Source organism: Neobacillus niacini, assembly GCF_046591715.1.
In the GTDB taxonomy this organism is placed as follows: domain Bacteria; phylum Bacillota; class Bacilli; order Bacillales; family Cytobacillaceae; genus Neobacillus; species Neobacillus niacini_L.
In genome coordinates, this window is the sequence record NZ_JAWVNQ010000011.1 from 1 (window position 1) to 115,343 (window position 115,343).

Annotated in this window: 108 protein-coding genes and 1 riboswitch (1 of these 109 running past the window's edge); of the genes, 82 read left to right on the forward strand and 26 right to left on the reverse strand. The window is 39.5% G+C overall.

The features are described from left to right. Positions 1–183 precede the first annotated feature (183 nt). Positions 184–1,077, forward strand: coding sequence for a fumarylacetoacetate hydrolase family protein (locus SFC47_RS20375; protein ID WP_411256291.1), 894 nt, complete (start codon positions 184–186; stop codon positions 1,075–1,077). 49 nt (positions 1,078–1,126) lie between these two features. Here SFC47_RS20375 and SFC47_RS20380 read toward each other — a convergent pair whose 3' ends face one another. Next, positions 1,127–2,347, reverse strand: a complete 1,221-nt coding sequence (locus SFC47_RS20380) for a TolB family protein (RefSeq protein WP_411256293.1) — start codon at positions 2,345–2,347, stop codon at positions 1,127–1,129. A gap of 59 nt (positions 2,348–2,406) precedes the next feature. On the opposite strand from SFC47_RS20380, the gene SFC47_RS20385 reads away from it, so the two are divergent. The 20 genes from SFC47_RS20385 (at position 2,407) to purD (ending at position 22,560) form a co-directional block, all read left to right on the forward strand. Beyond that, the gene (locus tag SFC47_RS20385) at positions 2,407–3,108 is read left to right on the forward strand and encodes a winged helix-turn-helix domain-containing protein (RefSeq protein ID WP_411256295.1); all 702 of its coding nucleotides are present in this window, start codon (positions 2,407–2,409) and stop codon (positions 3,106–3,108) included. Continuing rightward, positions 3,105–4,076, forward strand: a complete 972-nt coding sequence (locus SFC47_RS20390) for a HAMP domain-containing histidine kinase (protein ID WP_411256296.1) — start codon at positions 3,105–3,107, stop codon at positions 4,074–4,076. Before SFC47_RS20385 ends, SFC47_RS20390 begins: the two co-directional genes overlap by 4 nt. Before the next feature lie 111 nt (positions 4,077–4,187). Further along, a complete protein-coding gene (locus SFC47_RS20395; RefSeq protein ID WP_411256298.1) occupies positions 4,188–4,958 on the forward strand; it encodes an ABC transporter ATP-binding protein in 771 nt (256 codons plus the stop codon). Continuing rightward, positions 4,933–6,861, forward strand: a complete 1,929-nt coding sequence (locus SFC47_RS20400) for an FtsX-like permease family protein (RefSeq protein WP_411256300.1) — start codon at positions 4,933–4,935, stop codon at positions 6,859–6,861. The genes SFC47_RS20395 and SFC47_RS20400 overlap by 26 nt, the downstream gene beginning before the upstream one ends. A gap of 103 nt (positions 6,862–6,964) precedes the next feature. Next, a complete protein-coding gene (locus tag SFC47_RS20405) occupies positions 6,965–7,417 on the forward strand; it encodes a MarR family winged helix-turn-helix transcriptional regulator (protein WP_411256302.1) in 453 nt (150 codons plus the stop codon). A 66-nt stretch (positions 7,418–7,483) separates the two neighbouring features. Then, a complete protein-coding gene (locus SFC47_RS20410; RefSeq protein WP_411256304.1) occupies positions 7,484–8,401 on the forward strand; it encodes an alpha/beta fold hydrolase in 918 nt (305 codons plus the stop codon). Positions 8,402–8,524: 123 nt separating this feature from the next. Further along, positions 8,525–9,067, forward strand: coding sequence for a DUF2179 domain-containing protein (locus tag SFC47_RS20415; RefSeq protein ID WP_411256306.1), 543 nt, complete (start codon positions 8,525–8,527; stop codon positions 9,065–9,067). Positions 9,068–9,078: 11 nt separating this feature from the next. Continuing rightward, on the forward strand, positions 9,079–9,261 hold the full coding sequence (locus tag SFC47_RS20420) for an NETI motif-containing protein (RefSeq protein WP_411256308.1): 183 nt from the start codon (positions 9,079–9,081) through the stop codon (positions 9,259–9,261). Positions 9,262–9,347: 86 nt separating this feature from the next. Further along, a riboswitch (purine riboswitch) is annotated at positions 9,348–9,449 on the forward strand. 155 nt (positions 9,450–9,604) lie between these two features. Continuing rightward, entirely contained in the window at positions 9,605–10,093 is a 489-nt protein-coding gene (gene purE / locus SFC47_RS20425) for a 5-(carboxyamino)imidazole ribonucleotide mutase (protein ID WP_411256310.1), read from the forward strand. Then, positions 10,080–11,234 carry a 5-(carboxyamino)imidazole ribonucleotide synthase gene (gene purK / locus SFC47_RS20430; protein ID WP_411256444.1) on the forward strand — a complete coding sequence of 385 codons (1,155 nt, stop codon included), beginning with the start codon at positions 10,080–10,082 and terminating at the stop codon, positions 11,232–11,234. The genes purE and purK overlap by 14 nt, the downstream gene beginning before the upstream one ends. Beyond that, a complete protein-coding gene (purB, locus tag SFC47_RS20435; RefSeq protein ID WP_411256312.1) occupies positions 11,231–12,529 on the forward strand; it encodes an adenylosuccinate lyase in 1,299 nt (432 codons plus the stop codon). The genes purK and purB overlap by 4 nt, the downstream gene beginning before the upstream one ends. 360 nt (positions 12,530–12,889) lie before the next feature. Further along, positions 12,890–13,603, forward strand: coding sequence for a phosphoribosylaminoimidazolesuccinocarboxamide synthase (purC, locus tag SFC47_RS20440; protein WP_411256314.1), 714 nt, complete (start codon positions 12,890–12,892; stop codon positions 13,601–13,603). Beyond that, entirely contained in the window at positions 13,596–13,850 is a 255-nt protein-coding gene (gene purS, locus SFC47_RS20445; protein WP_411256316.1) for a phosphoribosylformylglycinamidine synthase subunit PurS, read from the forward strand. Before purC ends, purS begins: the two co-directional genes overlap by 8 nt. Further along, positions 13,847–14,530, forward strand: a complete 684-nt coding sequence (purQ, locus tag SFC47_RS20450; protein ID WP_411256318.1) for a phosphoribosylformylglycinamidine synthase subunit PurQ — start codon at positions 13,847–13,849, stop codon at positions 14,528–14,530. Before purS ends, purQ begins: the two co-directional genes overlap by 4 nt. Next, positions 14,514–16,742 carry a phosphoribosylformylglycinamidine synthase subunit PurL gene (purL, locus tag SFC47_RS20455; protein WP_411256320.1) on the forward strand — a complete coding sequence of 743 codons (2,229 nt, stop codon included), beginning with the start codon at positions 14,514–14,516 and terminating at the stop codon, positions 16,740–16,742. The genes purQ and purL overlap by 17 nt, the downstream gene beginning before the upstream one ends. Beyond that, a complete protein-coding gene (gene purF / locus SFC47_RS20460) occupies positions 16,718–18,124 on the forward strand; it encodes an amidophosphoribosyltransferase (RefSeq protein ID WP_411256322.1) in 1,407 nt (468 codons plus the stop codon). The genes purL and purF overlap by 25 nt, the downstream gene beginning before the upstream one ends. Before the next feature lie 11 nt (positions 18,125–18,135). Next, positions 18,136–19,161, forward strand: coding sequence for a phosphoribosylformylglycinamidine cyclo-ligase (purM, locus tag SFC47_RS20465; protein WP_411256324.1), 1,026 nt, complete (start codon positions 18,136–18,138; stop codon positions 19,159–19,161). Next, a complete protein-coding gene (gene purN, locus SFC47_RS20470; protein ID WP_411256326.1) occupies positions 19,158–19,760 on the forward strand; it encodes a phosphoribosylglycinamide formyltransferase in 603 nt (200 codons plus the stop codon). Before purM ends, purN begins: the two co-directional genes overlap by 4 nt. Beyond that, positions 19,735–21,273, forward strand: a complete 1,539-nt coding sequence (gene purH / locus SFC47_RS20475) for a bifunctional phosphoribosylaminoimidazolecarboxamide formyltransferase/IMP cyclohydrolase (protein WP_411256328.1) — start codon at positions 19,735–19,737, stop codon at positions 21,271–21,273. Before purN ends, purH begins: the two co-directional genes overlap by 26 nt. 15 nt (positions 21,274–21,288) lie before the next feature. After that, positions 21,289–22,560 (forward strand): phosphoribosylamine--glycine ligase, encoded by a 1,272-nt coding sequence (gene purD, locus SFC47_RS20480; protein ID WP_411256329.1) that lies wholly within the window; start codon positions 21,289–21,291, stop codon positions 22,558–22,560. On the opposite strand, the gene SFC47_RS20485 is transcribed toward purD, so the two are convergent. Both SFC47_RS20485 and SFC47_RS20490 read right to left on the reverse strand, forming a co-directional pair. Continuing rightward, positions 22,538–22,651 carry an EYxxD motif small membrane protein gene (locus SFC47_RS20485; protein ID WP_411256331.1) on the reverse strand — a complete coding sequence of 38 codons (114 nt, stop codon included), beginning with the start codon at positions 22,649–22,651 and terminating at the stop codon, positions 22,538–22,540. The genes purD and SFC47_RS20485 overlap by 23 nt on opposite strands. A 294-nt stretch (positions 22,652–22,945) precedes the next feature. Continuing rightward, positions 22,946–23,236, reverse strand: a complete 291-nt coding sequence (locus SFC47_RS20490; RefSeq protein WP_411256333.1) for a YgaP family membrane protein — start codon at positions 23,234–23,236, stop codon at positions 22,946–22,948. A 169-nt stretch (positions 23,237–23,405) separates the two neighbouring features. Here SFC47_RS20490 and SFC47_RS20495 point away from each other — a divergent pair, with 169 nt between their 5' ends. The 12 genes from SFC47_RS20495 (at position 23,406) to SFC47_RS20550 (ending at position 39,983) form a co-directional block, all read left to right on the forward strand. After that, positions 23,406–25,148 carry an adenine deaminase C-terminal domain-containing protein gene (locus tag SFC47_RS20495; RefSeq protein WP_411256335.1) on the forward strand — a complete coding sequence of 581 codons (1,743 nt, stop codon included), beginning with the start codon at positions 23,406–23,408 and terminating at the stop codon, positions 25,146–25,148. A gap of 76 nt (positions 25,149–25,224) precedes the next feature. Beyond that, positions 25,225–26,262, forward strand: a complete 1,038-nt coding sequence (locus SFC47_RS20500) for a DUF3048 domain-containing protein (RefSeq protein WP_411256337.1) — start codon at positions 25,225–25,227, stop codon at positions 26,260–26,262. 39 nt (positions 26,263–26,301) lie between these two features. Next, positions 26,302–26,613 (forward strand): YerC/YecD family TrpR-related protein, encoded by a 312-nt coding sequence (locus tag SFC47_RS20505; RefSeq protein ID WP_411256339.1) that lies wholly within the window; start codon positions 26,302–26,304, stop codon positions 26,611–26,613. A 166-nt stretch (positions 26,614–26,779) separates the two neighbouring features. Further along, positions 26,780–27,463: a heptaprenylglyceryl phosphate synthase gene (gene pcrB, locus SFC47_RS20510; RefSeq protein ID WP_411256341.1), complete on the forward strand. Its 684-nt coding sequence runs from the start codon at positions 26,780–26,782 to the stop codon at positions 27,461–27,463. 65 nt (positions 27,464–27,528) lie between these two features. After that, complete coding sequence (gene pcrA, locus SFC47_RS20515; protein WP_411256445.1) at positions 27,529–29,820, forward strand: DNA helicase PcrA; 2,292 nt, start codon at positions 27,529–27,531, stop codon at positions 29,818–29,820. A 100-nt stretch (positions 29,821–29,920) separates the two neighbouring features. Beyond that, the gene (gene ligA, locus SFC47_RS20520) at positions 29,921–31,927 is read left to right on the forward strand and encodes an NAD-dependent DNA ligase LigA (RefSeq protein WP_411256343.1); all 2,007 of its coding nucleotides are present in this window, start codon (positions 29,921–29,923) and stop codon (positions 31,925–31,927) included. Positions 31,928–31,939: 12 nt separating this feature from the next. Further along, positions 31,940–33,106, forward strand: a complete 1,167-nt coding sequence (locus tag SFC47_RS20525; protein WP_411256345.1) for a CamS family sex pheromone protein — start codon at positions 31,940–31,942, stop codon at positions 33,104–33,106. A 128-nt stretch (positions 33,107–33,234) separates the two neighbouring features. Then, the gene (pruA, locus tag SFC47_RS20530) at positions 33,235–34,782 is read left to right on the forward strand and encodes an L-glutamate gamma-semialdehyde dehydrogenase (protein ID WP_411256347.1); all 1,548 of its coding nucleotides are present in this window, start codon (positions 33,235–33,237) and stop codon (positions 34,780–34,782) included. A 359-nt stretch (positions 34,783–35,141) separates the two neighbouring features. Beyond that, a complete protein-coding gene (gene nirB / locus SFC47_RS20535) occupies positions 35,142–37,556 on the forward strand; it encodes a nitrite reductase large subunit NirB (RefSeq protein ID WP_411256349.1) in 2,415 nt (804 codons plus the stop codon). A gap of 9 nt (positions 37,557–37,565) precedes the next feature. Then, the gene (gene nirD / locus SFC47_RS20540) at positions 37,566–37,883 is read left to right on the forward strand and encodes a nitrite reductase small subunit NirD (protein ID WP_411256447.1); all 318 of its coding nucleotides are present in this window, start codon (positions 37,566–37,568) and stop codon (positions 37,881–37,883) included. A 24-nt stretch (positions 37,884–37,907) separates the two neighbouring features. Beyond that, positions 37,908–39,338: a uroporphyrinogen-III C-methyltransferase gene (gene cobA / locus SFC47_RS20545; RefSeq protein ID WP_411256350.1), complete on the forward strand. Its 1,431-nt coding sequence runs from the start codon at positions 37,908–37,910 to the stop codon at positions 39,336–39,338. 18 nt (positions 39,339–39,356) lie between these two features. Next, positions 39,357–39,983, forward strand: a complete 627-nt coding sequence (locus SFC47_RS20550; protein WP_411256351.1) for an NAD(P)-binding protein — start codon at positions 39,357–39,359, stop codon at positions 39,981–39,983. Positions 39,984–40,002: 19 nt separating this feature from the next. Here the strand turns inward: SFC47_RS20550 and SFC47_RS20555 are convergent, their stop codons facing one another. Beyond that, complete coding sequence (locus SFC47_RS20555) at positions 40,003–40,179, reverse strand: hypothetical protein (protein WP_411256353.1); 177 nt, start codon at positions 40,177–40,179, stop codon at positions 40,003–40,005. Positions 40,180–40,538: 359 nt separating this feature from the next. On the opposite strand from SFC47_RS20555, the gene SFC47_RS20560 reads away from it, so the two are divergent. The 10 genes from SFC47_RS20560 (at position 40,539) to SFC47_RS20605 (ending at position 51,425) form a co-directional block, all read left to right on the forward strand. After that, positions 40,539–41,588: a glycoside hydrolase family 15 protein gene (locus tag SFC47_RS20560; RefSeq protein WP_411256354.1), complete on the forward strand. Its 1,050-nt coding sequence runs from the start codon at positions 40,539–40,541 to the stop codon at positions 41,586–41,588. A gap of 179 nt (positions 41,589–41,767) precedes the next feature. Next, positions 41,768–43,360: a malate synthase A gene (gene aceB / locus SFC47_RS20565; RefSeq protein ID WP_411256355.1), complete on the forward strand. Its 1,593-nt coding sequence runs from the start codon at positions 41,768–41,770 to the stop codon at positions 43,358–43,360. A gap of 32 nt (positions 43,361–43,392) precedes the next feature. Continuing rightward, positions 43,393–44,670, forward strand: coding sequence for an isocitrate lyase (gene aceA / locus SFC47_RS20570; RefSeq protein WP_411256357.1), 1,278 nt, complete (start codon positions 43,393–43,395; stop codon positions 44,668–44,670). Between the two features lie 498 nt (positions 44,671–45,168). Further along, positions 45,169–45,609 (forward strand): YueI family protein, encoded by a 441-nt coding sequence (locus SFC47_RS20575; RefSeq protein ID WP_411256449.1) that lies wholly within the window; start codon positions 45,169–45,171, stop codon positions 45,607–45,609. A gap of 302 nt (positions 45,610–45,911) precedes the next feature. Beyond that, the gene (locus SFC47_RS20580; protein ID WP_411256358.1) at positions 45,912–46,457 is read left to right on the forward strand and encodes a hypothetical protein; all 546 of its coding nucleotides are present in this window, start codon (positions 45,912–45,914) and stop codon (positions 46,455–46,457) included. 22 nt (positions 46,458–46,479) lie between these two features. Continuing rightward, entirely contained in the window at positions 46,480–46,830 is a 351-nt protein-coding gene (locus tag SFC47_RS20585; RefSeq protein WP_411256359.1) for a hypothetical protein, read from the forward strand. A 156-nt stretch (positions 46,831–46,986) separates the two neighbouring features. Next, the gene (gene gatC, locus SFC47_RS20590) at positions 46,987–47,280 is read left to right on the forward strand and encodes an Asp-tRNA(Asn)/Glu-tRNA(Gln) amidotransferase subunit GatC (RefSeq protein ID WP_411256361.1); all 294 of its coding nucleotides are present in this window, start codon (positions 46,987–46,989) and stop codon (positions 47,278–47,280) included. Positions 47,281–47,327: 47 nt separating this feature from the next. Then, positions 47,328–48,785 carry an Asp-tRNA(Asn)/Glu-tRNA(Gln) amidotransferase subunit GatA gene (gatA, locus tag SFC47_RS20595; protein ID WP_411256362.1) on the forward strand — a complete coding sequence of 486 codons (1,458 nt, stop codon included), beginning with the start codon at positions 47,328–47,330 and terminating at the stop codon, positions 48,783–48,785. Positions 48,786–48,797: 12 nt separating this feature from the next. Then, on the forward strand, positions 48,798–50,225 hold the full coding sequence (gatB, locus tag SFC47_RS20600) for an Asp-tRNA(Asn)/Glu-tRNA(Gln) amidotransferase subunit GatB (RefSeq protein ID WP_411256363.1): 1,428 nt from the start codon (positions 48,798–48,800) through the stop codon (positions 50,223–50,225). Between the two features lie 522 nt (positions 50,226–50,747). Continuing rightward, positions 50,748–51,425, forward strand: coding sequence for a DUF421 domain-containing protein (locus SFC47_RS20605; RefSeq protein WP_411256365.1), 678 nt, complete (start codon positions 50,748–50,750; stop codon positions 51,423–51,425). Between the two features lie 37 nt (positions 51,426–51,462). Here SFC47_RS20605 and putP read toward each other — a convergent pair whose 3' ends face one another. After that, positions 51,463–52,941, reverse strand: a complete 1,479-nt coding sequence (putP, locus tag SFC47_RS20610; RefSeq protein WP_411256366.1) for a sodium/proline symporter PutP — start codon at positions 52,939–52,941, stop codon at positions 51,463–51,465. A 215-nt stretch (positions 52,942–53,156) separates the two neighbouring features. Between putP and SFC47_RS20615 the strand changes: the two genes are divergently transcribed. Next, positions 53,157–53,708 (forward strand): thioredoxin family protein, encoded by a 552-nt coding sequence (locus SFC47_RS20615; protein ID WP_411256368.1) that lies wholly within the window; start codon positions 53,157–53,159, stop codon positions 53,706–53,708. A 34-nt stretch (positions 53,709–53,742) separates the two neighbouring features. On the opposite strand, the gene plsY is transcribed toward SFC47_RS20615, so the two are convergent. After that, the gene (gene plsY / locus SFC47_RS20620) at positions 53,743–54,369 is read right to left on the reverse strand and encodes a glycerol-3-phosphate 1-O-acyltransferase PlsY (protein WP_411256370.1); all 627 of its coding nucleotides are present in this window, start codon (positions 54,367–54,369) and stop codon (positions 53,743–53,745) included. 109 nt (positions 54,370–54,478) lie between these two features. Here plsY and SFC47_RS20625 point away from each other — a divergent pair, with 109 nt between their 5' ends. The 9 genes from SFC47_RS20625 to SFC47_RS20665 all read left to right on the forward strand — a co-directional run bounded on the left by SFC47_RS20625 (position 54,479) and on the right by SFC47_RS20665 (position 61,817). Next, the gene (locus SFC47_RS20625) at positions 54,479–55,261 is read left to right on the forward strand and encodes a class I SAM-dependent methyltransferase (RefSeq protein WP_411256372.1); all 783 of its coding nucleotides are present in this window, start codon (positions 54,479–54,481) and stop codon (positions 55,259–55,261) included. Positions 55,262–55,417: 156 nt separating this feature from the next. Further along, positions 55,418–55,963: an RNA polymerase sigma factor gene (locus tag SFC47_RS20630; RefSeq protein ID WP_411256451.1), complete on the forward strand. Its 546-nt coding sequence runs from the start codon at positions 55,418–55,420 to the stop codon at positions 55,961–55,963. Continuing rightward, positions 55,960–56,442, forward strand: a complete 483-nt coding sequence (locus SFC47_RS20635) for an anti-sigma factor family protein (RefSeq protein WP_411256373.1) — start codon at positions 55,960–55,962, stop codon at positions 56,440–56,442. The genes SFC47_RS20630 and SFC47_RS20635 overlap by 4 nt, the downstream gene beginning before the upstream one ends. Continuing rightward, positions 56,439–57,515: a DUF6677 family protein gene (locus SFC47_RS20640; RefSeq protein ID WP_411256374.1), complete on the forward strand. Its 1,077-nt coding sequence runs from the start codon at positions 56,439–56,441 to the stop codon at positions 57,513–57,515. Before SFC47_RS20635 ends, SFC47_RS20640 begins: the two co-directional genes overlap by 4 nt. After that, on the forward strand, positions 57,512–57,604 hold the full coding sequence (locus tag SFC47_RS20645) for an LPXTG cell wall anchor domain-containing protein (protein WP_411256375.1): 93 nt from the start codon (positions 57,512–57,514) through the stop codon (positions 57,602–57,604). Before SFC47_RS20640 ends, SFC47_RS20645 begins: the two co-directional genes overlap by 4 nt. Beyond that, positions 57,601–58,512 carry an SLC5/6 family protein gene (locus SFC47_RS20650; protein WP_411256377.1) on the forward strand — a complete coding sequence of 304 codons (912 nt, stop codon included), beginning with the start codon at positions 57,601–57,603 and terminating at the stop codon, positions 58,510–58,512. The genes SFC47_RS20645 and SFC47_RS20650 overlap by 4 nt, the downstream gene beginning before the upstream one ends. Positions 58,513–58,692: 180 nt before the next feature. Next, the gene (locus SFC47_RS20655) at positions 58,693–59,634 is read left to right on the forward strand and encodes a diacylglycerol kinase (protein ID WP_411256453.1); all 942 of its coding nucleotides are present in this window, start codon (positions 58,693–58,695) and stop codon (positions 59,632–59,634) included. A 106-nt stretch (positions 59,635–59,740) separates the two neighbouring features. Then, positions 59,741–60,292, forward strand: coding sequence for a cysteine hydrolase family protein (locus tag SFC47_RS20660; protein WP_411256378.1), 552 nt, complete (start codon positions 59,741–59,743; stop codon positions 60,290–60,292). 58 nt (positions 60,293–60,350) lie between these two features. Further along, positions 60,351–61,817 carry a nicotinate phosphoribosyltransferase gene (locus SFC47_RS20665; RefSeq protein WP_411256379.1) on the forward strand — a complete coding sequence of 489 codons (1,467 nt, stop codon included), beginning with the start codon at positions 60,351–60,353 and terminating at the stop codon, positions 61,815–61,817. A 243-nt stretch (positions 61,818–62,060) separates the two neighbouring features. Here SFC47_RS20665 and SFC47_RS20670 read toward each other — a convergent pair whose 3' ends face one another. Beyond that, positions 62,061–62,399 carry a hypothetical protein gene (locus SFC47_RS20670; protein ID WP_411256380.1) on the reverse strand — a complete coding sequence of 113 codons (339 nt, stop codon included), beginning with the start codon at positions 62,397–62,399 and terminating at the stop codon, positions 62,061–62,063. A gap of 171 nt (positions 62,400–62,570) precedes the next feature. Between SFC47_RS20670 and rlmD the strand changes: the two genes are divergently transcribed. The 8 genes from rlmD to SFC47_RS20710 all read left to right on the forward strand — a co-directional run bounded on the left by rlmD (position 62,571) and on the right by SFC47_RS20710 (position 71,610). After that, positions 62,571–63,944, forward strand: coding sequence for a 23S rRNA (uracil(1939)-C(5))-methyltransferase RlmD (gene rlmD, locus SFC47_RS20675; protein WP_411256381.1), 1,374 nt, complete (start codon positions 62,571–62,573; stop codon positions 63,942–63,944). Positions 63,945–63,964: 20 nt separating this feature from the next. Next, positions 63,965–64,930, forward strand: a complete 966-nt coding sequence (locus SFC47_RS20680) for a tRNA dihydrouridine synthase (RefSeq protein WP_411256382.1) — start codon at positions 63,965–63,967, stop codon at positions 64,928–64,930. Between the two features lie 306 nt (positions 64,931–65,236). Beyond that, on the forward strand, positions 65,237–66,334 hold the full coding sequence (locus SFC47_RS20685; RefSeq protein ID WP_411256384.1) for an ABC transporter ATP-binding protein: 1,098 nt from the start codon (positions 65,237–65,239) through the stop codon (positions 66,332–66,334). Continuing rightward, complete coding sequence (locus SFC47_RS20690; RefSeq protein WP_411256386.1) at positions 66,324–67,127, forward strand: ABC transporter permease; 804 nt, start codon at positions 66,324–66,326, stop codon at positions 67,125–67,127. Before SFC47_RS20685 ends, SFC47_RS20690 begins: the two co-directional genes overlap by 11 nt. Continuing rightward, positions 67,128–67,928: an ABC transporter permease gene (locus tag SFC47_RS20695; RefSeq protein ID WP_411256387.1), complete on the forward strand. Its 801-nt coding sequence runs from the start codon at positions 67,128–67,130 to the stop codon at positions 67,926–67,928. Beyond that, positions 67,925–69,001 carry an ABC transporter substrate-binding protein gene (locus tag SFC47_RS20700; protein WP_411256388.1) on the forward strand — a complete coding sequence of 359 codons (1,077 nt, stop codon included), beginning with the start codon at positions 67,925–67,927 and terminating at the stop codon, positions 68,999–69,001. The genes SFC47_RS20695 and SFC47_RS20700 overlap by 4 nt, the downstream gene beginning before the upstream one ends. A 156-nt stretch (positions 69,002–69,157) precedes the next feature. Beyond that, a complete protein-coding gene (locus SFC47_RS20705; protein ID WP_411256389.1) occupies positions 69,158–69,697 on the forward strand; it encodes a hypothetical protein in 540 nt (179 codons plus the stop codon). A gap of 236 nt (positions 69,698–69,933) precedes the next feature. Further along, positions 69,934–71,610, forward strand: a complete 1,677-nt coding sequence (locus SFC47_RS20710) for a M4 family metallopeptidase (RefSeq protein WP_411256455.1) — start codon at positions 69,934–69,936, stop codon at positions 71,608–71,610. A gap of 110 nt (positions 71,611–71,720) precedes the next feature. Here the strand turns inward: SFC47_RS20710 and phoU are convergent, their stop codons facing one another. The 5 genes from phoU to SFC47_RS20735 are packed head-to-tail and all read right to left on the reverse strand — an operon-like array spanning position 71,721 to position 75,850. After that, positions 71,721–72,383, reverse strand: a complete 663-nt coding sequence (phoU, locus tag SFC47_RS20715; RefSeq protein WP_411256390.1) for a phosphate signaling complex protein PhoU — start codon at positions 72,381–72,383, stop codon at positions 71,721–71,723. An 18-nt stretch (positions 72,384–72,401) separates the two neighbouring features. Continuing rightward, positions 72,402–73,187 (reverse strand): phosphate ABC transporter ATP-binding protein PstB, encoded by a 786-nt coding sequence (pstB, locus tag SFC47_RS20720; RefSeq protein WP_411256456.1) that lies wholly within the window; start codon positions 73,185–73,187, stop codon positions 72,402–72,404. A 43-nt stretch (positions 73,188–73,230) separates the two neighbouring features. Continuing rightward, the gene (gene pstA / locus SFC47_RS20725; protein ID WP_411256391.1) at positions 73,231–74,055 is read right to left on the reverse strand and encodes a phosphate ABC transporter permease PstA; all 825 of its coding nucleotides are present in this window, start codon (positions 74,053–74,055) and stop codon (positions 73,231–73,233) included. A 1-nt stretch (position 74,056) separates the two neighbouring features. Further along, the gene (pstC, locus tag SFC47_RS20730; RefSeq protein ID WP_411256392.1) at positions 74,057–74,998 is read right to left on the reverse strand and encodes a phosphate ABC transporter permease subunit PstC; all 942 of its coding nucleotides are present in this window, start codon (positions 74,996–74,998) and stop codon (positions 74,057–74,059) included. A gap of 9 nt (positions 74,999–75,007) precedes the next feature. Next, positions 75,008–75,850, reverse strand: a complete 843-nt coding sequence (locus SFC47_RS20735) for a phosphate ABC transporter substrate-binding protein (protein WP_411256393.1) — start codon at positions 75,848–75,850, stop codon at positions 75,008–75,010. A gap of 321 nt (positions 75,851–76,171) precedes the next feature. Between SFC47_RS20735 and SFC47_RS20740 the strand changes: the two genes are divergently transcribed. The 3 genes from SFC47_RS20740 (at position 76,172) to SFC47_RS20750 (ending at position 79,275) form a co-directional block, all read left to right on the forward strand. Further along, complete coding sequence (locus SFC47_RS20740; RefSeq protein ID WP_411256394.1) at positions 76,172–76,744, forward strand: helix-turn-helix domain-containing protein; 573 nt, start codon at positions 76,172–76,174, stop codon at positions 76,742–76,744. 195 nt (positions 76,745–76,939) lie between these two features. Continuing rightward, a complete protein-coding gene (gene cysK / locus SFC47_RS20745; protein ID WP_411256395.1) occupies positions 76,940–77,863 on the forward strand; it encodes a cysteine synthase A in 924 nt (307 codons plus the stop codon). Positions 77,864–78,009: 146 nt separating this feature from the next. After that, positions 78,010–79,275, forward strand: coding sequence for an MFS transporter (locus tag SFC47_RS20750; protein WP_411256396.1), 1,266 nt, complete (start codon positions 78,010–78,012; stop codon positions 79,273–79,275). Positions 79,276–79,728: 453 nt separating this feature from the next. On the opposite strand, the gene SFC47_RS20755 is transcribed toward SFC47_RS20750, so the two are convergent. Next, positions 79,729–80,625: a LysR family transcriptional regulator gene (locus tag SFC47_RS20755; protein ID WP_411256397.1), complete on the reverse strand. Its 897-nt coding sequence runs from the start codon at positions 80,623–80,625 to the stop codon at positions 79,729–79,731. Positions 80,626–80,783: 158 nt separating this feature from the next. On the opposite strand from SFC47_RS20755, the gene SFC47_RS20760 reads away from it, so the two are divergent. Beyond that, positions 80,784–82,061, forward strand: coding sequence for a Rieske 2Fe-2S domain-containing protein (locus tag SFC47_RS20760; RefSeq protein WP_411256398.1), 1,278 nt, complete (start codon positions 80,784–80,786; stop codon positions 82,059–82,061). 269 nt (positions 82,062–82,330) lie between these two features. Continuing rightward, positions 82,331–83,401, forward strand: coding sequence for a tripartite tricarboxylate transporter substrate-binding protein (locus tag SFC47_RS20765; protein ID WP_411256399.1), 1,071 nt, complete (start codon positions 82,331–82,333; stop codon positions 83,399–83,401). A 196-nt stretch (positions 83,402–83,597) separates the two neighbouring features. Here the strand turns inward: SFC47_RS20765 and SFC47_RS20770 are convergent, their stop codons facing one another. Continuing rightward, complete coding sequence (locus SFC47_RS20770; protein WP_411256400.1) at positions 83,598–84,629, reverse strand: DODA-type extradiol aromatic ring-opening family dioxygenase; 1,032 nt, start codon at positions 84,627–84,629, stop codon at positions 83,598–83,600. Between the two features lie 307 nt (positions 84,630–84,936). Here SFC47_RS20770 and SFC47_RS20775 point away from each other — a divergent pair, with 307 nt between their 5' ends. Then, entirely contained in the window at positions 84,937–85,941 is a 1,005-nt protein-coding gene (locus SFC47_RS20775; protein WP_411256401.1) for an amidohydrolase family protein, read from the forward strand. A 94-nt stretch (positions 85,942–86,035) separates the two neighbouring features. Beyond that, on the forward strand, positions 86,036–86,704 hold the full coding sequence (locus SFC47_RS20780) for a GntR family transcriptional regulator (RefSeq protein ID WP_411256402.1): 669 nt from the start codon (positions 86,036–86,038) through the stop codon (positions 86,702–86,704). A 459-nt stretch (positions 86,705–87,163) separates the two neighbouring features. Here the strand turns inward: SFC47_RS20780 and SFC47_RS20785 are convergent, their stop codons facing one another. Both SFC47_RS20785 and SFC47_RS20790 read right to left on the reverse strand, forming a co-directional pair. Next, positions 87,164–87,544, reverse strand: a complete 381-nt coding sequence (locus SFC47_RS20785; RefSeq protein WP_411256403.1) for a RidA family protein — start codon at positions 87,542–87,544, stop codon at positions 87,164–87,166. Positions 87,545–87,636: 92 nt separating this feature from the next. Beyond that, positions 87,637–89,643 carry a tripartite tricarboxylate transporter permease gene (locus tag SFC47_RS20790; RefSeq protein ID WP_411256404.1) on the reverse strand — a complete coding sequence of 669 codons (2,007 nt, stop codon included), beginning with the start codon at positions 89,641–89,643 and terminating at the stop codon, positions 87,637–87,639. Between the two features lie 348 nt (positions 89,644–89,991). On the opposite strand from SFC47_RS20790, the gene SFC47_RS20795 reads away from it, so the two are divergent. The 7 genes from SFC47_RS20795 (at position 89,992) to SFC47_RS20825 (ending at position 96,209) form a co-directional block, all read left to right on the forward strand. Continuing rightward, on the forward strand, positions 89,992–90,639 hold the full coding sequence (locus tag SFC47_RS20795; RefSeq protein WP_411256405.1) for an RraA family protein: 648 nt from the start codon (positions 89,992–89,994) through the stop codon (positions 90,637–90,639). Beyond that, positions 90,639–91,292, forward strand: a complete 654-nt coding sequence (locus SFC47_RS20800) for an RraA family protein (protein WP_411256406.1) — start codon at positions 90,639–90,641, stop codon at positions 91,290–91,292. The genes SFC47_RS20795 and SFC47_RS20800 overlap by 1 nt, the downstream gene beginning before the upstream one ends. A gap of 12 nt (positions 91,293–91,304) precedes the next feature. Continuing rightward, a complete protein-coding gene (locus SFC47_RS20805; protein ID WP_411256407.1) occupies positions 91,305–91,928 on the forward strand; it encodes an RraA family protein in 624 nt (207 codons plus the stop codon). Between the two features lie 23 nt (positions 91,929–91,951). Next, positions 91,952–93,316: an MmgE/PrpD family protein gene (locus tag SFC47_RS20810; RefSeq protein ID WP_411256408.1), complete on the forward strand. Its 1,365-nt coding sequence runs from the start codon at positions 91,952–91,954 to the stop codon at positions 93,314–93,316. Positions 93,317–93,390: 74 nt separating this feature from the next. Beyond that, positions 93,391–94,737: an SLC13 family permease gene (locus SFC47_RS20815; protein WP_411256409.1), complete on the forward strand. Its 1,347-nt coding sequence runs from the start codon at positions 93,391–93,393 to the stop codon at positions 94,735–94,737. Positions 94,738–94,917: 180 nt separating this feature from the next. Continuing rightward, complete coding sequence (locus SFC47_RS20820; protein WP_411256410.1) at positions 94,918–95,625, forward strand: M48 family metallopeptidase; 708 nt, start codon at positions 94,918–94,920, stop codon at positions 95,623–95,625. Positions 95,626–95,678: 53 nt separating this feature from the next. After that, positions 95,679–96,209, forward strand: a complete 531-nt coding sequence (locus SFC47_RS20825; RefSeq protein WP_411256411.1) for a YehS family protein — start codon at positions 95,679–95,681, stop codon at positions 96,207–96,209. A gap of 122 nt (positions 96,210–96,331) precedes the next feature. On the opposite strand, the gene SFC47_RS20830 is transcribed toward SFC47_RS20825, so the two are convergent. Continuing rightward, positions 96,332–97,207 (reverse strand): helix-turn-helix domain-containing protein, encoded by an 876-nt coding sequence (locus SFC47_RS20830; RefSeq protein WP_411256412.1) that lies wholly within the window; start codon positions 97,205–97,207, stop codon positions 96,332–96,334. Positions 97,208–97,433: 226 nt separating this feature from the next. Between SFC47_RS20830 and SFC47_RS20835 the strand changes: the two genes are divergently transcribed. Then, the gene (locus SFC47_RS20835) at positions 97,434–98,522 is read left to right on the forward strand and encodes a glycoside hydrolase family 172 protein (protein WP_486348380.1); all 1,089 of its coding nucleotides are present in this window, start codon (positions 97,434–97,436) and stop codon (positions 98,520–98,522) included. Between the two features lie 95 nt (positions 98,523–98,617). Here the strand turns inward: SFC47_RS20835 and SFC47_RS20840 are convergent, their stop codons facing one another. Next, complete coding sequence (locus tag SFC47_RS20840) at positions 98,618–101,701, reverse strand: efflux RND transporter permease subunit (RefSeq protein ID WP_411256458.1); 3,084 nt, start codon at positions 101,699–101,701, stop codon at positions 98,618–98,620. A 100-nt stretch (positions 101,702–101,801) separates the two neighbouring features. Here SFC47_RS20840 and SFC47_RS20845 point away from each other — a divergent pair, with 100 nt between their 5' ends. Then, positions 101,802–102,635, forward strand: a complete 834-nt coding sequence (locus SFC47_RS20845) for a TetR/AcrR family transcriptional regulator (RefSeq protein WP_411256414.1) — start codon at positions 101,802–101,804, stop codon at positions 102,633–102,635. Positions 102,636–102,693: 58 nt separating this feature from the next. Here SFC47_RS20845 and SFC47_RS20850 read toward each other — a convergent pair whose 3' ends face one another. From SFC47_RS20850 to SFC47_RS20860, 3 genes are read right to left on the reverse strand one after another with little or no spacing between them, the layout of a single operon-like run. Further along, positions 102,694–103,773, reverse strand: a complete 1,080-nt coding sequence (locus tag SFC47_RS20850; protein ID WP_411256415.1) for a Ger(x)C family spore germination protein — start codon at positions 103,771–103,773, stop codon at positions 102,694–102,696. Next, a complete protein-coding gene (locus SFC47_RS20855) occupies positions 103,757–104,857 on the reverse strand; it encodes a GerAB/ArcD/ProY family transporter (protein WP_411256416.1) in 1,101 nt (366 codons plus the stop codon). The genes SFC47_RS20850 and SFC47_RS20855 overlap by 17 nt, the downstream gene beginning before the upstream one ends. Positions 104,858–104,868: 11 nt before the next feature. Continuing rightward, positions 104,869–106,350 (reverse strand): spore germination protein, encoded by a 1,482-nt coding sequence (locus SFC47_RS20860; RefSeq protein WP_411256417.1) that lies wholly within the window; start codon positions 106,348–106,350, stop codon positions 104,869–104,871. 326 nt (positions 106,351–106,676) lie between these two features. Between SFC47_RS20860 and SFC47_RS20865 the strand changes: the two genes are divergently transcribed. The 3 genes from SFC47_RS20865 (at position 106,677) to SFC47_RS20875 (ending at position 109,482) form a co-directional block, all read left to right on the forward strand. After that, positions 106,677–107,750 (forward strand): ATP-binding protein, encoded by a 1,074-nt coding sequence (locus SFC47_RS20865; protein ID WP_411256419.1) that lies wholly within the window; start codon positions 106,677–106,679, stop codon positions 107,748–107,750. A gap of 231 nt (positions 107,751–107,981) precedes the next feature. After that, positions 107,982–108,659 carry a Na-translocating system protein MpsC family protein gene (locus SFC47_RS20870; RefSeq protein WP_411256420.1) on the forward strand — a complete coding sequence of 226 codons (678 nt, stop codon included), beginning with the start codon at positions 107,982–107,984 and terminating at the stop codon, positions 108,657–108,659. 142 nt (positions 108,660–108,801) lie between these two features. Then, positions 108,802–109,482 carry a Na-translocating system protein MpsC family protein gene (locus tag SFC47_RS20875; RefSeq protein ID WP_411256421.1) on the forward strand — a complete coding sequence of 227 codons (681 nt, stop codon included), beginning with the start codon at positions 108,802–108,804 and terminating at the stop codon, positions 109,480–109,482. Positions 109,483–109,532: 50 nt separating this feature from the next. On the opposite strand, the gene SFC47_RS20880 is transcribed toward SFC47_RS20875, so the two are convergent. The 4 genes from SFC47_RS20880 to SFC47_RS20895 all read right to left on the reverse strand — a co-directional run bounded on the left by SFC47_RS20880 (position 109,533) and on the right by SFC47_RS20895 (position 112,528). Next, positions 109,533–109,832 (reverse strand): hypothetical protein, encoded by a 300-nt coding sequence (locus SFC47_RS20880; protein WP_411256422.1) that lies wholly within the window; start codon positions 109,830–109,832, stop codon positions 109,533–109,535. A 130-nt stretch (positions 109,833–109,962) separates the two neighbouring features. Continuing rightward, the gene (locus SFC47_RS20885; RefSeq protein ID WP_411256423.1) at positions 109,963–110,400 is read right to left on the reverse strand and encodes a MarR family winged helix-turn-helix transcriptional regulator; all 438 of its coding nucleotides are present in this window, start codon (positions 110,398–110,400) and stop codon (positions 109,963–109,965) included. A gap of 13 nt (positions 110,401–110,413) precedes the next feature. Then, a complete protein-coding gene (locus SFC47_RS20890; RefSeq protein ID WP_411256424.1) occupies positions 110,414–110,893 on the reverse strand; it encodes a glutathione peroxidase in 480 nt (159 codons plus the stop codon). A gap of 144 nt (positions 110,894–111,037) precedes the next feature. Further along, positions 111,038–112,528 carry a peptide MFS transporter gene (locus tag SFC47_RS20895; RefSeq protein ID WP_411256425.1) on the reverse strand — a complete coding sequence of 497 codons (1,491 nt, stop codon included), beginning with the start codon at positions 112,526–112,528 and terminating at the stop codon, positions 111,038–111,040. A gap of 395 nt (positions 112,529–112,923) precedes the next feature. Here SFC47_RS20895 and SFC47_RS20900 point away from each other — a divergent pair, with 395 nt between their 5' ends. Both SFC47_RS20900 and nagE read left to right on the forward strand, forming a co-directional pair. Further along, positions 112,924–113,406 (forward strand): PTS sugar transporter subunit IIA, encoded by a 483-nt coding sequence (locus SFC47_RS20900; protein WP_411256426.1) that lies wholly within the window; start codon positions 112,924–112,926, stop codon positions 113,404–113,406. 252 nt (positions 113,407–113,658) lie between these two features. Beyond that, positions 113,659–115,107 carry an N-acetylglucosamine-specific PTS transporter subunit IIBC gene (gene nagE, locus SFC47_RS20905; RefSeq protein ID WP_411256427.1) on the forward strand — a complete coding sequence of 483 codons (1,449 nt, stop codon included), beginning with the start codon at positions 113,659–113,661 and terminating at the stop codon, positions 115,105–115,107. Positions 115,108–115,161: 54 nt separating this feature from the next. On the opposite strand, the gene SFC47_RS20910 is transcribed toward nagE, so the two are convergent. Continuing rightward, a protein-coding gene (locus SFC47_RS20910; RefSeq protein ID WP_411256428.1) for a PRD domain-containing protein crosses the window boundary here: on the reverse strand, positions 115,162–115,343 show its 3' portion. It continues 637 nt past the right edge of the window; only the last 182 of its 819 coding nucleotides appear in the window; its start codon lies off the right edge, out of view — the gene reads right to left on this strand; the stop codon is at positions 115,162–115,164.

Sequence of the window (115,343 nt, forward strand, 5' to 3'; positions counted from 1 at the left end):
AAATGAAACACAACCTGATAAAGGTTGTGTTTTTTTGTGTTGTTCTGAAGAAAAAATGGTAACGTTTCTCAACAAAAAAAGAAAACACTTTAATTTATTAAAGGAAAAAGAAGGATTAAAAGTGTTGAGTATAGAAAACAAAAGTTAACAAGCCCAGTTGACTACAAGGAGGACTATGATTCAATGAAACTAATAACAATTAGAAAAGAAGACAAAGATGCATTAGGTGTTAAAATCGAAAAGGGCATCATAGATCTAGAAGAGGCATTAAAAGAAAATCCTAATGATCACGTACATACAAATATTATGGAAGTAATCGCTGGCGGGATTGAAGCGATTTTTGTACTACAGAACTATATTGCAAATTTGCCATTAGAGAACAACCCAAATTATATAAAAGCTGAAGAAGAGATTGAGTGGGGACCATGTGTCACAGAGCCAAATAAAATTATTTGTGTAGGATTAAATTATCGGAAACATGCAGATGAAACAAAGTCTCCCTATCCGGTGGTACCAATATTATTTAGCAAATATAACAATACGTTAACGGGACATAAATGTGAGATTGCTGTGCCAAAAGTGACACAAAGGCTGGATTACGAAGTTGAATTAGGGGTAGTCATTGGCAAAGAAGCGAAGTATGTAAGTAAAAAAAATGCATTAGATTATGTATTTGGGTATTGTACCGCTAATGATTTATCAGCACGTGATCTTCAGAAAAAGACACATCAATGGTTACTAGGAAAAACATGTGATGATTTTAACCCTATAGGTCCATATCTTGTAACAGCAGATGAAATTTCCAACCCTAACAATTTACAATTAAAAACGTATGTGAACGGTGAAAAACGGCAAGATTCCAATACCTCGGATATGATTTTTTATGTAGATGACATCATCAGCTATATTTCGCAGCATATGACGCTTACACCTGGTGATATCATTCTTACTGGAACTCCAGAGGGTGTTATCATTGGTTATCCACGGGAAAAAAGAGTTTATTTAAAGCCAGGTGACGTGGTAACTGTTGAAGTTGAGAATTTAGGTGTGCTAACCAATACCTTTATTGAAGAATAGTATATGGAGAAAGGGCCTAGCAGTATATTCTGCTTGGCCCTTTCAAAATTTAGCGCCCTGTATACAAACTAAAGACTTCATCCCAGCTCCATTTTTCATAATACGAACTCCCCAAACTAATATCCTTAATCCAAAGTGTTTCTTTCATATGATAAGTTGGAGAAACCATTACATCCGCATTTTTTCTATCGCTTCTAATCCAAAATAGGTTATTCCTGACGACTTGTGGTCTAAAGTCGCCATCCTTTCCTGAAAGAACAGTGAGCGGGGTTTGTTTGTTACCTGAAAGGCTTATCCTATAGAGACTTGGCAATACTCTCTGTTCCAAGTCCTCTGATCCATTTTCTTTTGAACGAGAAACAATGAGTGTTCGATTATTTTGCCAGGCAAAATCACGGTCTACAAACCCCCTTGGTGTATACAAGACAGTTTTCATGGATGGGAGATTTAAAACCTGCATTCTTTTATTAATTGTTGCTTCTCGGCCAACACCACTTATATATCCAATAAGACTATTATATGGAGCCCATTGGAACCAGGAAGATTCATTTAGCATTTCATCTGTCATTCGAAATGTTTTTCCATTTGCAGATAAAACACATAGAGTATTCCCATCAGCCGACAATGAGGCGGTAGGAATTAATAAAAAGCTTATCCACTTCTTATCATTAGACCATTTAAATTCACTTGTTGAGGCTAAGATTTCATTTTTAGCTATCTTAATTGTATAGAAATGGTTAATATTAGGCTTTTCATTTTTTCTTAAGATAACTTTTGATAAAATAATATCTGAATTAAGATTTGTATTTTTCTTTCTGGAAAGAAGTAAACCCCGGCCAGTGGGCAGCCAAGAAAAATTTTCTACACTTTTGGTTATAGGGGTGAATAAGCCTAATTGGCTGGTATCTAATATAAATAAATTCTTTACATCCTGAAAACCAATTTTATTTTCACTCGGTGACCATTGAAAATTATTGCTTACATTTTCTTTAACCATAAACTGTCTTTTGCTCTTAATGTTATAGAGCCAGAGGTCCATTCTATCTCCTTCCTTGGCTCCTTTCAAATAAGCAACCCAGTTTCCATCGAATGACCATTTGGGATAGCGTATATAACCTTTATCAGTAATTTCTATTTCCTTATCCCTTATTTTTAACCATAAATCATCGTTTCTCACAAAAGCTGCTTTTAGGTTTTCCTTAGGTTGTGCTGATGCACCAACTGGGAAGGTGAATAGTCCTATTAAAATCAGTAGAAGTATCTTTTTCATTAGTAAGTCACCTGCCTAATATCTTTAAATCTTATAATTCCCAATATAAGGAGAAAAATATGTTTAAAATTTTTATTGTTGAGGATGACAAACAACTTGTAACGCTGCTAGATGAACATTTACATAAGTTTGGCTTCGATACCCAGCCCGTTAATCAGTTTGATACGGTTTTGGAGCAATTTGAAAGATACTCCCCGCACCTAGTCTTACTTGATGTTAATTTACCTAAATTTGACGGTTATTATTGGTGCAGGCAGATCCGTAAGGTGTCCACCTGTCCGATTATTTTTATTTCTGCAAGAGAAGGAAAGATGGATCAGGTGATGGCTCTTGAAAATGGTGGTGATGATTATATTACAAAGCCATTTGATTACGATATAGCGGTTGCCAAAATTAATAGCCAGCTGCGTCGTGCATACGGGGAGTTTGCTAGTTCCGAAAGTGGTCGATTGATCGAGGTCGAGGGATTAAGATTAGATATCGAAAGATTAACGTTAAGCTATCAAAGTCAAAAAATTGAAATCAGCCATACAGAGGGCAAGATCTTGGAAGAGCTAATGAGGAGGTCTGAGAGAGTCGTAAGCCGTGATCGTCTGTTAGAAAAAATATGGGATGATCAAGTTTTTGTTGATGACAATACATTAAACGTTTACATTACACGCGTAAGAAAAAAGCTTTTGGAGTTAAAGATTGAGGATGCTTTGCTAACGATACGTGGACAAGGATATCGTTTTTCACCTAATTGGGGGCTGCACTCTTGAAACTTTTCTTAAAGGAACATATTCCTCTAATCATTATCTATATAACTCAATTAGTTCTTATCTTATTTGTATTTTGGCTGGATGGATACCGGGATTTTTCGATTGGTCTTTATGCAGCTATTCTCAGCGGCTGTCTTTTCATTGGTTATATGATATATCGGTATCTAACACATCGAACCTTCTATAAGCTCCTAGAAGAGCCGGACACTTCTATGGATGAAATTTTTGAGCCTGGTTCTAGGGCGCCATTAGCAGAAAGTCTAAAACTATTATTGAAAAGCCAATACCGTCAATATCAAAACGGGCTGCATCATTATCAGAATAAATTGAAGAATCATATTCAGTTCATTAATCAATGGGTACATCAAATGAAAACTCCCTTATCTGTTATTCATTTGATGATACAGGATGAAGATGAACCACGCTTCACGGCAATAGGGGATGAACTTGACCGTATGAAAAAAGGGCTGGATATGGTGTTATATACAGCCCGATTAGATGAATTTGAACATGACTTCTATGTGGAAATGCTCCAGCTAGAAAAGGTGGTACGCTCGGTTACATCCAGTCAAAAACGTTTATTTATCCGAAACCGTGTTTTTCCTTCCGTAGATGTGGACCCGAGTTTGATAATTGCCTCCGATGAAAAATGGCTGAGTTTTGCGATTACACAGATTGTGACAAATGGAGTTCGGTATACAACAGGAGACAATCAGAAAATTTTCTTTAGAGGCTTTAAAAAGAATTCGAACGTTGTATTAGAAATTGAAGATGAGGGAGTCGGTATTCCTAAGAGTGACCTCCCTCGTGTCTTTGACCCCTATTTTACAGGTGAAAATGGCCGTAATTTTCAAGAGTCAACTGGAATGGGGCTCTTTTTAGTAAAACAGATATGCGATAACCTAGGTCATAAAGTAGAGGTCGAGTCCACAGTAACCAAAGGGACCACGATCCGGATTATTTTTTAAAGAAAAGCTACCTTACAATCTTGTAAGCTAACTGTAAGTTAAGGAAATGGTTAGATCAGTCCTTTACAAGCTAGAATAAAGACATGAAATAAAGAACGGAGAGTGAAGGTCTTGTCAATCTTAACTGTAAAACAATTAGCAAAGATATATGAGGGTAAAATGGCACATAAAGCCCTGGATAATATTAATTTTTCCATCGAAAAAGGTGAATTTGTCGGTATTATGGGTCCATCAGGGAGTGGAAAAACGACCCTGTTAAATTTAATTTCCACCATCGATCAGCCGAGTTCTGGTGAGGTATTAATCAACGGGAAAAATCCACATCAATTAAATCGAAAGGAAACAGCTCTTTTTCGCAGACATGAACTTGGGTTTGTCTTCCAACATTTTAATTTACTAGATACTCTGACGGTGGAGGAAAATATTGTCCTTCCACTCACGCTGGACGGTGTGAAGGTGAGTGAGATGGATAAAAGGCTGAGTGAGGTCGCTAAAAAACTCGGAATTGATTCGATTTTAAAGAAACGCACATATGAAATTTCCGGTGGACAGATGCAAAGAACGGCAATTGCTCGGGCGATTATCCATCAGCCGTCCCTTATCTTAGCAGATGAACCGACTGGTAACCTAGATTCCAAATCGGCAAAGGATGTCATGGAAACCATTTCGACGATTAACAAAGAAGATGGAGCTACGGCTCTAATGGTGACTCATGATGCTGTTGCGGCAAGCTACTGTGACCGTGTTATCTTCATAAAAGATGGACAATTGTATAACGAGATATACCGGGGAGAGAACCGCCAGGCATTTTTCCAAAAAATCATTGATATGCTGGCACTGTTAGGAGGTAACAGTCATGACCTTTCGACAGTTCGCCTTTAAAAATGTGATCCGCAATAAGCGAACCTATGCAGCCTATTTTCTAAGCAGCGCATTTTCTGTAATGATTTTCTTTGTTTATGCACTGTTTATCTTTAATCCTGATATTGATAAAGGTGTAACAGCTAAAATTGCGATTCAATTAATGACGGCAGCGGAAGTGATTATGTATGTTTTCTCATTTTTGTTTGTCCTTTATTCTGTCAGCACCTTTTTGAAATCAAGAAAGCGGGAATTTGGGGTATTACTGATGCATGGGATGACAAGAAGCCAATTGAACACTATGGTCTTCCTAGAAAACATGCTGATTGGTATTAGTGCCATTATGACAGGGATAGGTGCAGGAATCATCACAGGCAAATTGTTTTTGATGATTGGCTCGAGAATCATTGGAATTGAGTCACTCCCATTTTATTTACCAGGTAAAGCGCTGGGGTGGACGATTGGAGCCTTTTTAATTTTATTCTTATGTATTTCTGTTCTAACTACAACGATGGTTCGAGTGAATAAATTAATCGATTTATTTAAGGCAGGGGAAAAGCCAAAGAAGGAGCCAAAGGTTTCTAAGATTTTATCTTTTATTTCTGCGGTGCTATTACTTACAGGGTATTACCTGGCTGCAACAACCACCATGGAAACGATGTTATATCGAATTCTGCCTGTAATTGGGATGATCATTGTCGGAACCTATTTCTTTTATACCCAGCTTTCAGTGTACCTTACAAAACTTCTTCAAAAGAACCGCTTGCTGTTTTGGAAAAGAACAAATATTATTACCTTTTCTAGTCTAGCTTATCGTTTAAAAGATAATGCCCGGATGTTCTTTATGGTCACCATTGTCTCTACAGTCGCATTTTGTGCGGTGGGAACATTAGCATCGATGAAAGTGCTGAATAAGCAGTTTGAAACGAATTACCCAGCATCAATAAGTTATCTAGCAAAAGGTGATGAACCCATCCACGAGAAAAATATACAAGACATCAAACAGGATTTAATAGAGAAAAGCATAGATTACTCTACACTATCAATCCCTATTAAATATGTTGAAATAAAGGATTCATCAGATAAATATGCACATGAAAAGATGCCGGTCATTGCCTTTTCTGATTATAAAAAGTCGTCAGAAATGGCGGGTTATTCTTTTACCGAAAAGGAACCAACTGGGTCGGAGGCATTAGCAATCCGTACTTCTTCAATGGAGACCTTAGATTCCTATACCTATACGTTAAAGCAGGATAACATCAAGCTTAGACAAAATAAAGCGACAGAACACGTTGTTTTTCCTTATCAAATCTTATTTAGTGAAGGCCTTGTTGTTAGTGATAGTATGTATCAAAGTCTCCGAGAGGTAAGCCTGGATACATTTACAGGCTTTTACACGAAAGAGCAAGAAAAAACAACAGGAATCGCTTCTCATTTAACAAAAGATATAGAAGGAGTTGAGTTTGCTCCTAACGACAGTGAAGAGGTTGATCCAAAAGAATACGCGCTGACGGTTAGCGGTACCTTGTATCATAAACAAATGAGCATGTACCGGATGACACTGTTCGTGGCATTGCTTATCGGTGCTGTCTTTTTTATTGCCGCCGGCAGTTTCTTATATTTCAGGTTGTATGCAGACTTAGAATATGACCGCCGTTTATATTTAACAATAAAGAAAGTGGGATTAACAGACGGAGAGCTTAACAAGATTGTTACGCAGCAGCTTGTATTGCTTTTCTTTGTTCCGATCATCGTAGCGGTCATTCATAGTGTCTTTGCCTTTATGGCTTTGCAAAGTCTTTTCGAGATGTCAATCGCAAAAGAAATGATGGTCGTCCTTGCAGGCTTTTGTATTGCACAAATCATCTATTTCTTCTTCATTCGCCAAACCTATTTAAGGAACTTGAAAAAAACGTTGATTTAAAGACTAGGCTGGATATTCAGCCTAGTTTTTTCATTGTATTATATTTAAGTTTGCTTAAATGTTTATAAAGACTTATAATGAAGGTGTAAAGAGGTGGAAGTGAATGGAAAAAGATTTAGAAATCATATGCAGTAAAATTTTAGATTATTCAAATGCCTTAAGTTCACTATTTTTAGAGGATTATAAAAAGTTAGTAACAGAAGAATTTGCAGAGCTATCAACAAAACAGCAAGTGATTCTGGAGCTGCTAAGAGTAAACAATCGGACCGTTAATGAAGTAGCACACTTTTTATCGATTACAGCCAGCGCAGCAAGCCAGCTTATTTCAAAACTTGAAAAGCAGGAATATGTAAAAAGAGAGATAAATCCTGATAACCGACGTGAAATTATAGTACAGCTTGGTGAAAAAGGTCATTACTATAATCAAATGGTAGATAAGAATCAGCAGTTTATCATTGAAAAGTATTATGCAAAGTTGCCAAAGGAAGACCTGGAAAAACTGTTAGACATCCATGAAAAGCTCTACCATATCGCAGTAGAAGCTCATAAGAAGTAATTTTTTTTGGAATATAGTTAAGTTATTTGAAATATTAACTATTATTAACTAATGGAGGATATATTGATGAGAGAATGTCTAGTTCCACTGTCAGATGGCAGGAAGTTAGCTGTGATTGAATATGGAGACAAACAGGGGCATCCAGTTATGTTTTTTCATGGTACTCCGGGTTCACGGCTACTATTTCTTGAAGATGATGAAATCTCAAAAGCATTAGGAATAAGGTTGATATCAATGGACCGGCCAGGGTTTGGACTTTCTGACCCGAAACCAAATCGAACGCTGCTTGATTGGGCAGAAGATGTAAACGAAGCGGCAGACTATTTGAAAATTGACAAGTTCTCAATCATTGGTGTTTCTGGCGGCGGGGCGTTTGCTGCTGCCTGTGCCTATAAGCTTGCACCAAGACTCTATTCAGCAGCATTAGTAGCCAGCACGACCCCATTTGAAAACGGTAAGTCTCCTAAAGGAACGATGATGGCCAATAAAATAGCTTTTTTTCTTGCTAGAAAAGCACCTTGGCTTGTAAGAGCAAGCTATCGATCTACGAAAAAGATGCTAACAGAGCAGCCAGAAAAGTTTATGGAGCAAACCAAAAAGGGAAACAAGCATTTACATGAGTGGGATCGTCAGTTTTTACAAACAGATGAACAGTTAAAAGGCCTGATGATGCATATGGGTGAAGCCTTTCGTGTATCAGTGGATGAGTGCGTTAAGGAACCTGTACTATTATCAAAGCCTTGGGATTTTTCCTTTAAAGATATTACTGTCACAATAGATATATGGCATGGTGAAGAGGATAGGATGGCGCCAGTAGAGGAAATGAAAAAAGCCGCTTCTCTAATTCCGAATTGCCACACTCACTTTATTTCGGGAGCAGGTCATTTTTTAAGTGATGATGAACAAATTTGGAAGGACATACTAACCGCTATCCTTGAACGGACAAAAGGGATTTCTGCAAATTCACTCTCCTTAGTAAGATAATCCTAGCGTGAGACCTGTCAAATGGCAGGTCTTTTTATTATTTAATGAAAAATTATATAAAAAGGGTTACACTAACTAATACAACATTTAATATGGCATGGATTCGAAAAGGGAGGGAATAAATTGTTAGAAAATAGTTTTATGATGGTTGCAATCATTCTGATAATTAATATTGTGTATGTTTCCTTTTTTACGATAAGAATGATTTTAACTTTAAAAGGTCAGAGATATTTGGCAGCCTTCTTAAGTATGATAGAGGTTGTAATTTATGTTTTAGGACTTGGACTTGTTCTTAATAATCTTAATGAAATTCAAAACCTTATTGCTTACGCCGTGGGATATGGGATCGGTGTTATTGTAGGAATGAAAATTGAAGAAAAGCTTGCTTTGGGCTATATCACTGTAAATGTAATTACAAAGGAATATGATAAAAACCTTCCTAAAGTATTAAGAGAGAAGGGTTTTGGGGTGACCGATTGGGCCGCACATGGGCTGGAAGGTGATAGAATGGCGCTTCAAATATTAACTCCAAGAAAGTTTGAGCTTAAATTATATGAGACGATAAAAAATTTGGATCCAAAGGCATTCATCATCTCTTATGAACCAAAGGCAATACACGGCGGATTTTGGGTGAAATCTGTGAAAAGAGGGAAGTTATTTTCATGAGTAAAAGGAAAATGCAATTTGAGGTACAAGAAAATGAAAGTATCGAAGCTTGTTTGGAACGGATGAAAAAACAGGGGTATGTTCCTGTTCGCCGTACGGAGAAACCAATCTTTCAGGAGGTAGTTAATGGAAAGGAAACTACCTACAAACCTGTTGGAAGGCAGATTGTATTTGATGCTGTTAGTGCGGAGTAAAAGCGAACGTTAGAAAATGAAAAAATAAAATCGTTCGTTTTTATTGACCATTTGCCTCTTAAATTGTAATATAAAGGTGTCAAAAAAATTATATAACGTAACACCCTCGTATAATAATGGGAATATGGCCCATAAGTATCTACCCAATTACCTTAAATGATTGGACTATGAGGGGAAGTGGAAATACCGGAAAGGTAACTTGTTTCCAGGTATTTACTGTGCCGATATCAGCCCGGACAGACTGCTTTCTCTCATTTCTTGAAATTGGGAAAGTATCTGTTTAGGGCTTTTTATATTGGAAGAGTAAGAAAAAGCGTAAGCACCAAGGCAAAGGGGAGAGAACATGAATCCGATCGTAGCAGTAATAATGGGAAGTAAATCAGACTGGGAAACGATGAAGCACACCTGTGAAATCCTTGACACATTAGAGATTCCTTATGAGAAAAAGGTGGTTTCAGCACACCGCACTCCTGATTTAATGTTTGAATTTGCCGAGAATGCTAGAGTAAGAGGCATTAAGGTAATCATTGCAGGTGCAGGAGGTGCCGCTCATCTGCCAGGTATGGTTGCTGCAAAAACGACATTGCCCGTAATCGGAGTTCCTGTTCAATCGAAGGCATTAAATGGAATGGACTCACTATTGTCTATCGTCCAGATGCCGGCAGGCGTACCGGTGGCGACTGTGGCAATCGGAAAAGCAGGGGCAACCAATGCAGGATTATTGGCAGCCCAAATTGTATCGATAAATGATGCAAAAGTGCAAGAAAGACTTGAACAAGTCCGCTTACAGTCAAAAGTGACGGTAATAGAAAGTAGTGATGAACTTGTCTAATACAACAATCTTACCAGGACAAACCATTGGAATTATTGGCGGCGGCCAGCTCGGAAGGATGATGGCTCTTTCCGCTAGAGAAATGGGTTACCGAATCGCAGTCCTTGACCCAGTAGAGGATTCACCGTGCGGGCAGGTAGCAGACTTGAAGGTAATTGGGAACTATGATGACTTAGAAGCGATCAGGAAACTTGCTGAAGTCAGCGATGTCATTACCTACGAATTCGAGAATATTGATGCTGCAGCACTTGAGTGGCTTTGTAATCAAGCTTATGTACCTCAGGGGAAGCGGCTGCTTGAAATCACGCAGGATCGTGTGAAAGAAAAAGCGGCAATTGCGGACGCAGGTGTCCAAGTGGCACCATATGCAGTAATTAATTCGCTCAATGACCTTTATGAACATTGCGAACAACTTGGGTATCCAGTGGTATTGAAAACAGCACGTGGCGGCTATGACGGCAAAGGGCAGGTTGTCCTTAAAAGCAGCCAAGATATCGAAGAGGCTAAAGTCCTTCTTCAAAACGGACAATGTATTTTGGAGAAATGGATTTCTTTTACAAAAGAAATTTCCGTCATTATCACAAGAAATTCAAATGGTGAAACAGCCGTATTCCCGGTTGGAGAAAACATTCATCAAGATAATATTCTCCATCAAACCATTGTTCCGGCACGGGTTAGTAGAGAAGCGGAGGAGAAAGCTGTTCAATCTGCGATTCAGCTTGCAAATGCATTTGAGCTAGTTGGTACACTGGCGGTTGAAATGTTTTTAACAGCGGGGGATAAGATATACATAAATGAACTCGCTCCTAGACCGCATAATTCTGGGCATTATACGATTGAGGCATGTGAAACGTCACAATTCGAACAGCATATGAGGGCGGTATGTAACCTTCCCCTAGGTAAAACAGAGCTATTAAAGCCAGCGGTGATGGTTAATATATTAGGAGAGCATGTTCAAAACGTGTTAGATAAATTAACAAAGGTTCCAGATTGGAAAGTTCATTTTTATGGTAAGAAAGAGGCAAAGTTTAAAAGAAAAATGGGGCATGTAACCATACTTTGCGATTCTGTTGAGACAGCCATGAAAGAAGTTTGTGAAAGTTCGATTTGGGAAGAAAAAAGTTTGGAGGCCAAAAGATGATTGATCGTTATACAAGACCTGAAATGGGTGCAATTTGGACAGAGGAAAACCGTTTTAAAGCTTGGCTGGAGGTTGAAATCCTTGCGTGTGAAGCATGGGCTGAGTTAGGTGAAATTCCGAAAGAGGACGTAAAGAAGCTTCGTGAAAATGCATCCTTCGATATTGAACGGATTAAAGAAATAGAAGAAGAAACAAGACATGATGTAGTGGCCTTTACCCGCGCCGTATCAGAGACGTTAGGGGAAGAGCGTAAATGGGTGCATTACGGTTTAACGTCAACGGATGTAGTAGATACTGCCCTTTCTTACCTTTTAAAACAGGCTAATGAAATTATCAAGAAGGACCTTGAAAACTTTATTGATATCCTAAAGAACAAAGCAAAACAACATAAATTTACGGTTATGATGGGGCGTACACACGGTGTCCATGCTGAACCGACAACATTCGGTTTAAAGCTTGCTCTTTGGTATGAAGAAATGAAACGTAATTTGGAACGTTTTAATCAGGCAGCTGCTGGTGTTGAGTTCGGGAAAATTTCTGGTGCAGTTGGAACATACGCAAATATCAACCCGTTTGTTGAACAATATGTGTGTGAGAAACTGGGAACCCAGCCGGCACCAATCTCCACTCAAACATTACAGCGCGACCGTCACGCACACTATATGTCCACCCTTGCATTGATTGCGACTTCGATAGAAAAGTTCGCGGTTGAAGTCCGCGGATTGCAAAAGAGTGAAACGCGGGAAGTAGAAGAGTTTTTTGCAAAAGGGCAAAAAGGGTCCTCTGCAATGCCGCATAAACGTAACCCAATCGGGTCTGAAAATATGACTGGTTTAGCCCGTGTAATTCGCGGATATATGATGACAGCTTATGAAAATGTTCCACTATGGCATGAGCGCGATATTTCTCACTCTTCTGCAGAGCGCATTATATTACCAGATGCAACGATTGCTTTGAATTACATGTTAAACCGCTTTGGAAACATCATTAAAAACCTAACGGTGTATCCGGAAAATATGAAACGCAACATGGACCGGACGCTAGGTTTGATTTATTCTCAGCGAGTCCTTTTAGCATTGATCGACAAAGGGTTATCACGTGAAGAGGCATATGATACAGTTCAGCCTAAAACAGCGGAATCTTGGGAAAATCAAGTTCCTTTCCGCAGCTTGGTAGAAGGTGAACCGAAGATTACCAGCTTGCTTTCAGCTGAAGAAATTGCAGACTGTTTCGATTACAACTACCACCTGCAGCATGTTGATACTATTTTTGAACGTTTAGGATTGAACGACTAAAAAAGATTGGACCCAGATATATTTAGGTGATTAATGGGGCGATGAGAGCCTGAGAACATGCAAGAAAGAGTGGATCGGTCACTCATGAGGGCGATGAGAGCCCGAGAACAGGCAAAAAAGAGTGGATCGGTCACTCATGAAAGCGATGAGAGCCCGAGAACCATAGAAAAAATAGAAAGTGGTCGCTCATGAAGGCGATGAGTGACCAAAACCTAATCAAAAAAGAAAAAGGGGTCACTCATTGAAGCAATGAGACCCCAAAATGACCCAAAGAAAGAGTAAATGGTCACTCATTACTTAAGGGCGGCGACCTCTTTCATTTTCAAGATTCCCAATATTGCGAATTAGGAGGCATCCTTTATGAAAGAACTACTATATGAAGGAAAAGCGAAGCGAATTTTTAGAACACATGATGAACAGATTGTTTTAATTGAATATAAGGATTCGGCCACAGCTTTCAACGGCCAAAAGAAAGCGGATATTACTGGCAAGGGCCGTTTGAATAACGAAATTACTAGTTTGCTATTTTTAAAGCTTAAGGAACAGGGAATTGAGTCGCATTTCATTGAAAGAATTTCTGAAACTGAGCAGCTGGTTAAAAGGGTAGAAATCATACCGCTTGAGGTTGTTGTTCGCAATATCGCTGCTGGAAGCCTTTCAAAGCGATTAGGAATCGAAGAAGGTAAAGAATTAACAAAACCGCTCGTAGAGTTTTATTTGAAAAATGATGACCTCGGAGACCCATTACTAACTACAGATCATATTCACGAATTGAACCTGGCAACAAACGAAGAACTAACCATTCTTAAAGAAAATGCACTAAAAATCAATACAGTTTTATCAAGCTTTTTTAACGAATTGGGAATTAATCTTATAGACTTCAAACTTGAGTTTGGTAAAGATGCAAATGGCATCATTCTGTTAGCAGATGAGATTTCACCAGACACTTGCAGACTTTGGGACAAAAAGACAAATGAAAAGCTCGATAAGGATGTATTCCGTCGTGACCTTGGCAGTTTAACAGAAGCATATGAAACCATTTTGGCTAGATTAGGGGGAAAACAGCATGTTTAAGGTAAAGGTTTATGTAACGTTAAGAGAAAGTGTATTAGATCCACAAGGTAAGGCAGTTACTCATTCACTTCACTCATTAAATTATCCAGAGGTATCCGACGTTCGAATCGGTAAATATATGGAGCTTACTATTGAAAAGTCAGACCGTGACCTTGATGAAGTAATCAATGAAATTTGCAGCAAGCTATTAGCCAATACAGTCATTGAAGACTACCGTTATGAAGTAGAGGAGTGTGTTCCTCAGTGAAGTTTGCAGTCATCGTTTTTCCGGGGTCTAACTGTGACGTCGATATGTACCATGCGATAAAGGATGAACTTGGTGAGCAGGTTGAATATGTTTGGCATGATACAGAGAGCTTAGATGAGTTTGATGGAATCTTACTTCCTGGCGGTTTTTCATACGGCGATTACTTACGTTCAGGAGCGATTGCCCGTTTTAGTAAGGTTATGCAAGCAGTCGTAAAAGCTGCAGAAGCAGGGAAACCGATTCTTGGTGTCTGCAATGGATTTCAAATTTTACTAGAGGCAGGATTACTGCCAGGAGCCATGAGACGTAATGAAAGCCTCTCATTTATCTGTAAACCTGTTGAATTAAAGGTAGTGAACAATCAGACTATGTTTTCTCAAGCCTACAGTGAAGGTGAGACCATCACAGTCCCTGTAGCTCATGGTGAAGGAAACTACTATTGTGACGAAGCAACGCTGTCAAAGCTAAAAGAAAATAACCAAATCGTTTTTACTTACCAAGATAACCCAAACGGAAGTTTAGAAGATATCGCAGGAATTATCAATGAAAAAGGGAATGTCCTCGGTATGATGCCCCACCCTGAAAGAGCCGTAGATGAGTTATTAGGCGGCGCAGATGGACTGAAATTATTTCAATCGATTGTAAGAAGCTGGAGGGAAGCAAATGTTGTTAAAGCATGAACCAAGACCAGATCAAGTAAAGACAGAGAAACTTTATCAGCAAATGGGCTTATCCGATGAAGAATTTACGCTTGTTGAAAATATTCTAGGCCGGACGCCGAATTACACCGAAACAGGCCTTTTCTCGGTAATGTGGTCAGAGCATTGCAGCTATAAAAACTCTAAACCAGTGCTAAGAAAATTCCCAACGACAGGTGAGCGTGTTCTGCAAGGTCCTGGGGAGGGAGCAGGAATTGTCGATATCGGTGATAATCAAGCAGTTGTGTTTAAGATTGAAAGCCATAACCACCCATCAGCCATCGAGCCATACCAAGGGGCGGCAACAGGTGTCGGCGGGATTATCCGTGATATATTTTCAATGGGTGCACGTCCAATTGCTCTATTAAATTCACTGCGTTTCGGTGAACTTGATGAGTCTGCAAGAGTTCGTTACCTTTTCAAAGAAGTCGTTGCCGGAATTGCTGGCTACGGAAACTGTATCGGAATCCCGACAGTTGGCGGTGAGATTCAGTTTGAACCATGTTATGAAGGAAATCCATTAGTAAATGCCATGTGTGTTGGTCTAATTGATCATAAAGATATTAAAAAAGGTCTTGCACAAGGTGTTGGCAATACAGTGATGTATGTTGGAGCGAAAACAGGCCGTGACGGAATTCACGGTGCGACCTTTGCTTCTGAAGAATTAACAGAACAGTCCGATGAAAATCGCCCAGCGGTCCAAGTGGGTGACCCATTCATGGAAAAGCTTCTACTAGAGGCCTGCCTTGAGTTGATTCAATCAGACGCCCTTGTCGGCATTCAGGATATGGGTGCTGCGGGATTAACAAGTTCTTCAGCAGAAATGGCAAGTAAGGCTGGAATGGGTATTGAAATGAATTTAGACCTTGTGCCACAGCGTGAAACAGGTATGACTGCATATGAAATGATGCTTTCGGAATCACAAGAGCGTATGCTGATTGTTGTTACAAAGGGAAGAGAGCAGGAAATCAAAGATCTATTCACAAAGTATGATCTTGAAGCCGTTGCGATTGGGACTGTAACAGATGATAAAAAGCTGCGTCTTGTGCACCATGGCGAAATCGTGGCAGATGTTCCAGTAGATGCTTTAGCTGAGGATGCACCTGTTTATCATAAGCCATCTAAAGAACCAAGTTACTATCAAGAATTCCAAAGTTTAAAAGTGGAAGTACCGCAGGTTGAAGATTTGAAAGAAACATTGAAACAAATCCTTAGCCAGCCTACAATCGCAAGCAAGGAATGGGTTTATAATCAGTACGATTATATGGTGCGTACGAATACAGTCGTGGCACCTGGATCTGACGCTTCTGTTGTCAGAATCCGCGGAACCCGTAAGGCATTAGCGATGACGACTGATTGTAACTCACGCTATGTCTATTTAGATCCTGAAGTCGGCGGTGCAATTGCAGTTGCAGAGGCAGCACGAAATATTGTCTGCTCTGGTGCGGAGCCGTTAGCCATTACTGACAATCTCAATTTTGGAAATCCAGAAAAGCCAGAAGTGTTCTGGCAGATTGAAAAATCAGCAGATGGAATCAGCGAGGCTTGCCGAGTTCTTGACACTCCTGTTATTGGCGGTAATGTCTCTTTATATAACGAAACAAGTGGAACAGCGATTTACCCAACACCAGTCATTGGAATGGTTGGCTTAGTTACAGATATTGATCATATTACGACTCAAAACTTTAAAAATAGCGGCAACCTTATTTACTTAGTTGGAGAAACAAAGCCTGAGTTTGGAGGCAGTGAGTTACAGAAACTGCAAAACGGACGGATTTTCGGTAAAGCTCCGGAACTTAATATTCAACTAGAAAAAGAAAGACAGAATCAAGTGTTATCTGCTATTCGTGCAGGAGTGGTTCAATCGGCACATGACCTTTCTGAAGGTGGTCTAGGTGCAGCGGTTGCTGAGAGTCTTTTTGGCCAAGAACAGCTTGGAGCAACAATCAATATCGAGGGTAACCCGGTAACAGCACTGTTTAGCGAAACTCAATCCCGTTTCCTATTAACTGTGAAAAAAGAACATCAAGCAGAGTTTGAAAGTTTAGTAGCCGCCAAACTTATTGGCGAAGTAAATGATACAGCTGTATTAAAGGTAAATGCAGAAAATAACACGATTTTAGAAGCTTCAGTGAATGAATTGAAGGATGCCTGGAAAGGAGCTATCCCATGCTTGCTGAAATCAAGGGATTAAATGAAGAGTGCGGAGTCTTTGGTGTCTGGGGGCACCCAGATTCTGCACAGTTAACCTATTATGGACTTCATAGTCTGCAGCACCGCGGTCAAGAGGGTACTGGTATTGTGGTATCCGACGGAGATAAGCTTAGAGTTGTGAAAGGTGAAGGACTAGTTTCAGAGATTTTCACAGCCGACGTGATGGAAAAATTAAAGGGAACCTCTGCCATTGGGCATGTTCGTTACGCAACGGCAGGAGGCGGTGGATATGAAAATGTCCAGCCCCTCTTGTTCCATTCTCAAACTGGAAGTCTTGCCCTCGCTCATAATGGGAACCTAGTCAATGCCAATTACTTAAAGCACCAGCTTGAAACACAAGGCAGTATTTTTCAAACAAGCTCTGACACAGAAGTTTTAGCCCATTTAATTAGAAGAAGTGGATTTTCTGATATTAAAGATCAGGTAAAAAATGCACTTTCCATGTTAAAAGGAGCTTATGCCTATTTAATCCTAACAGAGAATGAACTAATGGTTGCGCTAGATCCCAATGGGTTAAGACCTTTGTCGTTGGCATGTTTAGGAGATGCTTATGTGGTCGCTTCCGAAACTTGTGCTTTTGATGTCATTGGAGCCGAATATATTCGAGATATTAGACCAGGGGAATTAGTAGTTATTAACAAAGATGGTATCTCCTCTGAACAGTTCGCCTTCAATTCGACAAAGTCTATCTGTACGATGGAATATGTTTATTTTTCAAGACCGGATAGTAATATCCAAGGTATAAATGTACACACAGCCCGTAAGAACATGGGGAAAAGATTGGCGGCAGAAGCACCAATTGAAGCGGACGTAGTTACTGGTGTTCCAGATTCTAGTATTTCTGCAGCGATTGGCTATGCAGAAGCTTCGGGTATTCCCTATGAAATGGGATTAATTAAAAATAAATACGTTGGCAGGACCTTTATTCAGCCAACACAATCGTTGCGGGAACAGGGAGTAAAGATGAAATTATCTGCTGTTCGTGGTGTGGTTGAAGGAAAACGTGTCGTGATGGTCGATGACTCAATCGTTCGCGGGACAACGAGCAGAAGAATTGTAAATCTGTTAAAAGAGGCAGGAGCAACAGAGGTACACGTTGTCATCAGTTCTCCTCCAATAAAAAATCCTTGTTTTTACGGGATTGATACATCGTCGAAGGAAGAACTAATAGCCTCAGATAAATCAGTTGAAGAGATTAGAGAACTGATTGGCGCAGATTCACTAACATTCCTAAGTAAAGAGGGAATGGTAGGAGCGATTGTCAATACAGAGGGAACAGAAGGTTTTTGCCTCGGCTGCTTTACAGGTAATTATCCAACAGAAATTTATCCAGACACACTCCAATATTATTATCAAAAATAGGAGGGACCATCATGGCGAACGCTTATAAAGAAGCAGGGGTAAACATCGAAGCAGGTTATGAGGCTGTTGAAAGAATGAAAAAGCATGTGCAAAAAACAGCCCGGGCAGGTGTGCTGGGAAGCCTTGGCGGATTCGGCGGAATGTTCGACCTGTCAGCACTTAACCTTAAGGAGCCTGTTCTTGTCTCGGGAACAGACGGAGTGGGCACCAAGTTGATGATTGCATTTTGGATGGATCAGCATGACACTATTGGTATTGACGCAGTTGCAATGTGTGTCAATGATATCGTTGTTCAAGGCGCAGAGCCTTTGTTCTTTTTAGACTATATTGCTACTGGGAAAGCAAAGCCTGAAAAGATTGAAGCGATTGTTAAGGGCATCGCTGCAGGCTGTGAGCAGGCAGGATGTGCCTTAATTGGCGGAGAGACGGCTGAAATGCCTGGATTATATAGTGAAAATGAGTATGATTTAGCTGGATTTACAGTCGGCGCTTGTGAAAAAAGCCAACTGATTACAGGGGAAAATATTCAGGCTGGTGATGTGTTAATAGGGTTAGCTTCAAGTGGAATCCACAGCAATGGTTATTCGCTCGTAAGAAGGGTTTTTAACAATTGGGCACTAACTGAATATGTGGATGAGCTGGGTACAACTCTTGGTGAAGAGTTGTTAAAACCAACAAAAATCTATGTAAAGCCTGTACTATCAGCATTGAAAAAATTCAATTTAAAGGGAATGGCTCATATTACCGGCGGCGGTTTTATTGAAAATATCCCTCGGATGCTTCCTAATGGACTTGGAGCAGCTATATATGAAAAGAGTTGGGAGATCCCGCCGATTTTTAATTTAATCACGACGGTTGGACAAATCGACCAACAGGAAATGTATAATATCTTTAATATGGGTATTGGCATGGTGATAGCAGTGGATAAGGAAATTGCTCCAGATGTGTTGGATCATTTCAAACAGTGCGGAGAAACTGCTTATGAAATCGGTGTTGTAACACAAGAAGAAGGGATTACTATCGGAGGCCGCCGATGAGAAAGATTGCTGTTTTTGCATCAGGAAACGGAAGCAATTTTCAAGCGATTATTGATGTAGTGAAATCGGGAGAACTAAAAGCGGACATTGCACTCCTTGTCTGTGACAAGCCGGAAGCCTACGCGGTAAGGCGTGCGGATGCCGCTCATATCCCAACCTTTGCATTTAGCCCAAAGGATTATAGCTCTAAAGAAGCGTATGAAAAGGCGATCTTAGAGAAATTAACCAGCTATGGTGTCGAGTTTATCGTTCTCGCCGGTTATATGAGGCTGATTGGTCCCACTTTGCTCGGAGAATATGCTGGACGTATTGTTAATATCCATCCTTCGCTTCTTCCAGCTTTTCCTGGTAAAGATGCCATTGGTCAGGCTTTAGCTGCAAAGGCTGAGTGGAGCGGTGTAACCATCCATTATGTTGATGAAGGAATGGACACAGGGCCAATCATTGTCCAGGAACGTATCCGATTAAGTAAAAAGGAAACCCGAGAAAGCCTTCAGCAGAAAATCCAAAGAATTGAGCATAAGCTTTATCCATCCATCCTGCAAATGCTGTTAACGAGAGGGGAAGTTAGAAGTGACAAAAAAGCGCGCACTTATTAGTGTTTCTGATAAAAATGGTATTACTGATTTTGCTAAAGAATTAGTCAGCTTAGGTTTTGAAATTATTTCAACAGGCGGAACAAAAAAAGCACTCCATGAAGAAGGAATTCCTGTCCTAGGAGTAAGCGAAGTAACCGGTTTTCCAGAAATATTAGAAGGACGTGTAAAAACGTTAAACCCGTTCATTCATGGCGGCTTACTCGCAAAGCATGATAATGAACAGCATCAAAAGCAGCTGGATGAGCATAGCATTGATCCGATCCAAATTGTTTGTGTGAATCTTTATCCATTCCAACAAACCATTGCAAAGCCAGATGTTACAACCGAGGATGCGATTGAAAATATTGATATCGGCGGTCCAACGATGCTGCGTGCTTCAGCAAAAAATCATCAATATGTAACAGTGGTGGTTGACCCGGCTGACTATAACAAGGTCATTGAGGAATTAAAAGCAGAGGGTAAAACGACGCTTGAAACACGCAGAAAACTAGGCGCAAAGGTTTTCCGCCACACTGCCGCGTATGATGCACTTATTGCTGAATACATGACAGAACTTGCCCAGGAAGAAACACCTGAAACATTGACGGTTACATATGAACTGAAGCAGTCGCTAAGATACGGGGAAAACCCGCATCAAAAAGCTGCTTTTTATAAAAAACCACTAGGTTCTACATTCTCCATTGCTAATGGTGAGCAGCTTCATGGAAAAGAGCTTTCTTATAATAATATTAATGATGCTGATGCTGCGCTGCAGATTGTGAAAGAATTCACCGAGCCTGCTGCGGTTGCTGTAAAGCATATGAATCCTTGTGGTATCGGTACAGGTGCCAATAGTTTCAGTGCCTTTGAAAAGGCGTTTGCTGCGGATCCTGTTTCAATTTTCGGCGGAATCATTGCCTTTAACAGCGAAGTGGATGCAGAAACAGCTGGCAAACTCTATGGAATTTTCTTAGAAATCATTATTGCTCCTTCCTTTACTGAAGAAGCATTATCAATCTTAAAAGCGAAAAAGAACCTGCGTTTATTAACGGTTCCATTTACAGGAGCTAAGAAACCTGAGATGAAGCTGACTACCATTGAAGGCGGACTGCTTGCACAGGAGCAGGACACATTTACGTTAGAAAATGCTGAGATTAAAGTAGCTACGAAAAGACAGCCGACTGAAGAGGAATGGGAAGCGCTAAAGCTTGGCTGGAAAGTAGTTAAACATGTGAAATCGAATGCCATCGTTGTAGCAAAAGAGGATATGACAATTGGAATAGGTGCAGGGCAAATGAACAGAGTTGGCGCTGCTGAAATTGCTTTAAAACAAGCAGGTGAAAAAGCTGCAGGAGCTGCACTCGCCTCTGATGCTTTCTTCCCAATGGATGATACAGTAGAAGCTGCAGCGAAAGCGGGAATTACGGCTATTATTCAACCAGGCGGTTCTATTCGCGATGAGGATTCAATCAAAAAAGCAGATGAATATGGAATTGCAATGGTGTTTACCGGAGTTAGACATTTTAAACACTAAAATGAGGTGAGATGTGTGAAGGTTCTAATTATTGGCCGAGGCGGAAGAGAACATGCGCTGTGCCGAAAGGTAAGTGAAAGCACGCTGGTTGAAAAGGTATATGCAGCTCCAGGTAATTACGGAATGGAAGACGTGGCAGAACGTGTTTTGATTGACGAAAGTAATCATAACCAGCTGATCCAATTCGCAAAAGAACAGGGTATTGGTTTAACGATTATCGGTCCAGAAGTTCCCTTGCTTGAAGGGTTAGCGGATAAATTTGAAGCAGAAGGTCTAGCGGTATTTGGCCCCCGCAGATTGGCAGCCGAAATAGAAGGAAGCAAATCGTTTGCGAAGGAGATCATGAGAAAGTATGAGATCCCTACTGCTGATTATGCGGTATTCACTAACTTTGAAGAAGCAAAGCAATATATTGAAGAAAAAGGTGCTCCTATTGTCATTAAAGCAGATGGCTTAGCAGCTGGAAAAGGCGTTACGGTTGCCTTAACGATGGAAGAAGCCTTACAGAGTATCGAAGAAATGCTGGTTGGTCAAAAATTTGGTGAAGCTTCAGCCCGAGTGGTAATTGAAGAGTTTCTAAGCGGTGAGGAATTTTCCTTAATGGCATTTGTGAATGGGGAAATGGTAATACCGCTGGAAATCGCTCAAGACCATAAACGTGCCTATGACGGTGATAACGGTCCAAATACGGGCGGAATGGGTGCTTATTCTCCAGTTCCTCATATTGCAAAGGGAACTGTTGAAACCGCCATTGAAACCATTCTTAAGCCAGCAGCGAAAGCTATGGTTCAAGAGGGAAGAAGCTTTTGTGGTATTCTTTATGCTGGTTTGATTGCCAGCGAAGCCGGTCCAAAGGTTATTGAGTTTAATGCCCGCTTTGGAGACCCGGAAACACAAGTAATTTTACCAAGGTTAAAATCTGACTTAGTTCAGACCATTTTAGATGTTTTAGACGGACGTACTCCTGAATTGGTTTGGGACGAACAATCAATGATCGGAGTGGTTGTCGCCTCCAAAGGATACCCAGAGCAATATGAAAAAGGTGCGGTCCTTACTGGACTAGCAGACATTTCAAAGGAAGTGTACACTTTTCATGCAGGAACCAATAAAAACCAGCTGGGTGAATTTGTTACGGACGGCGGCAGGGTTCTCTTAGTAGGAGCTAAAGCCGAAAGCTTAAAGGAAGCGCAAGTTACGGTTTACCAAGAGCTAGAAAAATTAAATTGTGACGGTGTCTTCTATCGAAAGGATATCGGTTCGAAGGCTATCGGGCGCGTCTTTTGTTAGAGCGTCTGATAAAAACATATAAAAGTGCCACAATACCGCCGATTAAGCTGATTAACACGAACGACATATCTAATAGATATTCCCAGAACATTAGAGATTACCTTCCTTTCAAGGGCTGACCATAATGGTTCAGCCCGATTTTTGTTTTGATGCGCAATCATTACCGATGTTGGGTAAAAATATCGGTATAAAATCACGAATAACGACTATTCGTTACCGCAATTCTCAAAAATACGAGGGGAAGGGCACGAATAACGACTATTCGTTACCGCAATCATCAAAGATACGAGGAGAGGGGCACGAATAGCGGCTATTCGTTACCACAATCCTCAAAAATACGTGTAGAAGGGCACGAATAGCGTTCCAGCCAAAATTCTTTGCAATTTTAAGAAGGATTGTACGGCAGAACTTCTTCAGCATCCATATCGTTCGAGCCGTCGCCAAGGGCAAGCGGTTTTGGCTGTTCCATTTCCTGATATCTTTCAAATAAGGCGGTTACCGGGCAAAAACGTACAATACCCTCAGCCACCTTCATTGCTCCACAAATAGCGATAAACAAATAAGAGTCTCTCCAAGGAAACTTCACCATTTTAGCTGTACTCCAAGAAAGAATGGTAAGCCCAAGCGTTATCCTAACTAATGCGTTCAAAATTCCAATATTTTTTGTAACGTTCATTTTTGTTCACTCCTTCACAATATTTTTACAGTCAATATCCAATTCTTTAATGCGTTAAACAGTAAAATATGTTAGTATAAGTATAAAACCATTTTGTAAGGGCTTTCTTTATTGATAAATCAATACTTTATAATAGATAGATAGCTTCTAAGAAAGGGAGGGGTTTCGTTTGCTGGAACAACGTTATCGATGGAAGAATAAACATTTACGCATGCATGTATCCGTTTTAGATGGAAAAACTTCACCAACCATTTTATTAAAAAATGCCTTATATTTAAATCAAACATTTCGCCAATGGATGCGGGCGAATATTTGGATATATGAAGATCGGATTGTATATGTTGGCGAGAATTTGCCGGCAAAAGTGGAAAACTGTGAAATCATTGACTGTACAAATGAGATTCTTGTTCCTGGGTATATCGAGCCGCATGCCCATCCTTTTCAATTATATAATCCCCATACTTTAGCGGCCTATGCATCTCAGTTCGGAACAACAACCATCATTAACGACAACATGTCTTTGATTATGAATTTGAAGAAAAAGGAAGCGTTTTCATTATTAAAGGACTTACGCTCCATACCAACGACCATGTACTGGTGGTGCCGGTTTGATCCACAAACTGAGATTTTAAATGAAGAAGATGTATTTTCACATAGTAATATCAAGTCTTGGTTAGAGCATGATGCAGTGCTTCAAGGCGGCGAACTGACTGGCTGGCCTAAATTATTAGACGGCGATGATATGATGCTGCATTGGATTCAAGAGACCAAAAGGCTGAATAAAAAAATTGAAGGTCATTTTCCGGGTGCATCGGAGAAAACATTAGCGAAATTGATGCTGTTAGGTGCAGATAGTGACCATGAAGCCATGACCGGCGAGGAAGTGTTTAATCGCCTGATGCAGGGGTATATGGTCTCATTGAGATACTCTTCCATTCGTCCTGACCTGCCAGATTTACTTGATGATATGAAACGATTAGGAATACAAGCCTATGACCGATTAATGTTTAACACAGATGGTTCCACATCCACTTTTTATGAACAGGGAATTAACGACCAGATGATTCGAATTGCAATTGAAAAAGGTGTACCGGTTGTTGATGCCTATAATATGGCTACGGTGAATATTGCCCGTTATTACAATATTGACCATCTGCATGGAAATATCGCAACTGGCCGGGTAGCCAATATTAACTTCTTATCGAGTATCGAAAACCCGACCCCGCATTCTGTCCTGGCTAAAGGGAAATGGGTAAAACGTGAAGGGCAAGTGGTGGATGCTTACCACTCTGTAAATTGGGATGAGTATGGACTTAAGCCAATGGAACTTGCTTGGAACTTAAGTGTTGACGATCTGCAATTTTCTATGCCTTTTGGAATCAAAATGGAGAATTCAGTTATTACAAAACCATATTCCATCGCGATTGATGCTTCCTGTGAAGAGTTATCAACCGACCATGATGAATGTTTCTTTACTCTGCTCGACCGAAATGGAAAGTGGAGGATTAATACGCTGCTAAAGGGATTTGCAACCAATCTTTCTGCACTCGCAAGCTCATTTTCCAATACAGGAGACATTATCCTAATCGGGAAAAATAAACGTGATATGCTGGCTGCCTTCGACAGGATGAAGGAATTAGGCGGCGGCATTGTCATGGTTGAACAAGAGCAGGTTGTATGTGAGGTGCCATTAAGACTTAATGGAATAATGTCCAATCTCCCGATAAAGGAATTAATAGATGAGGAAAAGAAATTACTTGTGGAATTAAAAGAACGCGGGTATTCCTTCTCAGACCCTGTTTACAGTTTGTTATTCTTTTCAGCTACTCATTTACCCTATATTCGGATTACCCAGCAGGGGATGTATGATGTTATGAATAAAACTGTACTCTTTCCGTCGATAATGCGTTAAAATATAAAAGGATTTAATTGGATAAAATCGACAGAAACCTTACTTTCTTTAAAAGGGATAGGAGTGTTTTAAAAAGATGAAAAAATGGGCTGTTGCAATAACAGCAGCTCTTTTACTGCTCTCTGGTTGCAGCAATAAAGAGAAGGCGAATGGACCAAAGGAGCCAGTAAAAGAAGTTGAAGAAGTAGTGCAGGAAGAGGTAGTAAAGGAATTACCTTATCACTATCCATTAACTGGTGTCGGTTCGGATACTAAGACTGATGGCAGAGCAGTGGCAGTTATGGTAAATAACCACCCTGATGCGAGACCTCAATCCGGTTTGAACGAAGCGGATGTAGTGTATGAAATTCTGGCTGAGGGTGATGTTACCCGCTTTCTAGCTGTTTTCCAAAGTGAAAAGCCAAAGAATGTTGGACCAGTTCGAAGTGCGAGGGACTATTACATCGATTTAGCAAAGGGCCTTAACGCTTTATTTATTGCGCACGGCTATAGTGAAGAGGCAAAAAAAATGCTCGAAAAAGAATATGTCGATAACCTGAATGGTATGGTTTATGATGGTACTTTGTTTAAAAGGGCAGACTTCAGGGTCGCACCCCATAATTCCTATATTACGTATGATAATATTATAAAGGGTGCGAAGGAAAAGAAATACTCAATGGAGCAGTCTCCGCCGGAATTTACCTTTTTGACAGAGGATGAGAGTAAAACGGTAACAGGGGATGAAGCAGTATCGGTTATGATTTCGTATTCACCTAGTGGTATATTTAATTCGGAATACGAATACGATCCAGGTGATGAAAGATACAAGCGCTACACGAACGGTGAACTAACCGTTGATTATGAGACAAAAGAACCGCTATTAGTGGATAATCTTTTCGTTATCGAGGCGTCGCATCAGGTAATTGATAGTATTGGCCGTAAAGAAATAGATTTAGAATCAGGCGGATCAGGTTACTTGTTCCAAAAGGGTAAGGTAATAAATGTGGAATGGAAAAATATAAACGGTCTCATTCTGCCAATAAGAAATGGTGAAGTAGTTCCGTTTGTTCATGGAAAGACTTGGGTCAATGTGGTTCCAACGAATCCAGGCCTGCAATCAAGTGTTTCATTTTAATGCAGAATAATACTTTATTTAATTAGAGGAGTAAACAATATGCAAATTAATAAACTACGCGGAAAAGAGCTGGATCAATTATTTCAAGCTGTACTTTCCTTGAAGGACCTTGAAGAATGCTATCGTTTTTTTGATGATTTATGTACGATTAATGAGATTCAATCGTTAGCGCAGCGGTTGGATGTAGCCAGAATGCTTCGTGAGGGAAATACCTATCATAAAATTGAGACAGAAACTGGTGCAAGCACAGCTACGATTTCAAGAGTGAAACGCTGTTTGAATTTTGGGAATGATACCTATGAAATGGTATTAGAGCGAATCAAAGCGGAAGAAACAACTGAAGGAAAATAAACAAAGCCGAAGAGACTCTCTTCGGTTTTTTACTTGCTCCAGCGCCTATTGGCCAGAGCTTTTTATTTTGGATAGATTTTCTATAATTGAAATTAGTGTTTTCTTTTTTAATACATTGTGCTAATGCTATAATGGTGTAATGTAGGAAGAATGGGAGGATCTTGGGATGTATGATTTTCGCGAGTGGCGCCATGTGTTTAAGCTCGACCCAAATAAAGAGATATCAGATGAAAAGTTAGAGAAAATATGCGAATCTGGAACAGATGCTGTGATTGTTGGCGGAACGGATGGGGTAACCCTGGAAAAGGTTCTTGACCTGATGGCACGAATTCGCCGCTATACTGTTCCTTGTGTCCTCGAAGTTTCAAGCATTGATATAGTTACCCCTGGCTTTGACCTTTATTTTATTCCAACTATTTTAAATAGCAATGATACAAAGTGGATAACCGGTCTTCACCATCAGGCAGTAAAAGAATTTGGTGAAATTATGGATTGGGAAGAGATTGTTATGGAAGGCTACTGCATATTGAATGAAGAATGCAAAGCAGCTAAACTGACATCAGCCGTAACAAATGCCTCAACCGAAGAAGTAAAGGCGTATGCCATGATGGCTGAAAAAATGTTTAATCTGCCTATTTTTTACCTTGAATACAGCGGTATATATGGGGATGTACAAGTAGTATCTGAGGTGAAGAAAGCCCTTGATAAAACGGTTCTCTTTTATGGCGGGGGAATTTCGAGTGTTGAACAAGCTGGAGAAATGGCGCAGCATGCAGATGTAATAGTAGTCGGAAACGCTATTTATGACCATTTTGAAGAAGCGATAGCAACAGTAAAAAGTGTAAGGTGAAAATTTGCTTAATTGAATAGAAAGAGTTAAAATAAGAACAAATGTTTGGTATGGTGGTGAAGGAATTGCAATACTTATCAGAAAAGCTTTTAAATGGGTTAAACCCAGAACAACAAAGTGCAGTAAAAGCAACGGACGGTCCGCTATTACTCATGGCAGGTGCAGGCAGTGGAAAAACAAGAGTACTAACTCACCGTATTGCCTATTTAATCGTGGAAAAACGTGTAAATCCTTATAATATTTTAGCGATTACCTTTACAAATAAAGCAGCCCGTGAAATGAGAGAGCGGATTGGGAAAATGATGGGCGGCGCAGCCGAAGAAATTTGGATATCTACTTTCCACTCTATGTGTGTAAGAATACTGCGCAGGGACATTGACCGGATGGGTTATAGCAGGAATTTTACCATTTTAGACACTGGTGACCAGCAATCAGTGGTAAAAGGAATTCTTAAGGATAAAAACCTCGATCCGAAAAAATACGACCCGCGGGCAATTTTAGGAGCAATCAGCTCTGCAAAAAATGAACTAATTGACCCGGAAGAGTATGCAAAAACCGCTGGGGGGTATTTTGAACAGACTGTCAGCGATGTTTATACAGAATATCAAAAACGGTTACGGAAGAATCAGGCCCTCGATTTCGATGACTTGATTATGATGACGATCCAGCTGTTTCAGCGTGTACCAGAAGTTCTTGAATATTATCAGCGGAAATTTCAATACATTCATGTGGATGAGTATCAGGATACCAACAGGGCGCAGTATATGCTGGTGAAATTTCTTGCCAATCGTTTTAAAAACCTTTGCGTTGTAGGTGATTCCGACCAGTCAATCTACCGCTGGAGAGGGGCAGATATTGCCAATATCCTCTCGTTTGAAAAGGACTATCCCGATGCTAAGGTCATTCTCTTAGAGCAAAACTATCGCTCGACAAAAAGAATTCTCTTAGCAGCAAATAAGGTCATCGAAAACAATGTTACCCGGAAGGCCAAGAATCTTTGGACGGAAAACCCTGAAGGTAACAAAATTGTTTACTACAGAGCCGATAGTGAGCAAGGTGAGGCACAGTTTGTTGCTGGAAAAATTAAAGAACTAACACGCGAAGGTAAGTACAAGCTTTCTGACGTGGCCATCCTTTACCGGACGAACGCTCAGTCCCGTGTAATGGAGGAAGTTCTGTTAAAATCAAATCTCGAATACAGCATAGTCGGCGGAACAAAGTTCTATGATAGAAAAGAAATCAAGGACATGCTTGCTTATTTGAGGCTTATTTCTAACCCTGATGATGACATCAGCTTACAGCGTATTATTAACGTACCGAAACGCGGAATCGGCTCAAGCTCCGTCGATAAGATGGCTGACTTTGCTGCTATGCATGATATATCTATTTTCCAAGCTCTTGATTCGGTGGAATTATTAGGTTTAAGTCCGAAAATCACTAAGGGAGCAAGGGAATTCAGGGATTTAATTAAAAACTATACACAAATGCAAGAGTTTCTATCTGTAACCGAACTTGTTGAGGATATTTTAGAAAAGTCTGGTTACCGTGAAATGCTAAAGGCTGAGAAGTCTATCGAAGCCCAAAGCAGACTTGAGAACTTGGACGAATTATTATCTGTTACGAAGAACTTTGAAGAAGTGAATGAAGATAAGAGCCTGGTCGCTTTCTTAACTGACCTAGCATTAGTGGCTGATATTGATTCGTTAGATGAAGATGGGGAGAAGGCAGATTCTATTACCCTTATGACCCTGCACTCTGCTAAGGGATTAGAATTTCCTGTCGTCTTTTTAATTGGATTGGAAGAAGGGGTATTCCCTCACAGCCGCTCCTTAATGGAAGAAGCAGAAATGGAAGAAGAACGCCGCTTGGCATACGTAGGTATTACCCGTGCAGAGCAGACTCTTTTCCTGACCAATGCTCAGATGAGAACGCTGTTTGGGCGCACTAATATGAATCCAGCCTCCCGGTTCATCAATGAAATTCCGGAAGACCTCTTAGAAGGAGTGGAAAAAGAAGAGAAACGAGCTCCTTTTGGAACAAGAGGGACTTCTTTTGGAAACCGTACTTCTGGAACAACTGGAACTTCATTTGGAGGGCGTAGTACTGGAACAACTGGAACCTCTTTTGGAACACCGGTAACTAGAAAACCAGTCATGAGACCATTAACTTCTGCTACTGGCGGGGATACGGTCGGCTGGAAGGTCGGCGATAAAGCTGAACATGGTAAATGGGGAATTGGAACAGTGGTAAGTGTTAAAGGAGAAGGCGAAGGAACAGAGCTGGATATTGCTTTCCCAAGCCCAACTGGAATCAAGCGGCTGCTGGCTAAATTTGCTCCCATTACAAAAAAGGTATAAAAGAAAAGTGTCAGCACAACCAGGAGCTTAAAAACGAGAAAAAAATTGCCCCTAGCATGGGGCTATTCTCGTATAATTTCACAATGAAAGGGCTGGATATATGGACCTTCAAACAGCGGAATTAAAGATCAATGAACTTAGAAGCCTATTAAATCAATATGGTTATGAATACTATGTGCTGGATAACCCTACTGTACCCGATGCGGAGTATGACCGTTTAATGCAGGAACTGCTCGAATTGGAAGACACCTTTCCGGAATTAAAAACACCAGATTCACCGTCTGTCCGTGTCGGCGGTAAAGTATTGGACTTTTTTGAGAAGGTAGAGCACACGACACCGATGCTAAGCTTAGGTAATGCTTTTAATGAACAGGATTTAAAAGACTTTGACCGCCGGATCCGCCAAGCGGTAGGAGACGATTTTAGTTATGTTTGTGAATTAAAAATTGATGGTCTTGCTGTTTCTTTGCGTTATGAAGATGGGTTATTTATTCAAGGAGCAACAAGAGGAGACGGCACCATTGGCGAGGATATTACGGCAAACCTAAAGACAATCAAATCAATCCCCCTCCGCTTACGCGAACCACAAACATTAGAAGTCCGCGGTGAAGCATATATGCCGAAGAGCTCATTTGAAGCGCTAAATAAGGCAAAAGCCGAACGTGGTGAAGAGTTAGCAGCAAACCCGCGTAATGCAGCAGCAGGTTCATTAAGGCAGCTCGACCCGAAAATAGCTGCCAAGCGCAACCTTGATGTTTTTTTATATGGAATTGGCGGCGGTGGTGAAAGCTTCGCGGCATCTCATAGTGAAGGACTTGACTACTTAGACCATCTTGGTTTCAAAACAAACAAAGAGCGAAGAAAGTGTTCTGCGATTGATGAGGTCATTGAATATGTAACTGGCTGGGTTGATAAACGACCGAATTTACCATATGAAATCGATGGAATTGTTATTAAGGTAGATTCCTATGAACACCAGAATAAGCTCGGAACAACAGCGAAAAGCCCGCGCTGGGCAATTGCCTATAAATTCCCTGCTGAAGAAGTTGTTACAACTCTTTTAGATATTGAATTAAGCGTAGGGAGGACAGGCGTTGTCACTCCAACTGCCATTTTAAAGCCGGTTAAGGTCGCTGGCACAACGGTTCAGCGTGCATCTTTGCATAATGAAGACTTGATTCGAGAGAAAGATATAAAGATTGGCGACCAGGTAGTTGTTAAAAAAGCTGGAGATATTATTCCTGAAGTAGTAAATGTCCTAGCAGATTTACGGACCGGTGATGAACGTGATTTCCAAATGCCAACACATTGTCCAGAATGCGAAAGCGAGCTGGTCCGTTTGGAAGGGGAAGTTGCGTTACGCTGTATTAATCCGAAGTGTCCGGCGCAAATTCGCGAAGGGCTTATCCATTTTGTATCCCGGGATGCTATGAACATTGACGGACTGGGTGAAAAGGTAATCAGCCAGCTTTTTGCTGAAAAATTAATCTCGGATGTCGCGGATATTTATAAATTAACCTATGATCAGCTGATAGCCTTAGAAAGAATGGGTGAAAAGTCAGTTACAAATCTGTTGAAAGCAATTGAAGCATCTAAAGCTAATTCATTAGAAAAGCTTTTATTCGGACTTGGTATTCGACATGTTGGTGCAAAAGCAGCGAAAACACTTGCCCAGAGCTTTGATAGTATGGACAAACTAGCAGCTGCAACAAAGGAAGACCTACTTGGGATTAATGAAATTGGAGATAAAATGGCAGATTCAATTGCTGCCTTTTTCGAACAAGAAGAAGCACGAGCTCTGCTGAAGGAATTAACAGAAGCCGGAGTAAATATGGAATACAAAGGAGCGAAACCAATTTCAGCTGAAGAATCAGATAGTATTTTTGCTGGAAAAACGGTCGTTCTAACTGGTAAACTAGAACAGCTCTCTAGAAATGAAGCGAAGGAAAAGATCGAGGCTCTTGGAGGGAATGTTTCAGGAAGTGTCTCAAAGAAAACGCACCTCGTTATTGCTGGGGAGGATGCGGGTTCAAAGCTTACTAAGGCCGAGGAGCTGGGAATTGAAGTTTGGGACGAGGAGAAGCTCTTGGCAGAATTAAATAAATAAGAGGTGTTCGATGTGAGAAAACTCTCATTGCTCGCTCTTTCCCTTGTCATTCTGCTCAGTGGATGTGCACCAAACTTTCAAAAGCAGGAGAATGTTGTGAAAACAAAGGAAGAGGCGGAAGAGAAGGCAATTATTCCGAAATATAATATTTCAGATAACTATTATCGGACGATATTACCGTTCGAACCTGGGGAAGCGCGTGGACTAATAGTTGGAAATATTAATACTAGATATGACATTAATGAATTTGAAACTGGCTTGATGAGAATTGCTCAGCACCAATTTGACCCGAAGAACTATCTATTCCGTGAAGGACAGGAATTAAAAAGAAATAATGTCAGGCTGTGGTTGAATCGCAAATTTACAGAGGCTCAGCTAAAGGAAGAGGGTTTAGAAGCAGATGAAAATATCGGCTTAAACCCGCTAATGGCTGACGGAGCAGATTTTAAAGAAGGAAATAATCAAAGTCCCATTTATTTGGCTCATATTTTGGAACATGATTACCTCATCAAAGGTGAAAACGATACAGTTAAATTGGGCGGGGTTGTGATCGGACTTGCACTAAATTCTGTTCATTATTACCGAACAGCCATTGGTGAGCCTTACTTTGAGAGGGAGATTGAATTTGCCGAAATGGAACGAGAAGGGAAAAAGATAGCTGAAGAAGTCCTAAAACGTCTCAGGGCAATGAAGAATTTGAAGGATGTTCCGATTACCATTGCGCTATTCGAGCAGCAAAGCAGATCTTCTGTTGTACCTGGAACATTCTTCACCTATGCCAATGTTGATAAAGGAAGCTCAACTATTAATGCGTGGGAGCCTGTTTCTGAAAAGTATTTCTTATTTCCATCAACCGAAGCTCAAGAAGCTCATCGTGATGATGTAACAGCGTTTTTAAACTTTAAGCAGGATGTTGAGGAGTATTTTCCAAACTTCAACGGAGTTATTGGCCGTGCCTTTTATATCGGTGATCAATTTACTGATTTAGATATTACAATTCCTATCCAGTTCTATGGAAAGTCAGAGGCCATTGGGTTTACTCAATATGTAACAGGTCTTGTCCTCGAGCATTTTCCAAATTATATATCTGTCTCGGTAAGTGTGACATCTGTTGACGGACCTGAGGCTCTGATTGTCCGAAAGGCAAATGAGGCTGAACCGTTTGTGCATATTTATTAACCTGGCTTAAGTGCCAGGTCTTTTTTTTTGCATAAATATGCCTTTACAGCTATCCGTTGATACAGGTAAAAGAAACATGTTAGAATGTACAAGGATGTGAAGTTTTTATTACATAGGAGGTTTTAGACATGGTACAACCTTATAAGCATGAACCATTCACAGACTTTACAAATGAAGAGAATCGTCAGGACTATTTAAACGGTTTAAAGACTGTTGAGAGCTACCTGGGCAAAGATTACCCGCTTGTTATCGGCGGCGAAAAAATAACAACTGAAGATAAAATCGTTTCATATAATCCATCTAATCATAAAGAAGTAATTGGCAGCGTATCCAAGGCTAGCAGAGACCTTGCAGAACAAGCTATTCAGGCAGCGGTTGAAGCATTCAAAACTTGGAAAAAGGTAAAAGCTGAAGTGCGTGCGGATGTTTTATTTAAGGCTGCGACGATTATTCGCCGCCGTAAGCATGAATTTTCTGCGCTTTTAACCAAGGAGGCAGGTAAACCATGGAAAGAGGCGGATGCAGATACTGCGGAAGCGATTGACTTTCTTGAATATTATGGACGCCAAATGCTGGCACTTAAAGATGGCGTTCCAGTAAACAGCCGTCCAAACGAGTTTAACCGTTATAACTACATTCCACTAGGTGTGGGAATTATCATTTCACCTTGGAACTTCCCATTAGCGATTATGGCTGGTACAACTGTAGCAGCAATCGTTTCAGGAAATACTGTGCTGCTTAAACCAGCTTCTACAACTCCAGTAGTAGCTGCGAAATTCGTTGAAGTAATGGAAGAAGCAGGTCTTCCTAAAGGGGTCTTAAACTTTGTACCAGGAAGCGGTGCTGAAGTGGGTGACTACTTAGTAGACCATAAAGATACTCGTTTCATCAGCTTCACAGGTTCGCGTGATGTTGGTCTTCGAATTTTCGAACGTTCTTCTAAAGTGAATCCAGGTCAAGTTTGGATGAAGCGTCTAATTGCTGAAATGGGCGGTAAAGATACAATTGTCGTTGACTCTGAAGCAGACTTGGAGCTTGCAGCACAGTCAATCGTTGCTGGCGCATTTGGATTCTCAGGTCAAAAATGTTCAGCATGCTCACGTGCGGTAATTGTTGAGGATGTTTATGATACAGTATTAAACCGTGTGGTTGAATTAACGAAGGAATTAACAGTAGGTGACCCAACTGAGCAAGGAACATTTATGGGCCCAGTTAATGACAACAATGCTTTCAAGAAAATCATGGAATATGTAGAAATCGGCAAGCAAGAAGGTAAGCTAATGACTGGCGGTGAAGGAGACAATTCAAAAGGCTACTTCATTCAACCGACTGTTTTTGCAGACCTTGCTCCTGATGCGCGTATTATGCAGGAAGAAATCTTCGGACCAGTGGTTGGTTTCACAAAAGCGAAGAACTTCACTGAGGCGATTGAAATTGCTAATAATACTGAGTACGGTTTAACAGGTGCCGTGATCACGACAAATCGTGAGCACCTTGAACAAGCTCGTGAAGATTTCCATGTGGGTAACTTGTACTTCAACCGCTCATGTACGGGCGCCATTGTTGGTTACCAGCCATTTGGCGGCTTCAACATGTCTGGAACGGACTCCAAAGCAGGCGGACCTGACTATTTATTGCTTCACATGCAAGCTAAGACTACATCTGAGATGTATTAATATTTTTTTGCTGCCCCTTCTCGGTTGGAGAAGGGGTTTGTTTTTGAAAAAAAATATCTAAACGTCCAAACCCTATTAAAAAAAGTACAAAAGGTAGTGAAATGATCCAAAACCGACTAGACATAGTCCAAAACTTCTTCAATAAAGTCCATAACCCCCTGAAAATAGTCCAAAACAATAATCCCTCTACCCTCGGTCAGGACCGCTTTATGACAAAAATGTGAAATCATTCACAAACAACACTTCGTTTGTGACAAACTTCACAATATTTCACATCATAGGGGTTTACTATGTATTTATAGAGAAAAACATAATTAACATAAATTCATAGATAATCCACTATAAAGGAGCGTATCCACATGAAAAAACTAGTAATGATTGGGAACGGCATGGCGGGAGTTAGGACCATTGAGGAAATTCTTAAACTTGCACCAGACCAATTTGAAATTACTATTTTTGGACAAGAGCCACATCCAAACTACAATCGTATTAAATTATCGAATATCCTTCAAGGTGAAACAAGCTTTGAAGATATTATCATCAACCCGCTAGATTGGTATATAGAAAATAATATTCAATTATATACAGGGGATGCCATAACCAAGATTGATACTCAAAAGAAGCTTGTACATTCTGACCAGGGTCGTGTAGTAGAGTATGATGAACTAATTATTGCAACAGGCTCTAATTCTTTTATTCTGCCCATTCCAGGCAGTGACAAAATTGGTGTAACTGGATTTCGTGATATAAAAGATTGTGAAATGATGATCAATTCAGCGAATCACTATAAAAAGGCCGTAGTTATCGGCGGCGGACTTCTTGGTCTTGAAGCAGCAAGAGGATTACTAAACCTGGGGATGAAGGTAGAAGTTGTCCACCTTATGCCGAGCCTAATGGAACGTCAGCTCGACCCCATTGCTTCTTCTTTACTAAAAGCAGAGCTCGAATCTCAAGGCATGAGATTTTTGATGGAGAAGGAAACAGTTGAAATTATCGGCGATGAGAGGGTGGCTGGACTCCGTTTTAAAGATGGATCCTTTGCGAGAGCCGATCTTGTTGTAATGGCTATTGGAATAAAGTCGAATACGAGTGTCGCTAAAGAAAGCGGAATTTATGTAAATCGCGGGATTGTTGTGAATGACTTTATGGAAACCAGTGCGCCGAATGTCTATGCTGTCGGAGAATGTGCCGAGCATAGAGAAATTGTGTATGGCTTGGTTGCGCCATTGTACGAACAAGGTAAAGTTCTGGCGGAAAGAATTTGTGGAAAAGAAGCTGCACCATATGAAGGCTCAGTTACTGGAACTCAACTAAAGGTTGCAGGAGTGGACCTTTACTCAGCAGGTGAAATCTTTGAAGATGGTACTACTAAATCGATTATGGTCTACAACGAGTATGAAGGTATCTATAAAAGGGCACTAGTGCGCAATAACAGGATTGTTGGAATTGTACTCTATGGTGACACAAAAGATAGTACGAGACTTTTCCGAATGCTGACCAAAAAAGAGGATATTACTGGGGTATCCATATTTGAATCTCAATGTAGTGCTGAGGGAGGAAGCGGAGACATTGCTTCGATGCCAAATGATGAATTGGTTTGCGGATGCAACGGAGTTACGAAGGGTGCAATTGTTGAAGCGATTAAGACACAAGGTCTGACCACTCTTGACCAAGTAAGTCATTGTACCAATGCAGGGCGATCTTGCGGACGCTGTAAACCAATGGTGAATGATATTCTTGCTTATACCCTTGGTGATCAATTTGATGCAGGTGCTGCACAGAAAACAAGCATTTGCGGCTGTACAACCATTAGCCGCGAAGAATTAGTTGCTGAAATTAAAGCAAAGGGCTTAACAAGTGTTAAAGAGGTCATGAACGTTCTAGAATGGAATAATGATGAAGGCTGTACGAAATGCCGCCCGGCTATTAACTATTACCTTGGCATGATTCACATGGATGACTACAAGGATGACCGTGATTCACGTCTAGTGAACGAAAAAATGCATGCGAATATTCAAAAGGATGGAACATATTCAGTGGTACCAAGAATGTATGGCGGCGTGACAACAGCAGCTGACTTGAAAAAGATTGCTGAAGTGGCCGAAAAGTATGATGTTCCATTAGTGAAATTAACCGGCGGACAGCGGATTGGCTTGTTCGGAGTGAAAAAGGAAGACCTGCCAAGCATGTGGGAAGAGCTTGATATGCCATCAGGTTATGCATATGGGAAAACTCTTCGTACGGTCAAAACTTGCGTTGGAGCGCAATTCTGCCGCTATGGAACGCAGGATTCCATGGCACTGGGAATTGAGCTTGAGAAAAAATTTGAACGACTGGATACACCGCATAAAGTGAAAATGGGTGTGTCAGCCTGCCCAAGAAACTGCTCAGAGGCTGGAATTAAAGATATTGGCTTTGTTGGAATTGATGGAGGCTGGGAAATTTATGTGGCTGGTAACGGTGGTGTCGACCTTCGTGCGGGTGACTTATTGGCTACGGTAAAAACAGAAGCGGAAGTCATGGAAATGACTGGAGCCTACCTGCAATACTACCGTGAAACAGCTAATTATTTGGAGCGTACCTCCAAGTGGATAGAACGAGTTGGCCTAGAGCATGTAAAAGAGGTCCTTGCAAACAAAGAAACAAGAAAAGAATTAAATGAGCGTATGGATAAAACGTTGAAGAAGTACATTGAACCTTGGCATGAAGCGATTGAAAGTGAAAACATAAAAGATAAATATTATGCAGTACACACTGTTAAGGCAGGAGAGTGATTATAAATGATAGTAACAAAAACTCGGAAAGTAGTTGCGAATTATTCTGATCTCCCAGTAAGAACTGGATATTCTGTGAAAGTAGATGATCATGAACTAGCCTTATTTAAGGTTACAAACGGTAAGGTTTTTGCAGTAGAAAACCGTAGTCCGCATCCAAAAGGCGGTGTTTTAACCGAAGGTCTAGTAAGCGGTGAGTTTGTTTTCTGCCCGGTCTATGATTGGAAAATCTCGTTAGCAGACGGAAAAGTTCAGGCACCGGATGAAGGACAGGTAAAGACTTATCGGGTGGAAGTAGAAGGAGATAACGTTTATATTATTATATAAAGAGTTTGGAAGGATGGCTGCAGGATGAAAACTGGAAAAGTATTTTTAGTAGGAGCAGGGCCAGGGGATGTTCGTTTAATCACTATTAAGGGAATGGAGGCAATTCAGCAGGCTGAAGTCATTTTATATGACCGGCTTGCGAATCCTAAGCTATTGGAGTTTGCCTCTAATGATTGCGAGCTGATCTATTGTGGAAAATTACCTGACCGCCATATTTTACGCCAAGAGAATATCAACGACCTTTTAGTGGAAAAGGCACTGGAAGGTAAAGTCGTAGTCCGATTAAAGGGCGGCGATCCTGGTGTTTTTGGACGAGTTGGCGAAGAAGCGGCAGCCCTTGCTCAGCATCAAATTCCTTTTGAAATTGTTCCTGGCATTTCATCGGGGATTGCAGCCCCCCTCTATGCGGGAATTCCTGTTACTCACCGTGAGCATGCAGAATCATTTGCAGTCGTAACGGCACATGATAAATCAGTAGATGGCAAGCCGATGCTTGATTGGGAAGGCCTTGTCCGCGGCGTTGATACGATTGCTTTTTACATGGGTGTTGCTAATCTTCCATATATTTGTGAGAATCTGATTGCCTATGGCAAACCAGCGGCCACGCCAGTAATTTTAATTCAGTGGGGAACATTCGGCCGGCAGAAGACCTTACTAGGTACGCTGACAGATATTTCAGCAAAGGTACTAGAATCTGGGTTTAGCAACCCGTCGATTATTCTTGTCGGAGAGGTTATTTCCCTTCGTGAAAAAATCAGCTGGTTTGAAAAAATGCCCTTGTACGGCCGTCAAATATTACTTGCGCGTACCGGTGAAAGTGTTAGTGGGATAGCAAAGGAAATGATGGAAAAAGGTGCAGACGTCATAGAGTTTCCAAAATGGAAAAAGATCAATCTGCCCGTTGAATTAGATAGTGTTAGTGACTACGATAAAATTTTGTTCACATCACCTGAAAGCGTTGATGAATTTTTTAAAGCAGTTATTGAAAAGGGAATCGATATTCGTAAAATTCAAGCTGAGTTTTTTGGGGAGTCCAGTAAATCTATTAATGCCTTAAGAGAGCGCGGTTTTATCGCTGGACTAACCAAAGATATGCCGCAGGAAGGGCGCTTGCTGGTTGTCGGAGATAAAGGAGAATATGAATATGCTGACTTTCTAGTGACAAGTAAAAAAGTTCTAGATGAGCAGTTTCTCCCCATTTTTCAACGTATGCTTGAGGAAGCGGACATAAATACAATGGTCTTTCCGAGCGCGGCATCTGTTGAGGTATTCATTACAGGGCTTGAGGAATGCGGTATAGAAGTGTCTGCTCTTTTAAAAGATGTACAAGTAGTTTGCATGGGTCAGCGGTCAAAAGAGGCAGTTGAAGCTGCGGGCTTAGTGATAAATGGAATGCCTGATTCTCCCACAAAAGAAGCTTTAGTAGAATACTTAATTCAGTTCGGAAAAGCCTGAAGAAGGGAGGGAGTAAGTTTGAATTCGAACTACCCGATTATAGTAAGACTCGATGGGAAAAAGGCAGTAGTCATAGGCGGGGGCAGGGTTGCAGAGCGAAAAGTAACCAGACTGCTTGGAACAGGGGCGCTTATCACGGTGATTAGTCCCATTGCTACAGATGAACTTAAACGGCTTGCAAGCATCGGCTTAATAAGGTGGCGAGTAAAGTCATTTTCAAAAGAGGACTTGGAGGGTGCATTTTTAATTTTTGCTGCAACGAATGACAATGTCGTAAATCAGACGATTAAAGAGGCAGCAAGTGAACAGCAGCTTGTTAACATGGCCGATGATCCGGATGGATCGGATTTTCATGTTCCATCTCACTTTCAGCGAGGACGATTAAGCATTAGTGTCTCAACGGGCGGAGCTAGCCCAACATTGGCTGGGAAAATTAAAGAGCAGCTAGAGAGCCAGTTTGATGAACAGTTTGAAGATTATGTTGAATTCCTATTTTCGGCCAGGCAGCGAATCCTGCAAGAAGTGAAAGAGCCCTCTAGAAAAAGAGAAATATTATCAGCCATTGTCAGTGAGGAATTCTTGAAAAGTCCTGATCGGGAAGCTGACTTTTTACGGCTATTGCATAACAAAAGAAATGACGTGTGAATCTACACGTCATTTCTTTTTACAAATTTATAGGATCGTTATCGTACTCCTCTAATTGTTCTTGTAAATTCATAATATAATTCATCATCGCAATTCTTACTATTGAAGGATAATATCGATTATTGAGTTCATGTTCGCACTCCTCTAAATCCATCCTTTTAACCGCAATAATTTTATTTAACTCATCCACACTCATTGCAAATTCCCCCTTCTATCAAAATATTCATGTTCCCCACTCTCCTAATCTATTTTTATAGTAGTAAGCATAGACAACTTTTTCATAGTTTATACACTTCTTTTTATTGTATAGGCTGTGTTAAAGCTAATTGTTGATAGTGCACCCTGTTGATTTGCGCGGAAGGCACGAAGACTCCTGCAGGAGTACGGAGCAGGGGAGACCCCACAGGCGCTTAAGCGCCGAGGAGGCTCCCCGCAACGCCTGCGGAAAGCGAAGTGCCTGGAGCGCAAATCAACAGGTCCTATTAACACAGCCATTGTATAAAAAGGCTTAAAACAGGCTAAAAAGGAAGGTAAAAAGTAATCGAGGTTAAAAGGATGAATGAGAGAATATTTCATAGCTATCAAATTTTAGATCAATTACGACTGCCGCATGGATTGTATTTAGCTTCTTCGTCAAAGGACTATCATTATGTATGGTTACGGGATTCTTTTTATATGTCTCTGCCTTATTTGGAAAAGGATAATCAAATTTACGAAATGACCTATCATCGGATATTGGACTTATTTAGAGATTACGAATGGAAACTGGATATTCATAATGTTCAAAGGCCAAGAGAGCAGTGGGAATACATTCACTCTAGATACTCTGCCACTGATGTAAAGGAAATCAATACACCGTGGGGACATGCTCAGCATGACGCAATTGGAGCCATTTTATGGGGGATTGGAACGGGCTGTAAGCGAGGTAAAAAGATAATAAGAGATGAAAAGGATCATGAAATTGTACAAAAACTGGTTGGCTATTTAGGCTGTGTACAGTATTGGGAAGACGCAGATAATGGGATGTGGGAAGAATGGAGGGAAGTCCATTCAAGTTCTGTCGGGGCATGTGTGGCAGGTCTTGAGGCCGTAAGAGATCTAGTGTTTGTACCGGGAGACTGGATTACAAAAGGCAGGCAGACCCTGAGTAATCTATACCCAAATGAAAGCAGCGACCGGCCATTTGATTTGGCACAATTGAGTTTGATCTTTCCATATGGCGTATTGTTGGGGGAAGAGGCAAGAGTGGTGGTTGACCAAATTGAATCTCAATTATTACGTGAACGTGGGGTTATCCGCTACAAGGGTGATTCCTATTATTCCACGGTTGAACATGAAGGAAGGCATCATGATTTTCCATTTTATTATGGTACGGAGGCGGAGTGGACCTTTGGGCTGCCTTGGCTGGCACTTTGTCATTTGGAATTCGGAAATGTAAAGAAGGCAAGTGAATATATAAAGCAAACAGAAAATGTAATGCTGCATGATGGCAGCCTGCCGGAACTGTACTATGCTAAATCAGCAGACTATAATTCAAATACCCCATTAGGATGGGGAAGTGCCATGTATATCTTAGCGAAAGAGCGATATGAAGGATTAATGTAATGAAAGAGACTGTTGAGATGAGATTTCAACAGTCTCTTTTTTATAAAAAAATAGGGCTAATGGATTATTTTAACTATTTTTATAAAATTTTCAGAAAACTAGTTCCATTTTCAAAAAACGTGTTATATAATACAACACATGGATATACACTGTATTATAACAAAGAGGTGATTACGTTCATGTCGACGCAAACAACAGGAATTGAAGTGGTGGGTGTCCTTAAAGCTGGATACAATGAGGTTTTAGCAACAGAGGCACTAAGATTTATTGAGGAACTGGAACAAAATTTTGGAACAAGGCGCATACAACTGTTACAGTACAGGCAAAAACGCCAAGAGGAATTGAATAACGGGTATCTCCCAGATTTCCTTCCTGAAACAAAGCATATTCGTAATGGGGATTGGACTATTGCTCCATTGCCGAAAGACCTTCAAGATCGCCGTGTTGAAATTACCGGACCAACAGACCGAAAAATGGTTATCAACGCACTAAATTCAGGTGCAAAGGTTTTTATGGCTGATTTTGAAGATGCCACTTCTCCAACCTGGGAGAATATCGTCGAGGGACAAATCAATCTAAGAGACGCAGTAAATCGGACGATTTCCTATGAAAATCAAAATGGAAAAAGATATGTACTGAAAGAGGAAACAGCAGTCTTATTTGTAAGACCGCGTGGACTCCATTTGGAAGAGAAACATGTACTGCTGAATGGCAAGCCTATTTCTGCGAGCTTCTTTGATTTTGGAATGTACTTTTTCCATAATGTAAAAAATTTACTAGCCAAACGTACTGGTCCTTATTTTTACCTGCCAAAGCTTGAAAGCCATTTAGAAGCACGGCTTTGGAATGATGTCTTTATTTTTGCTCAAGAAAAGCTAGCTCTCGCACAAGGGACGATTAAAGCAACCGTCTTGATTGAAACCATTATGGCAGCATTTGAAATGAATGAAATTCTATTTGAATTAAGAGATCATTCAGCAGGTTTGAACTGTGGAAGATGGGATTATATTTTTAGCTATCTTAAAAAACTGCGTAACCATGAAAATGTTATTCTGCCGGATCGATCACAGGTAACTATGACTGTACCATTTATGCGTTCTTATTCCTTGCTTACGATTCAAACTTGTCATCGCCGGAAAGCCCCTGCTATTGGAGGGATGGCTGCGCAAATACCGGTTCGTGATAATCCAGAGGCTAATGAAAAAGCATTTGCGAAGGTTCGTGCTGATAAAGAACGTGAGGCGTACGATGGACATGATGGTACATGGGTAGCACATCCGGGTCTTGTACCGGTTGCCCTAGATGTGTTTGACCGCGAAATGCCGGTGGCTAATCAGATTCATACTAACAAGCAGCAAAAGATTAATATCACGGCCAGCGATTTGCTCGAGACACCAACAGGAGAAATTACTGAAGAAGGTGTACGGGTTAATATCAATGTCGGTATTCAATATATTGCTTCGTGGTTATCAGGAAGAGGAGCTGCACCTATTCATAACTTAATGGAGGATGCGGCAACAGCTGAAATCTCACGGGCGCAGGTTTGGCAGTGGATCCGCCATCCAAAAGGTGTACTCAAAGGTGGCAGAAAAATAACTGTCGAAATGTATGAGCAATTTAAAGTGGAAGAACTAGAGAAAATAAAGTGTGAAATTGGCGCTCATGCCTATGAAAATGGACGTTTCACTGAAGCCGTTGAGCTGTTTGACAGCTTAATCCTAAATGATGAGTTTGTAGAGTTTTTAACCTTACCTGGGTATAAACTTTTATAAAAAATTTAATAGATTAATAGGAGGAATATAAAATGACAAATCAAAGAGCGAAGGAATTACAAGAAAGCTGGGAAATGGATAAGCGCTGGAATGGAATTACGAGACCGTATACTGCTGAAGATGTAATCAAGCTTCGCGGTTCCCTTGACATTGAGCATACGTTAGCTAGACGTGGAGCAGAAAAGCTTTGGAAAGAGATGAATGAAGAAGAATACATTAATGCACTGGGAGCATTAACAGGGAATCAAGCAGTTCAGCAGGTCAAAGCTGGATTAAAAGCCATTTACTTAAGCGGCTGGCAGGTTGCAGCCGATGCGAATCTATCTGGGCATATGTATCCGGATCAAAGTTTATATCCTGCAAACAGTGTGCCGAGCGTGGTAAAACGTATTAACCAAGCCCTCCAACGTGCAGATCAAATCACTCATTCTGAGGGAGATAATTCTATAGACTGGTTTGTTCCAATTGTTGCCGATGCTGAGGCAGGCTTCGGCGGACAGTTAAACTGTTTTGAATTGATGAAGGGTATGATTGAAGCAGGCGCTGCTGGAGTTCACTTTGAAGATCAGCTTTCCTCTGAGAAAAAGTGTGGTCATTTAGGCGGGAAGGTTTTATTGCCAACACAAACTGCGGTTCGCAACTTAATTGCTGCTCGTTTGGCCGCTGATGTTATGGGGGTTCCAACGGTACTGGTGGCACGTACGGATGCTAATGCTGCTGACTTGATTACGAGTGATATTGATATGAACGATGCACCATTCATTACAGGAGAACGGACGGCTGAAGGATTTTTCCGTACAAAAGCAGGACTTGACCAGGCGATTGCCCGCGGTTTAGCTTATGCACCATATGCAGATCTAATCTGGTGTGAAACATCTGAGCCAAACCTTGAGGAAGCAAGACGTTTTGCTGAAGCAATTCATGAGAAGTTCCCAGGTAAATTGCTTGCTTACAACTGTTCACCATCCTTCAACTGGAAGAAGAAACTAGACCAAGATACGATTGCAAAATTCCAGCAAGAGCTTGGAAAAATGGGATACAAGTTCCAATTCGTTACACTTGCCGGCTTCCATGCCTTGAACCACAGCATGTTTGAGCTTGCCCGCGGATACAAAGAGCGCGGCATGGCTGCATACTCCGAGTTACAGCAGGCTGAGTTCGACAGCGAGCAATACGGCTACACAGCAACAAGACATCAACGTGAAGTAGGAACAGGCTACTTTGACCAAGTATCCATGGTCATCACTGGCGGAACCTCCTCTACAACTGCGTTGAAAGGATCTACTGAGGAAGAGCAATTTACAAAATAAATTTTTAGGTCATATCCCCCTTCTTCTTATTGAGAGGGGGATATATTTGTTTTGGGGGGCTGGGGCTGGGGCATTTTACTTGCGGATGGCGAGGAATACTTGCGGATGGCCAAGAATACTTGCGGATAGCAGAATTTACTCTCGGATGGCGGAGAACACTCTCGGATGTGAGGATTTACTCTCGGATAGCAGAATTTACTCTCGGATAGCGGAGGACACTCTCGGATAGTAGGAAAATACTCTCGGATAGCAGAATTTACTCTCGGATGGCGGAGAATACTCTCGGATGGCGGAAAATACTCTCGGATGGCAGAGAACACTCTCGGATGGCAGAGAACACTCTCGGATGGCAGAGAACACTCTCGGATAGCAAAATATACTCTCGTATAACGGAAAACACTCTCAAATAACAGCAAACACCCCCAAATACCAGCACATTTTTGGAAATGAACCTTTTTTAGGGTATTATCATACATAATAATAGCCCTTTTAATGGAGATGATTTGTTTGAAAAAGCCGAACGTGGAGGAAGTTCTTCAACAGGGAATACACGGCCCTTTGGAAACGAAGCCAGATGAAAGGCGGAAATATTTAGGTACCCTGCGGGAACGGATTATTCTGGTCCTAAAGAAAAGCCAAGTGGCAGAAGCTGAGATTTATCCTCAAGTGGAAAAGGAAATGAAGAAAAATCCCCAGGTAAATCTATTATTGAACGGAAATATGGATTATTCGGTCCTATCTAAATATGTAAAATTAGCAGCCAAACACAAGGTCGAGCATAAAATCGTAACCAACAAAGAACATGATACAGATGTGGGCTTATTGCTTGCGATGGACGATGCAGTTGACAAAGAAGATATTTACATTTCGAAGAAAGAACTCAGCCTGACTGAACCCCAAAAAAGCAAAGGACTTTTTGCGAAACTTTTTAAACGATAAGGCAAGAAGGCAGCAGTCTATTGTGACTGCTGCCTTTTGTCATTCAACAAGGTTCAATGGGAGGAGGTATTTAGACCTATATTTGGGTATAACTGGAATTTAGTAGAAAATTAGAATATTATACTAATAAGGAGATTACCATTCAAGTTATTGATCAAAAGGAGGAGAGTAACAAGATAGATAAACTCATAATGGGAACGAAAGAAAAGTGGTCAGGTAGGAAGTCGTTTTATTTTGTATTGTACTTTTTACTAGAGATTACTAGATTGCTAACATCTGACCTATATCTTAGGAGGAGAATTATGAGAAAATGTATATTACTCTTTATTGTATTGGTTCTAATGCTAACTCTTGCAGGATGCAAATATCCAACCCTTGAAAAAGCGATTGCAGAAACAATCCCATTTGACGTACAAGAAGTTTTATACAAAACGAAAAGTGATGGGATAACAATCGTGTTATACTCCACCAAGGCAGAAGGGGAAGACGTTAAAGATATTAAAGACCCGGTGCTGGGAGTTTCATTCTTTGAGGGAAACGATGAAGAAGGATGGAAAAATGAAGGTCCGAATGGGTGGGAACATGCAAGGAGCGAAACCTATTCCATTTATCATGAGAATTACACCAAGTATGATGACAAAGGTAAGGTTCTTAAAGATATTTATGTTGTGTTTGGGGAAGTCAAGAATGAGAATATCACTGTTATTGAAATAGCTGATCAAGATAGCGAAGAATACAAGGAAGCAAAAATAATTAAAGATGGAAATAAGCGATATTATGCAGGGGTAGGCTTCCATCCGAAGGTTAGAGCTTTAAATGGTAATGGCGAAGTTATTCCACAACAATAATCATACATAATGGGGGATGCAAATGGTCTCGAATAAAACGATGTTGATTTCTTCAATTATATTATCAGCAGGGATTATTGCGGGAGGTTCTCTTATCTCTTCCAAATCAACTCCTGTAAGCAGCCCAATTAGTGAAAAAATTGATATGAAGGATACTATATTTTTAGATAGCAAAGAGGCCGCCAAGCTATTAGGAATAACTGAAAAGGAACTGCTCAAGATTATCGCGGAAGAAAAGAGAATGCTTGAAACAACAGGTTCTTTTGAGGGGGAAATGCTTCCGTATGTAATGATTGAGCAAAAGCGTTATTTTGAGAGAACGAAATTGATAATGTGGGCTCAGGAGTCCGCAGCACAACATAAGGAATATTAACGGTGAGACAGGAGCAAATGCTCCTTTTTTTTTGCCTACCAATCTAAAATGTACTTCTTTTGCCGATACTAGTAGAGGAATCATTGCGGTGAAGCGGAAAAGTTTGGTATCATCAATAATAAATTGATTATGACACAAGGGATTGGGGGGAATAAAATGACACGGATCTCAAATGAGCAAGTAAAGCATGTAGCAAACTTGGCTAGATTAGCGATAACAGAAGAAGAGGCGGAAAAGTTCACCAAGCAGTTAGATGCAATTATAACATTTGCGGAACAGTTAAATGAATTAGATACAGAGAACATTGAACCAACTTATCATGTGCTTGATATGAAAAATGTCTTTCGTGAGGATATCAAGCAAACAGGATTACCGCGTGAGGAAGTCTTAAAAAATGCACCCGAACATCAAGATGGACAAATTAAGGTTCCGGCAATCATTGGGGAGTAAAGAAGAAGCGTTTTAGGCTGCTTGCGCTAGACAAGGGAGGAAAGATAGTGAGTTTATTTGATTACAAAATGGCAGATCTCCATGAACTTTTACATAAAAAAGAAATAAAAGTCAGTGATCTTATTGAAGAATCGTATAAAAGAATTGCTCAAGTCGACAACCAGGTACAGGCATTTCTAACATTAGATGAGGAAAGGGCAAGACAACGGGCGAATTCTTTAGATGATATGCTTTCGGCCAACTCCTCTGGGAACCTATTATTTGGGATGCCGATTGGGATCAAAGACAATATTGTCACCAAAGGGCTTCGGACTACCTGTGCTAGTAAAATACTAGAGAACTTTAATCCTATCTATGATGCAACGGTTGTTCAAAAACTGAAGGAGCAGGAAACCGTAACGATTGGAAAATTAAACATGGATGAATTTGCGATGGGTTCCTCAAACGAGAATTCCCATTATCAAGTAACACGTAATCCATGGGACCTTGAGAGAGTACCTGGCGGTTCATCAGGCGGCTCTGCGGCTGCGGTCGCTTCTGGCGAAGTTCTATTTTCTTTAGGTTCAGATACAGGGGGATCCATCCGGCAGCCAGCAGCCTTTTGCGGAGTAGTAGGGTTAAAACCAACTTATGGCCGTGTATCACGTTTCGGATTGGTTGCATTTGCTTCGTCCCTTGACCAAATCGGACCGATTACTAGAACAGTTGAAGATAATGCATACCTCCTGCAGGCAATATCTGGGTTAGATTCAATGGATTCAACATCAGCGAATGTGGATGTACCTAATTTCGTCTCTGCGTTAACAGGAGATGTTAAAGGGCTCCGGATTGCCGTACCTAAGGAATACCTTGGTGAGGGCGTAGATGAAAGTGTTCGTCAGTCGGTACTAGAGGCCTTAAAAGTGCTTGAGAAAGAAGGAGCCACATGGGAAGAAGTATCCCTGCCACATTCTAAATATGCTTTAGCTGCCTATTATTTACTTTCTTCTTCTGAAGCGTCTGCCAATCTAGCTCGATTTGATGGCGTTCGCTATGGTTATAGAACTCCGAATGCGGATAATTTACTTGAATTGTATAAGAATTCTAGATCTGAAGGCTTTGGAGATGAGGTAAAACGCAGAATTATGCTCGGTACCTTTGCATTAAGTTCAGGATATTACGATGCCTATTACAAAAAAGCACAGCAGGTCCGTACGTTAATTAAGAAGGACTTTGAAGATGTTTTTGAAAAGTATGATGTTATCATTGGTCCAACTACACCAACGAAGGCGTTTAAAGTCGGCGAAAATATTGATGATCCTTTAACGATGTACGTAAACGATATTCTGACGATTCCCGTCAATCTGGCAGGTGTGCCCGCAATTTCTGTCCCATGTGGATTTGATAATGGCATGCCGCTTGGATTGCAAATTATCGGTAAGCATTTCGATGAAGAGACTATTTTCCGTGTGGCGCATGTGTTTGAAAGCTCAACAGATTATCATAAACAAAAGCCAGGTATATAGGGGGTGAAAACAATGGAATTTGAAACGGTGATTGGACTTGAAGTCCATGTAGAGTTAAAGACGGATTCGAAAATCTTTTCGGCCAGCCCAAACCATTTTGGGGCAGAACCAAATACAAATACCAGTGTCATTGACTTAGGATATCCTGGGGTGCTGCCGGTCCTAAATAAAAAAGCTGTGGAATTTGGAATGAAGGCGGCAATGGCCTTGAATTGTCAGGTAGCCACACATACGAAATTTGACCGAAAGAACTACTTTTATCCAGATAATCCAAAAGCCTATCAGATTTCCCAATTTGATAAGCCGATTGGCGAGCATGGCTGGATTGAAATTGAGGTAAATGGCTACACAAAACGTATTGGAATCACAAGGATCCATTTAGAAGAGGATGCAGGAAAACTGAGTCATGGTAATGGCTATTCATTAGTGGATTATAACCGGCAGGGAACGCCGCTAGTAGAAATTGTTTCTGAACCAGATATCCGTACGCCAGATGAAGCTTACGCCTATCTTGAAAAATTAAAATCCATCATCCAATATACAGGTGTTTCTGACTGTAAAATGGAAGAAGGTTCATTACGTTGTGACGCCAATATTTCCATTCGTCCAGTTGGACAAGAAGAGTTTGGAACGAAGACTGAATTAAAGAACCTAAACTCTTTTAACTTCGTCCGTAAAGGCTTGGAATTTGAGGAAAAGCGTCAGCGTGAGGTTGTTACAAGTGGCGGGACAATTGACCAAGAAACTCGTCGTTTTGATGAAGCAACAGGTGCTACCCTTCTAATGCGTGTAAAAGAAGGATCGGATGATTATCGATACTTCCCAGAACCAGATTTGCTGGATATCTATATTGATGAGGAATGGAAAGCCCGAATTGCTGCTGAAATTCCTGAACTTCCGGACCAGCGGCAAAAGCGTTATATAGATGAACTAGGTTTACCGGTGTATGATGCCAAGGTATTAACAGTAACAAAAGAAATGGCAGATTTCTTTGAAGGAACCGTAGCAGCCGGTGCAGAGGCAAAATTGGCATCGAACTGGATCATGGGAGATGTTTCTGCTTACCTCAATGCTGAGGGGAAAGAACTTCATCAAATCGCTTTAACACCTGAAGGCTTAGCTAGTATGATTAAGCTAATCGAGAATGGAACCATTTCTTCCAAAATCGCAAAGACTGTTTTTAAAGAGTTGATTGAAAACGGCGGCGATGCAGAAGCAATTGTTAAGGAAAAAGGGCTTGTACAAATTTCTGATGAAGGGACACTCCTTAAAATTATTTCTGAGGTACTCGATGCGAATCCACAATCGATTGAGGACTTTAAAAATGGTAAAAATAAGGCAGTGGGATTCCTTGTTGGCCAGCTAATGAAAGCAACAAAGGGACAGGCAAATCCACAAATGGTTAATCAATTATTACAGCAGGAATTAACGAAACGATAAAAACACTAAACTGGCAGATTTCTCTGCCAGTTTTTTTGTCGAATAGATCTTCGACATTCTTTTTTTAGATTTCCCGGGAAAAACCTTTATATATATAGGCATTAGGTAAAATTAATCAATCGTTTGATTAGTAGACTTTTTTCTACCCTTTTTTCAAGGAAAACCTATATATACAAGGATTTATTATCATGTTAATCAAACGTTTGATTAACAGTTCTGCTGGTGAAGCTTGTCGAAACCTAACTTGATTTCAGGTAGGAAGTGCTGTTCTATAATTATTAGGATATAAATCGACATTTATTTTGCTGTATAAGAGCCATCAAGCCTATATTTAAAGGTGGTAAGGCGAAACTAATCAAACGTTTAGTTAAACGACAAGATTCTACCGTTTTTAGGAGTAAAAACCTTTAATGATAGGGGGGAATCTTAATTTAATCAAACGTTTGATTAGTGATGGTTTTGCCTGGTTTTTGCTAATACTAGAGAAAGAAGTCAAAGTAAGTTGAATGGAGTTTGTAACAAATGAAAATTATGTACTTAACAATTGAACTCATCGTAGGCTTTTTTTTCTTGTTTATTATTGTGAAGGTTGTTGGGAGGAAAATCATTAGCCAAATTTCACCTTTTACGTTTATCGCTGCGATTGTATTGGGTGAATTATTAGGAAATGCTTTATATGATCATAAAATAGGAGTATTTTATATTCTTTATTCGATGACCATTTGGGGAGGATTGTTATTTGTTGTTGAAATCCTAAGTCAAAAATTTCTTTCATTCAGGGGAGTGGTTGAAGGAAAACCTTCCGCGCTAATCAAAAATGGAATTGTAGATCGAGAAGCATTACGGAAAAATAGGATGAATATTAACCAACTTCAAAGTTTACTCAGGCAAAGTGAAACCTTTTCTATGCGTGAGGTAGCCTTTTGCTACTTAGAAGCGAACGGGTCAATTAGCATATTAAAAAAGTCAAAGTATCAAAAAACGACTCAGGAAGATTTCAATATGCCTTCCAAAGTAGTTTTTGTACCTGTCACCTTAATAAGAGATGGTGAAGTATTATGGGATGAAATTTTTGATTTGGGCTTCGATGAATCGTGGCTAAAATCACAATTAATTACTCAACAAATTACGGATTATAAAGATGTATTTATTGCAGAATGGCTGCAAGGAGATGGGCTATTTGTACAGACTTTTAAGTAGAAAATGCCCATATAAATATGGACATTTTCTCTAAAACCTATTCTTGTTTTAATAAGCGGACACTTTCATCAAACTCTTTTTCAATCACTTCATTTTTCTTGTAAGTAATAAAACTTACAAGAACTGCGACGAGCAGGTTAAGCGCAAACCCTGGAACAATCTCGTATAGAGTGTCGCCAAGACCAACATTTTTCCAAACAATAACGGTGACAGCACCAACAATCATCCCAAAAAGTGCTCCCCAATGGGTCATCTTTTTCCAGAATAGGCTTAGCAGAATAACCGGTCCGAAGGCAGCCCCAAACCCTGCCCATGCGTAGGCGACAAGGTCCAATATCGTACTGTTTTGCTTGAAAGCAAGAAGAGTCGCAACGACAGCGACAAGAAGTACAGCCATTCTTCCTAAGAACACAAGCTGTTTATCCTTTGCTTCTTTATTCATTACCACTTTGTATAAATCCTCAACCAATGCACTTGATGTTACGATTAATTGTGAAGAAATTGTACTCATAATAGCCGCAAGAATCGCAGCCAGCGCAAAACCTGCAAATAGCGGGTGGAATAATATCTGGCTCAATTCTATAAATACGGCTTCAGGATTTTCTAATACATGTTGAGGATTTTTCTCAAAATAAGCAATCCCTATTAATCCTGTGAAAATTGTCCCGATAAGAGTTATAATCATCCAGCCCATCCCAATTCTTCGCGCACTCTTTGTTTCTTTAATCGTCTTAATCGCCATAAAGCGGACAATGATGTGAGGCTGACCAAAATAGCCGAGTCCCCATGCCATTGCAGATATAATTCCTAAAAAGGTTGTTCCTTTTAATAAATCAAGTTTAGCAGGGTCGATAGCACGAATCGTTTCAAATGTTTCTGAAGGGCCACCTGTGCTGAAGATTCCTATTGCTGGAACAAGTAAAAGAGCAATCAGCATCATTAACCCTTGGATAAAATCGGTATAACTTACTGCTAAGAAGCCTCCAAATAAAGTGTAGGCGACCACAACACCGCCAACAATATAAAGACCTGTATGATAGCTTGTACCAAAGGAGCTTTCAAAAAAGACTGCTCCGGAAACCATTCCAGATGAAACATAGAAAGTAAAGAAAATAAGGATAACGATACCAGATACAATCCTCAAGAGCTTCGTGTTATCTTTAAAACGGTTTTCCAGGTAACTTGGAATCGTAATTGAATCATTGGCAACCTGTGTATAAGATCGCAGCCGCGGTGCAACCAATAACCAGTTGAGATAAGCGCCAATGGTTAAACCAATGGCAATCCAGGCATCAGCTAAACCGGTTACATAAATCCCTCCAGGTAAGCCCATTAACAGCCAGCCGCTCATATCTGCAGCCCCAGCACTTAAGGCGGTTACAGCAGGTCCTAAAGACCTTCCTCCAAGCATATAATCCGTAAGATTGCTAGTTTTTCGATAGGAATACCAGCCGATAAAAAGCATCATCGCGATGTAAATTCCAATAGATACTAGCTGAAGTGTTTCATTGGACATAGATTTTCCTCCTATTGTAGAAATAAATTAAAATAATATTCCCCATATATAAAATATTCTATCAACTTATAAATCCTTTTTCCAATGTTAATTTATTACTTTATTAAAATAGGAAAATATACTTGTACAATAATAGCAAGAAAGGGATAATCCATTTGTTTGTAAGTAAAGATTGAAAGGATTATGATAATAATAAGTTGAAGGGAGTGTTTATATTGGAATTAGATTCTTGGTTTCAAAAGGGATTAACAAAAAATCAGTACATTGATGTAATGACCCGCAATAAAGAAGAGATGGTCTCCATTTATGAACGCTTCGAGTTAAAGGAAGAGGACAAAAGAAAGCTTGAAGCACTACAATCAAAAAAGCTGCGAGCCATTGTCCTTACGGAGGATTGGTGTGGGGACGCCATGCTCAATAACCCGGTTTTGCTTAGAGTGGCCGAAGCAGCCAATATCGAGGTGCGTTTTGTACTAAGGGATCAAAATCTTGAGTTAATGGACCAATATTTAACGAATGGTACATCAAGAGCGATTCCAATTTTTATTTTCATTGACCAAGAAGGAAATGAAGTGGGAGTTTGGGGACCGCGTGCACCCCAAATGCAGGCTCTTGTAGAAAAGGGACGTGCAGAACTGCCTGATAAGGAAGCTCCGGATTTCCAAGAAAAGCAAATGGCATTATATAAACGTCTTGGGACATCTTATCAGACTGATTCATCCATTTGGCAAACAGTTGCCAACAGCATAATGACAGCCATATTGTAAAAATAAAACCCTGGCGTTTTCAGCCAGGGATTTTTTACATTTTCACACCGTTATTCTTTGGTGGAATTCGGTCGTTAATTAGGTTCTTGTCATTGATTTTGGGTTCAATTCCTAGAATAAGGTTCCGTATATTAGAACGGTGAAGATAAATCAAAAATAAAGTAAAAAGTAAAAAGATAAGTTCAAATTCAATATTAGGTGAAAAATAAGAGTAAATCAGCAAGCTAAGTCCTACAGAGATGGAGCCAAAAAATACGTACTTTGTTAAAAAGATGACTAAAAAGAAGGCAGCGTAAGCAATTACACCCAGCGGCAGGTTTGCTACTGCTAATGTTCCGGCCGTTGTAGCAATCGCTTTTCCACCACGGAAACCGGCAAAAATGGGATAGCAATGTCCTACTACCGCCATCAGACCAAAATAAAGCGGTTCAGCATCCAGGTTGAAGTACAAGGGAAGATAAGCAGCAAGTGCTCCTTTACCAATATCGACAAGTACGACGAAAATGGCAGAACCTTTTCCAAGAACCCTTAATGTATTCGTTGCACCAGGATTTTTGCTTCCATGGTCGCGAATATCAACCCCAAATAACAGCTTGCCCACAATCAGTGCAGTCGGAATGCTTCCAATCAAATAGGAGGATAGGAGCAGCAACCAGAGCATATCATCATTCCTTTGTCAGATTATCTTCTACATCAATAGCATTTTACCATAAATCAATGGTATCATTTTAATAATTCCTGTAATAGGAAATATTAAAGGGGCGACAGACATGGAGCATATAAATTTTGGTCAAGTTGCTAAAAGTTATGCGAAGACACGAGAAGATATTCCCGTAAGTTTAATGGACAGCTTGTACATCCGAGGTGTTTTTTTTGATGGGAAAAAAGTAGCGGATATTGGCTGTGGGACAGGTGCCTTAACAAGGAAAATGTCAATGAGAAAAGCTGAAGTTATTGGCATAGACCCATCAAAAGAATTACTGCAGTATGCCATTGAATTAAATAGGTCAAAAAACTATAGCATTCCTTATATAGAAGCATGTTCTGAGAGTACTGGATTACAAGAGTCTGAGTTCGATATCGTAACCGTCATGCGTGCCTGGCACTGGTTTGACCGTGAAAAGGCCATTCTAGAAATAAAACGAATTTTAAAAGAAAAAGGTACATTAATAGTTATAGATTCTGGCTTTCTTACTGGTTCTGAAGAGGTTGAGAAGACATTCGAAGTCTTATCTAAATACGTAAGCGGCGGATTAAAACCTGCTGGAGCCAAAGCAGAATCTAAGCAGAGAATAAACGGCTTCCCTATAGAGTGGTTTGATGAATGGCATAAAAATGGTTTTGAGTTAAGTGATTTTTATAGACTTAATTATTCGGTTACCTTTTCAAAGGAAAAATGGATTGAGAGAATGGAATCTGTCTCCTGGCTTGCAGGATTAGAGGAGAAAGTAAGAGAACATGCACTTCAAGATTTAAAAGTTTCCCTATCAGACCATGAGCCTTACAATATTCCTCATCAATGTAATGTGTGTATATTAAGGCTCCACCAATAGGAGAAAGACTAGATTGGCCGAAACGTGCGAATATTCCGCACGTTTTTTTTGCTGATATTTTAGTGATTATAAAAAAACTTTTAAAAAATGTGTAGGGGTTTGTAACGATCATCTCGTCTAATAAGGTGAAGGTCAGATAGAAAGGGGGAGAGAGCGATTAGTGATTCAGCATTAATACAAAAAGTAATAGAAGGCAGTGACCATGCCTTCAGGCTTTTAGTTGAGAAGTACCGTAATGACGTGTTCCGGACACTCTTTGCAGTACTGCGCGACCAAAAGGAAGCAGAAGATGCGGCCCAGGAAGTATTTATGAAAATATATTCCTCTCTCTCCCAATATGAAAATCAAGGATTTAAAACTTGGATGACCAGAATAGCTGTTAATCATGCAATCGATATAAAAAGGAAGCAAGCACGACGAAAAGAAGAAGTAGTGGAGGCATTGGAGCAGCAGGCACTAGGCACTCCAAAGGATGGTGTTGAGAAAGAACTAATCGTTAATGAAAGGCAAAGGCTCGTTAGAAAAAGACTTGATGAGCTTCCTGAGAATTATCGAGATGTTATATACGGTTTCTATATAGCGGAAAAAAGCTATCAGCAATTGGCGGAAGAACAGAATGTACAGGTGAAGACAATTGAAACAAAGCTATACAGGGCGCGTGTTTGGATGAAAAAGAATTGGAAGGAGGACGATTTTTCATGAAGCATTACACTTATGATGAGTGGTTGAGCTATGTTAAAAACGAAGTAAGCTTTAAGACCCGTGAGGAACTAGAAAGTCATTTATATACATGTGACCAATGTCTGGAACATTATTTACAAGCTGTTACAGAACATGAATCATCACTTCCAGTTCTTTCAAACGAGAACAGCTTTACAGACCTGGTGATGGCAGGTGTTTCAAAACAAAAAGAGTTCATCGAAAAACCGTCAGTGATAAAACAGCCTGTAAAAGTGAAAAAGGCATTCTATCAACAGGCAGCGTTTCACTATATCATTGCAGCTGCTGCAACTCTATTGCTTACCTTTTCGGGTGTGTTTCAATCACTTGCCACCTATGCAAGTGCAGTAGAGGCTACGCAGCATTTAAAGGAAAAAAAGCCAAGTGTCACAGAAGGCGTAATTGATAAAACATTTGCATGGATGGATTCTTTGGAGAAAAAGGAGGCAAATAAAAAATGAAAAGCTCAACGAAGGCGTTAACACTAGCGCTATTCCCAGGCCTCGGCCATATTTATTTCGGTAACATGATTCGAGGAGTACTTTATTTATTGTCTGTTGTGGGTTTAGCATTCATAACGGTCATTGCGTTATTTTCCAACAATGGTGAAGTGGCTTTACTATGCTTTATGGTGGGGATCTTCATATATTTAGTTAGTTTTATTGACTTGGGGGTACAAATTTCCAAACAAAAGAAAGCAGTACGAGCAGCTAATCCTGATGAGCCCCCGTCACAGGCTACACAGGAATCAGAAAGGTTCTATACCATTGTGCTGTCGTTCGTGCCTGGCCTCGGTCATTTTCAGTTGGGGCTGATGAACCGGGGACTGACTTTGTTAGGTGCCTTTTTAGGACTTGGAGTCATGGTGATTTTTGTAACGGCCCTAAGCAGCCGTTCTGAGTTTCTCGTATTTTTAGCGGGCTTGCCAATTATCTGGGTGTATGGATTTTTTGACTCTGTCCAGCAGTTGAATAAAAAACAGCGTGGTGAGGAGCTTGTTGACCAGACGATTTTTGAGGACTTTGAAACACTGAGAGATGATGGGAAGAAAAGTAAATCAATTGCAACCTTCCTCTCGATTTTTCCAGGTGCAGGCCACTTGTATCTAGGTTTACAAAAACGCGGAATTCAGTTAATGGCAGCCTTCTTGTTCTCAATCTATATTTTAGATGTTTTACGTCTTGGAATCTTCCTGTTCTTAATACCAATAATCTGGTTTTACAGCTTTTTTGACGCTATGCAAAAGCTATCCAGATACGGTGAAGAAGAGATTGAAGATGTTCCGATTATTTCATATTTAATTAATCACCAGAAATGGGTTGGGATTGGATTAGTTGTAATGGGGCTTTACTACCTATTAATGAACGTGGTACTTCCTGTCTTTTCACCAATGATCTCCGATTTGATTAATATTGATTTAATGTATTGGATACAAAGCTATTTGCAAACGGGTCTTGTCTGTGTCTTGTTAATTGGCGGAGGAATAAAGCTGTTATCTGGCAGCAAGCAAAAAAGGGAGGAAGGAAAATCATGAAAAGATGGCAGAATACACTAACGGGGGTCCTTTTAATAGGTGTTGGAATTGGTTTTCTTATTAGAAAAAGAAAGGAGCAGGAGATATGAGAACATGGCGTGTGGGTACGTTTTCAATGGGGGCATCGCTTGTTTTTCTCGGCCTCTTCCTTTTTCTTTCACGGTTTATGGGTTTAGATCTTGTTCATGTGATGAGCTCATGGTGGCCGATTCTATTAATCGTTCTTGGGATTGAAATTCTTCTCTATTTGTTTTTCTCAAAGCAGGAGAAGCCTATTTTAAAATATGATTTTGTCAGTATTCTCTTTGTAGGTTTGCTTGGTACCATTGGAATATTGTTTGCGACTCTTAGTGCAACCGGTGTTATGGGGAAGGTGGAAGAGCTCGCTGCCAGGGAAGAACGTTCCTTTGAGCTTCCAAACTTCACCTACCAAATCGATGATAGTATAAAACGAGTTGTCCTTAGAACGGCATCCTATCAAACAACAGTTGAAGCTACTGATGAAAAAGAGTTGTCGATGTTTGGGACGTACCGGACTGAGACTGCAAAAAGGGAAAAGCTCATAAAAAGCTCAGATGAATATGTGTATGCAAACAAAAAGGGAGATACTCTGTTTGTAAATGTTAAGACACTTCCGAACGAGGTGGGCCCATTTTATAGCCGCCCGCAAGTAGCTTCAACCATTCTTATTCCAAAGGGTGTGGAGCTTGAGGTCATTAGTACCGGAGCGAGCCTAAGCTTAAACCCGAGAGGACTTGAGAATAATTGGAGTATTGACGGCGCCTCAGAATTAGATGTAAAGGCTCGAGAGAATAGCAATTTAAATATTGAAGCAGTTAATGTATATGGAGTTGAAGGTGCAGAGGGCGCATGGAATATAACCAAAAAAGGTGACCCAAATCAAGGTGATCGTGTAGATGCTGTTCATCAGTCTGGTGAGGGAAAGTACCAAGTAACCATTACGAATACAAATTATGTTAGTTTAAACCGTAATTAGTTCTCATCTTATTTTTTGCAAAAAAATAAAAAAAAGGTATGATAGTAGACGGCAGAGTTATGGATAGAATAATATTTGTTGCTTGGGTTAATAATTGTAAGCCAAGGAGTAAATTGGTAGAATATAGAAGAGATCCATCAGATGCCATTTATTTGATTTCATAAAATAGGATGATGAATGATGAAACGAGCACGATTAATATATAATCCCACTTCAGGAAGAGAAATCCTTAAGCGTCATTTGGCGGAGATACTAGAGAAGCTTGAGGCTGCCGGGTATGAGGCCTCCTGCCATGCTACGACAGGTGCGGGGGATGCAACAGCAGCTGCTCGGATTGCAGTGGAACGAAAATATGATGTTGTCATTGCTGCAGGTGGTGACGGCACCATAAATGAAGTGGTTAATGGCTTAGCAGAGCAGGAATACAGACCGAAGCTTGGAATTATCCCATCCGGTACAACAAATGATTTTGCAAGAGCCCTCCATATTCCAAGAGATATCGGGGCAGCTGTCGATATTATCACAAAAGGTGAACGGATTCCTGTGGATATTGGCCGGATTAATGACCGGTATTTTATTAATATTGCGGGCGGCGGCAGAATCACAGAGCTTACATACGAAGTTCCAAGCAAACTGAAAACGATGCTGGGGCAGCTCGCCTATTATTTAAAAGGGATGGAAATGCTCCCTTCTATTAAAGCATCAGATATAAGTATTGAGTATGATGGCAAGCTTTTTGAAGGGGAAGCAATGTTATTCCTTGTTGGGCTGACGAATTCAATTGGCGGCTTTGAAAAGATTGCTCCAGATTCATCGATTAATGATGGAATGTTTTCATTACTGATATTGAAAAAGATTAATTTAGCGGAGTTTGTCCGCGTTGCAACATTAGCGATCCGCGGTGAACATGTGAATGACCCTAATGTTATTTATGCAAAGGCAAGCCGGATTAAAGTTCATTCGAATGAAAAGGTTCAATTGAATCTTGATGGTGAATTCGGTGGATTGCTGCCCGCTGAGTTTGCAAACTTGTACAGGCATTTAGAGGTATTTGTACCACTTGATGATATTCGTCCACTGGATAAACCAACTGACTGGGTACCAGGACAAAGATATAGCTGAAAAAGCCGCGTTCCATTGTGGAGCGGGCTTTTTTGTTTAGAGGAAAAAAGATTTTGGTACAGAATAGTAATAAGAATAAGAATAAGAGGAAAGAGGAGGCAGTGAAATGGAAAAAAGGGCACTTATTAATATTGATTATACTTACGACTTTGTTGCGGATGCCGGTGCATTGACTTGTGGTGAGCCGGGTCAGGCGATTGAAGAAAAAATTGTTCAATTAACACGTGAGTTTATAGATCACGATGATTTTGTTGTTTTTGCCATCGATGTTCATGATACGGGAGATACCTATCATCCAGAAACAAAACTATTCCCGCCGCATAACATTCGTGGAACTTCAGGAAGACATTTGTTTGGCGGACTTCAAAACCTGTATGAGGAAAATAAAGAACTTGGAAATGTTTATTTTATGGATAAAACAAGATATTCTGCTTTTGCCGGTACAGATCTTGAAATTAAGCTGCGGGAACGGGGAGTTACAGAGGTGCACCTTGTTGGGGTCTGCACAGATATATGTGTTCTTCATACGGCGGTAGACGCGTATAATAAGGGCTTTAAAATTGTTATCTACAAGGAGGCAGTCGCTTCCTTTAACCAAAAGGGACATGAATGGGCTTTGGGCCATTTTGAGCAAACGCTTGGAGCGCTGGTTAAATAGATTTTATAATGGTAATATTGTTTAATATGTTGAAAAAGTAGTGGTTCGGAGGGTTAGGATGAAAAACATTTATCAGGACGATAGCTTAGCTCTGCATACAGATCTATACCAAATTAATATGGTAGAAACGTATTGGAGAGACGGCAGACATAAAAAACGTGCAGTATTTGAATTGTTCTTCCGTAAGCTCCCTTTTGGAAATGGATATGCGGTATTTGCCGGTTTGGAAAAAGTCATTCAGTTTATTAAGGGCTTCCGCTTTTCAGAAGATGATTTGGAGTATTTAAAAAATGAAGTGGGCTACGAGGATGACTTTTTAGAATACTTAAGGAACTTGCGCTTTACAGGTACCATTCGCTGTATGAAAGAGGGAGAGCTTGTTTTTGGCAATGAGCCGATTTTGAGCGTGGATGCCCCGCTTTGTGAAGCTCAATTGATTGAAACGGCACTTTTAAACATCATCAATTATCAAACATTAATTGCGACAAAGGCTTCTCGTATTAAGCAGGTTCTCGGAAGTGAGATTGCCATGGAGTTTGGTACTCGAAGGGCCCAGGAGATGGATGCGGCTATTTGGGGGACGCGGGCAGCTTATTTAGCCGGCTTTGATGGAACAAGTAATGTCAGGGCGGGTAAATTATTTCAAATTCCTGTTTCTGGTACACATGCACACTCGATGGTCCAGGCCTACAAGGACGAATATATGGCATTCAAAAAATATGCCGAGTCTCATAAGGATTGCGTCTTTTTGGTTGATACATACGATACCCTGCGTTTGGGTGTTCCGAATGCAATAAAGGTCGCTGAGGAGATGGGTGATTCTATCAATTTCGTAGGAATCCGCTTAGACAGCGGTGACCTAGCCTATCTCTCAAAGGAAGCCAGAAAAATGCTTGATGAAGCAGGATTCAAGGAGACTAAAATATTTGCTTCAAGTGACCTTGACGAGTACACGATTCTTAACCTAAAAGCTCAGGGTGCAAAGATTGACAGCTGGGGAATTGGAACAAAGCTGATTACGGCTTATGAGCAGGCGGCACTAGGGGCTGTCTACAAGATTGTTTCGATAGAGGACGAGAACGGTAAAATGGAAGATACAATTAAAATCTCTTCTAATCCAGTAAAAGTAACAACTCCGGGGATTAAGAAAATTTACCGCATTATCAATAATAAAAATAACCATGCAGAAGGCGACTACATTGCCCTCGAGGATGAAATATTGCCGGAGAAGCGCCTGAAAATGTTCCACCCAACGCATACGTATATGAATAAAATTGTTACAAACTTTACGGCAAAAGAGCTTCATGAAGTGATTTTTTCGAATGGTGAGCTTGTCTATGAAATGCCATGTCTGGAAGAATCGCGCGAATACGTAAAGCAGAATCTTGCTGCTCTTTGGGATGAATATAAGCGGACGATGAATCCTGAGGAATATCCAGTAGACTTAAGCCAAAAATGCTGGGATAACAAAATGAGAAATATTGAAGAAGTGAAAGAGAAAGTGGTACAGATGAAGGCTGAATAGGAAAGTAGGGCACCCTTTAAAGGGGTGTCTTTCTTTTTGATCGTGAAATAAACAAGAAATCCCGCGGATAAATTCTAAAACCCGCGGGATTCACTATTAATCTTTATTTATTCTTAAAGAAATCCATAAAAGCATGGTAAATTTCTATGCCTTGATACGTAAGCATTCCTGCTGCAGTTAATGAAAATACCCCAATCATTAAGAAGCGAATCCACATTTAATTTTCCTCCCTTTTTGTAAGTTTTAACTTATCAAATGAGAGGAGGAGATAACGTAATTCGACTGATGAAAAACGGGTAAAAGGAAGATAAGATTCTTGGTGTATATTCTAGGAGGAGTTCTGTAAAGGGTGACTACGATCTGAGTAATTAAGGCAAGTACTCCAATAAAGTAAAGATGGTATAGATGTTTACCTTCATCGTCGGATGATGATTTCGTACTCCAATCGTCAATGGTTAGAACCGCTTTATGTTCATGCTGCAGATGAGTAATGATCTTAGACTGATGAAGAAAAACGGTAAAGAAAATGAAGGCAAGGAGCAATGAGATGGGAAGAATTTTTACCTTCTTTATCGTAATCACCTCCTTCCGAGATGTTTTAATTATAAACACTATTGTTATGTTGTTAAATTAAAATGCTCCGACATTTTTCGCGATGTAAAAGGGTATAGCATCAATTTATGGCTGATTTCGCAATTAGATTGGGTTTATGATACAATCTTGCTAGTCAAATCGGAGTAAAGGAAGTAAGAAATGAAAAAAACAATACCGGTTAAAAAAAATGATTATATAGATGTGGTATTTGAAGATTTAACGCATGACGGAGCAGGGGTAGCGAAGGTGGAAGGCTATCCATTGTTCATTCCAAATGGGCTGCCAGGTGAAAAAGCACAGGTTAAAGTAATAAAAGTTAATAAAGGGTACGGTTTCGGACGATTGATAGAAATTTATGAGAAAAGTCCATACCGTGTGGACGTACCTAATAGTGAGCTTCATAAATATGGCGGCTGTCAGCTGGAGCATATCACTTATACCGGGCAGTTGAAGTATAAGGAAAACCAAGTTAAGCAAGTGCTTGCCCGGATTGGTAAACTAGAGGATGTGACTGTCCACCCTATTCTAGGGATGGACAACCCATGGCATTACCGAAATAAAGCACAGGTTCCAGTTGGTGAAAAAGATGGGAAGCTGATTGCTGGATTTTTCAAGCCTAGAAGTCATGAAATTGTTGATACTGATGAGAGTCTGATACAGCTGCCTGAGATTAATGAGGCAGTTCAAACAGTTAAGGAAATATGCAGTGATTTAGGGATATCAGCATATCAAGAAGAATACCATAAAGGTGTTCTTCGCCATATCATGGCTCGTTATGGACAACAAACGGGTGAGCTGATGGTAGTGCTTATTACCAGAACCACGGATATTCCAAACAAAGACAAACTAGTTGAAGAAATTGTTGGACGCCTTCCAAAAGTTAAGTCGATCGTGCATAACGTTAATTCAAAACGTACAAATGTCATCCTTGGTGAAAAAACAACCGTTCTTTGGGGTAATGAAGTGATTTATGACAAGATAGGTGATGTGAAATTTGCCATCTCTGCTTTATCTTTTTATCAGGTGAATCCTGTTCAAACCAAGGTTCTTTATGATAAGGCACTTGAGTATGCAGGGCTCAGTGGGGAAGAGTCCGTTATCGACGCCTATTGTGGAATTGGAACGATTTCACTGTTTTTAGCACAAAGGGCAAAAAAGGTCTTCGGCGTGGAAGTTGTACCAGAAGCGATTGAAGATGCGAAACGGAATGCAGAGTTAAATGGAATAACAAATGTAGAGTTTGAAGCGGGGGAAGCAGAAATTGTGATTCCCGAGTGGTATAAAGAGGGAAATTCTGCTGATGTTCTAGTGGTAGACCCGCCGCGGAAAGGCTGTGATGAGGTCTTCTTGCAAACCATCATTGACATGAAACCGAAAAAAGTAGTCTATGTATCCTGTAACCCAGCCACACTGGCACGTGATTTACGGATTCTTGAAGATGGGGGCTATAAAACAGTGGAAGTTCAACCGGTTGACATGTTTCCACAGACAACACATTGTGAAGCGGTCGCGTTGTTGGAGTTGTATCGATAGTGAGAGGATTTGAGTTTAAAATGAAAGATAATTTTTGGCGTGATCTACCAAGGCCTTTTTTTATACTTGCCCCAATGGAAGATGTGACGGATGTTGTTTTTCGTCATGTAGTGAGTAAAGCAGGCAGGCCTGATGTATTTTTTACAGAGTTTACCAACTCGGATAGTTATTGTCACCCTGATGGGAAGCAGAGTGTTCGCGGCCGGTTGACATTTACAGAAGATGAACAGCCGATTGTGGCCCATATATGGGGGGATAAGCCTGAATACTTTAGACAAATGAGTATGGGTATGGCGGAGCTGGGCTTTCGGGGTATAGATATTAATATGGGGTGTCCTGTACCGAATGTGACGCAGAACGGGAAGGGAAGCGGCCTTATTCGCCGTCCGGATGTTGCAGCAGAATTAATACAAGCAGCAAAGGCAGGGGGATTGCCTGTTAGTGTGAAGACAAGACTTGGTTTCGCGGAAATAGACGAATGGCAGGACTGGCTTACACACATCTTGAAACAAGACATTGTAAATCTCTCCATTCATCTTCGTACACGGAACGAAATGAGCAAAGTGGATGCTCATTGGGAGTTGATACCGGAAATTAAGAAGCTCCGTGACCAGGTGGCACCTGAGACACTATTGACGATTAATGGGGATATCCCTGACCGTCAAACCGGTCTTGTGCTGGCGAATCAATACGGTGTTGATGGGGTTATGATTGGACGGGGCATTTTTAAAAATCCATTTGCCTTTGAAAAAGAGCCCAAAGAGCATAGCACTCAGGAATACCTTGATCTTCTAAGACTGCAGTTAGATCTTCAAGATAAATTTTCAGTGGAAGTGCCGCGTTCCATCACTGCACTGCATCGCTTCTTTAAAATATATGTTAAAGGTTTCCCGGGGGCAAGTGAATTAAGAAATCAATTAATGAATACAAAATCAACAGATCAAGTGCGGGAATTGCTTGATCACTTTGAGTCAAAGAATCTTTGAGGGAATGGGAACAGTTGAAGCATCTCCATTCAAGGCAGGGAAGGCAGATAATGGTAAAAAACCCGAAAAAACGGGTTTTTTTTGTGTAAAAATGAATTGAAGGGGTTTTTAGTGCTGTAAAGCAAGAAAAAATGGTTGATTTTTAGTGTTTCTATGACTAAACTCAATTCGATACCCTGCATGGTTAATCGATTTGTTTCTTTATAGTAAAAAAGTTCGATAAGGCGACTTTGTTTGTCACAATTATAAAAAAGTAAACCACTATTTTAGTAGATTCTATTTATTCTTAATTCATAGGAGGCTTCCATGGAAAACGATATTATTATCCGTTTTGATAACGTAACAAAATCTTACAACAGTCAGACGAAGGTTTTACAAGATGTAAGCTTTGAACTGGAACGGGGAAAATTCTACACATTACTTGGCCCTTCAGGCTGCGGGAAAACGACGATTTTACGTATTATTGCAGGCTTTGAAAAACCGACAACCGGGGATATATACATTAACGGAAAGTGTGTTAACGATGTACCTGCAAACGAGCGTCAAGTAAACACCGTATTCCAAGACTATGCTCTATTTCCACACTTAAACGTATTTGAGAACGTAGCATTTGGTTTACGGATTAAAAAAGTAAAAGAATCTGAAATTAAAACGCGCGTAGCAGAAGCGTTAAAGTTCGTAAACTTAGCTGGGTATGAAAACCGTGAAATTACAGAAATGTCAGGCGGTCAGCGTCAACGGGTTGCGATTGCACGTGCAATCATTAATGACCCAGAAGTAATTTTACTTGATGAACCATTATCAGCACTTGATTTAAAACTGCGTACAGAAATGCAATATGAACTGCGCGAGCTTCAACAGCGTCTGGGCAAAACATTTATATTTGTAACGCACGACCAAGAGGAAGCATTAGCGATGAGTGATGAAATTTTCGTTTTAAACGAAGGGATTATACAGCAATCTGGTACGCCTGTTGATATTTATGATGAGCCAATTAATCGCTTCGTGGCAGACTTCATTGGGGAGTCAAACATTGTTGCCGGTGTCATGCTAGAAGACTATAAAGTTCAATTTGCTGGAAAGGTATTTGACTGTGTCGACGGCGGTATGAAGCCAAACGAAAAAATCGATGTTGTCATTCGTCCAGAAGACCTTCAGATTACATCAAAAGCGGCAGGTAAAATTGATGTTCGCGTCGATACGCAGCTATTCCGCGGCGTACATTACGAGTTATCAACATATGATAAGGAAGGAAATGAGTGGCTTGTACACTCATTGAAAAAGGCTGAAGTAGGTGCACAAGTAGGTCTTGATTTCGACCCTGAAGCGATTCATATTATGCGTCTAAACGAAACGGAAGAAGAATTTGACGCACGCATAGAGGCGTATAGTAATGAAGTTTAAGTCAAAACCAGCGTTCGTCCCATATACACTATGGATTGCGCTCTTCGTTATTGCACCGATTGGGCTCGTGTTGTATTATTCGATGCTCGATTTAAACGGAGATTTTACGCTAGTAAACTATAAAAACTTTTTTACATCTGCATACTTAACGATGACGCTGACGAGCTTCTGGTATGCATTAATCATTACGTTTTTTACACTGATCATCTCTTATCCAACTGCTTATCTTTTGACGAAAACAAAGCATAAGCATTTATGGCTCATGCTCATTATCATTCCTTCATGGATAAATTTATTATTAAAGACGTATTCCTTTATCGGGATTTTTGGTTTATACGGGCCGGTTAATGCCATTATAGAATTGTTGGGCTTCGACCCGACGCAAATCTTATTTACCGATTTTAGTTTTGTGTTTGTTGCGGTGTATATTTTTATCCCGTTTATGATTATCCCTATTTTCAACGCGTTAGATAAAATGAATCCGTCATTAATTTACGCAGCTCGTGACTTAGGTGCTTCACCGCTTACAACGTTCCGGCGAGTCATTTTTCCTTTAACGATTGAAGGAGTAAAATCAGGGATTCAAGTAACGTTCATCCCTGCACTTTCCCTCTTCATGATTACGCGCCTAATTGCAGGGAACAAGGTAATTACACTTGGTACAGCGATAGAACAGCAGTTTTTAGTCGCTCAAAACTGGGGAATGGGTTCAACCATTGCTGTGTTTTTAATTTTAATTATGTTTATCATCATGGTGTTTACTCGCACAAAGAAAAAAGGAGGTCGAGCATAAATGCGATCTAATTTAACGACTACAGCTAAAGTATATTTAGCTATCGTGTTTGTTATTTTATATGCACCGATCTTCTACTTGATTTTTTATTCATTTAATAGCGGCGGTTCAATGGGTGCGTTTGAAGGTTTTACACTCGAACATTATCAAGCTGTATTTGATGATCATCGCCTGCTCGTTATCTTAATCAATACCGTAATTGTTGCATTGTTGTCAGCGTTAATAGCAACCATCATCGGAACTCTTGGAGCAGTCGGTATAGTTTCATTAAGAAATTACAAAATACGTAACATCGTATTATCATTGAATAATATTTTAATTGTCAGCCCAGATGTTGTGATTGGGGCAAGCTTCTTAATTTTATTCACAATGATTGGAGTTAAACTTGGCTTTCTTTCCGTATTGATTTCACATATTGCCTTCAGTATTCCAATCGTTGTATTAATGGTTCTGCCTAAAATCTTGGAAATGAATACGAACTTAATTGATGCAGCACTTGATTTAGGAGCAAGTCGACGTGATGTCTTAACACGTGTTATTGTTCCATATATTAAACCGGGGATTTTAGCTGGTTTTTTTATGGCGATAACCTATTCGTTAGATGACTTTGCTGTTACGTTTTTTGTTACTGGTAACGGATTTAGTACATTGTCTGTTGAGATCTATTCGATGGCACGCGCAGGTATTACTTTAACCGTTAATGCTATCTCAGGGCTGGTGTTTATCGTGACAGTCGGTATTGTCGTTATGTATTACTTCATTACGATGCGTTCGAAAAAAACGGAGGGCTCGATTAAATGAAATCTTTAATTCAAATCATGTTAGCAATCGTTATAACATGCGGCCTCCTTTCGTTTGCTGCGGCAAAACTTGAAGCAGGAAGCTCTGCCGGAGGGAAGGACACTTTAGTTGTTTTCAATTGGGGAGAATACATTGACCCAACGCTAATCGACCAGTTTGAAGAAGAAACAGGGATTACTGTTATTTATGAAACATACGATTCCAATGAAGCAATGTTGACGAAAATTAGACAAGGGGGCACATCTTATGATGTTGTTGTCCCATCCGAATATACAATAGAAACTATGATAAAAGAAGATTTGTTAATAGAAATTGATCATTCGAAACTTCCAAACTTGCAAAATATCGATCCTTACTTTTTAGATTTGCCGTTCGACCCGAAAAACAAATACTCCATTCCTTACTTTTGGGGAACGGTCGGGGTAGTTTATAATCCTAATGAAATTCCGGAAGATATCACTTTTGATTCGTGGGACGATTTATGGGATCCGGCACTAAAAAATAAAGTATTCCTAGTAGATGGAGCCCGTGAAGTCATCGGTATGGGCTTAAATAGCTTAGGATATTCGTTAAATTCACGTGATGAAAAAGAACTACAAGAAGCATTAAAAAAATTAATACAACTTAACGGCAATGTAAAAGCAATCATTGGAGATGAAATTACACCCCTAATGATTAATAATGAAGCTACAGTAGCCGTAACCTTCTCAGGGCAGGCAGCAGATATGATGTTTGAGAACGAAGAGCTGAATTACGCAGTACCACAAGAAGGCTCAAACTTATGGTTTGATAACATGGTTATTCCTGCCACTTCAAAGAATGTGGAAGGAGCCCACCAGTTTATTAATTTTATGCTGGATAGAGAGGTAGCTGCACAAAACACGGATTATGTAGGATATGCGATTCCAAATAAAGCAGCGTGGGAACTATTAGATGATGAAGTAGTAAACGATGAACGGTTTTACCCGCGTGAAGAAAGCCGGGCAAACTTAGAGGTATATGAAAATCTAGGTCTTGAGCTGCTGGGGAAATATAACGAATACTTTTTAGAATTTAAAATGTCATTAAAGTAATTCATTGTGAAGCCGATTTTGAAATAATTTTTTAAGGGGCCAAAATTCATATAGGAATTTGGTCCCTTTGTTTATAGAGCATTGCAATTTATAACCTAATCCCTTGATTACTTCGAATTTGTGATTTATAGTAGACAGTTAATGGAGGTGCAATTAATGGCGAAAAAAGTTTTTTTACTATTATTGATGGTTTTAATTTTTGCTGTAACTGCTTGCAGTAATAACAATGAAACACGTTCTAATGACCAAAACGAAACAAGTTCTAATGATCAAAAAGAAACTATAAGCGAAGATAGTGATACAGCTGTCCTTAAGATTGGCGAAACAGGATTAATTGAATCTACTATTGGAAGTTATGAAGTTACTCCTGAAAGTGTAAATTTTATCGATTCAATCGAAGGAAAAACATCAAGTTATGGAACACTGATTGAAGCGACTATTCATTTTAAAAATGTTTCTGACAAAGCAATTGAAACGTCTTCAATTCTTTATAGTGATGGTAGAATAATACCTTTATCTGATGAAGCAGTTTACGCTATTGCTGTACATATTACTGACGAAGTTCAAGAAATTCAGCCAAATGAAACTGTTACGATGAAAATTGTTTATGACGCTTTAGAAGACAAAGATTATCATCTTGCATTCGGAGATGGTTTAACATCAAATGAAGTAAGATGGTCATTTGAACGAGAGTAATTTTTTATGATTTAGATATAAAAATTATGCTCCCTCGGACTAAGAGTTTGAGGGTTCTTTTTTGTTGGTTTTATACCAATAAATTCATAAGTTGGTATATTATACCTATAGTTAGAGGTTAATTATACTTATTCTATTTATTTATTAAAATATTAAAATAATTCTAATTATTCATGTTATTTTAATCCTATTAAACTATAATAGCTCTATGGAAAATAATAGGAGGTCGTTGAATGATGAAGAAAAAATTTATTTTACCTGTAGCACTGTCGTCAGCCATGCTGGCAGGTTCTATTCCCGTTAGTAGCGTATTTGCACAGCCGGCTGATTCGAAGGCACAAAGCAGTGTACAAGCCTCTAAGGTGTGGAATGAGAAAGCAAGCGTACCTTTATTTGTGAAAGAGAAATTTGCAGAGAAGTTCTCTTCAAGTTCATCTTCCAATGCGTTAAATTATTTGAAGAAAAATGAAGGTAAAACCGGTATTAAAAATCCAGATAAGAATTTAAAGGTTAAGAATATCCAAAAAGATAAACTTGGTATGACTCATGTTCGCTATAACCAGGCAGTAAATGGAGTGAGCGTAGAAGGGTCCGAGGTTGTTGTCCATTTTAATAAGAATAATGAAGTTGTATCTGTTAATGGAAGAATAAATCAAAATATAGCTGAAGATCCAGTGGATACGACTGTTTCTTTAAGTAGTGATGCGGCACTAAAGTCGGCATTATCCTCTGTCAATGCTCCTGAAGAGCTGACATATGAGCCCTCTACTGAGCTAGTTGTCCTTCCTTTTGAAGGAGAACATTATACTGCCTATAAAGTTAATGTTAACTTCATGGGTGAGGAGCCAGGAAACTGGTTTGTGTTTGTGGATGCAAATACAGGTAAAGTAATCGATCAGTATAATGGCTTAATGCATGCAAATGAAGGTAAGTCACAAAAAGGTGTTGGAAAAGGTGTACACGGGGAGCACAGGGAATTACATATTACTCAAGTGAAAGAACCAAATTCTGGAACGAAGTTTGCTTTAGCTGACTACTCTCATGAGAATCTCGGCGGCATCGAAACATACGATGCTAAAAACGATAACACATCCAGTAATGATACTCTATATGTGGGTAATTCTGCGGCATTTATCGGCGATTATGACCGAGCGCTTGTTGATGCCCACTATAATTCCGAAAAGGTATATGAGTATTTCTTAAATGAACATGGGCGTAATTCTCTCGATGGGGAAGGAATGGCAATCATCTCCAAAGTTCACTATGGTACAAACTATAACAATGCTTCTTGGAATGGGCGTTGGATGACCTATGGTGATGGAGACGGTATATTTATGACTTCTCTATCAGCTGGTCTTGACGTTGCTGCCCACGAAATGACACATGGTGTCATTACTCATTCGGCGAATTTAGTATATCGCAATCAATCTGGAGCATTAAACGAATCGTTTGCTGACGTCTTTGGTGCACTAGTTGATGACAGTGATTGGGAAATGGGCGAGGATATTATGGCACCAGCTGCTAAAGCTGAAGGTGTAACGGTATTGCGCAGCTTAAGTAATCCAAACAGTGTAATCGTCAGCAACGAGCAAAGAAGGGCGTATAGTACAAATGGCGGTGTATATCCGGACCATATGGACGAGTTCTATAACATGCCAACTTCTGTTGATGGCGGCGGAGTTCATGTTAACTCCTCGATTACAAACCATGCTGCATACTTAATTGCTCAAGAAATTGGCAGAGAAAAATTAGGGCAAATTTATTATCGTGCCTTAACGGTATATTTAACTTCAAATTCTGATTTCAGTGACGCCAGGGAGGCAGTTGTTCAGTCTGCCATTGACCTTTATGGTGAAGGCAGCGTGGAAGTGGCTGCAGCGAATGCTGGATTTGATGCGGTAGGAATTTATTAAAAGTTACAGAAATCCCTCAAACTAATAGTTTGAGGGATTTTTTTGAGTAAGAAAGTCTAACTATGTGAAAGTGGGACCAAGAGAACCGTCCCCATGTCCTTCCCATGTCCTTATGCATTCAAATCATACATTTGGCCTTTGATTAAATAGGCTGCACTTTCGGCAATGTTTGTAATATGGTCAGCAGTTCTTTCGAGGTACCGATTAATCAATAATAATTGTACCAATTGATCTGTTTCTTCAGGGTGTTCTTTTAAATAACTGGTGATGGATTTGTAGGTTTCGTCACTAAAGCGATCAACCTCGTCATCTAATTCGCCAACTTCTTTGGCAAGTTTCATATCACCAGTAATGAAAGAATCTAAACCCTTTTGAAGCATCGTAATGGAGATATCCTTCATTTTCTCAAGATTAGATATATCCACTAAAGAATTGATGTTCCCGCTTCTAATAGTCGATTTTGCTATATTAACACCGAAATCTGCAATTCGCTCTATTTCCGAACTGATTTTTAAAACACCGATGATTCTCCGTAAGTCCCTGGCAACAGGCTGTTCCTTTGCCATAAGCCAAATAATGAACTGATTAATTTCAATTTCTAAATCATCCACAGCCTCATCTTCATCGATTACTTTTAAGGCCAATTCCACATCTTTTGATTTAAAGGCTTCAAAGGCTTTTTCAATTGAGGAAACCGCTAAGTCGGACATTGTTTTCATTTTTGCTTGGAGTTCTTCCAATTTATTATCAAAGTTTTCACGAACCACCATCATGATAATACCCTCCTAATATTAACCGAATCTGCCAGTAATATAATCTTCAGTTCTTTGGTCGCGCGGCATTGAAAAGATTTTACTTGTTTCATCATATTCAACGACTTCTCCACTTAGGAAAAAGGCTGTTTTATCGGAGATTCTCGCTGCTTGCTGCATATTATGGGTAACAATGACAATGGTATAATCCTTCTTCATTTTTTCAATCAATTCCTCTACCTTTAGTGTAGAGATAGGATCCAGTGCAGAGGTAGGTTCATCCATTAGGATAATATCCGGTTTCATTGCAATGGCACGTGCGATACAAATCCGCTGTTGTTGACCGCCAGAAAGACCAAGTGCTGAAGTTTTTAAACGGTCCTTTACTTCATCCCAAATGGCCGCACCACGCAGGCTGCTTTCAACAATTTCATTTAGCTCTTTTTTATTTTTAATTCCTTGCATTCTTGGACCATATGCCACATTATCATAAATACTCATAGGAAATAGGTTTGCCTTCTGAAACACCATTCCTACTTTGGTTCTTAATTTTATCACATCAGTGGTTTTGTATATATCTTCCTGATCAATCATAATATTGCCGGTAATTTTGACGCCATCAATCAAATCATTCATTCTGTTTAATGTTCTGAGGAAAGTTGATTTACCACATCCAGATGGGCCGATTAGAGCTGTAACCTCATTTTCATGGATATCAAGTGATATGGAGTGAAGTGCCTGCTTTTCGCCATAAAACAAATCAAGATCTCTAACACTTATTTTTACTTCTTTCGTTGGTTCCTGCATCAGTGTTGAATTATTCATTCTTAATTTAATATCTTTTGCAGTCATGTAGTCAGCCCCTTATTTAATAATCTGCTTTGTTTAATTTTTTTGAAATAAACGTTGCCGATAGATTCAATATTAGGATAATCACTATTAAGACAATTCCCACTGCTGATGCTAATTCAATATCACCTGATTCCTGTGTTACTAAAAAGGAATGAACCGTTAATGTTCGTGCCGATGAGAAGATACTTGAAGGCATTGCGGCAACCGTACCAGCTGTTAGAAAAATAGCAGCAGACTCACCGACAATTCTTCCTATCGACAAAATAATTCCAGATAAAATACCAGGCATCGCACTTGGCAGAATAACTTTATATAAAGTTTGCAGCTTTGTTGTTCCCAATGCTAGTGAACCTTCTCGATATGAGTGTGGGACCGTTTTAAGTGATTCCTCTGTAGTTCGGATAATGACAGGTAATACGATAATGGTTAACGTTAAGGAAGCAGCAATAATGGACATACCCATTTTTAATGTTGTCACAAAGAACACTGCCCCGAATAATCCATAAATAATGGATGGAATCCCTGTTAAACTTTCCGTTGCAAAGCGAATAATGTTTACCAGACGGCCTTGTTTTGCATACTCTTGCAGATATACAGCGGCAAAAATACCAATAGGAGTTGCGATGAGTAACGAGATGACAATTGTATAAATGGTCGTGATGATCATCGGCCAAATTCCACCGCCGCCGGCAGGAGAATAGTCTCCAAAGATAAAATCAAAGCTTATTAAACGATAACCTTTGAAAAAGATATAGCCAACAATCATGACAAGTACGGCAACGGTTAAGAAAGCCGAGCCCCAAAGAAGTCCGCGATACAATTTATCTTTATGCTTTCTCAACTTACTGACCACCCTTCGCACTGATCTTTGCTAATACAAAATTTAAAATTAAAATAAACGAGAATAAAACAATACCTGTAGCGAATAACATCTCTTGGTGAGTTCCGAATGCGTAACCCATTTCTAATGCAATATTTGTGGTTAATGGCCGGACGCTGTCTGTAAGGCTTGTTGGCAGAATTAGACTATTACCTGCTACTAAGATAACTGCCATTGTTTCACCGATTGCTCTGCCTAGTCCTAAAACAATTGCGGCCATAATCCCCGACTTAGCTGCCGGGACTACAACCTTAAAGATTGTCTCAATTTCAGAAGCACCAAGTGCTAATGATCCTTCACGATATGTTTTTGGGACAGCGCGGATTGCTGTTTCAGCAACCGTTACAATGGTTGGCAGCATCATAATGGCCAAAACTAGGATAACCGCAATTAAGCTTTGTCCTTTTACTAGATTTAATTGATTTTGTAAAAAAGGAACGATTAGTGCAAGTCCAAATACGCCATATAAAACCGACGGAATTCCAGCCAACAGCTGTACAGCGGGTGAAATAAACTTTGCTACTCTTTTTGGCGCGATTTCAGCTAGGAAAATAGCTGTAAACAAACCAATTGGCACTCCAATCACTAGTGCACCAATTGTCGCGTAAATAGAAGCTACAATCATGGGCAAAATGCCAAATTTCTCTTCACTAGGGACCCAATCTACTCCAAAAAGAAAGTCAAAAAAGCTGTATCCATCCACTACAAATGGAAGTGATCCTTTATAAAAAACAAATCCAACGATTAACAATAAACTGATAACGGAAAGTAGAGCACAAAACTGAAATAATCTGGATGACAGCTTCTCTAACATGTACTTCCTATTATTATTTGAATTCTTTTTCTCTTCTAGCTGCAGCGGCATACGCATTCCTCCATGAGTCTCTTTTTTGCCTATTGTCAATATAGGGAATTAGTTTATTGGGATTGCTCCTGTTTCAGCAACAATGGCTTGTCCGTCTGGGCTCAAAATATACTCAATATACTGCTTTCCGGCATTAGTAATTCGATCCTCTTTGTGTACAAATAAAAATGGACGGGACAGGCTGTATTTTTGCTGCAAAACATTCTCCGCTGTAGCCTCTACTCCATTTATATCTATAGTTGAAATAGAGGAATCAATATATTCGAATGAAATAAAACCAACTGCATGCTTGTTCGTTGCAACTGTTGTTTTTATATTTCCGTTACCACTCGCAATGATTGCACTTCTTACTAATTCACCTGAAGAATACCCGACTATTTCTTGAAAGGCGTCTCGTGACCCAGAGCCATCTTCTCGAGAAACAACGACGATTTCCATGTCTCTGCCTCCTAGCTCTTTCCAATTGGTAACTTCACCGGTAAAAACAGCCTTTACTTGTTCCATGGTTAGGTTTTTCACTTTGTTGCTGGGATGTGTCACAACAACAATTCCATCATACGCAATGATTGTCTCGACTAGCCCGCTTGATTTTTCTTCTTCTTTTAAATCGCGTGACGACATTCCGATTTCTGATACTCCGCTTATGGCATTGGTTATTCCTGCCGATGATCCAATTTGATTTATCTCAACTTTTACATTGCTAGTCTCTTTAAAATTTTCTGCAATTTTTTCTGCTAAAGGTCCTACTGATGTAGATCCCGAAACGGAAACGGCAGCCGAACCTTCATTTGATGATTCTGCTCCTTCATCATTACTGTTTCCACATGCTGATAAAATGGCTATTAAGAATAGCAACAATAATCCTAGCATTGTTGTTCTTTTTATCGTCATTTTTCTACCTCCAGGATCTTCGTTTAGAAATTTCTTTGCGACATGTAAAGAATAAACGCTGTATGTAAATATTAAGTGGATGTTTTGTAAAGCTTTTGTAAATTTAACAGATTCCGTTCTTGGTAATTTATTACCATTGTTGAAAGTAAATCATTGTTTTCCTAATATACTCTTCCAAGTGCCACCTATGATAGGACCCGAGTGTAATAACGGCTTATTTAAGTTTGCTACGCAACGTATCATACATGTAAACAGCAATATCTTGGATGTTAAGGAAATAAATGATATAAAATTCATAGAAAGACGCAAGGGGGAATTGAATTGACATTAGGTGAAAAGATAAAAGAATATCGAAAGAGGTCAGGACTATCACAGGAAGAGTTGGCAGAAAAATTATTTGTTTCCAGGCAGGCCATCACAAAATGGGAAAATGACAGAGGAATTCCAGATGTGAATAACTTACAATGTATTGCTAATTTATTTGATGTGAGTGTAGATTCCTTAATTAATACTCAAGAAAGCACCACTACAATAGTAATCAAAGAAAATATTGATATAGCAATTTATCAAAAAGGCGGGAAATTTCGTTCCAAATATGATGCAGTTGTTAAAGATAAATATCCCAATGCAAAAGTGATTTACCCTTTAATCAGAAGGAAAAAGTTAAATTTGGTACAAGAATTTATTGATTTTATTGTACAGCCGGGCGTATTACAAGTAGCAGATTCATTTAACGATTTGTCCTCTTACTATCTTGTTGAATTAACAAACAGACAAATATTAGTACAAATTACGAAAACCATTATTGAAGGAAAAGAATTAAATCATAAATTTGAGGGAAAAAAATGCATTATTGATGGAAGTATTTTCAAAAAGGCAATTTACACGATCTAATGGGTGACCATGGGGACGGTTCTTTAGGTATTTTGTATTTCCAGTTATTGTATGACCATGAGAACCGTCCCCTTGTCCCGCCACCCTCTGCCCTCTGGAAAAATGCTTAAACTAAGTGCATAATGATAGATATATTCCTCCATTTAGGTGAACTATGGGGGGGTTATTGAATTTATTTAGAAAGGCGAGAGGGTATTGAAACTTTATAGCTCAATTCTTGATTTAATCGGAAAAACTCCGATTGTGAAATTAAATAAATTACCTGACCCAGCTGGCGGGGAAGTGTATATAAAACTGGAATCTTTTAACCCTGGGGGAAGTGTAAAAGATCGTGCCTCCATCAGTATGATTGAACGTGCAGAACATGAGGGGAAATTAATTCCAGGGAAGAGTACGGTAATTGAGCCGACTTCAGGTAATACTGGTATTGGAATAGCCATGGTATGTGCAGTAAAAGGGTATCGATGTATTATTACGATGCCTGATAATGCGACGTTAGAGCGTGTGAAAATTTTAAAGGCATACGGGGCGGAGGTCCACTTAACTCCAGCAAATTTGCGCATGCAAGGTGCGATTGAGAAAGCAAATCGTTTGGCTGAATCTATTCCTGATAGTTTTATTCCGATGCAATTTGAGAATTCTGCAAATGCTGATGCTCATCGTGAAACGACAGCTGTTGAGATTCTAGAAGCCTTTGAAGGTAAATTGGACGCTCTTGTGTTGACAGCAGGAACAGGCGGTACAGTCACGGGGGTAGGGGAAGAGCTGAAGAAGCATATTCCCAATTTGAAAATTTATGTAGTAGAACCATATGGTTCCCCTGTGTTATCGGGCGGAGAGCCTGGGCCGCATAAAATCCCTGGAACGGGACCAGGTTTTGTGCCAGCCATTTTGAATACTTCTATTTTTGATGAAATCTTGCTAATTAAGGATGAAGATGCCCAAGTGACAGCACGCCGGCTTGCTGCTGAGGAAGGAATCTTTGTCGGAGCCTCAGGAGCATCGTCCGCTTATTTTGCTGTTGAGACAGCGAAGAAACTTCCATCTTCGGCTAGAGTCCTTTGTTTAGCCCCAGACACAGGAGAACGTTATCTGTCCTCCGATTTATTTCAGGCTTGATTATTTATCCTCGTCGACTATTACTATAGGAAAAGGCAGTTTTTCTCCCAAGGAGATGCTGCCTTTTTGTCTTTTTAAAAACAGTGTTTCTACACTTACGAGAAATCCATATATATAAGAGTAAAAAGCAAACAGGAGTAGAGATCATGGACAAACAAAATAGCAGGTTTAGATGGATTGTATTTGCTTCTGTTCTATTTACATATTTATTGATGTCAAGCCAGCGGACTGCGCCTGGTTTGATCACCGACCAAGTAATGAGGGATTTTAGTGTAACAGCGTCAACGATTGGATTACTGACAAGTATTCAATTTTTTGTGTATACAGGATTACAAATTCCGATGGGGGTTATGGCAGATCGGTTTGGACCTAATTTTTTTCTTATAGTCGGGGCAATCCTAACGGGTTTGGGTACTATTATTTATAGTGTCGGGACACATGAAATTGTCTTATTTTTTGCCAGAATATTAACGGGAACAGGGGACGCGACAATTTGGGTTAATATGGTACTTATTTTAGGTCAGTGGTTTAAAGTAAAGGAATTTGTTCGCTTAATAGGTTTCGCTGGAATGGCCGGAAGTCTTGGATTTCTCATGGCAACCGTTCCGTTCGCTGCATGGATTGATTTACTAGGCTGGAGGCCGGCATTTTTCTCAGTGGGAATGTTATTGTGTCTATGTGGGATTCTACTTTATATGATCCTAATAAAAAAACCAAAACAGCTTTATGCCCAGCCAGTAGTAAAAAATAAGATTCACCGTGAAAAAACAATGGTTACACTTCGTAGAATCTTTTCGAACCGGCAGGCCTGGGCTTTATTTCTATGTCACTTTGGAATCGTGGGTGCGTATGTCGGGTTTATTGGTTCATGGGCTGTGCCTTATGGGATGAATATGTATGAAATGACACGTTCGGAAACGAGTCAACTCATCATGATTGGGATGATTGGGGCACTGATGGGTGCGCCGCTGATGAGTTGGCTTTCAAGCAGGCTGGAAAATATTAAACTGCCATATATCGGCGTTCATATCACGGCTTTATTGTGTTGGACGGCATTTCTATTTTTTAGGGGGATTCCTCCATTATTTATGCTCACTATGCTATTCTTTATCATTGGCTTTGGATATGGAGCAAGTGCCTTAACCTTTGCAATTGTTCGCCAATCATTTTCAATTAAAGACTCTGGCGTTGTCTCTGGATTTGCGAATACGGGTGGATTCTTGAGCGCGGTTCTCTTGCCAAGTATTTTCGGAATAATATTGGATTATTTTCAAGAGTCATCAGGAAGTTTTGGTAATGGATACTTTTACGGTTTCTTTACCCCAGTGATTTTCTCTATGATTGGCTTGATTGGAGTTATTTGTATTAAGGAAAAGCGTAAGGAAGCTGAACGGAGGAGTATAGAAAATTAAGGTACTAGTGTCAAATTTCGGTAAAATACTATCGAGTTTTATCGTTACAACCATTGATATAATTGAGTTTATTATAAAACTAATCAAACGTTTGATTAATATCATAATCAGTCAGATCATAGGAAAGAATGTGACATTTTGGTTTTTATAGAGAAAATAATCGATCTCTTAATAAAGATGTCATTATTTCCTCGACAATTATTGCATGGGAAATTAGCTGGGAATTGCTTTAAAAAAAGAGCCCGACCTGTTTTTAATCAAACGTTTAATTAATGAAACTCTTTAGAAAAAAAGTAGACTTATAGGAAATAATGTAGAATTAATTAGGTTAGGCATTGATTTAAACAATGCCTTTTTTAATTTTATAAACATCTATTGTAGTTATCCTTACCTTGTTTGGTTAACTCTTCTGATTTTTTTCAAATATGATTTGTAGTTTTATTAATAATCCTTTTATTCAATTCTCGCATTAGATTTTAGCATTTCTATGAAGGTCATCGCAGCTTTCGAGAGTATACGTCCCTTTGGCCAAATGAGTATGATTTCCCCCGTTATCGAAATATCTGTAATTTCCATGATATGTACGTGTTGTTGAAATAAAAGTGATGTGGACTTAGGTTGAATCGTTGCTCCCAACCCAGCAGAGAGAAGAGAAAATAATACCGTGAAATCTTGACATTCGCATATGATGTTTGGATAGAATCCATGTTTTTGACACTCTTCCGTAATCGCTTCAAATGAGCCAACACCTTTGCTTCGATGATTTAGCAGCAGTGGGATATTTGCAATTTCCTTCATAGTAATCGTTGTTCTGGATTGGTATTGCTCCCATTGTTTTGGAACGATGAACAGATACTTTTCTTTATGTAATAAAGCGGAATGGAAGCTCATATCACTGGGGACGGGAGCCCGGGTGATAGCAAATTCAATTCTTCTATCCTGTAAATAGTTGATTAATTGCGATGGATCGCCTTCTAGTACTTTATAAGTTAATTTTGGGTACAACTGATGAAAGTCATATAGCTGTTTCGAAAGGGATAAATAAGCATAAGAGCGCAGTGTTCCGATGGATAAGTTCCCACGTAATCCTTCTTTAGATTCTTTAATTTCAGTCACTGTAATATCAAGTAAATCCAATATTTCTAGGGCCCGAGTGTAGAGGGATTTGCCGGCTTCTGTTAAATTAATGTTTCGTCCGTTGCGTTCAAGCAGGGTGACTCCTAATTCATCCTCCATTTGAAGTAGTTGTTGGCTTAGCGGCGGTTGAGCCATGTTCAGTTTCTTTGCGGCACGTGTAATTTGACCTTCTTGAACGATTGTTACAAAATACTTTAACTGTCTTATATCCATGTCTCTTGCCTCCAATATTCTTATATTCCGATATTATCATATATGAAAAACATATACTAATAATAGTAAACAGATATTTGTCATATGTTTTTAGACATGATAGCATGATAATTAAGAATTGTAAGAAAATTAACTTATTTTCGAAAGGGGTTTTAGACATGTTGAAACATGAAGATAATGAATTGTTAACTCGTACTGGTCCGGGCACACCGATGGGGGATTTGTTCCGCAGCTATTGGATTCCAGCGCTGCATGCAGACGAGCTTCCGCATGAGGATTGCCCGCCAGTGAAAGTAAAACTACTAGGTGAGTATTTGGTTGCGCTTCGGATGACGAGCGGAAACATAGTGCTTGCTGAAGAATATTGCCCTCATCGAGCGGCATCGTTATATTTTGGACGAAATGAAGAAGATGGAATCCGTTGTGCATTTCATGGTTGGAAATTCGATAAAGATGGTAATTGCACAGATATTCCATCAGAGCCGCCAGGAAGCAAATTGATGAAAGCTGCCTGTATTAAAACGTATCCGTGTAAAGAATGGGGCGGAATTATTTGGACTTACATGGGTGATAAGTCAAAGATGCCAGAGCTGCCAGAGTTTATATTTGGTTTAGTTCCTGACGGTCATCGTATCGTCACAAAATGGCATCAGAAATGCAACTATGTCCAAGGGATTGAAGCGAATATGGATTCTAGCCATCTTTCATTCCTTCATCAAGGTGGTGCCGGCCGTCTACTAAGTAATGACAGTGAAGTAAAGAATACAATCAAGCATCAAAAGGCACCAGAAATTAAAGCAATCCCAACTGATTATGGTCTCGCTATTGGAGCTGGTCGAAATGCTGGTGAAGGAAAAGTATACTGGAGAGCATCCCAGTTCGTTACACCAAACTGGACCTTTATCCCGCGCAATGATGATGCGACTACCCAGTGCCAGGCATGGGTGCCGATTGATGATGAAAATTGCATGTCTTTTGCCATTTCTTGGCGTACAGACCGTCCAATCAATGCATTCGAACGGACAGCTATTCGATCTGGTGGTCTCATACATGCGCAAGTCAAACAAGGTTCCTTCATACCTGTGCAAAACATGGAGAATGATTATTTGATAAATCGTGAACTCCAAGCTTCTGGGGCTAATTTTACAGGGATAACCGGGGTAGCTGCTCAAGACTCTGCCGTTCTTGAAAGTACGAGAGGAATTCCAGATCGTACTCGTGAAATTTTAGGGACGAGCGATATTGCTATTATTCAAATGAGAAGACTATTGATGAATTCAGCACGTAAGCTTCGGAATGGTGAACCAATCATCCGCCATAACGACGGAGAGCGTTTCAGATATTTAAATGCGACATCCGGTGTTTTGCCAGCTGATCAGGACTTTTATGAAGGTCTGATTGATCAGATTTGGGAGAAAACAGAAGTTAAAGCTTAATCCTTTATTATAAGTAGATGATCCCTGATTTTAACAGGGGATCATCTTTTTTAATCTAAGTTTTTTTGGACTAGCAATGCCATAATTTAGTAAATTTGTATACCACTTTTCTCTTTATTTTATGCTGAAAGTGCTGGGTAACCTAATAATTAACTGAAAATACTAAATATTTTCTATTGACTTTATTTTCAATTAGTATTAAAGTTTGTTTAGTGGTATACCAGTAAGTGCTTACAAAACCAATTTTTAGTGAAGGGGAGAAATCTTGTATGAAAAGAAAGGCATTCATGTTAAGTATTTTTGTTTTTATTGTTTTGATTACGCTTACAGCCTGTGGAGGGGGTTCATCCACATCTACCTCTACTGATTCCTCTGATTCCTCTGATTCAAAGTCAGCATCAGATAAATATGCAGACTATTACGAAGGGAAGAAACTAACTATTCTTGTTGGTTACAATCCAGGAGGTGGTACTGACCTTGAATCACGAATTTTGGCAAAACATATTGTGAAATATTTGCCTGGAAAGCCCAATGTGGTCATTCAAAACCTTCCAGGTGGAGGCGGTATCACTGCGGCCAATCAGCTTTATTTAAATTCAAAACCGGATGGCTATACGCTTGCAACACCAGGACGTACAAGTTGGATTAGTAACGCAATTACAGGGAATGATACAGTAAAATACAAGGTTGATGAGTTAGAATGGTTCGGTTCATCAGGCTCGGGTGCAGAAATTCTTATCACAACAAAAGCGAGCAAAATTAAAACATTGGAAGATTTGAAGAAAGCGCCGAAAGAAAGCCTTGCATTTGGTGCATGGAGCAAAACGTCTGCACCATATGTTGGCCCATATTTGCTAAATAAGTCCGTGGCTCCATCAGTACAAGCTGTAACTGGCTACGGCGGTTCGGGTGACGTCATCCTTGCTATGGAACGCGATGAAATTCAAGGTGCATTCATTGCGCACTCTCCAATTGATCCAAAAGACATCGATAGTGGGAAATATAACCTGCTTGCAACGACAGGGGGATACATTAAGGAAGGTGTACCAAATATCTCTGAGGTATTATCAGGAGATGAATTAAAGATGTTTAATTTGGTGTCAGGTCCAGGGCTTGGGGTACCATTCGTTGGCCCGCCGGGAATGGATCCAAAGCTTGTTGATATTATCAAGGAAGCTTATGCGAAAACCGTTAAAGATCCCGAATTTCTTGCTGAAGTTGAAGCTCAAGGCATTAACTTCTATCCATTGACGGGCGATACTGTAAATGAATTCGTACAAGAGATGCTTAGTACAGATAAAAGTATAGTTGATGCTGTGAACGAGATTGTAGCGGAATAATCACCGCATTTAAAAATAGTCCATTCCAAAGATACTTTTTCGGTAACTTTGGAATGGTAGTTTCTTTAAAACCTAGAGTCATAGTTGCTTCTATGTATTAAGAGGAATTACCAACATGATAAGTTATTACTCTAAGTAGAAATAGAAAAGCCCTTAATTAATCCATTTGGATTATTTAAGGGCTTTTACTATTAAACTATTTCAATTTCATAGAGAGGTATCCAATCCCGATTCCAGTGCCTGCCGGCGTACGGTAAACGGGAATGTAGTGATCCCAATCCCATTGCAAATGTTCGCAGCACGCTGCTAGTGAAACCCAGTTGCGAATTTCACCGCTACCTGCTTTTAAGCGATGTGGCGGCAGTGTCCGGAGTTCGTTCTCTGAACGATTCCTTATTGCATTCAACACTTTTCGGTCGATGTATTCGTCCGTTACGAAGTGACTCAACCCGCCGGAGCAAATAATTGAAACTGTGAAGTCTTCTGGAATATCTTCAATCGCCTTACGAAGTGCACGGCCAATGTCGTATGTACGAGATGATGTCAGCACATTCGGCGGCCGGATGTTCAGATATACCGGAATAATTGGAATTTGTTGATCTGGATCCAATAATTTCGTAATAACCATCCCGTATCCATGTCCATGACCATGCCTTGTTGGGTCTGGCTGCTCGCGAAGCAAGCCACAATCGAAGTGCTGTTCCATCAAAGACTCTATCAACTGTCCTGCAACTTTCGAGTTACTTGGCCAGTAGTTGTTTTTATCCATCCACTTCAATTCGCTGGCCCGTTGGAATTTATCTGTGCTTGGATCCAGCACTGGGCGCTTGTTCGTAAGCTCAAGACGTCTGCGCTCATCTACACTGATTAAGTGCTCTCCCTGATAAATCGCCAAAGCAGGGATGTTTGAATCCTGAAGAAACTCTCCTGGATGGTCATTTGCAATAATAACGATCAAATCAGGGTTTGCTTTTTGAACTTCCGCCTTTAACTTTTCGAAGTAAACGTTCATCTCATTGTAATTTTCAAGAAGTTTTTCGGGTGTTGCAAGATGGGCAAATGCATTATTTCTTTGCTTCGCTAATTCTTCATAGGATACATGTTTTCCTGTTTCATCGAAGAGTCCGTTATGATTTTCGTCATTTCCTACCCAAACAGGCCAATCTTGACCTTCCATAGCCATCATTGGACTGTGCGACATTCCGATTCCTTGAATAATCCGTGCCATATTATCCCTCCAATCTGATTTTAATAGATGTATGCTAAAATTGTATACCACTAATTTAAATCTAACAAAGAGATAAAGGTCCGTCAAGGTCTTTTTATAATAGATTCATATATCTTTAATATATGAAAAATATCCTAAAAAACCTTAATTATCAATGTTTATCGTTGAAAAATCTTTTTTCTCAGAATCAGTAAAGAACTAACGATTCAGCTTGACTTCGTCAGAATAGTTTGATAATATTACATTAAGTGGTATACCAGTAACTTGTAAAATGATTTTATCAAACATATAAAGGATGGATGAAAAAATGATTATTGATAGTCATGGTCATACGTCTGCTCCGGCAGAAGTATATCTTTACCAATCGAAATTAATCGCGAGCCGGGGTTATCCGATTCAAAACCCGCCGAAGTTAAGTGATGACCTCCTTGAAACTTCTCTTCAAAAACATATTGCGCTTCTTGATGAAGTGGGTACAGATCTCCAATTAATCTCACCGCGTCCTTATCAAATGATGCATTCAATTGGACCGGGGACAATTGTTCACAAGTGGACATCTTATGTAAACGATATCATTGCGCGTCAAGTAAAATTGCATCCTGATCGTTTCGCTGGTGTTGCAGGATTACCTCAAGTTCCAGGTGAACCAATTGAGAATTGTTTGCCAGAGCTTGAACGTGCTGTGAAAGAGCTTGGGATGGTGGGGCTTCTGATTAATCCGGATCCAATGGAAGGAGGACATCCACAAGCGCCAGGGCTGGGAGATGAGTACTGGTACCCGTTATATGAGAAAATGGTGGAGCTTGATGTTCCAGCTCTTATACACTCAGCGAGCTGCTGTTCTCCGCGTGTATCGTATACGCTGCACTTTATCAATGAAGAAAGCATTGCGATTATGTCTCTTCTTGACAACAAAGTATTCGAGAAATTTCCTAAGCTAAAGATTATTGTAGGCCATAGTGGAGGCGCTATTCCTTACCAAGTGGGACGTTTCCGTGCTTGGCGTATACGTAAGAACGAAAGTGATTTTGATACAGACTTAAAGAAATTGTACTTTGAAACATGCAACTATTCGAAAGAATCCCTTGAACTTCTCTTCAAAGTTATCGGGCCGGACAACGTCCTCTTCGGTACAGAGAAACCGGGTACTGCATCCGCTAAGGATCCTAAGACAGGGCTTTGGATGGACGATTTGAAGCCGGTTGTTGAAAGTATTGATTTCTTGACGGAGGAAGATAAGAAAAAGATTTTTGAAGGAAATGCGAAGAAATTGTATAATTTAAATAGAGTAAATAGTTTTATGGCTTTATAATCATAATTTTCTATCTGCACACGGCAGGCGCATAAGCGGGCAATTGGTATTCCATTGCTCGCTTATATATATTTTACATAAGGGCGTTGAAGCGATGAAAGAAGAAAAGGAAATTAAACGTGATCAAGTAATTGAGTATATTTTTCATGCAATCAAAAATGGGGAGCTTGAGACCGGACAGTCACTTTCAGAACGTTCCATCTCCGAGCGGCTTGGCTTAAGCCGTACCCCTGTTCGAGAAGCGTTCCGTCAGCTTGAAAGTTTAGGGCTTATTAAACTGGATCCGCATAAAACTGTCGTGGTGGCCTCTATGTCTCTTTCGAGAGTAGAGCAGTTGTATCAGATCCGAGAGGTGCTAGAGGGCCTTGGGGCTAAATTGATTGCAGAGAAGCAAGATAAGGAAGCGATTAAACAACTTCAAAACTATTTAAAGGAAGCAGAGTATGCTATTGAAAAGAAAGAGATTATTCAACTTTCTAAAATCAATACCGAGTTCCACTTGACGATTGCAAAAGGGGCGCACAACGTCTATCTGTTAAACATAATGAATATGCTTCAGACACATATTGGTTTATTTATGTCTACATCTCTTTCTTCTGATGGACGTCCTGAACAAAACTTGCAGGAGCACAAAATGATTGTAAATGCAATTGTGGAAGGTGATTCTGATTTGGCTGAATCTCTTGCGAAATATCATGTTCGCCGCGCATACAAAAATGCGATTTTAGAATTGCAAGTTGATTCGAAATGGATAAGTGATTAATTGGGACATCATATAGTAAAGTTCTATTAATATTGGTGATGATAGAACCAATTAAGAGGGAATAAGGAAAACTATTGGCAGTAATGGAGGAAGAATTGCACGTTTAACGATTCTTCGTCCATTACTGCCAAGCGCAAACAAAACCGAGGGTCAGCGGACACCTCGGTTTTTTGCGTTTGGCAGCGCTTTGCTATAATGGGTGAAAGTCCCTTACAAGGCGTTGTAGCGGCGATTTATAGTTGATAAGGAGTATATCAGTATCTTTAGATTTCGTATGGAGGATCTGGAGGAGAAAGCCGGGACGGGGAGCTGAAACTAAGCTTGCTGGTGGGATGGGATAACCTTGCGAAAGATGGGGTTGTCAATTCCACTCTGCTTCTTATTGGATAGGAGGGCTAGATACAAGTGAAAGGCGCATGAATATTTTCATGCGCCTTACTCTATTAATCTCTTATTAAATTAGCTAAGCACTGCGATAAACTCAATTTGAATATGTGCGCTGTTATTAGGTTCGTACAGTGTGATGTGGCGAACAGGGCGATCATTCTCATTTGGGAACATCTTCATCCATTCTTCATTCACAAGTTCCCGCAGCGAGTTGTCTGTTAAATTTACTGTGAATTTCGCAATATCATCCGTTGTACCGCCTGCATCTTCTACTAGTGTCTTAATATGTTCGAACACAAACTTTACTTCGTCCTTCACATCTGATGGGAGCTTCCCGGTTTTAGGGTCTTTACCTGAAATCGCTGAAGAAAACACCATGCTGCCGATTTTGATTCCCATTGGAATCGGAGCTTTATGCTCTACTCCTGGTACATATAAACGTTGTCTAGTCATAACTATCCCCATTCTCTTTTTCTGTGTCTTTTGATATTTTTTCTATTAATTTTGTTGGTTTTAATACTTTTCATAGATATTGTAATTGGGAACTACTGAAACCATGAAAATATAGCACCTTGTTCAACAAACATTTCAGTCATTTCTTGGAATCCTAAAAACAACGCTGCCATGCACACTGCAAAAATAATGGATTTCCACCAACGGATTTTTCCAACCACAAGCAGATACACGAGTGTAAATATTGGAAGTACATATAGAAGGCCAAATAAATAAGCAGCTAATGCGAGCCCGAATATCCAGGCAAAGATGCCGAATACACGCTGCCTAAAGAGATTCGGTGATTCAAGCACGTCAGGAGGCAAGTCGAAATGCATCCCTGCGTTTCTTTGTTTCCCAAATAATTCAGTCAATAATTGGCCGAGAAGAACTAAGAACATTAAAGCTAATATAAGGGTCGGATAACGTGCTGCTTGATCCGGCCATGAGATCGTTGGGACGGCGAACCATACCGTTACAGCGATCATAATGAGGGTGAACCATGTGCCATTGTGCTTAATACGCCAACCGATACTTTTCGGAGGTTGTTCCTGCGGTTTATCTTCACCATCAATATGTGGATCCGTTTTCTGACGGTTCGAAAGAATTGAAAAGATAATTCCGATAACAATTAATGCGATTAGGACAAGACTTATTGGACGTGTGAGCCATGAAAACCCAAAAATACTCATGCTCACGTTTAAGTTTGATTCAATTGATTTACTTAGCACTATACCGATTAAGAATGGTGCACGCGGCCAGCTGAGTTGCTTGAATGTATAACCGATGACTGCCAAAATTATTACGATATAAATATCTAACATACTCTTGTTTGTATAGTAAGAAGCCAAGAACATAACTGGAATGAGCACTGCTGACAAGTAGTAGAAAGGGGTATAGGTAACTTTAACGAGAAAACCGGCACCAAAGAAGCAAATTGCAGCTCCTAAGATATTCGCAATCCCTAACCCCCAAACAAGAAAGTACACGAGGGAAACGTTGTTGACATCAGAAAGCATAACTGAACCGACTTGAACTCCGTGTGATAACATAACGACAAGCAAAAAGGCCATCGACGTACTGCCTGGAATCCCGAAACCTATAGTTGGAATCAAACTGCCGCCGTAAACGGCATTGTTTGCTGCATCAACACCTATAATTCCGCGTACATCTCCTTTGCCAAATTGACTCTTATCTTTCGATGACTGGACGGTAACCCCATATGCAATCCAGTCTACTGCGGCACTTCCAATTCCAGGAATAGCACCTATAATCGTACCCAGACCAGAAGATAGGAAAACGAGGCGCCAATTTCTTATAGCATCTTTAAATCCCTGTAATTGACCTTTGAGTAATTTTTTCTCCACAGGAGCCTCAGAAACAGTACCTCTGCCTACGACGAGACTGATGAGCTCTGGAATCGCAAACAAGCCAATACCGGCAAGTGTTAAAGAGATTCCATTTAAGAAATAGGAATTACCGAATGTCCATCTTTGAAAACCTAAGTTCGGATCTGTACCAATCGTGCCAATTAACAACCCGAGACCACCAACGAAGAGACCTTTGTATAGAGATTTTCCTGTTAGAGTAGCAACCATACTCACCCCCCATAAGGACATGAGAAGGAACTCTGGGGCCCCGAACAAAAGTACAATTGGTCGAATGACTGGTATTGACAACGACAATATCAATGCACCGAAAATCCCGCCAATCATTGATGAGAAAAATGATGCACCCAAGGCTCGAGCACCTTGTCCTTTCTTTGTCATAGAAAATCCGTCGAGTACAGTTGCTTGGGAGCTTGCTGAACCTGGAATTCCGAGTAGAATTGCCGGTATTGAGTCACTTGTTACACCAGCAGCGAGAAACCCAATCATTAATGCAAAAGCTGAATACGGCTCCATAACAAATGTAAACGGCAACATAATACCTAACATGCTTACGGATCCTATCCCAGGGATAATCGCAATAGTCATCCCAGTCAGGACTCCGACGACTATCCACATCAACGACCCAAAACTGAGAACTTGTGAAAGTCCTGTAAATACTGCATCAATCATATATCCATCTCCCAGTCTGAAAAATTTATCTATGTAAACGCTTTTATTTATCTCCTAATATAACGCTAATGGTATACCGTAGTCAAGGCGTTTTTTCTATATTAATCTATTAAATTTCAATTAAAAAAACCTATTGCAAAGGTGGAGTATTACTGATTTATAAGGATTTTCTTTTTTATATGTATCTATTTTTCTAATTATTCTTAATGTTGACACGATTTTATTTTGTGTGTAATATTGTCAGTAATGGTATACCACTAAAGACATTAATGATTTAGAGCTTGGAGAATTAATTAGAGCTTGGAGGACTGTTTTATTATGAGTGAAGAGCAAGATCGCTATCGCATTATGCGTTTGGAGAAACTCGACAGTTGTGCAGTTTCCGATGCATTAGATGCTTTGAATCTTCCGGGATCAGTGATCGGTTTAAAGAAAGTATGGGATTGCGGACGCGTTGTTGGACGTACGGTAACGGTAAAGCTTATACCTAAGAAACCGGATGCTATCAGTCACCGTCATTTAGGTACAAGTGCAGTGGAAGCTGCAAATGATTTAGATGTTGTAGTTGTTGATAATCAAGGTCGCTTAGATTGCGGAGCTTGGGGTGGAATTTTATCTTTTGCATCTAAGGAGAAAGGCATTCGCGGAATCATCATCGATGGAGCTTGTCGTGATGCTGATGAATGCCGGGAAGTGGAGCTTCCAGTATGGTCTAAGGGAACAGTTGCCCGTACGGCTCGAAATCGTATAGTAGAGCATTCTTTTAATGAAGAAGTACAGGTGGAAACTGTGACGGTTAGTCCTAAAGACTATGTGATTGCAGACATGAGTGGAGTGGTGTTCATTCCTTCTAAGCATGCAGATGAAGTAATTACTAAAGCGGAGCAGATTTATTCTAAAGAACAGGCAATGATTAAGGATATTAAAGCAGGGAAAGCAATTACAGAGGTTATGGGTAAAAATTATGAAACCATGCTTGAGGGAGGTAATAAATAATGGACACCAAGTTAAAACGATTCGAGCGTTTCAACACTTCGGGGATTTCTGATGCAATGGATAAACTCGGGGTACCTTGCCAATGCTTCGGAATTAGACCCCTATCACTAAACTTTAAAACACTCGGGCGTGCATTTACCGTGAAGTACGGTCCAGTTGGAACAGTTAAAGGAACAGTCGGCGATTATATCGACGATGTTGAATCAGGGCAAGTGGTAGTAATCGATAACGAGGGACGACTTGATGCTACGGTATGGGGAGACATCTTAACAACTTTTTCAAGCATGAGGGGTATTGCGGGCACTGTAATCAACGGTGTGAATCGAGATACTGATCGGAGTTTGGAGCTAAATTATCCGATTTTCGGACTTAGCAATTATATGAGAACGGGAAAAGACCGCGTACAAGTTGAAGGAATTAATGTACCCGTTACTTTAGGGGGGATTCGAGTTGTAGAAGGAGACATCATCTTGGGTGATGCAGACGGAGTAGTTGTAATACCGCAAGAGCTTGAAGATAAGGTATTTGAGATTGCGACGGAAATTGAGGATGCTGAAGATAGAATTCGTGCTGAAATTGACAAAGGGTATTCCTTAAGAGAAGCTCGCGAACGCAACGGTTATCATAAACTTCAGACGAAAACAGGATATTAAGGAGTTAATTTTATGCGTATTTCTGACGAAGTAATTAAAAGAGCATCGGCACTGTCTTCCGCGACCCTGCATGAAGCAGGCGGTAAAATTGGTGCACTTCCATCAGCGATTAAACCAATTTCACCGGAGTACAAAATTTGTGGACGTGTTACAACGGTTCAATCTCCTCCAAGTGATAATTTATGGCTGCATCGGGCCATTTATGAAGCAGAACCAGGTACAATTCTCGTTGTTGACGTAAATGGTAAGTATGAACATGGCTACTGGGGAGAAATCATGGCCGTTGCGGCACATATGCGAGGCATTCAAGCGCTTGTCATCGACGGTATGGTGCGTGACCGTGATCAAATGATTAAGATGAATTTTCCTGTGTTCTCTCGCGGACTTTGTATTCGTGGTACAGGTAAAGATTTCAATGCGTTCGGACGTATTAACGAGCCGATTCGTATTGAAGGCATTCAAATACACCCTGGCGATCTGCTCTATGGGGATGGTGACGGTTGTATCGTACTTCCTGCTGAAAAAGCAGAAGAGATCGTAAAAGCTGGCGAAGAACGTGAAGCGTATGAGGAAAAAATTATCGCAGATTTGAAAGCGGGTGCATCAACACTAGATATTTATAATTTCAGGCGTTAAATAAATTTTTAGGGGGATTTTTAATGACCGTTCAAACAGTACAAACCGTTCAAACTGGATTAACAAAAGAACTTGCTCGAAACATCATAAACACAACTTACGATGATATTCCACAGAATGTACGTGAACATGGAATCCGTTCGATGTATAACTGGCTCGGCGTAGCGATCGGCGCGTCTAATCACGAATCCGTTGATATGGCTCTTAGTGTAGCTTCTGCAGTTGAAAGTGCGGGTCAAGTTCAAATACTTGGCCGAAATGAGCGTGCTGACTTACTTCATGCCACATTCATCAACGGGATGTCTTCCCATATTTTTGACTTTGATGATACTCACTTGGATACGATTCATCACCCTTCGGGACCAGTTGCTCCAGTTGTATTCGCTCTTGGTGAAGTCAACGGGTACAATGAAAAGGATATGATTCGGGCATTCGTGCTTGGTGTAGAAACAGAACTCCGCATTGCGAATGCAGTATGCCCATCGCACTATGATTTGGGTTGGCATATCACAAGCTCAGCAGGGGTGTTTGGCTCTGCGGTAGCTGCAGGTATTCTTCTTGATTTGGACGAAGAACAAATGGTATATGCTCTTGGCATTGCTGGTACACAAGCATTTGGTCTTCGTGAAATGTTCGGTACAATGACAAAACCGTTCCATCCGGGCAAAGCAGCACAAAACGGTTTATTCGCAGCCATGCTCGCAAAGCGCGGCTTCACGAGCTCTGTTCAAGTGCTTGAAGCTAAGCGCGGGTTCGCAGCTGTTACTGCTCCTGAGTACAATTTGGATGAAGTGAACATTAACTGGGGAGAGAATTGGGAAACGCTTAAAAATGCATTCAAGCCTTATGCTTGCGGCATCGTTCTTCACCCAGCTATAGATGCATGTATCGAACTTCGCCAATATGCGAAACCAGAAGAGGTCGAAGCAATTCAAATCACAGTTAACCCATATGTTGCGGAACTAACAAGTAAGCCATCTCCTGCAACAGGGCTTGAAGGAAAGTTCTCGATTTTCCACACTTGTTCTGCAGCGTTTATCGACGGTGATGCAGGTGAAACGCAATATTCAGACGACCGGGTAAACTCAGAAGACCTGCTCTCATTCCGTCCTAAAATCAAGACGATTGTAGACGAGAACATGTCTGAAGAAAAAGCATATGCGGTGCTTTACACGAACGACGGCCGCCAATTTGATGTGAAAATCGACCATGCAACTGGTTCCTTAGAGAACCCAATGACAGATGAAGCACTTAAGAAAAAGTTCATGAACCTTGTGACTCCAGTGCTTGGTGAAGACAAAACACAAATGCTTACAGAAAACTTTTATAGATTCTCGGAAGTTTCATTTAAGGATGAAATACTCCCGTACTGTGTAGGTAATAAGTGAGAAGCAATGCCAATTGGCGGCTATATACAGCTTGGGTTATGACGGCGCTAGCAGCGGGTTCGTTTGTATGGACGATGACGTTGCCAGCGTCTTCGTCTCTTGCAGGACTTAATCCTAATGGATGGAGGGTACTCGCTGTTCTTACGCTTGCAATTATCCTCTGGTTCACGATGGTTATCCCCGCTACGCTCACGAGTTTGCTCGTCGTATTACTATTAAGTACCTCTGGTGCACTCACATTCGATCAAGCTGCTCTTTCCCTCGGTCAGAAAGAAGTGTGGCTTGTATTTTCTATGCTCATTTTTAGTGCAGCGCTTACAGGACATGGTCTCGACAAGCGGATTGCGTATTACATGCTTATGACGGCCCGCGGAAATCTGAGACAACTACTTTTTATGCTTATGTTATTTGGGTTTATGTTAACTTTTTTTATGACTAATGCATTCAGTCGCCTTTCCATGCTTCTGCCGATTGCTGCAGGGCTGGTAACGACACTCAAGGATCGTAGTACAAAAGGATTCGCACCAGCACTATATCTGCTTATCGTTTTCGTTCCATATATCAGCTCGACGAGTGTGATAACGGGATCTGGAGGTGCAATCTATGCAGCAGGTTTATTTCAATCCATGCTTAACTTTGAGTGGAGCTATCTACAGTGGCTGCTCATGATGGCACCTATTAGTTTACTAACACTTATTTTACTGTGGGGTGTACTTGTTGTACGTTTCAAGGTTCCAAGCGGGGACAACGCTGAAGAACTAATTCCTTATTTTAAATCAGAAATGAAGCAGCTTGGGGCGATGAAAGATTCAGAAAAAAAGTTACTTTTAATAGCTTTGCTACTTGCCGGCTTGTGGATGACCTCTGATTGGCATGGTATGACGCCGGCTATAAGTGCACTTGCTGCTGCTTGTGCTTTGTTTTTTTTCCGTCTTATTTCATGGAAAGAAGCCGTGACCAAAATTGATTGGGGTGTAATATTTATGTTTGCGGCAGGATTTGCAATCGCAGACGGTTTAAGGATAAATGGGGTTGTGGACTGGCTGTTCACCATGATGCCGCCAAACTTAAATAATATGACTGCGTTCAGTGTAGCGGTCTTTATGCTCGTCATCTTCACGGTTATTCGTATCGGCTTCACGAACAACACAGCAATGGTCGCATCTCTCATGCCTCTTGCACTCTTGTTCGCACAGACCAGTCCGCACAACACACAATGGATTGGGATGATCACCCTCGTTGCTTGCTCTAATGGCTACTTTTTCCCAACACAATCGAGTGGCAGCATGCTCGTGTATCAGTTGGGCAGCTTCTCATCTCGCAATTTCTGGAACTTTGGCGTGCTGATTACGATTCTTATGTCAGGACTTACACTTCTATTTGCATTTTTCTTCTGGCCTATCGTCGGTCTTAACAAATAAAACTCGTTGGTGAATTACAAACAATAGCACTGAAATTGTTGATATATAGGTTTATATAAAAGTATAAGTGTACTCTTGTTTACACTCATTATTGTTTTAGAGTAGAATGATTACTTCTACTCTTATTTTTTTTGAAATTTATGACCAGGAGAACCGTCCCCATGGTCCCGAGGTGATAGGATGTTTCATACATATTTAGATCAAACGATAAGTTTTGAGATCAGGTATAAAAAGCGTACATCTATGAGTATTCATATAGATCGTAATGGATATATTGAGGTTCACGTTCCGAAAGGGATATCAGATGAACTGGTGATTCGAGCGGTGGAGGAAAAATGGGATTGGATTCAGGAGAAGTTACATGAAATGCAGGATAGAATGAATGGTCCAAAGATAAAGGTCTATGAACATGGAGAAATCTTTCTTTATCTAGGAAAGGAATATCCCATTCAGGTTTCTCAAGATATAAATATCCAACAAGACTTTGCAGTATTTGAAGATGGAAAGTTACATATAGTTGTGAAACAGCTTGAAGATGAAAAAATAAAACAGGCGTTAAAACGATTTTACTATCAGCAGTGCAAAATGTTAGTTAGTAAGAGTATTCGAATCTATCAAAGTAACTTTAAATTAAAACCACGATCTATCACTATCACTGATAACAAGACCAACTGGGGAACCTGTGATTCCAAGCAGCGGTTAACCTTCAATTGGAGACTGGCGATGGCACCACAGCAGGTAATCGACTATGTAGTGGTACACGAAATGTGTCATATGGTTCACCTGAATCATGATCGCTCCTTTTGGCGGCTTGTGGGTAAAATCATCCCAGATTATGAAGAGCAAGAGAACTGGTTAGCTTTATCTAGCTGGAAAATGACTGTCTAATGAATGAAACGGATATACTTGTGCTAGGGTAATAGCAAGGACAATGGAGGATATTGAAAATGGAAAATAATGATATATTAATTCGATTACGGTATGCATTGGATATAAAAGATACAGATATGGCAGAGATCTTTAAACTTGGCGGTATTGATATAACAAAAGATGATGTGCTTAAAATCCTGACAAAGCCAAAAGATGGCTATGAGGACGAATATGACTATGCTGGTGAGTTGATCGAGGATGAAGACCACATAAAATGTACGAACAGAATGTTAGAGTCATTTTTGAATGGTTTTATTACGTTTAAAAGAGGAAAACAAGAACCAAAGCCTGGACAGGCTGATCATCCAGAGCCATCAAAGACTAGAGAAAATGTCAACAATATGCTGTTAAAGAAAGTGAAGATAGCGCTGGCATTAACAAGTGAAGAGATGCTTGATATATTTGAAAAGGCTGGAATTACAGTAACAAAAGGTGAATTAGGCGCAATGTTAAGGAAAGAAGGACATAAGAATTATAAACAGTGCCTAGATAAATATGCTAGAAATTTCTTAAAAGGATTAGCTTTAAAATATAGGAATTGAGAGAAAAGGTTGTATTGTTGGGATTGCACTACATAGATTAGCACTTCAGATTGTAGACAAAAGGCATTCGAATGCTGTAATTCGGATGCCTTTACTAATTCTTTGTAATCGTTCATTTTTAACTAGTGGATGCTATTTTTTTTCCTATAAAATGTTGGGGATACTCCCTCTATATTCTTGAAGGATCGGCTGAAAGTATGTATGGATTTAAAACCAAATTGTGATGCGACCTCATTAATGGGTACATCAGAATATTGAATCATTTCTTTTGCTTTTTCAATTCTTAACTGTAATTGATACCTAATTGGAGTCACTCTGTAGGTTTCTTTAAAAAGTCTTAGTAAGTGGTATTTACTTATGTTAGTTATTTTTTCTAGTTCCTTGAGATTGACTTCCCGGTCGATGTGGTGGGATAAATAGGCTTTTACCTTTTGCAGGTCATCCCAATATTTTTGTATTTGAATGTTGTTTTGATAATGTAATTCCCGATACAAATGACTCCATAATTGTGAAAAAAGCCCTTGGATATTTAGTTCAAAGAAAGGCAGCTTTTGATCGAATTCTTTTATCATTTCAAATAATATATTCTCAACGATAATTGGATTTTTCATCCTTATGACAGCTGGGATTTGAGTAGGATAATAACGTGTAATATCATCACGAAACCAGGACATTTCTTCAGCAGACTGTTCATTTAATTGATTGAAAGATACCTTTACATCTGGACTATCATCTTGATAATAAAAATCAAAATGAATATGGGGTTGATGAATAGGTAATTTATTTATTGCTTTTATTATGTGGCTTTGCTTTGGTCTTAAGAAAATGATGTCACCTGGAATGCAATGATAAGACTCCTCGCCAATTATAGCTAATAATTCTCCCTCTTTTAAATAAATAATCTCATGATCAAAAATGACTCTATTAATATAAAAATTAGATTCTACTCTGCTGTCCATCGCTACTCGAATGTAAGGGGTAAGATTTTTAATTTCCATATTATTAGTTAAACCCTTTCAATTTGTGTTAAAAAAAGATTTAAAATAATAAAATTAAACTTTCTTAATTATATGAGTATTCTTCTTTTATTAAACCGAAATCATAGAGTAAAAACAATAGTTGTTAAATAGAAAAAGCAATTATTGTTAAAAAGTTGTAAATATAGGCTAAAGACAATTTATTCGAAACGATTCTATAATGTATTCAAAGAGCCCTGAAGAAGGAGTGAATAAATTGGAAAAATTTAATGGGTTAGGAATGGGATTACATAACATTTCTTTGCTATCTTCAGCGAAAAGTAGATCTATCAGTGCTGAAAATTTCACAGGTGAAAAAGGCAAGGGGGGAATGGCTGCGGAGGGTACGGGTAAAGAATGTGCTAGAGAATTAGGAATTGGCTGGAAGGTTTCACCGTCTGTATTAATTAAAGCACAAAGCCAATTTACCATTGCGGACATTCATGATTCTGGCGCCATTCAACATATGTGGATGACTACTGGAAAAGAAAGTTTTAGGACGCTTATCATTAAAATTTACTGGGACGGTGAACAAAATCCATCTGTTAATGTTCCGATGGGGGATTTCTTCTGTAACGGATGGGGTGAAAGGGTCAATGTGAATTCGCTGCCAATCGTTGTGAATCCTGCTGGAGGATTTAACAGTTATTGGGAGATGCCATTTAGAAAGTCAGCAAAAATAGTAATAGAGAACATTGGTGAAGGTGATGCTATTTTATATTACCAAATTGATTATACGTTAACAGAAGTTCCAGACAATGCGGCCTATTTCCATGCGCAATGGAGAAGGGAAAATCCATTGAAATATAAAGAGGTGTATACAATCCTAGATGGAGTTAAAGGTCAAGGTCATTATGTAGGTACCTATCTAGCGTGGCAAGTAAACAATAATGGCTGGTGGGGAGAAGGGGAGATTAAATTTTATCTTGATGGTGATGAATACCCTACCATAGTTGGCACAGGAACAGAGGATTATTTCGGAGGGGCTTGGAATTTTGAACATCCACAAGGTCAGTATGGATCATATTCTACTGCATTTCTAGGTTTGCCTCAGGTTACACAACCGGATGGATTATACCGTTCACAGCAAAGATTTGGTATGTATAGATGGCATATTATGGATCCAATTCGATTTGAAGAAGATCTAAAAGTTACAATTCAGGCTTTAGGCTGGAGGTCGAAGGGGAGATATCTGCCACTACAGGACGATATTGCATCCGTAAGTTATTGGTATCAAGCTGAACCTCATGCCCTAATGCCAGATTTACCAGGCAAAGATAAGCTTGAAGTAATATAAATTATTGTTACATGAGTATTGTGTGCTGATTGTTGCGTTGTTTGTTTGGAACTAAAAAAACCTGAAAGTGACTTGTCACTTTCAGGTTTTTAAGATTAGTCCTCAATAATATCTTTACGATTCTTCTTAAAAATCTTCGATAATACTTCATAAACAATTGGAACAACAATGAGTGTTAATAATGTTGAACTTGCTAAACCGCCGATTACGGTTATCCCAAGACCTTTTGATATTAACCCGCCGCCGCCTGAGCCAATGGCTAATGGAATTAACGCACCGATGGTAGCGATAGCTGTCATTAGAATTGGACGGAGACGTGTTGCTCCCGCTTCTAGTACTGCTTCACGCATCGTCAAACCATCACGTTCCATGTGAATAATTCGGTCGACGAGTACGATCGCATTCGTTACAACAATACCAATTAACATTAATAATCCCATCATGACGGATACAGAAATGGTTTCGTCTGCTATTAATAAACCAACAAACGAACCAATCACTGCGAATGGTAATGAGAATAGGATCGCAAACGGTGCAACACCTTCACGGAAGGTAACAACAAGGATAAAGTATACAATTGCAATTGCTGCAAGCATAGCCATACCAAGCTGTGTGAATGTCTCGGTCATATCTGCCTGAACACCTGCTACACCAATGGTAACACCCTTCGGTAAATCTAATTTATCAATTTCCTTATCTACTTCAGCTGTTGCTTTTGAAATATCCTTATCAAGGATAGTCCCTGAAACCGTTGCATAGTATTCACCTTTGCTGCGAGCAAGGGTATTTAGTGTTGTACCTTTTTCCACTGTTACTAGTTCAGAAAGAGGCATTGTGGTTCCAAGTGCTGTCGGAACTTGTGCTGCTAATAGATCGTCAATTGATTTTGGCTGTGCAGTTTGTTCCTGCTGAACGATCACTTCTAATTCGTTACCGTCTTTTTCAACCGTTGTTAATACATCTTGGGTTTTTGCTGGGTTTAACATCATAACAATTTGACCCGTTGTTAAACCATACTGCAGCAATTCATCTTGTTCCACTTTGAATGTATATTCAACGTATGCTTCCTCAGCGCTTGAAGAAACATCTTCTAAGCCGTCATTTTTACTCAAAACGTCTTCTACCATTTTTACAGCTTCATTTAGTTTATCTAAATCTTCACTGTAGAACGTGTAGCTGACCTCATTTGTTGACATTGACATAGAAGTGAAGTTTTGGCTTTTCCACTCCCCCGATTGACCAATGTTGAACACATATTCTTCAATTTCTTCACGAACTTCCGGGAAATTTTCCATTTCTGGATCGAAAATAAGGTACATTAACGCACCATCTCCGCCGCCGCCCATCATGGCAGCCATCGGATCGCCGCTTTCAGTGATAGATATCTGAACGATATCAATATCTTCACGTTTTAACATTTCTTCTTCTACAGCTTCTACGTTCTTTAAGGTTTCATCTTTTAACTCACCAGCTTTTGGTGTGTATGTTAAGTACATAACTTTTTCTTCTTCACTGCCCATGAAGCTGAACCCGATTATTGGGGTTAATGCCAAACTGCCGACTAATAAAACAACAGCAATGGCAGAAGTAATGACTTTATGGTTCAGAGTCCATCTAAGGATGCCTTTGTACCAGTTCGCTAGCTTGCCAACTTCTTTATGACTGCTTTCTGTTTTCTCACTATATAACTTTTTCTTAAATAAGAAGTGACTCAATGCAGGTACGATGGTAATCGCAACAACCAAAGAAGCGCCGAGTGCAAATGTCATGGTTAGAGCGAACGGCATGAATAACTCACCGACCATACCGCCGACAAAGATCAGAGGTGCAAATACTGCAACTGTTACTAAGGTTGATGACAGAATAGGTTTGAACATTTCAATGGTCGCTTCACGGACAAGCGCACGCCCTGATAGTTTTTCTTCTTTTAAATGAAGACGACGATAAATATTTTCAACTACTACAATCGAATCATCGATAACCCGGCCGATTGCAACTGTAATGGCACCAAGAGTCATAATATTAAGCGTGATTTCCATCCAGTTTAAAATCATTAATGCCATGAAAATTGAAACTGGAATCGACACGATCGAGATAATTGTTGATTTAAAATCACGAAGGAATAAAAGTATGATTAATACAGCGATTAAACCGCCAAATAATGCTTTTTCCACCATTGTTTTAACAGATTCTTCAATGGGTTCGCCTTGGTCGAGAGAAACTTCAACTACCAGACCATCAATTTTTTCTTTTTGTTCCTTGATTAAATCTTTCACACTGTTGACAACGTCGACAGTGTTCGCTTCTTGACCTTTAACGATTTGAATCGCAATCGCATCTTCACCATTTGTTCGTGAAATCGATTGTACTTTACCAATTACTTCTATTTCAGCGATATCGCTAAGCTTCACAAATGGCAAAGGCTGTGTTTGTGATGGCGTTACAGGAATCAGCATTTCCTTTAATTCATCTGCGGTCATGAACTTTCCATCTATTGCTACAGCCTGCTCGCCTTCTTCAAATTCATAGAGACCTAATGAAACCGCTAGGTCACTTGCTTGAATCATTTGCTTAACAGTATCTTCTTTTAAACCATATTCAGCCATTTTTGCATCGTTATACGTTAGCTGAACTTCTTCTATATGTTGACCTGTTATGGTTGCAGAGGCAACTCCATCAATTTTCTCGATTTTCGGGAGGATAACATCCTCAACAGTTGAAGTTAATTCAACGATATCCTCTTTTGTACTGCTTACACTAAGTGCAACAACCGGCATCATATTCATGCTGATTGCAGTAATAATTGGTTCTTGTGCATTCTCTGGCAGCTTGACGGCCTCTAATGCGGATTTTAATGCACGATTTGCTTCGTCCATATCTTCACCGTATTCATATTCAACTTGAATACTAGACATGTTAGCATTGGAATTGGAATAAACCGATTTTACACCCTTGAGGTTTTCTATTGCTTTCTCTAAAGGCTTGGAGACATCCTCCATTACCTGCTCTGGAGTTGCTCCGGGATATACGTCCATTACCATTAAGTATGGAATTGAAATATTTGGTATAGTCTCCATATTCATTTTAGTACCTGAATATATACCAGATACCGTAATAATGATGGTAAGTAACCATACTGCTAATTTGTTTCCTAGAACAAAGTTAACTAAACCTTTCACACTTACACCTACCCTTAATTGACTTATCGAACCCATTTACTTATAATACTGACTAACCGGTCATCTGTCAATGATTGAACCTAGGAGTGAACAATAGAAGATGAAAAAACAATTAATCATGGAAAAGGCGATCGAACTCTTTGCGAAGCAGGGGTTTGAAGCCACATCTGTACAGCAGATCACAGAACATTGCGGCATTTCAAAAGGTGCTTTTTATCTGTCTTTTAAGTCAAAAGATGAATTAATAATAGAGATAATCGATCACTTTATGATTCAATTCACTTCGGAAGTTGACTATCTAGTCAGAAGTGCAAAAGATGAGGAAAATCTTCTCTATCAATTTTATTATGCGGTATTTAATTCATTTCAAAAGCATTCTGATTTTGGGAAAATACTAATCAAAGAGCAATCTCGTTCATTTAATGAAGATTTCATCGTAAAAATGCGTTACTATGAGAGACTAATGGATAAAAGTATTCTTTCGATGGTAGAGATTTTGTATAGAGAAGATAGAGTAAAAGAGATAAAATATGACTTAGTGTTTTGCATCAAAGGCTTTATGAGTATGTATTCTCAGCTGTTTTTGTTCTATAACATACCATTAGATTTGGATTTATTATCAAAATCACTGGTAGAAAAAACAAATCTGCTTGCTAGAAATTCTACCGTTCCATTTATTTCAAAAGGCCTTATTGAGGTGTTGGAAGAGCCGGCATTAGAGGATTTAACAAAAGAACAGATTCAAAAACTAATTGATCAAGAAATAAAAGAAATGGAAGAGTCAGTAGAAAAGGAAACTTTGGTATTATTAAAAGAGCAGTTACATGAATTAACATTTAGCAGGGCAATTATTAAGGGATTACTCCAAAATATCCGAAATCATCCCCAAACTAAATGGATATCATATTTACTGGATCGTTTTTTTAATAGCTAGAGTTAAAGAGAAGCAAGTAGACTTAGTCTCACATTTGACAAGTCTACTTGCTTTTTCTTTATTCAATAACACCAGATTCTGAAATTTTGACATCTGTCTTAATTTTTACTACAAGGTCTTTGTAGTGATTTTCTCTCCATTTCTTGACATCAAAATTCCTGGTCTGTGTTTTTACAAAGTGACCGAATCCTACCGGATCTATTTCTTTATCTTTAAAACGTTGTATCAACTTAAGGCATTCTTTCTGAATATCCTCTCTGAATTGCTGTTGTAATTCATGAATCTTTTTTGGTGTAAGTTCTTGGCCGGTAAACTCATTAATGATTCCGTCCACTTCGATTTCTATGGTGATTTCAGTTGGTTCTCTTTTTGTCAAAGTATATTTGTGGGAAGAATGTATGCTTCTGACTGCTGCTTCGCCGCCGCTCTCTATTTCGACCTTATGTAGACCTTCACTGTATTTGTCAACTAGCAGCTTGAAAAAAAACATTTCTTCCGATGGTATGAAATCAACTATTTTTCCGTATTTGAGCAGGGATATCCCATTGATTTTCATTTTATCCTTTCCGATTTTCTTTAGCTGCGGTATATAGGGAGTTTTCCCTTCCTGATAAAAATCGGCCAGAAACAGCTGTAGATTTGTTTTTGGCAAATCCTCATGCTTGATGTTATGTTCCATTAACTTAGAGATGTAAGTAGCATTCCCTCTTACCCCATATTGTCCGCCCAGTAGTTCCTTTGTTTCTCCGTCAACCACTGCTAAATAGAGACCTGACCCAACTCCTGGATCCCTTTGAAAAGGGTCAACCAGTGGTAGAATCCCCACTTTTTCAGTTAACTTCTTACTAAATAAGACGACAGAAAGGCTTCCAGTAACAATTGGATCTGCGGTTTGCTGCTGGATATCCTGAAGAATTGATTTCTTTATTTCTGCTTTTGCTGAATAGATGTTGTTTCTAGGTGCTTCATCAGGTAAGTAAACCGGAATGACTACTGTGCCAAGGATGTTTTTTTCATCAATATAGTCAAAGCCAATTCCTTCGATTAGGCTAATGTCATCCAATATCTCTTTTTTTACACAGCCGGTCAAACTGAAGACGATGAATACAGATGCTATTAGCTTACATAGGTGTCCCACGATTTCTCACCTTCTTTGCTATTAACGTACCGCAAAACAATAACGGAACGTATATGATATTGAAGTAAAAACCTACCTTTGCTGTGGTATCTGTCAGAATGTTAATTTGTTCCCTTGTTGAGATCAAACTGGTGGCGATTAAACATAGAATTGCAATGAAAGGAACAGAAGTTTTCTGGCGAATGGAAGTAAGCTGTTTCGTTAATCGACTTGCACACCATACGCAAATACATATATTCGGTAATATGACTAAACTCCAATTCGCGATGCCAATATATTCAAAACGCTCAACGAATGGCAATGTAATCACTTTCCACATCGCTAAGGTTGGCCACACATTTTTTTGCAATTGTGCCTCTGAAAAATATCCATAAGCAAGAACAGCTAGATAGGTGTAAAAAAGGGTGGTAAATAATGCACCGAAATGAGCCCACTTTTCACTTTTTTCTGGCTTTTGGATAAAAGGGTAATAAAATAATAAGGTTTCAAATCCTATAACAGTAAATGACATATCACGACTGGCGAGGAGAAGCTCCTTAACCGAATGATCAAAAATGGGCAGCAAATTCGTATAGTCTGAATACGGAATGATAATAACAAACAACAAAGCGATGTAAAAAGGTAAGATTACTGAGAAAAAGGCGATTCCTGTTACTGTTCTAAAGCCGCCATATGTTATATAAATCACTAATAATAGAAAGGCAAATGCAAACCAAAAAGTTTCTAGCTCTGGAAACATCCAGACTTGAACAATCTCTATATAACTCCGCAAAACCGTTACGCTAAATAAACAAAAGTATAGAATAAAAATCGAACTAAGAATCTTTCCAACTTTTTTTCCAAAAACAAAGGTATGAATAGAAGTCAAATCCCCGTCTGCTATCTTTAACATTTTAAACATCATCCATAAAATGATATGAACCATTAACCCTGTTAAGATAATGGACATCCAGGCATCATATCCTGCGGATTCAGCAATAATTCTTTGGAATCCTAGAATCCCAACTCCTACCTGCATGGAATGTATAAGGAAAAATAGGAGGAAAGGAGATATTTTTCTCTTTTCTGGAACATTTGAATTCATGAGCGGAACCTCTATTCTTCGATATCTTTCTTGCTTTTTGCAGGCTTTCTATGAAATTTATTTGGCTGCTCTGTTTCAAGCAGGAAGGGGCGCTTTCTTAGTTTGTCAAATGACAGCCGTATTAAAGCATCTTTAAAGTCTGTCCATCTTGGCGGATACAAAGGCTCTAAATATGGTCTGCCTAATGAAGTTAGACGAAGAAGATGGGTCAATAAAAAACAAAAGCATACCACTATTCCTAGTAAACCCCATAACTCGGCAAATAGTAAAAAAGGAAATCGAAGCAAGCGGATTGTATTGCCTATCCTATAAACAGGTGTCGTAAAGGATGCAAGGGCTGCCAAGGCAATGAAAATTAAAAGGATGTTACTCGTCAGGCCTGCCTCAACACTTGCCGTTCCAATTACAATCCCGCCTACGATACCGATAGTCTGACCAACCTTTGTCGGCAATCTAGCCCCAGCCTCACGTAACAGTTCAATGGTTAACTCAAGAAATAATGCTTCCAGGATAGGAGGAAATGGTATGGCCCTTCGGGAAGCTACTAAGGTACCCATTAAGTCTTGCGGGATTAATTCATAATGATAGCTAAGTGTTGCCACATATACTGGTGTAACCAAAACTGAGAACAAAACAGCAAACAATCGAATCAGACGGAAAAAGGAGGATAGAATCCAGTTCAAATAATAATCCTCAAATGAGCTGAAAAACTCAACAAGTGTAGTAGGTCCGATTAAAGCATGAGGAGATCCATCTACAAAAATCGCAACTTTGCCTTCAGCAAGAATGGCAGAAATTCGGTCTGGCCGTTCTGTATCCAATAGCTGTGGAAAAGGAGAATTTTGATTATCAGAAATAATTTGTACAATATAAGAGCTGTCAGTGATTTCATCAAATTCTATATCTTTAATCCGCTGCCTGACTGTATTTATATTTTCAGGATTCGTAATACCATCGATGTAAAGGATGGCTATTTTCGTCTTAGAAAGCGACCCAACCGTTAACTTTTCCATGATTAATTCTTTAACAGGAATTCTTTTTCGGATAAGGTTTAAATTCTGGTCAATGGATTCAACAAAAGATTCCTTAGGTCCGATTACACTGAATTCAACCTCTGGCAAACTTACATTACGTCCGATTTCTTTCTTGGCTCCCAAGAAACAAAACTTATTTTCCTTTCCATTGACGTTCAAAAGAATAGAACCATTAAAGAGCTTTTGTTCTATTAGTGAGATGTCCTCAGAAACTTGTACATCAGCAAGTGGAATAATTTGTTTAACATCTTCGATTTGTTTGAAGTTTTCTTCTAATAAATAGGGAAGGACACTTTCTTGGATGGTTTTCTCATCAACAAGGGTAGCAAGGAATTTAAGGGTAAAGGAAATGTTTGTTTTATTATTAGTATATTCGATGCATTTAAAATCATCGGATTTTGCTAAATGCTGTTCTAAATTATCTCTATCTGAATTCTTGTTTTTAAAAAGATTAAACATACTTCCTTCTCCTTTTTGGAAGAGACTAACAGTAGTGTTTCCTATATTTGAGTGTTTATGTTTCAAAGGAACTTTGCTGCAATAAATAATAAGTCCTTATTATTTGAAAATTTGGTTAAAATAGTATATAATGAAGGTGGATATAGGGATATATGCTCTGATCTGCCATTTAACCTCAAGTTCAATATTAAGATTTATTCATTATTAATCGGTAATGATTTTCTAGATATGCAGATGCTAGAACTTTAAGCCAAAATAAGCCGTAGGGATCACTACGCTTATTTTGGCTTTTTTTATTATCAAAAATGGGAGGGAAGGTAGTATACATGGATAAGGACGAACTGAAACGATTAAACTTCTTGCTTGAAATATATGTCGATGTGAATGTAGATAAAGATTTCTCAGTACTTTCAAAAGACACTGATCCATTCTTTATAGTAAACATGTCTGGTCAGCTGATTTATGTCAATGAAGTCTGTGAAGAGCTTTTGCAATGCTCGAAGGATGAACTTAAGCAGATGAAATTGTGTGATATCTTCATTTCATCTGCTTTAAGTGAAACCAAAACATTTTTTATTGAAAAAGAACGCGACCATCTTGTGAATTTTGATTCTAAAATCAGTATTAGACCTGAAAATGCAATTGATGTTAATGTAACTGCATTTCCAATCCTTTTTAATAATGAAGTGGTAGGGAATTATGTGGTGTTGAAAGATATCACATTAATTAAGAGGGAAAGACAATTACTTGCCGAAAAACAAACAGCCGCAGGTCAGTTAGCTGCTGGGATTGCACATGAAATTCGTAATCCGATAACGGCAATAAAGGGCTTCATGCAGCTGCTAATGGGAGAACATAAAGGCGAGAAGACTTACTTTAATATTGTGGAATCAGAGATCAACCGAGTGGAAATGATTCTCAAAGAACTAATGGTTCTGGCAAGGCCATCTAAAATTAATTATATAAAATTGGATATACGTTCACTATTAGAAAAGGTTCTGACTTTGATGGAGTCGCAGACGCTTTTAAAAAATATTGAAGTGATAAAAAACTTCCATGCATTAGAGGTAACAGTCGTTGGAGACGAGAATCAAATGAAACAGGTATTTATAAACTATATTAAAAATGCAATCGAAGCAATGAAGGATGGAGGGAAGCTGATAGTAGAAGGGATTCAATTAAATGAAAGTGTTCATATACGGATTATTGACCAAGGCAGCGGGATCCCGCCTGAGATATTAGAACGGATTAATGAGCCATTTTTTACAACGAAGGAACATGGTATGGGGCTTGGGATGCAAGTAAGCAATGAAATCATTGAAGAACATCGTGGGAAAATTAATATAAATAGTAATACAGAAGGGACTTGTATTGAAGTAATATTGCCTATTTCCACATAAACAATTGCAGTATAGGGAAAACAATGGTAAGATATTAATATCTAATGTCTTGCTGTCATTAGTTTTGAATTTATTTTTTACATAATAATATACTTGTAAACTGTGTGGTAAATGGAAGAAACTATAAATATATAGTCGTCTGAACCGTGGCCTAACTTCTTCTTGAAGTTAGGCTATTTTTATTGTTTGGGAAAAGAGGGGGAATTTGTTATTAAATCTAATCATGAGAATTTGGCCTATCTAAGCAGTACATTTAGTAAATTGGTCAAACGCAGGTTTGGAAAAGGGCCAGAGGCCTGTAATGTTATTTTAAAAGGAAATCGGTTTTATGTGTACATGCGAAATTTTATTACCCCTGCTGAGGAAGTGTTATTAAAACAGGACAAGTTAGAATTGGCAGTGAATTTCCGTTGTTCCATCACCAATGCGGTAACGGAAGAATACTTATTGGTAGTGTCAAAAGTTTTGGGAATAGCATTTGATTCCTTTTATCATGACTGGAATTATGACCAAAACACAGGAATTCTTCTGCTGGAACATTCTCAATCAGATTATAAGGAGAATATAGAAAGCAGTCTTGAAGGCAGCCTTTTTAGCTTAATAGAGAATGTTGGGTCGAGTTACCATAAAAAACCTGGAAGTTTAAAGATTGTAAAGTTTACGCAAAATATATGTGCAATTGAATCGAAAGAAGTACTTTTGCCGCTGGAGAAATTAGTTTATGAAAAAGGGAACTTTGAATTATTAATGCATCAGGCTTGGGAGATAAAAAAAGGATATTGGAGTAACAAAGGGCAATTTGAACTTCTCTTCAGCCGGTTAATTGAGGATATGTTTTTAATGTGGGATTATAAAAATAATAGACATTATCTAATTTTTATTTTTAACAAATTATACACTATGAAATAGTATAAAAAAACATGTTGTAAAGAAGGAATTCCTAAAATACAATGTGTTTTTTTGCGTCTATATTTTAACAATACGTTCTTTCGTACATACTAATTGGATATATCGGCTACTTTCCAATAAGGAAACGAAGGAGTTAATGTTAATGAATGACCTCAAAAAGGAAGAATATATTAGCAGCTACATAAGCAAATTACTAAGAAAAAACTTTGGCAGGGGTCCGCGGAACTGCCAAACTACAATATCCCAAAACTATCTGGTCACGTATATAAGTGGTTTTTTATCACCTATGGAGGATATTCTTTTACAACAGGGACAGAGCAAGTACGTCGATCATGCAAGAAACGTAATTATTACACATCTGCTGGATGAAATTAAAGGAATAATACAAATTACCTTTAATATTGGAGTAGAAGAATACTATCATGATTGGAATTTTCCAAATAACTCGGGTACTCTTATATTTGTTTTAGATACAGAAGCAGGTCAGAAGATGAATTCCGATGTTGATATCCAAAGATTAGAACATGAAGTAAGCAGGATTAGTTTAATGGTAGAAAAAGTACCTGAAAAAATAATTACTAGCGCCATTTCCCCATCCATCTTTCTTATTGAAAGAAGGGGTATTCTTATTCAAATAGAAAAAGCATTAATAGATAATGGATTTGAAAATGAACTAAAATTCACGAAAGATGAATTGGAGAAAAGTTACTTTCACCGATATGGCAGATTTGAAGACATATTTAATAAATCTGTCAGAGATATCTTTATTGATTGGAACTTTAAGGAAGATAAGTCTTTCATGGCATTTATTTTATCATCCTAGGAAAGAGAGTCTTTCATTAAGAAAGGCTCTCTTAGATTAAAAGGTTTCATTTATCGATTATTAAAGTAAACTGACAAAGCATTGGATAAATCATTGCTCTGTTGATCAGCTTGAATCTTATAATGGTCACCGTCAACAGATGAGGTAAAGTTACTGAAACCTTGATTTCGTAAAAAGTCGTCAATATCAGTCAGATTCTCACCCTGGGTTTTCAGTGTCTTTCGTCCAACGAAGTCCCCGTTTACATAAACCTCGTATTGATCTTCATTTAATTTTACATCATTGATTTCCTTATTATCTACATTCGTAAGCGGCAGCATATTATTGCTGTTATTATTTCCATAAATCATTTGATAGCCTCCTTCTGCTTAATATTGTTACTATTTCCCTGAAATGTGCAGGGTATGATAAGACCTAAAAAAGTAAATGAGTAAAAAAAGCTGTCCAAGTGTAATGGACAGCTTTTAACGTATAGATTAATTATAATTTACGTATTTTGATTTTATCCTGCAAGGTATGCAACTGCTTCATTAACTGTTCATATTCCTCAAGTTCAATCTGGCAGGATTGAATAACTTCTGCAACCTTACTAGTAATGTCAGCCTTTTCTATACGGGCCTTATCTTCTAAATAGATAAATACTTTTCTTTCATCCTCTTTAGACCGTTCTTTCCTTAGCCAGCCATTTGCTTCCATTCGTGAAGCCATTGGTGTTAGGGTGCCGGTTCCCAAGTTCAACTTTTCTCCGAGTTCCTTTACTGTCACTCCGTCGTTTTCCCATAAAGCCAATAATACTAAATATTGCGGATAGGTTAATCCAAAGGGCTGAAGAACACTCGTATATAGCTTAGTAAATTCTCCGGCTGTTTCATAGATTGCGAAGCATAATTGTTTATTTAACGTCATAAAGTCTTCCATTCAAACCACCTGATTAAGAAAGTATTTTTAGTAAGTCATCTTCCACTTTCAGCGGTTCCGTTGTTGGTGCATAGCGTTCTACAACCTGCCCGTTCTGGTCAACAAGAAATTTAGTGAAATTCCATTTAATATTTTTGGAAAGGATCCCTTTTTTCTGTTCTTTTAAGAAAGAAAATAAAGGTTCTGTGTTATCACCGTTTACATCAATCTTTGCAAACATTGGAAAGGTAACACCGTAATTTAATTGACAAAACTCAGTGGTTTCTTCAATATTATCAAATTCTTGATTATTGAATTGATCACATGGGAATCCTAAAATTTCTAAACCTTGTTCTTTATATTTATCATATAACTCTTGAAGACCTTTAAATTGGGGAGTCAATCCACATTTGCTGGCAGTATTAACAATTAATAATGGCTTACCTTCGTAATCCTTTAGAGACTTTTCCTGGCCATTTGTCGTTTTTACTGTAAAATCATATACTGTTTTCATTGTCATTTCCTCCTAAAAAGGGATTGTTAGAGTTATTAATTAAAATTAAATCGTGTACGACTAAATCTTACACGATTTATTGGAAATAAGCAATAAAATAAAAAAGCAGTATCCCATTTATGTTGGGATACTGCTTTAGTGAAATTATCGAATACCTTGCATTAGACCCTGAATTTTCGGAGCTAATGCAAATAGAATGATACTTAAAACAATAGCTGCACCGCCGATAACGCCAAAGTACGCCATTTCATTCGCAGGTGAATAAAACTTAACAATTTGTGCATTAAGAGCTTGAGCTGCTGCGCTTGCTAGGAACCATAAACTCATTGTTTGTGCTGAGAATGCAGCAGGAGCTAATTTTGTCGTTGCGGATAAACCTACAGGTGACATACACAATTCACCAAATACAACAATTAAATAACTTAGAACGAGCCACATTGGACTAACCAATGAATCCGTACCGCTAAGGTATGCTGGGATAAGGATTACTATGAACGATAAACCAGCAAACAATAAGGATAATGAGAATTTTTGTGGTATTGTTGGTTGACGTTGTCCTAATTTAACCCATAATCCCGCAAAAATTGGAGCAAAAATGATAATAAATAACGGATTTAAAGATTGGAACCATGCAGGAGAAATAGTAATTCCCATCCAATCTAATTGAGTACGTTTATCTGCATAACTTGCAAGGATTGTTGAGCCTTGCTCTTGGATAGACCAGAACATAACTGCTGCAATAAATATCGGAATATAAGCAATAATACGTGAACGTTCAACCTTTGTTGTTTTAGGGCTGCGGTACATTACAACGAAATAGATAGTTGGAATAATAATACCTAAGAATGTAACAATGTTGATAAAGCTAGCAAATGTAAGAACGCCCATAGGGATTAATACAGCACATAAAACTGCAAGTACGACTATACCTAATCCAATGAATGTAAAAGTCTTTTTCTTTTCGGTTTTAGAAAGAGGGTTTGGAACTGTGGTACCAGCAAGTCCAAGGTTTTTCTTCTTTGTTAAAACGAACATCACTAGACCTACAAACATTCCGACAGCTGCAATACCAAAGCCTAAGTGGAAACTATAATCCATCACACTTCCGACGATTAATGGTGCTAAGAAGGCACCCGCATTAATCCCCATATAGAAGATTGTAAAACCTGCATCACGACGGTCGTCAGTTTCACTATACATTTCACCAACGACAGTTGATACGTTTGGTTTAAGCATCCCTGTACCAAGAACAATCAATACCATGGACACAAAGAACATTGCCACGCTTCCAGGCACTGCAAGAACTATATGTCCAAACATGATCAGGATTCCACCGTAAAACACTGCTTTAGATGTTCCGAATATCCTGTCAGCTAACCATCCGCCGATGATCCCCGACATATAAACAAGCGATCCATAAATGGACATGATGGAAAGCGCAAGGTTTTCATCGAGTCCTAATCCGCCTTTTGAAACCTCATAGTACATATAGTAGACTAGGATGGCTCTCATTCCGTAATAAGAGAAACGCTCCCAGAATTCTGTGAAGAACAGAGTGAATAGTCCTTTTGGATGTCCGAAGAAACCTTTCTGAGGGACACTATCCACAATTTTCTGCCTATTATAATTCGACATAATTCTACCTCCCTTTATATTATATTATAATACTTTCGATTGTTTTCAATTGTCAAAAACTATTTTTGGTAAATATGATTAATATCGTTGTTAATACTGATATAACGGTAATCTTAGATGAATAAAAGAGAAAAGAAAGTTTTTTTAAAATAATAGTTAAATTTAGATAAAATACACAATTGTGAAAACTGACAGGAAAGCTTTTAACAAATATCATAAAAAAATGTCACCGCTTACACTTGTTTTTTATAGGTAATATGATATGATTGTTTTAAATAATAATAGTGATCACATGTTACTGACACGTATCAGGCATGGTGGTAAATAAAAAGGTGTTATGCCCTTTTATTGTACCCCCATGCCTTTTTTTATTCTTTCTGAAAGGAGCAGTTTGTATGGTATTTAGTTTTTTTAAGAAATCAAAGCTGCAAATTCTTGCACCGCTTAATGGAGCCATTATTCCATTGGAAGAAGTTCCGGACCCTGTATTCAGCCAAAAGATGATGGGGGAGGGGATTGCTGTCATGCCAACCGGTGGTAATATTCATGCGCCTGTTGACGGAAAGATCATTCTCATTGCTGCAACAAAACATGCTATTGGTATTCGAGCAGAGGATGGATCAGAAATCCTTATACATGCTGGGTTAGAAACAGTTGCTCTTAATGGAAAGGGCTTTAAAACAGTCGTCAATGAGGGAGAAAAGGTTTCCGTTGGCCAGCTGCTGATCGAGGTTGATTGGGATTATATAAAAACACATGCAAAATCTACGGTAACACCTATTGTGATTACGAATATTCAGACAGAAACTAGGAAGTTAACTTTAACTGAAGAAATAGATGCTATTCAAGGAAAAACTGTAATAATCTCAAGCTCCTGATGGATATCCTATTAGTAAAGGGGGTGATAGACTTCAACTAGCTTTGAATGATCCATTGTGCTGGTTTATTGGTGACTCATGAGGACTTTAATTTGCTAAAAAGGTTTAATAATTAGTAGTTTCAAGTGATAAAGCCCTTATTTTTATTTTTTTGCAGCTGTTTTAGGCTGGAGATGAAAGGTATTAATCCTAATAAAAGTGAGATTTGAGTCCAATCTTTAGTTTTTTATAAAAAGATAGGAGGAATAAAAAATGATGAAATATCTTCAAAGACTAGGCCGTTCCTTAATGCTGCCTGTTGCCGTTTTGCCTGCAGCAGCAATATTAATGGGAATCGGGTATTGGATTGATCCTACTGGCTGGGGTGCTGATAGTCCTGTAGCGGCCTTCTTAATAAAAGCAGGCGGTTCGATTATTGATAATATGGCAATTCTCTTTGCTGTCGGTGTTGCACTGGGTATGTCAAAAGACAAAGATGGTTCAGCAGCACTTAGCGGATTGGTTGCTTATCTGGTTATTACTACCGTGTTATCAACAAACTCGGTGGCTATGCTTCAAGGAGTTGATCCAGAAGCAGTTAACGCTGCCTTTGGAAAAATTGGAACACAATTTACAGGGATTCTTTCCGGTATTATTGCCGCAATTATGTACAATCGTTTCAGTCATGTTAAATTACCGGATGCATTATCCTTCTTTAGTGGAAAACGACTTGTTCCTATTATGACATCAGTTGCAATGTTAGCTGTATCATTAGTGATGTTTTTTGTTTGGCCGGTCGTTTTCTCCGGACTCGTTTCTTTTGGTAAAGGGATTAGTGATTTAGGTGCAATCGGTGCAGGGATTTATGGTTTCTTCAACCGTTTATTAATTCCAATTGGTCTGCACCATGCCTTAAATTCCGTATTCTGGTTTGATGTGGCCGGAATTAATGATATCGGCAATTTCTGGGCTAGTAAGGGTGAACAGGGTATTACCGGCAGGTATCAGGCTGGGTTCTTCCCAGTTATGATGTTCGGTTTACCAGCAGCTGCATTAGCCATGTACCATACTGCTAAATCTTCAAAGAAAAAAACAGTGGCTGCCTTAATGCTTGCTGCAGGTGTAGCTTCGTTCTTTACTGGGGTTACAGAACCACTTGAATTTGCGTTTATGTTCGCAGCTCCTGCACTTTATGTAACACATGCTGTATTAACAGGTATTTCATTAGCAGTTGCAGCGGCCTTCCAATGGACAGCAGGATTTGGCTTTAGTGCAGGATTGGTTGACTTTGTGTTAAGCTTAAAAATTCCAATTGCAAATCAGCCATATATGCTCCTTTTACAAGGTCTAGTATTTGCGGTTATCTACTATTTCTTATTCCGATTTATCATTACAAAATTCAACTTAAACACACCAGGCCGGGAAGAAGATGAAGTTAATGAAGAAGCATCAGAAGGTCAGGCAGCAGGAAATAAATTCGCTGTAATGGCTGCTAAGATTTATGAAGGTTTAGGTGGAGATGCCAACGTAACTTCTGTGGACAATTGCGTCACACGTTTACGCTTAGAAGTGAAAGATATGGATGCTGTGGATCAGAAGAAAATAAAATCTACTGGTGTACCAGGAATTAATATTGTTGGTAAAAACAGCATCCAAGTCATTGTTGGAACCAATGTTCAATTCGTAGCTGATGAAATCATGAAAATCCGTAAGGAAAAGTAATGAGCTTGTAATGGAAAAACCGCCGGGATATATGATCCCAGCGGTTTTTTTCATTTACCGATTTCTAATTCTTTCTATATGAATGGTAATATAACCGAGTTCTTGTTCAGGAAGACTAATACTATAGTCAGCTTTGAGAAGAGTGGCTACCTTCTGTGAAATTTTATAGGAATCAGCAAATTTTTTCTTAAGCATGGCGAGCATTTCATCATCCATGATTGGTTCTGATTCATCGT

What these genes read in the sequence shown, in the direction of transcription:
- SFC47_RS20655 (WP_411256453.1), top strand. Translation starts at nt 58,693, where the DNA reads ATGAAACGAGCACGATTAATATATAATCCCACTTCAGGAAGAGAAATC.
- SFC47_RS20380 (WP_411256293.1), bottom strand. Translation starts at nt 2,347, where the DNA reads ATGAAAAAGATACTTCTACTGATTTTAATAGGACTATTCACCTTCCCA.
- SFC47_RS20705 (WP_411256389.1), top strand. Translation starts at nt 69,158, where the DNA reads ATGGCGAAAAAAGTTTTTTTACTATTATTGATGGTTTTAATTTTTGCT.
- SFC47_RS20490 (WP_411256333.1), bottom strand. Translation starts at nt 23,236, where the DNA reads ATGAACGTTACAAAAAATATTGGAATTTTGAACGCATTAGTTAGGATA.
- SFC47_RS20860 (WP_411256417.1), bottom strand. Translation starts at nt 106,350, where the DNA reads ATGTTTAATCTTTTTAAAAACAAGAATTCAGATAGAGATAATTTAGAA.
- SFC47_RS20790 (WP_411256404.1), bottom strand. Translation starts at nt 89,643, where the DNA reads ATGATTGATGCAGTATTTACAGGACTTTCACAAGTTCTCAGTTTTGGG.
- cobA (WP_411256350.1), top strand. Translation starts at nt 37,908, where the DNA reads ATGAAAACTGGAAAAGTATTTTTAGTAGGAGCAGGGCCAGGGGATGTT.
- purM (WP_411256324.1), top strand. Translation starts at nt 18,136, where the DNA reads ATGGCGAACGCTTATAAAGAAGCAGGGGTAAACATCGAAGCAGGTTAT.
- SFC47_RS20700 (WP_411256388.1), top strand. Translation starts at nt 67,925, where the DNA reads ATGAAATCTTTAATTCAAATCATGTTAGCAATCGTTATAACATGCGGC.
- SFC47_RS20760 (WP_411256398.1), top strand. Translation starts at nt 80,784, where the DNA reads ATGTTGAAACATGAAGATAATGAATTGTTAACTCGTACTGGTCCGGGC.
- SFC47_RS20770 (WP_411256400.1), bottom strand. Translation starts at nt 84,629, where the DNA reads ATGGCACGGATTATTCAAGGAATCGGAATGTCGCACAGTCCAATGATG.
- SFC47_RS20805 (WP_411256407.1), top strand. Translation starts at nt 91,305, where the DNA reads ATGCGTATTTCTGACGAAGTAATTAAAAGAGCATCGGCACTGTCTTCC.
- purL (WP_411256320.1), top strand. Translation starts at nt 14,514, where the DNA reads ATGTTGTTAAAGCATGAACCAAGACCAGATCAAGTAAAGACAGAGAAA.
- purS (WP_411256316.1), top strand. Translation starts at nt 13,596, where the DNA reads ATGTTTAAGGTAAAGGTTTATGTAACGTTAAGAGAAAGTGTATTAGAT.
- SFC47_RS20750 (WP_411256396.1), top strand. Translation starts at nt 78,010, where the DNA reads ATGGACAAACAAAATAGCAGGTTTAGATGGATTGTATTTGCTTCTGTT.
- SFC47_RS20795 (WP_411256405.1), top strand. Translation starts at nt 89,992, where the DNA reads ATGCGTTTGGAGAAACTCGACAGTTGTGCAGTTTCCGATGCATTAGAT.
- nirB (WP_411256349.1), top strand. Translation starts at nt 35,142, where the DNA reads ATGAAAAAACTAGTAATGATTGGGAACGGCATGGCGGGAGTTAGGACC.
- gatB (WP_411256363.1), top strand. Translation starts at nt 48,798, where the DNA reads ATGGAATTTGAAACGGTGATTGGACTTGAAGTCCATGTAGAGTTAAAG.
- SFC47_RS20605 (WP_411256365.1), top strand. Translation starts at nt 50,748, where the DNA reads ATGAAAATTATGTACTTAACAATTGAACTCATCGTAGGCTTTTTTTTC.
- SFC47_RS20775 (WP_411256401.1), top strand. Translation starts at nt 84,937, where the DNA reads ATGATTATTGATAGTCATGGTCATACGTCTGCTCCGGCAGAAGTATAT.
- pstB (WP_411256456.1), bottom strand. Translation starts at nt 73,187, where the DNA reads ATGAATAATTCAACACTGATGCAGGAACCAACGAAAGAAGTAAAAATA.
- SFC47_RS20500 (WP_411256337.1), top strand. Translation starts at nt 25,225, where the DNA reads ATGAAAAAATGGGCTGTTGCAATAACAGCAGCTCTTTTACTGCTCTCT.
- SFC47_RS20645 (WP_411256375.1), top strand. Translation starts at nt 57,512, where the DNA reads ATGAAAAGATGGCAGAATACACTAACGGGGGTCCTTTTAATAGGTGTT.
- SFC47_RS20710 (WP_411256455.1), top strand. Translation starts at nt 69,934, where the DNA reads ATGAAGAAAAAATTTATTTTACCTGTAGCACTGTCGTCAGCCATGCTG.
- SFC47_RS20640 (WP_411256374.1), top strand. Translation starts at nt 56,439, where the DNA reads ATGAAAAGCTCAACGAAGGCGTTAACACTAGCGCTATTCCCAGGCCTC.
- aceB (WP_411256355.1), top strand. Translation starts at nt 41,768, where the DNA reads ATGTCGACGCAAACAACAGGAATTGAAGTGGTGGGTGTCCTTAAAGCT.
- purN (WP_411256326.1), top strand. Translation starts at nt 19,158, where the DNA reads ATGAGAAAGATTGCTGTTTTTGCATCAGGAAACGGAAGCAATTTTCAA.
- SFC47_RS20895 (WP_411256425.1), bottom strand. Translation starts at nt 112,528, where the DNA reads ATGTCGAATTATAATAGGCAGAAAATTGTGGATAGTGTCCCTCAGAAA.
- SFC47_RS20690 (WP_411256386.1), top strand. Translation starts at nt 66,324, where the DNA reads ATGAAGTTTAAGTCAAAACCAGCGTTCGTCCCATATACACTATGGATT.
- SFC47_RS20810 (WP_411256408.1), top strand. Translation starts at nt 91,952, where the DNA reads ATGACCGTTCAAACAGTACAAACCGTTCAAACTGGATTAACAAAAGAA.
- SFC47_RS20695 (WP_411256387.1), top strand. Translation starts at nt 67,128, where the DNA reads ATGCGATCTAATTTAACGACTACAGCTAAAGTATATTTAGCTATCGTG.
- SFC47_RS20405 (WP_411256302.1), top strand. Translation starts at nt 6,965, where the DNA reads ATGGAAAAAGATTTAGAAATCATATGCAGTAAAATTTTAGATTATTCA.
- plsY (WP_411256370.1), bottom strand. Translation starts at nt 54,369, where the DNA reads ATGCTCTGGTTGCTGCTCCTATCCTCCTATTTGATTGGAAGCATTCCG.
- SFC47_RS20385 (WP_411256295.1), top strand. Translation starts at nt 2,407, where the DNA reads ATGTTTAAAATTTTTATTGTTGAGGATGACAAACAACTTGTAACGCTG.
- SFC47_RS20635 (WP_411256373.1), top strand. Translation starts at nt 55,960, where the DNA reads ATGAAGCATTACACTTATGATGAGTGGTTGAGCTATGTTAAAAACGAA.
- SFC47_RS20845 (WP_411256414.1), top strand. Translation starts at nt 101,802, where the DNA reads ATGAAAAAACAATTAATCATGGAAAAGGCGATCGAACTCTTTGCGAAG.
- SFC47_RS20890 (WP_411256424.1), bottom strand. Translation starts at nt 110,893, where the DNA reads ATGAAAACAGTATATGATTTTACAGTAAAAACGACAAATGGCCAGGAA.
- aceA (WP_411256357.1), top strand. Translation starts at nt 43,393, where the DNA reads ATGACAAATCAAAGAGCGAAGGAATTACAAGAAAGCTGGGAAATGGAT.
- gatC (WP_411256361.1), top strand. Translation starts at nt 46,987, where the DNA reads ATGACACGGATCTCAAATGAGCAAGTAAAGCATGTAGCAAACTTGGCT.
- SFC47_RS20410 (WP_411256304.1), top strand. Translation starts at nt 7,484, where the DNA reads ATGAGAGAATGTCTAGTTCCACTGTCAGATGGCAGGAAGTTAGCTGTG.
- purE (WP_411256310.1), top strand. Translation starts at nt 9,605, where the DNA reads ATGAATCCGATCGTAGCAGTAATAATGGGAAGTAAATCAGACTGGGAA.
- pcrB (WP_411256341.1), top strand. Translation starts at nt 26,780, where the DNA reads ATGTATGATTTTCGCGAGTGGCGCCATGTGTTTAAGCTCGACCCAAAT.
- SFC47_RS20625 (WP_411256372.1), top strand. Translation starts at nt 54,479, where the DNA reads ATGGAGCATATAAATTTTGGTCAAGTTGCTAAAAGTTATGCGAAGACA.
- SFC47_RS20420 (WP_411256308.1), top strand. Translation starts at nt 9,079, where the DNA reads ATGCAATTTGAGGTACAAGAAAATGAAAGTATCGAAGCTTGTTTGGAA.
- ligA (WP_411256343.1), top strand. Translation starts at nt 29,921, where the DNA reads ATGGACCTTCAAACAGCGGAATTAAAGATCAATGAACTTAGAAGCCTA.
- SFC47_RS20765 (WP_411256399.1), top strand. Translation starts at nt 82,331, where the DNA reads ATGAAAAGAAAGGCATTCATGTTAAGTATTTTTGTTTTTATTGTTTTG.
- purF (WP_411256322.1), top strand. Translation starts at nt 16,718, where the DNA reads ATGCTTGCTGAAATCAAGGGATTAAATGAAGAGTGCGGAGTCTTTGGT.
- purC (WP_411256314.1), top strand. Translation starts at nt 12,890, where the DNA reads ATGAAAGAACTACTATATGAAGGAAAAGCGAAGCGAATTTTTAGAACA.
- SFC47_RS20800 (WP_411256406.1), top strand. Translation starts at nt 90,639, where the DNA reads ATGGACACCAAGTTAAAACGATTCGAGCGTTTCAACACTTCGGGGATT.
- SFC47_RS20485 (WP_411256331.1), bottom strand. Translation starts at nt 22,651, where the DNA reads ATGTTCTGGGAATATCTATTAGATATGTCGTTCGTGTTAATCAGCTTA.
- SFC47_RS20865 (WP_411256419.1), top strand. Translation starts at nt 106,677, where the DNA reads ATGGATAAGGACGAACTGAAACGATTAAACTTCTTGCTTGAAATATAT.
- SFC47_RS20820 (WP_411256410.1), top strand. Translation starts at nt 94,918, where the DNA reads ATGTTTCATACATATTTAGATCAAACGATAAGTTTTGAGATCAGGTAT.
- putP (WP_411256366.1), bottom strand. Translation starts at nt 52,941, where the DNA reads ATGTCCAATGAAACACTTCAGCTAGTATCTATTGGAATTTACATCGCG.
- SFC47_RS20735 (WP_411256393.1), bottom strand. Translation starts at nt 75,850, where the DNA reads ATGACGATAAAAAGAACAACAATGCTAGGATTATTGTTGCTATTCTTA.
- SFC47_RS20575 (WP_411256449.1), top strand. Translation starts at nt 45,169, where the DNA reads ATGATTTGTTTGAAAAAGCCGAACGTGGAGGAAGTTCTTCAACAGGGA.
- SFC47_RS20650 (WP_411256377.1), top strand. Translation starts at nt 57,601, where the DNA reads ATGAGAACATGGCGTGTGGGTACGTTTTCAATGGGGGCATCGCTTGTT.
- SFC47_RS20555 (WP_411256353.1), bottom strand. Translation starts at nt 40,179, where the DNA reads ATGAGTGTGGATGAGTTAAATAAAATTATTGCGGTTAAAAGGATGGAT.
- SFC47_RS20585 (WP_411256359.1), top strand. Translation starts at nt 46,480, where the DNA reads ATGGTCTCGAATAAAACGATGTTGATTTCTTCAATTATATTATCAGCA.
- SFC47_RS20780 (WP_411256402.1), top strand. Translation starts at nt 86,036, where the DNA reads ATGAAAGAAGAAAAGGAAATTAAACGTGATCAAGTAATTGAGTATATT.
- SFC47_RS20855 (WP_411256416.1), bottom strand. Translation starts at nt 104,857, where the DNA reads ATGAATTCAAATGTTCCAGAAAAGAGAAAAATATCTCCTTTCCTCCTA.
- SFC47_RS20885 (WP_411256423.1), bottom strand. Translation starts at nt 110,400, where the DNA reads ATGGAAGACTTTATGACGTTAAATAAACAATTATGCTTCGCAATCTAT.
- SFC47_RS20815 (WP_411256409.1), top strand. Translation starts at nt 93,391, where the DNA reads ATGACGTTGCCAGCGTCTTCGTCTCTTGCAGGACTTAATCCTAATGGA.
- SFC47_RS20580 (WP_411256358.1), top strand. Translation starts at nt 45,912, where the DNA reads ATGAGAAAATGTATATTACTCTTTATTGTATTGGTTCTAATGCTAACT.
- SFC47_RS20880 (WP_411256422.1), bottom strand. Translation starts at nt 109,832, where the DNA reads ATGATTTATGGAAATAATAACAGCAATAATATGCTGCCGCTTACGAAT.
- phoU (WP_411256390.1), bottom strand. Translation starts at nt 72,383, where the DNA reads ATGATGGTGGTTCGTGAAAACTTTGATAATAAATTGGAAGAACTCCAA.
- SFC47_RS20680 (WP_411256382.1), top strand. Translation starts at nt 63,965, where the DNA reads ATGAAAGATAATTTTTGGCGTGATCTACCAAGGCCTTTTTTTATACTT.
- SFC47_RS20375 (WP_411256291.1), top strand. Translation starts at nt 184, where the DNA reads ATGAAACTAATAACAATTAGAAAAGAAGACAAAGATGCATTAGGTGTT.
- rlmD (WP_411256381.1), top strand. Translation starts at nt 62,571, where the DNA reads ATGAAAAAAACAATACCGGTTAAAAAAAATGATTATATAGATGTGGTA.
- purK (WP_411256444.1), top strand. Translation starts at nt 10,080, where the DNA reads ATGAACTTGTCTAATACAACAATCTTACCAGGACAAACCATTGGAATT.
- SFC47_RS20830 (WP_411256412.1), bottom strand. Translation starts at nt 97,207, where the DNA reads ATGGAAATTAAAAATCTTACCCCTTACATTCGAGTAGCGATGGACAGC.
- SFC47_RS20900 (WP_411256426.1), top strand. Translation starts at nt 112,924, where the DNA reads ATGGTATTTAGTTTTTTTAAGAAATCAAAGCTGCAAATTCTTGCACCG.
- SFC47_RS20400 (WP_411256300.1), top strand. Translation starts at nt 4,933, where the DNA reads ATGACCTTTCGACAGTTCGCCTTTAAAAATGTGATCCGCAATAAGCGA.
- SFC47_RS20685 (WP_411256384.1), top strand. Translation starts at nt 65,237, where the DNA reads ATGGAAAACGATATTATTATCCGTTTTGATAACGTAACAAAATCTTAC.
- SFC47_RS20785 (WP_411256403.1), bottom strand. Translation starts at nt 87,544, where the DNA reads ATGACTAGACAACGTTTATATGTACCAGGAGTAGAGCATAAAGCTCCG.
- SFC47_RS20505 (WP_411256339.1), top strand. Translation starts at nt 26,302, where the DNA reads ATGCAAATTAATAAACTACGCGGAAAAGAGCTGGATCAATTATTTCAA.
- SFC47_RS20875 (WP_411256421.1), top strand. Translation starts at nt 108,802, where the DNA reads ATGAATGACCTCAAAAAGGAAGAATATATTAGCAGCTACATAAGCAAA.
- purB (WP_411256312.1), top strand. Translation starts at nt 11,231, where the DNA reads ATGATTGATCGTTATACAAGACCTGAAATGGGTGCAATTTGGACAGAG.
- nagE (WP_411256427.1), top strand. Translation starts at nt 113,659, where the DNA reads ATGATGAAATATCTTCAAAGACTAGGCCGTTCCTTAATGCTGCCTGTT.
- SFC47_RS20665 (WP_411256379.1), top strand. Translation starts at nt 60,351, where the DNA reads ATGAAAAACATTTATCAGGACGATAGCTTAGCTCTGCATACAGATCTA.
- SFC47_RS20660 (WP_411256378.1), top strand. Translation starts at nt 59,741, where the DNA reads ATGGAAAAAAGGGCACTTATTAATATTGATTATACTTACGACTTTGTT.
- SFC47_RS20560 (WP_411256354.1), top strand. Translation starts at nt 40,539, where the DNA reads ATGAATGAGAGAATATTTCATAGCTATCAAATTTTAGATCAATTACGA.
- pruA (WP_411256347.1), top strand. Translation starts at nt 33,235, where the DNA reads ATGGTACAACCTTATAAGCATGAACCATTCACAGACTTTACAAATGAA.
- SFC47_RS20755 (WP_411256397.1), bottom strand. Translation starts at nt 80,625, where the DNA reads ATGGATATAAGACAGTTAAAGTATTTTGTAACAATCGTTCAAGAAGGT.